The sequence below is a fragment of the Nostoc sp. DedSLP04 genome (assembly GCF_034530775.1).
GTDB lineage: Bacteria > Cyanobacteriota > Cyanobacteriia > Cyanobacteriales > Nostocaceae > Nostoc.
Window position 1 is genome coordinate 115344 of sequence record NZ_JAVRCL010000005.1, and the last position, 93846, is coordinate 209189.

The 93846-nt window shown below is 41.2% G+C and carries 81 protein-coding genes and 2 pseudogenes (1 of these 83 cut by a window edge); 43 read left to right on the forward strand and 40 right to left on the reverse strand.

All coding sequences use genetic code 11. The features are described from left to right. Positions 1-935 carry the beginning of a leucine--tRNA ligase gene (gene leuS, locus RMX89_RS04650; RefSeq protein ID WP_322688094.1) on the reverse strand. It extends 1711 nt beyond the left edge of the window, so 935 of the gene's 2646 nt are visible here — the first part of the coding sequence; its start codon is at positions 933-935; its stop codon lies off the left edge, out of view. A 419-nt stretch (positions 936-1354) separates the two neighbouring features. Between leuS and RMX89_RS04655 the strand changes: the two genes are divergently transcribed. Further along, positions 1355-1546, forward strand: a complete 192-nt coding sequence (locus tag RMX89_RS04655; RefSeq protein WP_322688095.1) for a hypothetical protein — start codon at positions 1355-1357, stop codon at positions 1544-1546. 116 nt (positions 1547-1662) lie between these two features. Continuing rightward, positions 1663-2118 (forward strand): gamma-glutamylcyclotransferase family protein, encoded by a 456-nt coding sequence (locus RMX89_RS04660; protein ID WP_322688096.1) that lies wholly within the window; start codon positions 1663-1665, stop codon positions 2116-2118. Positions 2119-2127: 9 nt separating this feature from the next. Here the strand turns inward: RMX89_RS04660 and RMX89_RS04665 are convergent, their stop codons facing one another. Together RMX89_RS04665 and RMX89_RS04670 are read right to left on the reverse strand one after the other, a co-directional pair. Then, the gene (locus RMX89_RS04665) at positions 2128-2742 is read right to left on the reverse strand and encodes an anti-sigma factor family protein (RefSeq protein WP_322686816.1); all 615 of its coding nucleotides are present in this window, start codon (positions 2740-2742) and stop codon (positions 2128-2130) included. Between the two features lie 166 nt (positions 2743-2908). After that, a complete protein-coding gene (locus RMX89_RS04670; RefSeq protein ID WP_094352725.1) occupies positions 2909-3565 on the reverse strand; it encodes a sigma-70 family RNA polymerase sigma factor in 657 nt (218 codons plus the stop codon). A gap of 1196 nt (positions 3566-4761) precedes the next feature. Here RMX89_RS04670 and RMX89_RS04675 point away from each other — a divergent pair. Then, a complete protein-coding gene (locus tag RMX89_RS04675; RefSeq protein ID WP_416211962.1) occupies positions 4762-5394 on the forward strand; it encodes a L,D-transpeptidase in 633 nt (210 codons plus the stop codon). A 90-nt stretch (positions 5395-5484) separates the two neighbouring features. Here RMX89_RS04675 and RMX89_RS04680 read toward each other — a convergent pair whose 3' ends face one another. The 5 genes from RMX89_RS04680 to RMX89_RS04700 form a co-directional block, all read right to left on the reverse strand. Next, entirely contained in the window at positions 5485-6024 is a 540-nt protein-coding gene (locus RMX89_RS04680) for a late competence development ComFB family protein (protein WP_190909652.1), read from the reverse strand. Positions 6025-6145: 121 nt separating this feature from the next. Further along, positions 6146-7081 carry a M23 family metallopeptidase gene (locus RMX89_RS04685; RefSeq protein WP_322688097.1) on the reverse strand — a complete coding sequence of 312 codons (936 nt, stop codon included), beginning with the start codon at positions 7079-7081 and terminating at the stop codon, positions 6146-6148. Between the two features lie 525 nt (positions 7082-7606). Continuing rightward, entirely contained in the window at positions 7607-8305 is a 699-nt protein-coding gene (locus RMX89_RS04690; RefSeq protein ID WP_322688098.1) for a DevA family ABC transporter ATP-binding protein, read from the reverse strand. 95 nt (positions 8306-8400) lie between these two features. Beyond that, positions 8401-9573, reverse strand: coding sequence for an ABC transporter permease DevC (gene devC, locus RMX89_RS04695; RefSeq protein WP_322688099.1), 1173 nt, complete (start codon positions 9571-9573; stop codon positions 8401-8403). Positions 9574-9721: 148 nt separating this feature from the next. Beyond that, positions 9722-10768, reverse strand: coding sequence for an ABC exporter membrane fusion protein (locus RMX89_RS04700; RefSeq protein ID WP_322688100.1), 1047 nt, complete (start codon positions 10766-10768; stop codon positions 9722-9724). 52 nt (positions 10769-10820) lie between these two features. Here RMX89_RS04700 and RMX89_RS04705 point away from each other — a divergent pair, with 52 nt between their 5' ends. The 4 genes from RMX89_RS04705 (at position 10821) to RMX89_RS04720 (ending at position 17474) form a co-directional block, all read left to right on the forward strand. After that, positions 10821-10964 (forward strand): hypothetical protein, encoded by a 144-nt coding sequence (locus RMX89_RS04705; RefSeq protein WP_322688101.1) that lies wholly within the window; start codon positions 10821-10823, stop codon positions 10962-10964. 575 nt (positions 10965-11539) lie between these two features. Beyond that, positions 11540-15694 carry a hypothetical protein gene (locus RMX89_RS04710; RefSeq protein ID WP_322688102.1) on the forward strand — a complete coding sequence of 1385 codons (4155 nt, stop codon included), beginning with the start codon at positions 11540-11542 and terminating at the stop codon, positions 15692-15694. A 142-nt stretch (positions 15695-15836) separates the two neighbouring features. Continuing rightward, the gene (locus tag RMX89_RS04715; RefSeq protein ID WP_322688103.1) at positions 15837-16451 is read left to right on the forward strand and encodes a hypothetical protein; all 615 of its coding nucleotides are present in this window, start codon (positions 15837-15839) and stop codon (positions 16449-16451) included. Positions 16452-16523: 72 nt separating this feature from the next. Beyond that, the gene (locus RMX89_RS04720) at positions 16524-17474 is read left to right on the forward strand and encodes a nuclease A inhibitor family protein (RefSeq protein ID WP_322688104.1); all 951 of its coding nucleotides are present in this window, start codon (positions 16524-16526) and stop codon (positions 17472-17474) included. A 57-nt stretch (positions 17475-17531) separates the two neighbouring features. On the opposite strand, the gene RMX89_RS04725 is transcribed toward RMX89_RS04720, so the two are convergent. From RMX89_RS04725 to RMX89_RS04735, 3 genes are all read right to left on the reverse strand, one after another. Beyond that, positions 17532-18236: a DevA family ABC transporter ATP-binding protein gene (locus RMX89_RS04725; protein ID WP_322686822.1), complete on the reverse strand. Its 705-nt coding sequence runs from the start codon at positions 18234-18236 to the stop codon at positions 17532-17534. A 95-nt stretch (positions 18237-18331) separates the two neighbouring features. Next, entirely contained in the window at positions 18332-19504 is a 1173-nt protein-coding gene (gene devC / locus RMX89_RS04730; RefSeq protein WP_322688105.1) for an ABC transporter permease DevC, read from the reverse strand. Positions 19505-19690: 186 nt separating this feature from the next. Next, positions 19691-21001, reverse strand: coding sequence for an HlyD family efflux transporter periplasmic adaptor subunit (locus RMX89_RS04735; protein WP_322671384.1), 1311 nt, complete (start codon positions 20999-21001; stop codon positions 19691-19693). Between the two features lie 358 nt (positions 21002-21359). Here RMX89_RS04735 and RMX89_RS04740 point away from each other — a divergent pair, with 358 nt between their 5' ends. Both RMX89_RS04740 and RMX89_RS04745 read left to right on the forward strand, forming a co-directional pair. Further along, positions 21360-21974, forward strand: coding sequence for a TetR/AcrR family transcriptional regulator (locus RMX89_RS04740; protein ID WP_322671383.1), 615 nt, complete (start codon positions 21360-21362; stop codon positions 21972-21974). Positions 21975-22055: 81 nt separating this feature from the next. After that, on the forward strand, positions 22056-22763 hold the full coding sequence (locus RMX89_RS04745; RefSeq protein ID WP_322688106.1) for a Crp/Fnr family transcriptional regulator: 708 nt from the start codon (positions 22056-22058) through the stop codon (positions 22761-22763). A gap of 15 nt (positions 22764-22778) precedes the next feature. Here RMX89_RS04745 and RMX89_RS04750 read toward each other — a convergent pair whose 3' ends face one another. Both RMX89_RS04750 and infC read right to left on the reverse strand, forming a co-directional pair. Beyond that, positions 22779-23402, reverse strand: coding sequence for a PAS domain-containing protein (locus RMX89_RS04750; RefSeq protein WP_322671381.1), 624 nt, complete (start codon positions 23400-23402; stop codon positions 22779-22781). A 581-nt stretch (positions 23403-23983) separates the two neighbouring features. Further along, positions 23984-24496 (reverse strand): translation initiation factor IF-3, encoded by a 513-nt coding sequence (infC, locus tag RMX89_RS04755; RefSeq protein ID WP_322671380.1) that lies wholly within the window; start codon positions 24494-24496, stop codon positions 23984-23986. 216 nt (positions 24497-24712) lie between these two features. On the opposite strand from infC, the gene RMX89_RS04760 reads away from it, so the two are divergent. Together RMX89_RS04760 and RMX89_RS04765 are read left to right on the forward strand one after the other, a co-directional pair. Continuing rightward, on the forward strand, positions 24713-26053 hold the full coding sequence (locus RMX89_RS04760) for a DEAD/DEAH box helicase (RefSeq protein ID WP_322688107.1): 1341 nt from the start codon (positions 24713-24715) through the stop codon (positions 26051-26053). 185 nt (positions 26054-26238) lie between these two features. Continuing rightward, the gene (locus tag RMX89_RS04765) at positions 26239-27891 is read left to right on the forward strand and encodes an adenylate/guanylate cyclase domain-containing protein (RefSeq protein ID WP_322688108.1); all 1653 of its coding nucleotides are present in this window, start codon (positions 26239-26241) and stop codon (positions 27889-27891) included. A gap of 95 nt (positions 27892-27986) precedes the next feature. Here the strand turns inward: RMX89_RS04765 and RMX89_RS04770 are convergent, their stop codons facing one another. Continuing rightward, positions 27987-28610, reverse strand: a complete 624-nt coding sequence (locus tag RMX89_RS04770; RefSeq protein WP_322688109.1) for a Uma2 family endonuclease — start codon at positions 28608-28610, stop codon at positions 27987-27989. A gap of 224 nt (positions 28611-28834) precedes the next feature. On the opposite strand from RMX89_RS04770, the gene RMX89_RS04775 reads away from it, so the two are divergent. The 3 genes from RMX89_RS04775 (at position 28835) to RMX89_RS04785 (ending at position 32286) form a co-directional block, all read left to right on the forward strand. After that, on the forward strand, positions 28835-30202 hold the full coding sequence (locus RMX89_RS04775) for an NAD-dependent succinate-semialdehyde dehydrogenase (protein ID WP_322688110.1): 1368 nt from the start codon (positions 28835-28837) through the stop codon (positions 30200-30202). Between the two features lie 205 nt (positions 30203-30407). Continuing rightward, a complete protein-coding gene (locus RMX89_RS04780; protein WP_322671403.1) occupies positions 30408-32051 on the forward strand; it encodes an acetolactate synthase large subunit in 1644 nt (547 codons plus the stop codon). A gap of 76 nt (positions 32052-32127) precedes the next feature. Next, entirely contained in the window at positions 32128-32286 is a 159-nt protein-coding gene (locus RMX89_RS04785; RefSeq protein WP_322688111.1) for a hypothetical protein, read from the forward strand. 125 nt (positions 32287-32411) lie between these two features. On the opposite strand, the gene RMX89_RS04790 is transcribed toward RMX89_RS04785, so the two are convergent. Beyond that, on the reverse strand, positions 32412-32903 hold the full coding sequence (locus RMX89_RS04790; RefSeq protein WP_322671374.1) for an orange carotenoid protein N-terminal domain-containing protein: 492 nt from the start codon (positions 32901-32903) through the stop codon (positions 32412-32414). Between the two features lie 611 nt (positions 32904-33514). On the opposite strand from RMX89_RS04790, the gene RMX89_RS04795 reads away from it, so the two are divergent. Then, positions 33515-33910, forward strand: a complete 396-nt coding sequence (locus RMX89_RS04795) for a hypothetical protein (RefSeq protein WP_322688112.1) — start codon at positions 33515-33517, stop codon at positions 33908-33910. Positions 33911-34018: 108 nt separating this feature from the next. On the opposite strand, the gene RMX89_RS04800 is transcribed toward RMX89_RS04795, so the two are convergent. Both RMX89_RS04800 and RMX89_RS04805 read right to left on the reverse strand, forming a co-directional pair. After that, positions 34019-35467 (reverse strand): AAA-like domain-containing protein, encoded by a 1449-nt coding sequence (locus RMX89_RS04800; protein WP_322688113.1) that lies wholly within the window; start codon positions 35465-35467, stop codon positions 34019-34021. 582 nt (positions 35468-36049) lie between these two features. Beyond that, positions 36050-36445 (reverse strand): hypothetical protein, encoded by a 396-nt coding sequence (locus RMX89_RS04805; RefSeq protein WP_322688114.1) that lies wholly within the window; start codon positions 36443-36445, stop codon positions 36050-36052. Between the two features lie 458 nt (positions 36446-36903). Here RMX89_RS04805 and RMX89_RS04810 point away from each other — a divergent pair, with 458 nt between their 5' ends. The 3 genes and pseudogenes from RMX89_RS04810 to RMX89_RS04820 all read left to right on the forward strand — a co-directional run bounded on the left by RMX89_RS04810 (position 36904) and on the right by RMX89_RS04820 (position 40638). After that, the gene (locus tag RMX89_RS04810) at positions 36904-37083 is read left to right on the forward strand and encodes a hypothetical protein (protein ID WP_322688115.1); all 180 of its coding nucleotides are present in this window, start codon (positions 36904-36906) and stop codon (positions 37081-37083) included. Positions 37084-37095: 12 nt separating this feature from the next. After that, positions 37096-37503, forward strand: a pseudogene (locus RMX89_RS04815) (Coq4 family protein); the annotation flags it as partial. Positions 37504-37905: 402 nt separating this feature from the next. Continuing rightward, positions 37906-40638: a zinc-dependent metalloprotease gene (locus RMX89_RS04820; protein WP_322688116.1), complete on the forward strand. Its 2733-nt coding sequence runs from the start codon at positions 37906-37908 to the stop codon at positions 40636-40638. A 211-nt stretch (positions 40639-40849) separates the two neighbouring features. On the opposite strand, the gene RMX89_RS04825 is transcribed toward RMX89_RS04820, so the two are convergent. From RMX89_RS04825 to RMX89_RS04875, 11 genes and pseudogenes are all read right to left on the reverse strand, one after another. After that, positions 40850-43510 carry a CHAT domain-containing protein gene (locus RMX89_RS04825; RefSeq protein WP_322688117.1) on the reverse strand — a complete coding sequence of 887 codons (2661 nt, stop codon included), beginning with the start codon at positions 43508-43510 and terminating at the stop codon, positions 40850-40852. A 181-nt stretch (positions 43511-43691) separates the two neighbouring features. Then, positions 43692-43856 (reverse strand): annotated as a pseudogene (locus RMX89_RS04830) (ShlB/FhaC/HecB family hemolysin secretion/activation protein); the annotation flags it as partial. Further along, positions 43841-44065 carry a hypothetical protein gene (locus tag RMX89_RS04835; protein ID WP_322688118.1) on the reverse strand — a complete coding sequence of 75 codons (225 nt, stop codon included), beginning with the start codon at positions 44063-44065 and terminating at the stop codon, positions 43841-43843. The gene RMX89_RS04835 and the pseudogene RMX89_RS04830, both read right to left, overlap by 16 nt. Then, positions 44055-46556, reverse strand: coding sequence for a filamentous hemagglutinin N-terminal domain-containing protein (locus tag RMX89_RS04840; protein ID WP_322671366.1), 2502 nt, complete (start codon positions 46554-46556; stop codon positions 44055-44057). Before RMX89_RS04840 ends, RMX89_RS04835 begins: the two co-directional genes overlap by 11 nt. 163 nt (positions 46557-46719) lie before the next feature. Further along, positions 46720-47529, reverse strand: a complete 810-nt coding sequence (locus RMX89_RS04845) for a DUF928 domain-containing protein (protein WP_322671365.1) — start codon at positions 47527-47529, stop codon at positions 46720-46722. A 13-nt stretch (positions 47530-47542) separates the two neighbouring features. Next, on the reverse strand, positions 47543-49891 hold the full coding sequence (locus RMX89_RS04850) for a CHASE2 domain-containing protein (protein ID WP_322671364.1): 2349 nt from the start codon (positions 49889-49891) through the stop codon (positions 47543-47545). 20 nt (positions 49892-49911) lie between these two features. Then, positions 49912-50871 carry a DUF1822 family protein gene (locus RMX89_RS04855; protein WP_322688119.1) on the reverse strand — a complete coding sequence of 320 codons (960 nt, stop codon included), beginning with the start codon at positions 50869-50871 and terminating at the stop codon, positions 49912-49914. A gap of 5 nt (positions 50872-50876) precedes the next feature. Further along, positions 50877-51662, reverse strand: coding sequence for a hypothetical protein (locus RMX89_RS04860; protein WP_322688120.1), 786 nt, complete (start codon positions 51660-51662; stop codon positions 50877-50879). A 554-nt stretch (positions 51663-52216) separates the two neighbouring features. Beyond that, the gene (locus RMX89_RS04865) at positions 52217-53101 is read right to left on the reverse strand and encodes an alpha/beta hydrolase (RefSeq protein WP_322688121.1); all 885 of its coding nucleotides are present in this window, start codon (positions 53099-53101) and stop codon (positions 52217-52219) included. A gap of 258 nt (positions 53102-53359) precedes the next feature. After that, positions 53360-53869 carry a HugZ family protein gene (locus tag RMX89_RS04870; RefSeq protein WP_322688122.1) on the reverse strand — a complete coding sequence of 170 codons (510 nt, stop codon included), beginning with the start codon at positions 53867-53869 and terminating at the stop codon, positions 53360-53362. 164 nt (positions 53870-54033) lie between these two features. Further along, on the reverse strand, positions 54034-54690 hold the full coding sequence (locus tag RMX89_RS04875) for a DUF3386 domain-containing protein (protein ID WP_322686836.1): 657 nt from the start codon (positions 54688-54690) through the stop codon (positions 54034-54036). A gap of 100 nt (positions 54691-54790) precedes the next feature. On the opposite strand from RMX89_RS04875, the gene RMX89_RS04880 reads away from it, so the two are divergent. Then, on the forward strand, positions 54791-55462 hold the full coding sequence (locus RMX89_RS04880) for a LuxR C-terminal-related transcriptional regulator (RefSeq protein ID WP_322671358.1): 672 nt from the start codon (positions 54791-54793) through the stop codon (positions 55460-55462). Positions 55463-55827: 365 nt separating this feature from the next. On the opposite strand, the gene RMX89_RS04885 is transcribed toward RMX89_RS04880, so the two are convergent. Further along, a complete protein-coding gene (locus RMX89_RS04885) occupies positions 55828-56478 on the reverse strand; it encodes a sigma-70 family RNA polymerase sigma factor (RefSeq protein WP_322688123.1) in 651 nt (216 codons plus the stop codon). Between the two features lie 411 nt (positions 56479-56889). Between RMX89_RS04885 and RMX89_RS04890 the strand changes: the two genes are divergently transcribed. The 11 genes from RMX89_RS04890 to RMX89_RS04940 all read left to right on the forward strand — a co-directional run bounded on the left by RMX89_RS04890 (position 56890) and on the right by RMX89_RS04940 (position 68886). After that, positions 56890-58614, forward strand: a complete 1725-nt coding sequence (locus RMX89_RS04890; RefSeq protein ID WP_322688124.1) for a fatty acyl-AMP ligase — start codon at positions 56890-56892, stop codon at positions 58612-58614. 283 nt (positions 58615-58897) lie between these two features. Next, positions 58898-59827, forward strand: coding sequence for an acyl-CoA desaturase (locus tag RMX89_RS04895; protein WP_322688125.1), 930 nt, complete (start codon positions 58898-58900; stop codon positions 59825-59827). A 49-nt stretch (positions 59828-59876) separates the two neighbouring features. Continuing rightward, complete coding sequence (locus RMX89_RS04900; RefSeq protein WP_322686840.1) at positions 59877-60188, forward strand: acyl carrier protein; 312 nt, start codon at positions 59877-59879, stop codon at positions 60186-60188. Then, positions 60185-61570: a thioester reductase domain-containing protein gene (locus RMX89_RS04905; RefSeq protein ID WP_322688126.1), complete on the forward strand. Its 1386-nt coding sequence runs from the start codon at positions 60185-60187 to the stop codon at positions 61568-61570. Before RMX89_RS04900 ends, RMX89_RS04905 begins: the two co-directional genes overlap by 4 nt. A 140-nt stretch (positions 61571-61710) precedes the next feature. Beyond that, entirely contained in the window at positions 61711-62415 is a 705-nt protein-coding gene (locus tag RMX89_RS04910; protein WP_322688127.1) for a lysophospholipid acyltransferase family protein, read from the forward strand. Further along, entirely contained in the window at positions 62396-64129 is a 1734-nt protein-coding gene (locus RMX89_RS04915) for an FAD-binding oxidoreductase (RefSeq protein WP_322688128.1), read from the forward strand. The genes RMX89_RS04910 and RMX89_RS04915 overlap by 20 nt, the downstream gene beginning before the upstream one ends. Next, complete coding sequence (locus RMX89_RS04920) at positions 64126-64935, forward strand: SDR family oxidoreductase (protein WP_322688129.1); 810 nt, start codon at positions 64126-64128, stop codon at positions 64933-64935. The genes RMX89_RS04915 and RMX89_RS04920 overlap by 4 nt, the downstream gene beginning before the upstream one ends. 8 nt (positions 64936-64943) lie before the next feature. Further along, positions 64944-65861, forward strand: a complete 918-nt coding sequence (locus tag RMX89_RS04925) for a phosphatidate cytidylyltransferase (RefSeq protein ID WP_322688130.1) — start codon at positions 64944-64946, stop codon at positions 65859-65861. 161 nt (positions 65862-66022) lie between these two features. Next, the gene (locus tag RMX89_RS04930; RefSeq protein ID WP_322688131.1) at positions 66023-66658 is read left to right on the forward strand and encodes a CDP-alcohol phosphatidyltransferase family protein; all 636 of its coding nucleotides are present in this window, start codon (positions 66023-66025) and stop codon (positions 66656-66658) included. A gap of 6 nt (positions 66659-66664) precedes the next feature. Further along, the gene (locus RMX89_RS04935) at positions 66665-67585 is read left to right on the forward strand and encodes a phosphatidylserine decarboxylase (RefSeq protein WP_322688132.1); all 921 of its coding nucleotides are present in this window, start codon (positions 66665-66667) and stop codon (positions 67583-67585) included. Positions 67586-67596: 11 nt separating this feature from the next. Next, the gene (locus RMX89_RS04940) at positions 67597-68886 is read left to right on the forward strand and encodes an MFS transporter (protein WP_322688133.1); all 1290 of its coding nucleotides are present in this window, start codon (positions 67597-67599) and stop codon (positions 68884-68886) included. A gap of 213 nt (positions 68887-69099) precedes the next feature. Here RMX89_RS04940 and RMX89_RS04945 read toward each other — a convergent pair whose 3' ends face one another. From RMX89_RS04945 to RMX89_RS04955, 3 genes are all read right to left on the reverse strand, one after another. Further along, a complete protein-coding gene (locus RMX89_RS04945; RefSeq protein WP_322688134.1) occupies positions 69100-70473 on the reverse strand; it encodes a DUF2330 domain-containing protein in 1374 nt (457 codons plus the stop codon). A gap of 26 nt (positions 70474-70499) precedes the next feature. Further along, the gene (locus RMX89_RS04950) at positions 70500-71396 is read right to left on the reverse strand and encodes an RnfABCDGE type electron transport complex subunit D (protein WP_322688135.1); all 897 of its coding nucleotides are present in this window, start codon (positions 71394-71396) and stop codon (positions 70500-70502) included. Positions 71397-71627: 231 nt separating this feature from the next. Further along, complete coding sequence (locus tag RMX89_RS04955; RefSeq protein WP_322688136.1) at positions 71628-72998, reverse strand: calcium-binding protein; 1371 nt, start codon at positions 72996-72998, stop codon at positions 71628-71630. 380 nt (positions 72999-73378) lie between these two features. Between RMX89_RS04955 and RMX89_RS04960 the strand changes: the two genes are divergently transcribed. After that, positions 73379-74056 (forward strand): polysaccharide deacetylase family protein, encoded by a 678-nt coding sequence (locus tag RMX89_RS04960; protein ID WP_322688137.1) that lies wholly within the window; start codon positions 73379-73381, stop codon positions 74054-74056. Positions 74057-74286: 230 nt separating this feature from the next. Here the strand turns inward: RMX89_RS04960 and RMX89_RS04965 are convergent, their stop codons facing one another. Together RMX89_RS04965 and RMX89_RS04970 are read right to left on the reverse strand one after the other, a co-directional pair. Further along, positions 74287-74718 (reverse strand): DUF6006 family protein, encoded by a 432-nt coding sequence (locus RMX89_RS04965; RefSeq protein WP_292816760.1) that lies wholly within the window; start codon positions 74716-74718, stop codon positions 74287-74289. A 519-nt stretch (positions 74719-75237) separates the two neighbouring features. Beyond that, a complete protein-coding gene (locus tag RMX89_RS04970; protein WP_322671341.1) occupies positions 75238-76215 on the reverse strand; it encodes a carbohydrate kinase in 978 nt (325 codons plus the stop codon). Between the two features lie 361 nt (positions 76216-76576). Here RMX89_RS04970 and RMX89_RS04975 point away from each other — a divergent pair, with 361 nt between their 5' ends. From RMX89_RS04975 to rfbB, 4 genes are all read left to right on the forward strand, one after another. Further along, positions 76577-76840: a helix-turn-helix domain-containing protein gene (locus RMX89_RS04975; RefSeq protein WP_292870113.1), complete on the forward strand. Its 264-nt coding sequence runs from the start codon at positions 76577-76579 to the stop codon at positions 76838-76840. Positions 76841-77440: 600 nt separating this feature from the next. Further along, entirely contained in the window at positions 77441-78142 is a 702-nt protein-coding gene (locus tag RMX89_RS04980) for a DUF6391 domain-containing protein (protein WP_322688138.1), read from the forward strand. Between the two features lie 114 nt (positions 78143-78256). After that, on the forward strand, positions 78257-79255 hold the full coding sequence (locus RMX89_RS04985; RefSeq protein WP_322688151.1) for a glycosyltransferase: 999 nt from the start codon (positions 78257-78259) through the stop codon (positions 79253-79255). Between the two features lie 49 nt (positions 79256-79304). Further along, a complete protein-coding gene (gene rfbB / locus RMX89_RS04990; RefSeq protein ID WP_322688139.1) occupies positions 79305-80366 on the forward strand; it encodes a dTDP-glucose 4,6-dehydratase in 1062 nt (353 codons plus the stop codon). On the opposite strand, the gene RMX89_RS04995 is transcribed toward rfbB, so the two are convergent. Beyond that, the gene (locus tag RMX89_RS04995; protein ID WP_322671338.1) at positions 80293-81435 is read right to left on the reverse strand and encodes a HigA family addiction module antitoxin; all 1143 of its coding nucleotides are present in this window, start codon (positions 81433-81435) and stop codon (positions 80293-80295) included. The genes rfbB and RMX89_RS04995 overlap by 74 nt on opposite strands. A 26-nt stretch (positions 81436-81461) precedes the next feature. Then, a complete protein-coding gene (locus RMX89_RS05000; protein WP_322688140.1) occupies positions 81462-81761 on the reverse strand; it encodes a type II toxin-antitoxin system RelE/ParE family toxin in 300 nt (99 codons plus the stop codon). 425 nt (positions 81762-82186) lie between these two features. Here RMX89_RS05000 and RMX89_RS05005 point away from each other — a divergent pair, with 425 nt between their 5' ends. Continuing rightward, on the forward strand, positions 82187-83380 hold the full coding sequence (locus RMX89_RS05005; RefSeq protein ID WP_322688141.1) for a serine/threonine-protein kinase: 1194 nt from the start codon (positions 82187-82189) through the stop codon (positions 83378-83380). Positions 83381-83491: 111 nt separating this feature from the next. On the opposite strand, the gene msrA is transcribed toward RMX89_RS05005, so the two are convergent. From msrA to RMX89_RS05025, 4 genes are all read right to left on the reverse strand, one after another. Beyond that, positions 83492-84160 carry a peptide-methionine (S)-S-oxide reductase MsrA gene (gene msrA / locus RMX89_RS05010; protein WP_322671335.1) on the reverse strand — a complete coding sequence of 223 codons (669 nt, stop codon included), beginning with the start codon at positions 84158-84160 and terminating at the stop codon, positions 83492-83494. Positions 84161-84400: 240 nt separating this feature from the next. Beyond that, entirely contained in the window at positions 84401-84748 is a 348-nt protein-coding gene (locus RMX89_RS05015; protein WP_322688142.1) for a hypothetical protein, read from the reverse strand. Positions 84749-84786: 38 nt separating this feature from the next. Beyond that, positions 84787-85224, reverse strand: a complete 438-nt coding sequence (locus RMX89_RS05020) for a hypothetical protein (RefSeq protein ID WP_322688143.1) — start codon at positions 85222-85224, stop codon at positions 84787-84789. Further along, entirely contained in the window at positions 85212-85784 is a 573-nt protein-coding gene (locus tag RMX89_RS05025) for a hypothetical protein (protein WP_322688144.1), read from the reverse strand. Before RMX89_RS05025 ends, RMX89_RS05020 begins: the two co-directional genes overlap by 13 nt. Before the next feature lie 128 nt (positions 85785-85912). Here RMX89_RS05025 and RMX89_RS05030 point away from each other — a divergent pair, with 128 nt between their 5' ends. The 7 genes from RMX89_RS05030 (at position 85913) to RMX89_RS05060 (ending at position 93476) form a co-directional block, all read left to right on the forward strand. Continuing rightward, the gene (locus RMX89_RS05030; protein WP_322671333.1) at positions 85913-86350 is read left to right on the forward strand and encodes a YidH family protein; all 438 of its coding nucleotides are present in this window, start codon (positions 85913-85915) and stop codon (positions 86348-86350) included. Between the two features lie 325 nt (positions 86351-86675). Continuing rightward, positions 86676-87551: an STAS domain-containing protein gene (locus tag RMX89_RS05035; protein WP_322688145.1), complete on the forward strand. Its 876-nt coding sequence runs from the start codon at positions 86676-86678 to the stop codon at positions 87549-87551. A 10-nt stretch (positions 87552-87561) separates the two neighbouring features. Beyond that, positions 87562-87975, forward strand: a complete 414-nt coding sequence (locus tag RMX89_RS05040; RefSeq protein ID WP_322671331.1) for an STAS domain-containing protein — start codon at positions 87562-87564, stop codon at positions 87973-87975. Beyond that, positions 87962-88360 carry an anti-sigma regulatory factor gene (locus RMX89_RS05045; RefSeq protein WP_322671330.1) on the forward strand — a complete coding sequence of 133 codons (399 nt, stop codon included), beginning with the start codon at positions 87962-87964 and terminating at the stop codon, positions 88358-88360. The genes RMX89_RS05040 and RMX89_RS05045 overlap by 14 nt, the downstream gene beginning before the upstream one ends. A gap of 1 nt (position 88361) precedes the next feature. Beyond that, a complete protein-coding gene (locus tag RMX89_RS05050) occupies positions 88362-89369 on the forward strand; it encodes an ATP-binding SpoIIE family protein phosphatase (protein WP_322688146.1) in 1008 nt (335 codons plus the stop codon). After that, positions 89366-91516, forward strand: coding sequence for an ATP-binding protein (locus tag RMX89_RS05055; protein ID WP_322688147.1), 2151 nt, complete (start codon positions 89366-89368; stop codon positions 91514-91516). The genes RMX89_RS05050 and RMX89_RS05055 overlap by 4 nt, the downstream gene beginning before the upstream one ends. Then, entirely contained in the window at positions 91509-93476 is a 1968-nt protein-coding gene (locus tag RMX89_RS05060) for a response regulator (RefSeq protein WP_322688148.1), read from the forward strand. The genes RMX89_RS05055 and RMX89_RS05060 overlap by 8 nt, the downstream gene beginning before the upstream one ends. Positions 93477-93846 lie beyond the last annotated feature (370 nt).

Consider the following 93846-nt stretch of genomic DNA (forward strand, 5'->3'; position numbering starts at 1 on the left):
TTAGGTTTGTCTTCAGCAGTACGTTCCAACTCACTTTGATTAGAAACCTCTTTAATAAAGGCTTCTACCGCTGCTTGTTGTTCTTTTGTAGTGACGCGCTTTGTTAAAGGATGTTCTGGTGCTAACACTAGATAGCTAACACCATAAACTGTATCTGGGCGTGTGGTGTACACTCCAATTTTTTCATCTATCCCAATGATAGGGAATTCTAAGTAAGCGCCTGTAGATTTGCCAATCCAGTTTGCCTGCATCGACTTGACGCGTTCCGGCCAACCTGTCAATTGATGCAAGTCATTGAGTAATTCTTCGGCGTAGTCGGTAATCTTGAAAAACCACTGGCGTAATAATTTGCGCTCAACTATTGCCCCACTGCGCCAAGAACGTCCTTCGTTATCAACTTGTTCGTTTGCCAGTACAGTTTGGTCAATGGGATCCCAGTTTACAGCCGCTTCTTTTTGATAAGCTAAACCTGCTTGCAAAAACTGCAAGAAAATCCATTGTGTCCACTTGTAGTAATCTGGTGAACAGGTAGCAAGTTCGCATTCCCAATCAATAGATAAACCAAGACGCTGCAATTGTTGCCGCATCTGAGCCATATTCTGATAAGTCCACTTTGCTGGCGGTACACCACGGTCAATGGCGGCATTTTCTGCTGGCAAGCCAAAAGCATCCCAACCCATTGGGTGTATTACCCGATACCCTTGCATTCGTTTAAGGCGGGCAATCACATCGGTAATCGTATAATTACGGACGTGACCCATGTGTAGGCTGCCCGATGGATAAGGGAACATGGAAAGAGCATAGAATTTTGGCTTGTTGCTAACTGTCGGTGTCTTATCTAAGCCAAGTTCTACCCATGTTTTTTGCCATTTTTCCTCAATTGCTGCTGGGTTATATCGGGAATCTACAGAATCACGTATTTCCAATGGTTTCATGCCTGTTACACTTTATTTCTACTAATTTTCTAGCATTTGCTTACTAGTACATTTGAACCACTATATTAAGGGAATTATCTGTCTAGTAATTTTCTAATTTAATTTACAAAATCAATTTACTATTTCTTTCTACCCCCTATTTCTATCTATCTTATATCCCTAAAGTTCAACAAGTTTAGGTATATAGTGCATAAAAAAGTCCCTAAGCTTAGGATGCTGGGGACTAGATGTATTTGGTTCTAAACTGATTTACTGGGTTAGCAATCCGATAGCCATTTCAAGGTGTATCTTAGCTTTGTGCAAGTTAAGCAAATTTTCTTGGTCGTATCTGTCAGGATAGCTCATAGCTTTGCCTTCCATCGTCAGCTTAATCAGTACTGCTTACTCATCAGTGGGTGAATTCATCTCATCTCTCAACAATGGCTAATCCTAAAGCAAATCCAGAAAATTTAAAAAAATTTACTACTGATAGAGAGGAGCCACTGACCGAGAAAATGAATAGACGTATGACTAAGACAATGAAAGAGGAAGTGCAGCAACAAGATAACCCTCCTGAATTTTGTAAAGAAGCTATTCAAGAGAAGTTAGATAGGAATAAAGGGCAAGAGTAGTACTTAATTGTTTAACTATTAATCTGAGTAAACAAAAATATCTCTAGAACTGATATCTAGAGGTATTCAAAATCATAGGTTTTGATTGCTGTCAAGTTAGATGGTTAAAATAGGCAATGGTTGAATCAAATATAAAATTGTCTGATTTAGTGCGAATTTTTGTCTACGGCACGCTCAAACCAGGTGAAGCTAACTATAAAAGATACTGTGCTGGCAAAGTAGTTGATGTCAAAACAGCCATTGTACAAGGCAAATTATTTGCTCTGCCAATGGGCTACCCAGCGATGACGCTAGGAAATAGCCAAGTTTACGGATATTTACTTTCTTTTTCCTACCCAAAGATTTTAAATGAGCTAGATGTGCTGGAAGATTACCAGCCCAATAGACAAACACCAGAAAACCTCTATAATCGACAAATTATCGAGGTTTATGAGCCACAGTCGCTCTCTTATAGTTGGGCTTGGGTTTATTTAATGACTCTAGAACAAGTTGAGCAATTAGGAGGTTTACTCCAACCTAGCGGCTGGTGGAGCGGCTGTGGTTTAACCCTAGAGTACAGTTTTGAACTGTAAACTTTGCGATTAGTTTATGTCCTGTTTGGGGTCGTGTCGTTGCGGCTGAACCTGATAAATTGAATTTTCTGGAGAGGCTACTGCTGCTTTCGGAATTTCAATTACCGGGTTATTTAGTCCCACCATCAGCGGGGAAGGGGGAACTATAGACGCTGAGGACGTTTGTATCGGTTCTCTTTGTGGTTGTTGCGCCAGTTGCGGCACCATCGAACCACCACCTACTAAGCCAGATATTGCACCGATCGCACAAGCAGCAACAGCTGCACCTGCCGCTATCCAGTTTAAACGGGAGCGGCGGCGCAAACGTGTCAATACTTGCCCAACTGTTTCTTCTGGCGACTGTTGGGCTGCTGGCACTGGGAGCGTCCGCAAACCTTGGCGCAGTTTTAACAGTCGGGCATACAAACATTTAACTGAGGCATCATTTGCCAGCCATTCTTCTACTTGCCTGCGTTCGGTGGCTGTGACTTCACCATCGAGGTAAGCACTCAATAACTCGAAGCGATCGCGCTTCACCATATCCATAAGACCCGTTGATTCATTGGTATGCTTGGCCATTCCATCTGACAAATCTTGAGGAAGTTGCAAAGGAGAACGGTCGTAAAACTGAGAATCAGTAGTCATCTTAACATTATTACCAATTCATACACGGGTAAACTGGGCGGGAATTTTGGGAGAATTAGCCAATTTTCTACCTTTAGGCAGAAACAATCTACGTCTTTCTAGTAATTTTTAATCTATGCTTAAATTCTGCCATTGGGCAGAAGCAAGATACTGTAAATTAAGAAAATTAGGAGTCTAGATAATTCTGCAAGTGGGCTTGCAGCCTCGATCTAGCTCTGGCGATTCTGGACTTCACAGTTCCTAGAGAAACTCCAGTGATTTCGGCAATTTCTTCATAAGCCATGCCTTCGATTTCTCTGAGGACAATGGTAGTACGAAAAACTTCTGGTAAATCCGCGATCGCTTCCCGCAATTGCTCGTAAAATTCTCTCGTTGTCAGTTCTTCTTCAGGGCCTGGGGTATCACCAGCGATTTCCCAATCCATCTCGCCGTCCTCTAAGGAACGGGGAGCATCCAGTGACAAAGGACTCATCACCCGCTTGCGTTTACGTAACTCGTCGTAAAACAAGTTCGTGGCAATGCGGCTTAACCAGCCCCGAAATTTAGCAGGCTCTTGTAATCGGTTAATGTTCCGATACACTCGAATCCAAACTTCTTGAGCCAAATCGGCTCTGTCAGGCCAATCTGGAGCTAAGTGGTATAGAACTCGATCGACTTGACTTTGATAGCGGCGTAATAGTTCCGCAAAAGCAGCACGATCTGGTCGCAGTCCGGCTTGACAGCGCAAAATTAAATCGTGGTTAGGGAGTTTGTCAACTTGCACTGATGCTTCTGGATACTTTGCATCAACCGTTGACCAGGATACAGTAATCGATTGACTCATAGATCGTACTGGCTCTAAATCATCCCTATCTATTAGACCTGCTAATGGTACAGAAGTTCCATGCTCAGGTGACGGATTTATGACTGGAACACTGAAGCAGACAATTTTGGATATATTTGTAGCAATAAGCAGAGCCACTTTTCCTTATACTGCTCCCATAGTTGCCTAAGACCTATCAACGAACAAAGGCGCGATGTAATGCACATTTTAGTACTTTTAGCAACTGGGTATATACGCTTGCTCGAGATAATTAAATTTAGCTATAAAAATGAAGATAAAATTTTGTAATTCTAACTTCTTGATACCTTTAAAATTCGGGTAATAATTTCTGGAAGTTAGGTTGCTGTGGTTGCTAAGATGGTGATTTAATTTTTTGATTTCGTTACCAGAATAGTTGCTGATTGTTCTGATTGTGGACCGAAAGCAGTACTAGAGTTATGTTGCTCTGGTACGCGAACTTGAAAAAATAAATTGAGGGAAAATGTAATTGTTACCGCTAGCAATAGTTTTTCAAACATGGTTTTTCATCCACCTACACCATTAATGATTGATTGCTACATTTCAAGAGTTCCACTAAAAAGTCCGAACAGAGGCTTACGACCCTCAAAACTTTGGAGGAATGAGGTTGCTCACTTGAAGTTTTGCCGCTGGGAAAATTTGCATAGTCTTAGTTTGCCCAGAGGTGTTGGCAGATTTATAGCGGAAATGATAAGTATTGATAAATTTTTGATGACCGGATGATGAACTCATCCAATTGCTCGGCTGGATATGTCAGGGATAAACAATAGGCGATGGCAATGGTAAGAAACGAATCTGTAGGGCGTATGGTAATGCTGCTTTGTTTTGGCACAGCATTTTTATCCTTAGCTGTCCATTGGCGCATTAGTACGGCGGAACGGCAGTATGAGAAGTCTGCATCTACTTCGACGCGGCGAGATTCTACCCGAACCAATCTTAAGGGAAGCCGGACTGAAGGAGTCTACAAGAATCTTTCCCAAGTGAGTTTGGGGGAAATTGCGCTGGGTGGATCTGTGCCACCTGATGAAGTTACCCAAGGCTCGACTGCCCAGAGGACGTTTACACCAAAGTCCTCTGCTATTAAACCTAAAACTAAATCAAAAATAATTAAGAAGAATCTAGCTAAAACAACTACTCGTAAAGCTTCTACACTCAAGTCTTCTACCATTAAGTCGCAAATAATTAAGAAGAATCTAGCGAAAGCAACTATTCGTAGGGCTTCTAAACTCAAGCCTGCTACCATTAAGCCTCAAACTAAACCCCAAATTATTAAGAATAATGTAGCTAAAGCAAGCGACTTACCAACTCAGCCGCAACTGGTAGCGCCAGTAGAAAGACAAAATCCAGTTGCAGATAGTTGGCCAAAAGGTCTGTGGTCTCAGGCTTCAGCCCAACAAGTACCATCTAGTAGACTGGCAAATGTCAAGACGCAAGTGGTGGTTGATTTAAGCGATCGCCGCACTTATGTATATGCAGGAGAAGAGGTGATCGCCAGCTATCCCATTGCTGTCGGCAAGAAAGGTTGGGAAACGCCCACAGGTTCTTTCCAGGTGATCCACATGCGACATTATCCAATCTGGCGTCACCCGATTACTGGCAAAGTATTTGAGGCTGGTACGGATAGTCCCTTGGGAGATAGATGGATTGGTTTTTGGTCAGATGGACGGAATGAAATTGGCTTTCATGGCACGCCGGATGTTGACCTGGTAGGAACGGCTGTATCCCACGGCTGCTTAAGAATGCGAAATTCTGATGTCCGATTGTTATATGAGCAAGTGAGTATAGGGACAAAAGTGTTAGTACGTGATTAATTAGTTAAGAGTCATTAGTCCTTTGTCCTTTGTCCTTTGTCTAAAACAAATGACCAATGACTAATGACTAATGACTAATGACTCTTAAAATTATAATTTTTGCTCAAAGTTAGGCGCGTATGTTTGGAGTAAAGCACTAACTTGGCGTACAACCTCATTGCCAGTATTTTTACCCAATGCTTGCCGTTCTGGGAAGAAATTGGGTCGATCGAGGTAACGGTTAATCGCCTCGCTTATTTGTTGAGAAATTAAGTCTTGCAGTTGTGCCTGAGCCGTTTGGCGCTGGAAGTTAGCACCCTCTTCTGTAGTAGCATACAAAGGTGGTAGCCGATTGAGAGCGTAAGCGGCAATATCCCCGACATCTAAAGAACTTTCGCTGGTGGCTTCAATTTCTGCGACTCGGGCGATCGCTTCTGTCAGCACCAATTCTTCCATAACGTTAATGAATTGTTTGCGAGGTACCGCCACTACCTCACCAGTCAATAACGCACCCATCAGGCGATCTAACGCCATATACTCTTCAATTGAGAGTTCTGAGGCGTTATCACAGATTCTACCGACTTCTGCTTCCATAGCTGGTGTCAAATAACCATCCTGGAGAGCTTGTTCTACAATTTTTTCGATACTCATAACGCTTATCATCATTTATGTTGGCAAAGCTTGGTAGGGACGGTATCAATCCAATTTATTTTGCCTAATTCTCAGCAAAAAATACACAAATTATGCAAAGACAGGATCAATTCTGCCTCTACTAGTTAACAACCTTAGTTCGCCAAGGTGTTGGATCAACAGATTGTCCGTTGACATATAGACCCCAGTGTAAATGCGGTCCCGTGGCTGCACCTGTTGAACCTACTGCACCAATTAGTTGACCAGCTTTCACAAAATCACCTTCTTTAACGTTAATACGACTCAGGTGCATGAAAATACTAGTTACTCCTTGACCGTGGTCAATGCCAACTACGTTACCGTGTATCCGAAACCCTTGGGATACCCTACCTACCAAAGCAACTCGCCCAGCGGCTGGGGCAATTACCGGTGAACCGGCAGCACCAGCGTAGTCAAGACCACGATGATAGTAGTCTTTTGCAAATGTACCATTATAGTAGCGACGTACACCATAGTTTGTACTCATCCGCCCTGCATTTGGCTTCAGGAATACTCCATTCCAATACTTTTCTGGTGTTTGTAGCGCCTTAAAAGCTGCCACACGCTTAAGTTCATACTCTGTGGCATCCACTCCAGCTTTACCAGGTGGCAAAGTAATGCGTTGTATGGGGAATTTGCGATTAAGCACATTCACTGCTAAGTTTTGCACTTGACCATCCCCCGCAACCCGAAGTGTTCTAGTTCCAGCTTTTTCTAATGGAGTTGTGGGAACAAAAGCCCGATACTGATTGGGCGCAATTTCAAAGGCTGGGTATGTATTCTTTCCACTGGCTACTGTTGGTTTTGTACTATTCTCTGGATTATCTAGATTAATCTGCACCGAGAGTGTATCCCCTAATTTAGGATTAGTTGGAATCACCTTTACTTGCAAAGCATCTACAGGTAATGCCAAGGCGATCGGGAGAACAGCAAATATTCCCTTTAACACATTTATTGCACGGCAATTGGCTGTCAAAGTTTTGACATCAAAACCGAGCAAATTTTTGTTTGAACTACTAGCGCTATTCTCAATAATCATAGAACTACAAAAACCCTTGCTTGTATTGGAAAATAGATTAGCTTATTATCGCTAGTGTTTCCTGTTTGAAGCCGATGTTGTTGACAACCATAAATTTTCGGAAATTCTCCAGGTATTTATGGATTGCAAGGGCGAATCATTTTATCTGTAATTTTAGGAAATTGGTTTTAACTCTAATAACCAAGGTGTATGACATTGGCAATGAGCATAAAATTTAACTGTGATTACATAAATAATACTTGAAGGAAATCTCGGAATCAACTGGACACTTTTTCAACTGGACACTAATATCACATTCTTAGGTTGAAATTGGTATGGGGAAATTACTTAAACTAGGTAAGTAAGTCAGTGAAGATAAATTAAACTATATACATACCATTCGGAAATATTATTTAAAAACTTACTGAGAATAGCGCTTTAGTTGCCAAAAAACTATGATATTAAGGCAAAAATGTGAGTCTGCCACGTCACACTTCAGATTTACTTTATAAATCAACTCTGAATCAGGGAATACGTTAATTAACTTTAGGCTGATAGTATTACTTTTGACTTGAGTATGCCATCTTCCATCTGAACTATGCGATCGGCAATGTCTAGGATGCGGTTGTCATGAGTAACCATCAAGATGGTACAGCCTTGTTCTTTTGCTAGTTTTTGCATGAGATTGACTATATCTCGTCCTGATTGACTGTCAAGGGCGGCGGTGGGTTCATCCGCGAGGATTATTTGAGGATGACTGACTAAAGCACGAGCGATCGCTACTCGTTGTTTTTGTCCACCAGACAGTTTATCAGGATAGTAATGCAAATGATTTCCCAATCCTACTTGCTCTAACATTTGGGCTGACCTAGCTCGCATCTTTTTTAACCCAAGATGTTTGTGCAATTCTAAAGCCATTTTGACGTTTTGGAGTGCCGTTAAACTACCATGCAAATTATGTGCTTGGAAAATATAACCGTTACGGCGTCGCGCTTGCACTAGTTCTTCAGCACTAGCACCACAAAGTTCTCGTCCCAACACCTGCAAACTACCAGATTGAGCAGAACGCAACCCACCCGCTAAGGTTAGTAAGGTAGTCTTTCCAGAACCAGAAGGCCCAGTCATGATAATAATTTCACCAGCATTAATCTCTAAGTTGATATTACATAAAACTTGCTTGCGGAGTGAGCCGTGACCAAAGTGGTGGTCGAGATTTTTAATAGAGATGACGGGTTTGCTAGTCATAAATAGCTCGATTACTCGTGATGATTGTCATTTGTCCTTAGTCATTAGTCCTTTTGAGTAACAAATGACAAATGACCAATGACAAATGACAATTTTTAGAACATATCAGCGGGATCGGTGGCTTGGAGTTTGCGGGTGGCGATCGCACCGGAAATTGTACACATAATGATGGTCAGTACTAATACCTGCAATGCCCGAATTGCAGTCATGTACATGGGCAAATTTGTAGCACTGCGAGTCAGTTGATAAAGCACTAAGGACACTCCCAGTCCGGGAAAGAAGCCCAATGCTGCCAAGATCAACGATTCTTCAAGCACCACACCTAGTAGGTAGTAATTGCGATATCCCATTGCTTTGAAGGTGGCGTATTCTCGAACGTGGGCATTAACATCGTTAGAGAGGACTTGATAGACGATGATCGTGCCTACCACAAATCCCATCGATACACCTAGACTGAAAATAAACCCAATTGGGGAATTTGTTCTCCAGAAGTTATTTTCAAATTCAATAAATTCGGCGTGGGTTAATACTCTGACATCATCTCTGAGGTAGGCTTTGAGCATTGCTGCTACTTTTTTCGGGTCATAGCCTGGTTTCAGAAGAATCAAACCTAGACTGACACTGCTCGACTGTCGCCCAGAAAATAGCCGCAAAAAGTTTTGATCGCTGGTAATCAGGTTGCCATCAAAGCCAAAGGAAGCCCCGACTTGGAATAAGCCACTAATGGTAATTGTGCGCCGTTCTATTTCAGTAGTCAGGGTTTTACCTTGGTCAATTTGAGCGATCGCTTTTTGATAATCTCCTCTTGCACCACGATCGAACAAGACGGTATCCGGCATTTTGATCGCTTGCAATTGCTGGTTAACATCTGGTAAGTCAAAGGCTGGTTTGTCTGGGTTAAAGCCGATAACTAACACCCCTGTCTCACGGTGTGTTTGGGGATTCTTCCAGATTGTGTTGTTAAAATACATTGGTTGTGCTGACTTCACCCCTGGTATATCCATTGCTTGGTAAAGTCGCCGCCGAGAAAATGTAGACAAGCTTGCTAAGTTACGGGCTTGGGGACTGGTTAAAACAATGTCTGCTTGCAAACTGCGATGTAGTCTGGTGTTACTGTCATACAGCGCAGTCTGAAAACCTAGCTGCATGAACATTAGAAGATCCGCAAAGGCAATGCCTGATAATGCTACGAAAAGACGGCTTTTTTCATGATTCAATTGCAGCCATCCTAGAGGAGTTCGCCGTTGCAGTTGTTTGAGCAATCTCATAATTAGGGACTGGGGATTGGGGATTAGGGACTTGGGATTAGGAACGGGGGATTAGGGACTGGGGATTGGGAGGGACTTCAGAACTCCACTCATCTACTTCAGAATCTCCCAGTCCCCAGTACCCACTACCCAGTCCCCAATCCCCTTTTCACAATTCAATTACTGCCTTAACTTGCATATTGGTTAAGGTGGCGGCTTTTTGGCTGGAAGTTTCATCTAGTCGAATGTGGACTTCTACTACTCTGTTGTCGATATTGCTGACGGGATCTGTGTTAATGACATTCTGCCGTCGCACTTGCAAGCCTTTGCGATCTACGATTCCCTGCAATTCAATCGGGAGGTTATCACCAAAGATTCGCACTTGCTGCCCTGAATGCACTTTGCCGATATCGCTTTCGTAGACTTCGGCGATGACATACATCTGGCTGGTTTGTCCAATATCTGCAATGCCATCATTTGATACTAATTCTCCAGGATGGGTATGGATCTCAAATACCTGTCCATTTTGAGGCGATCGCACTTCAGCTTGTTCTAGATTAACTTTTGCCAGATTCATCGCTGCTAGGGCACGATTGACTTCTGCTTTAGCAGCTTCTACATCCACTCCGCGCACTTCGGCGATTTCATCGAGTGTTGCTGTAGCTTGTTTAACTTGTTGCTGACTAGTTGATTGGGTACGATTTAACTGTGCTTGGGCTTCTTGCAAGGTTTTTTGAGCGGTTTCCAAGTTTAAATGCTTGCTATCCCGTTGCGAGGCGGGAATTGCGCCCTGTTGATATAGTTGCTGATAGCGTTCGTCTTCTGCTTGAGCGTTACGCACTTCGGCTTGAAATCGCTCAATTGTCGCGGCTTGGGCATTAATATCACCTTGGCGTTCGGCTTCTAGACGAGCGATCGCAGCTTTTTGGGCGGCAATTTCACCGCGTTTAGCACCTGCTTGGGTGCGGTTTAGGTTTGCTTGGGCTACTTTTACCTGTTCTTGCGCCTCTTTTAATGCTGCTTGGAGGCGATCGCGGCTGTTCAAAATTGCGATCGCTTGTCCTGCTTTTACCTTATCCCCCTCTTTCACTAATAACTTTTCTACCCGACTTCCTTCCGCAGACACCGCAGCAGAGAGTTTAATTACCTTTCCCTGTGGTTCGAGTCGCCCTAAAGCTGTTACTGTTTTTAATTGTGGCAATTGTGTTGCTGGCACTTGTGCCTCTTGATTGGCATAATTTTGCCCGCGTTTTACTATATAAAAACTTATGCCGCCAACCAATAAAGATATAGTTATACCTATAGCAACGGATGGACGCAGAATAGACTTAGGGGACGTTCTGTACCCTAGCTTTGAGTTTCGCACCATAGATTACCTCTTAACTAGTGGCGCAGAAAAAAGAACAGATTAGGCTTTTCTCCGTACTTGTTTGCTAATTGCTACTTCTTTAGTCAGTTATTCTTGATTTATAACTTCCAAGTCCATAAAATAATTTGGAAATTGTTGAGCTTTTACTTAGATGAAGTGATTTAGCTGGTTAGGATAACAACGAATATCTCTACCGAATTAGAGGTTTATGTTTTTAGCAAACTACTTTTGTTTGATGAAAGTACTCAGGTATAGTAAACGGTTTTAAAATTCTGGGTTGTAACAGCGCCAACAATCACAATCAAATTAAGTAAATAACAAAAAATATTTGCTGTGATTGCGATCGGTGGAAATTTATATCAAATTTTGATGATTATAGTGTTTCCTAATGACATGATGTACCTCACTCAGCGAAGAACCGCTATAATCCCATTCAAAGATAACGTTAACTAAACCGCATTGGGATACCTGTAGCTTGCAATTTTCACAAATCAAATAGGATTGCTGTATTAAGTCTGTTTGCTATTGGGAATTATAAAGATAGCGATACAGAACTTTCACAATAGTTTTGACGCATCTTTTTATAGTATAAATGTACTAACTTTTAGTTATACAGCCATGCAACCTCTTCAACCAGTTAGCGGATCGGATTTGCAAAGATTTTTGTCAGCACCAGAGGAGTTATTGCAACAGTCAGTAGCATTGCAATTAGCCGTTGCTAGTTTCCATCAGACACCGCGTAGTCTCCTAGAGATTCTAGTTAATAGTCCTGATGAGCAGGTAGCAGAAGCAGCAAGCTTACACGTAAATTTGGCAGGAGAAATAACAGACGGCTGGCAGCAAGCAGTTGATGAAATCCTGCAACAGCGTCAGCTAGGGCAAAACGACCGATTGGCGGTAGAACTTCTCAAAATCGGGACTGTACCTCCTTGCTTTCTCAGCGAATGGGTTCCAGCCGAACCACTAATTCAAGGGTTGCGAAATCCCCAAATGCCGTTGCGTTATCGGTTGCAATTACTACAACGACTATCACAGGAACCAACTTTAGAACCGAGGTTACAGGTAGCAGAGTCGCCAGAAACGCCGTCAGCAGTGTTGGAACAATTAGCAGGTGATTTAGAATTACCAGTGCGGTTGGCGGTGAAATTTAATCCCAGTTGTCCACCACCATTAATTGAACTCGTGGAAGGACAGTATGTTATTGCATCTGACTGGAATACCGATAGCGAACAATTAGCGATGCTGGGGCAGAGTCGTTGGGCGTGGGTGCGGTTGGCTGTGGCGCAAAATCCCTCAGCGACAGCAGAGACGCTGATGCAGTTGGCTGGAGATGCAGTGTACAAAATTCAGTTAGCGGTAGCGAAGAATCCAGAAACACCGGCAGATGTGTTGGCTGTGTTGGCAGAAAATCAAGATAAAGCGATACAAGCAGCTGTCGCAGAACATAGGAATGCAACGGAAGAAATATTGCATCAACTGTTCCCAACTCAACAGCAGCTTTTGAAAAGAAGGGAAAATTTACCAACTAGTATTTTAGAGCGATTTTTTAACGAAGTAGCGACAGAGAAACCGCTTTGGAAAAATTACAAATGGCGGTATCTGTTTCTAGATCAGCCAAATACACCAACCTGGATTTTATCTGAGTTAGCGAATGTTGATTTGGAGGCATTGAAGAGCCAAACTAATTTTTCACTGATATTCCAAACTTTAGAAGAAGGCATGACCGTGCAAAAATGGCTTCAAGATGAGATAGGATTTTTGGCTGATATTGCTAAACATCCCCAAGTTTCAGTGGAAATTTTACAACATTTGGCACAATATCCTAATCCTAATGTACAGATAGCCGTTACTCAGAATTCTTTAACTCCAACAGAACTTAAGCTGAGTTTACTAGAAGATTTAGCTGTTTGTCCTGATGAGAAGATTCAAGTCCAAATTGCAGCACACCCAGATACTCCTGTACATATTTTGGAGGCGATGGGACGAAATGAGTTTTATCACACAAAGCTATTACGAGAAATTAGACGAGTTTTAGCCTCTGAATATGCCGTTGATGCTTGGTCTTATAAATCTACCGCAGATAGATTTATGTCTTTTTTCAAGCACGAGATTTTGTATTCAGCAGGTATATCTGTTGATATCGATCGCTGGATAGAAATGATTGAGTGTCTTAATATGGTGGAAAATGCTAAACATTGGACAGGAATTATAGAGGATTTAGAGTATGTTGAAGAACTTGGAGATTCACCTTTTGAACGAAATTCCTATGTATCTCAATTAATACCTTTTTGGGCGGAGGTGCTGCCGAAATTACCAAATAAATTACTGCAAAAAGTTGTTGCAAATCTTCTAGAAATCTTGGCATTGATTGAAAGTGATGTGAAAAACTACCTACGTTCTGTTGGTATAGCATTAATTGGTAATTCAAATACTCCAGTTACTTTAAGAGAAGAGTTAAAAAATCAACTTATTAGACCATCAATTCCTTTAGATCATCCTTTCAGTGATTGTGACCTGTTTTTAGCACTTATTTACAATCCAGCTACTTCCGAAGATGAGCGAAGAGAGTATTTTCAAGAGATGTTAAACTATGCAAATATCCGTCAAAGGATGGCTGGAGATCCTCGAACTCCGCAAAATATTTTAGAACAATTAGTTGAACGAGGTGAAAAAGAAGCGATCGCCAGAAATCCGGCTACACCTGAATATCTTCTCAGACGAATTGCAGATGAGCCACAACCGCATGATTCGATCTGGAGGGTTATTGCTGAAAACCCAAACGCTCCTGCTGATTCACTGCTTCGATTTGTCCATCATCCCCATGAGAGACAAACTGATAGTAATGTCACAATGTTTGACTTAGTGATTGCAAATCCCAACTTACCTATTTTAGAACGTTATCGATTGCTACTTGGTAAAGAAGAAGCTCAAGAAGTTGCCAAAGCTCACCAATTAATGGCACAGCGTCCCGATAGTCCTTACGCTTTGGCGCAGGTTGTGCAAAAAGGGGATCAAAAAGCTAAATTGATCGCAGCACGTAGCAATAAAACTCCGATTCAAATATTGGAGCAACTGGCAAAAGATCCAGATGAAACTGTGCGTCAAGCTGTTTCACAAAACTCCAATTTACCTCTCAATCGTTTACTCGAACTTGCACGAGATTCTAGTGTAATAATTCGACAGACACTTGCCTATAAATCATCTCATAATAAAACGTCAACAGCTATTCAACTATTAGAAATATTAGCGCAAGATGAATCTGAGCAAGTCAGAGCCAAAGTTGCAGAACATCCCGATTCATCTGTTGAAATTTTGACGCGGTTAGCCAACGATACTAGCCGTGAAGTAAAAGCAAAACTAACTGCTAATCCTAATACTCCTGTCACAATTCTTACTCGCTTGGGTTTAGAAGAAAATCTCGTAAATCAACGTAATCCTAATACACCAGGGATTGTGCTTGCTCAGGCGGTTAAAAACATGAGTAGCAAAAATCTTGCTGATTTTATTAAACATCCTGTCAAAGGTTCACAAATGCCTGCTGAAACTTTGTCACAGTTAGCAAGTCACACCGATAGTTCAGTGCGGTATCGAGTCGCATCTCACCCTAATACACCAGCCACCGTTTTAAGACAGTTAGCTAGAGACTCTTATGTAGCTACAGTTCGTGCTGTCGCCAGTAATGCTAATACATTTCCTGAAACTTTAGAAGTGCTAGCTAATCACCCAGATTTTACAACTCGTTTGGAAGTTGTTCGCAATCCCAACACACCGCCTCGCGCACTTGCTGAAATTGTTTTGAGTAGCCAAAATTCAGGAAATATGCCAAATCAAACAGTGGATATGCTCAAAAGTGCATTTCCGGGGAATCATAATGATGTGCTGCAATCTATAGCTGGTAATTCTCGCACACCTATTGAGGCATTGGAGATTTTAGCAAGAAGAGAATTTATCGGTGCAACACCCGATCGCCACTCGATTCTTCCACCCACAACTGATGATAATATAGTGCGATCGCTTGCATACAACCCCAGCTTAACACCACAACTACTGAGCATTCTTGTCCAAGATCCTTGTGTAGAAGTGCGGATTTATTTAGTTCGCCATCCCAATTTGACAGAGGCGTTGTGGTTACAGTTAGCAGAAGATACGGAAATATCCGTGCGTGAAGCTGTTGCGGCTACAATCAACGCACCTGTAAGCGTTTTGGAATTACTGGCACAGGATGAACAAGTAGAGGTGCGAATCAAAGTAGCGACTAACCTCAATACACCAATTACTGTTTTACAAGTTCTCGCAGGTGATGAAAACTCCAGTGTTCGCACTGCTGCGGCTAGCAATTCTAACCTACCTGAAACAATACTGACACAACTGGCAAACGATGAAAAAGTCGAAGTCCGCCGCGCAGTTGCTCAAAATCCCAACACACCTGCATCCATCCGCGAAACCCTCCGCGATTTAGTTGTCCAACCCACCACCCGCCAAACCAGTCCCACATTGCGCGGACTCAGCCGCCTCTACAACCCCAGCACTGATGATTTAGTAAGCATACTTGTAGAATACGCGAGTTCAGAAAATGCCTTTGTGCGGTTCGTGACACTGCTTAATCCCCTAACTCCTCATGAAGTGCTGACTCAAGCAGCGCAGTCTGCATCCTGGCTAGAACGCTACGCCGTTGCTGATAATTCAGGGACTCCAAGCGTTTTACGCCAGCAACTTGCTGAAGATAGCAACCGGATTGTCCGCGCAGCCGCTAGAGTTAATACCAATTCGTAATATTTCGGCTGCGCTCAATACAAGTTCGTAATTCGTAATTCGTAATTAATATCCGTCAGATTTAGTAGGGGTTTCAGGGTTTGAATTTGTTGCTGGATTTTAGAGAATTGGTATAACTTGTAAATAATTGAGGATGTTGCAGATGGCATACAGTGATTTCACACTTGCCAAAGTTCGAGAAACATTTCAACTTGTAATTGATGAAAAGCGCAATCTTTTCAAAGATGTGTCGCCTATTCAACCTTCCCCTACCTTAACAACGCTCTTAGAAGAATATACTCAATTAGCAACTGCCATCAACACTGAAAAAGCGCGTTCAGAATTACTAATTATGCCAGTTCTTACGGAAGTTAGGCGAAAGTTAAATTATCAAATATCACTGTTTTTTGGAACAGATTTTGATGTAGATAGTAGTAAAGGATTAAATGAATTTTGTGATTTCATTCTCTCTGGTTCTGAAGAACAATTTTATATTAAAGCGCCTGTAATGACAATTGTTGAGGCGAAAAATGAAAATATCAAAGGTGGTTTAGGACAATGTATTGCCACTATGCTAGCTGCCCAATTATTCAATCAAAATACTCAACAAGAAGTTAAGACAATCTATGGAGCTGTCACTAGTGGAACCAACTGGCGGTTTTTAATGTTGGAAGGACTAACAGCATACATTGATATAGTTGAATACTATATCAATGATGTTGAGAAAATTCTTGGTATTCTGTTGCAACCATTTCAAACTGCTTTGCTACAAGCATAGTTATGATAATCATCGTAAATAAAAAAATAATTTGCTCAAGTATCAACATTAAAATTAATTATAGCTAATTGTATGAATTTTGAAACCGAAAAAATCTTAGCTACTCTTGAAATTGTAACTGAGCAATACCTCAATTTCCATTTACCAAATAATGAAAATTCCTGTTTAGAACCTTTCTTTTGGGATATAACTCAAAAAGGCGATTTTAGTTTACTTAATCTTGGACACGATCGAGGATGGATAACTCTAACGGATATTGATGTTGCTGTAAAAAGTTGGCAAGCATTAGAACGTCGCGGTTATTTAAACCCAGATGATGATCCTGGTGACTATGAAGATGAAGATATTATCAGTTTTGAATTAGCTGATGAAAGAGCAAAGATATATCAGACTTTGGCTGATACCATCCAAAAAAATATCTACAATATAGAAGTTTTTAAATTCAGTCAAATTCCTGCCTATTCATTTTATGTGGTGTTAGGGCAAAACCAAGAAAATAATTGGTTTTGTTTTTCTCAAACTGTTGCTAGAGAGACAAAATTAGAAGGAGAAATAAAATGCTATAATATACCTGATTTAACAATGCAGTCATCTTTGGATAGCAATACCGCTAAATTGAAAGATGAATTTCAGCAAATCATCAATCAATTACAACCTATTAGTATTTATGGTTATTACGGTGGTGGTTATGATTATAGATTCAATCATTATTTAGTCACTGGGATAGCAAACTCTAAAGAAAAAGCTCTGTTAATAGCTCTACATCAAGCAGGAATGCTTGATATTGCTAGATTTTATGAATTTAGCCCAGAAGCTTTATCTTGGAGATGGGACAAAGATGAAATGGTTAATTTTTACCCCAAGTATCAAAAAATAAATCAATTTTTGACACAAAATCTTTCCGATTTAAGAATGATTAGATGTAGTTTTTGGAATCGTGAATGTATATATGTCATTGGCCAAACCAATGCTGGAGATGTAACTGGCATTTATATAGAAAGTGATTTTGATTACAATCCCTAAAAATATGTTGCTCGTTGATTGTATTGGATTTGTGAGAATTGCTCACAAAGAATCTGCTTAAGATGCTGCAACAACAGCACTGTCATTTACTAACTTGCCATCTTCCATATAAACGATGCGATCGGCAATATCTAAAATGCGGTTGTCATGAGTAACCAAGAGAATGGTACAATCTTGTTCCTTAGCTAGTTTTTGCATGAGGTTAACTACATCTCGTCCCGATTTACTGTCAAGGGCGGCGGTAGGTTCATCTGCTAAGACAATTTTAGGACGACCGACCAATGCACGAGCGATCGCAACTCTTTGTTTTTGTCCCCCAGATAAATCATCAGGATAATAATTCAGGCGCTCTCCTAATCCTACCTCCTCTAACATTTGGGCTGACCGGGTTTTCATTTCTGCCACCGAAATATTATTATGCACTTCCAAACCCATTCTGACGTTCTGGAGCGCTGTCAGGCTACCGTGCAAATTGTGGGCTTGGAAAATATAACCGTTATTGCGTCGTGCTTGGGTAAGTTGTCCTTTGTTAGCACCACACAGTTCTTGTTCTAATATCTGCAAACTGCCAGATTGGGCAGAACGCAAGCCGCCAACTAAAGTGAGAAGTGTAGTTTTACCAGAACCAGAAGGCCCAGTCATAATAATAATTTCGCCAGCGTTAATATCCAAATTGATATCAAAGAGAACTTGCTTGCGGAGTTGACCATGACCAAAATAGTGGTCGAGATTTTTAACAGAAATTACAGGTTGACTACTCATAAATAGCTTGATTACTCGTGATGATTGTCATTTGTCCTTAGTCATTAGTCCTTTTGAGTAACAAATGACAAATGACTAATGACAAAGGACTAATTTCAAAACATATCTGCGGGGTCAGCAGACTGTAATTTCCGAGTAGCGATCGCACCAGAAATTATACACATAATCATCGTCAGAGTTAATACCGTCAAAGCTCGTGCTACGGTCATGTAAACTGGCAAATTGGTGGCATTACGAGTTAAATGATAAAGTCCTAAAGGTGCGATCGCTCCTGGGATAAAGCCTAAAACTGCCAAAATTATCGCCTCTTCAAACACCACACCTAATAAGTAGAGATTGTTATATCCCATTGCTTTAAAAGTGGCGTATTCTTTGATATGGGAATTCACATCTGTAGAAAGAACTTGATAGACGATAATCACGCCCACTAGAAACCCCATTGCTACACCCAGGCTGAAGATAAATCCGATCGCCGTATTTGTTTTCCAATAATTTATTTCAAATTCGAGAAATTCTGCTTTGGTTAAAACTTTAACATCATTATCTAAATGAGATTCTAAAGCTGCTTTCATCTGTTTTGGGTCATAGCCTGGTTGCAACTGCACCAAACCTAAACTGACACTGCTGGCTTCTTGTCTGGGAAATAATCGCAGAAAGTTCTGGTCGCTGGTGATTAAAGTACCATCGGCTATGAAGGAAGCTCCGACTGAAAATAAGCCGCTAACGGTAATTGTCCGCCGTTCTATTTCGGTTGTGACTGTTTTACCTTGTTCAATTTTGGCGATCGCTTCATTGTAATCTCCTCTAGAGGCGCGATCGAACAGAACAGTATCTGGTAGCTTAATAGCATCTATCTGGCGATTCACATCCGCTAAGTTCAACATTTGGCGATCGGGATTGAACCCCATAACTAATATTGTCGTCTTCTGATGTGTTTGGGGATTTTTCCAATCAACAATGTTGACATACATTCCTTCTGCCGACTTTACACCTGGTACATCCATTACTTGATACAACCGCCGCCGCGTAAAGCTAGACATATATGCTAGATTACGTGCTTGCGGGCTGATGACAAACATATCAGCCTGCATACTCCGATGCAGCATTGTGTTACTTTCAAACAGGGCATTCTGAAACCCTAGCTGCATGAACATCAAAACATCGGCAAAGGCAATACCTGACAATGCCACCAAAAGACGACCTTTTTCATGACTTAGTTGCAGCCATCCTAAAGGCGTTCGCCGCCGTACTTGTTCGATTAATTTCATAAGAGGGAGTGGGGAGTGGGGAAATGAGGGAGAGGAGGGAGCAGGGGGAGCAGGGGAGCAGGGGAGATGAGGGGACAAGGGGACAAGGGGACAAGGGGACAAGAGGACAAGGAGATAAACAAAACTCTTAACTCTTAACTCCTAACTCAGCACTCCTAACGCCCAATGCCCAATGCCCAATTCCCTTTAAAGTTCAATCACCGCCTTGACTTGTAAATTAGTTAAGTTAGAAGCATTTTGGCTGGATAGTTTATTTAGTTGCACATGCACTTCTACTACTCTGGCATCAATATTGCTAGAGGGGTCAGCATTGATCAGATTTTGCCGCTTTACCTGCATACCAATCCAATCCACTCTTCCCCCTAATTCATTGCGGAGGGAATCACTGCTTACCAGCACCGGTTGTCCCGGACGCACTCTCTTGATATCACTTTGGTACACTTCTACTACTGCATACATCTGGTCGGTTTGACCTAAAGCCACAATTCCTTCATTGCCAACAGTTTCTCCGGCTCGTGTATTTATTTCCAAAATTTGACCGGCTTTAGGAGCCACAACGTATGCCTCTGCCAGTTCTGCTCTAATTTTCTCCACGGTGGCTTGAGCGCTGTCTATCTCTGCTTGTGCATTTGCTATATCTGTAGGACGAACTTCAGTGGTTTGATTTAGGTTAGCTTTTGCTTCGTTAATCTGCTGTTGCAAGCTGGCAAGGGTTTGATTTTGGTTGGCTTTTGCTTCGTTAAGCTGCTGTTGTAGGGTCGCTACAGTTCTTGTCTGGGTGGCTTGGCTTTCAATTAAGGCTTGAGTAGAAGTTTCAGCGCTTAGGCGTCTTTTATCAACTTCTTCGCTAGAAATTGCTCCTGCTTTGTATAAAGTTTCGTAGCGCTGCACGTCAGCTTGGGCATTATTTTTTTCGGCGGCTACGCGAGCTACTGTTGCTTGCAAGCTGCGTTGTTGCCCAAGGAGTTCTGCTTCTAGACGATTAATTGTGGCTTGCTGAGTTTTAATGTTTCCTTGTAGTTCTACTTGTACGCGATTCACCGTAGCTTGACGCGCTCCAATTTCTCCCTGTTTGGCTCCAGCTTTTACCTGGTTAAGGCGGGATTTGGCAACTTGAACTTGTTTTTGTGCTTCAGCCAAAGTAGCTTGTAGGCGAGCGCGGTTGTCCATAATCGCAACTACCTGCCCAGCTTTGACGCGATCGCCTTCTTTCACCAATAGTTGCTCTACCCGATTTCCTTCACCCATTGAAGAAGGCGCTGACAGTTTTATTACCTCTCCCTTTGGTTCCAACCGCCCTAATGCTGTTACTGTTTTTACCACAGGCTGAACTGCTACTGGTGCTTTTTGCTTTTCATTACCTGTAGCCTGAAGCCTCGATACTGTATAAACACTGAATGCACCTGTCACAAAAGCTGCAATAATTGCAAGTAGAAGAGGCGATCGCAAAAGATTCTGAGAAGACCTTAAACCCTCTGAATTCCTGTTTTGCTCCATACTATTTTCCCCTTACCACCAGTAGCAACTTGTACTAAACTGTCCAGTTCAATTTATGCTAAACTAAACGGACTAGTTTAGTCAAGAAGATACAACCAAACTTGTCAATCAATTTACTCGGCATTATTCAGCAAAATGCTATTTCCGATTAAGATTGATTGTCTACCACAAGAAAGTAGCAGAGAGAAAAGCTGATAATAGAGGCTTTTGGGCTTTATCGAAGGGTATATTTATCACCGAAAGCATGAGGAAGACTGCCCCCTGCCCCCTGCCTCCTGCCTCCTTCATTTTCGCCATTTCATCCTGGGGCATTTTGCAGCATCTATTAATATTGTTTATAAGAAAGGATGATTAATAAATGGTACGCATCAAAGCTGACGAAGTGGATCGAGACAATTCCGTTGATAAAGTGGAGCAAATTCTGCAAGGGGCAATGCAAGAATTCCTTCAACATGGCTATGCTGGTACAAGCATGGATCGGGTAGCAGTAGCAGCAGGTGTTTCTAAAGCGACAGTCTACAGCCACTTTCAAGATAAAGAAGGACTTTTTAAAGTACTGTTAGAGCAACTGACAAGTAAAAAGAATAGTTCCATTTTTGGCACAGAACCGATTGAGGGAGAACCAGCCACAATACTGCGCCAGGTAGCAACCAAAGCATTAGATCAGATGCTTAATGACGAAGAACATAGTGCATTTATGCGAGTACTAATCGGAGAATCTGGGCGTTTTCCTGAGTTAGCTCAAATTTGTGTTCGGGTGATGATTAAACCAGTAGCGGAAACTCTCACTCACTACTTGGCGGCTCCAGAATTAAACATACCTGACCCAGAGGCAACAGCAAGAATTCTCTTAGGAACATTGGTGCATTTTCATATTACTCAAAATGTGATGCATGGACAGGACATCGTACCAATGGAAAGCGATCGCCTGATTGATGCCTTGACACACCTAATCACTAAATGTGCGGATTGATTTGGTTATCTCCCGGTGCGTAGCGCTTGTTTGGTCGAAAGGTCATAAACTGATAGTTAAAAAACAAGCCCTAACAAAAATATGGCTACTGAAAACCTTCTGCTCACCGCCTTGCCCCGCGAGGTGTACAAGCGGATAGAAAGCAAAATGGAGCAGGTAGACCTTTCATCCGGCAAGATACTCAACAGACCGGGCGAAGCCATCGAAGAAGTTTACTTCCCCCTCACCTGCCTGATTTCAGTCACCATCACGATGATGGACGGCATTACAGTAGAAGCCGGAGTGGTCGGAAGCCGCGAGATGGTAGGGATCAACGCCTTCATGGGCGGTGAGGAGACGACGCAGACCGAGTACATCATACAGATTCCCGGTAAGGCGGTGAAAATGAAGGCACATCTGCTGCTTCACGAGTTCGACACCAATAAGTCGTTGCGGGACGTGCTGCTCAAATACACACAGGCTTATATCGCGCAAATCTCGCAGAATGTTGCCTGTAACCGCACTCATACTATAGAAAAACGCATGGCCCGTTGGTTGCTTGAGTCGAGCGATCGTCTCTACTCCGATGAACTATTTTTGTCCCATGAGTTCCTCTCCCATATGCTGGGCGTGCGCCGTTCTGGTATTACCGAAACCGCCCACATCCTAGAAAAGAAAGGTCTCATCGAATGCGGCCGAAAGAAAATCAAAACCATCGATCGGCAGGGACTAGAAAAAGCTTCTTGTGAGTGTTATGAGGTAATCAAACAGGAATACGATCGCTTGCTAAAGTTTAAGCTAGAGAGATAACGAACAAAGTCCTTCTCACCTTTCTAGCGATAATAGAGGCTGGCACGAGACGCGATCGGTGTCGCGCACCATCCAGCGCAAGCCTGTTAACTTGCCTTTAACATCGCGGATAGGAGCTACAGTCATAGCAGCCTCAAAAGGCTCACAGTCACGGGGCTGTATCTGTAATATCCACTCTTGCACATAGTCACACTCAGAACTGTGCATCTGGTTTAGTTGAGAACGAAACGCCTGACGTTTTTCTACTGCAATGAAACAGACCAACGGTTTGTCTACCAAAAATCGTTGTTGAAGATTGAACAGTGTAGCAGTGGCACGATTAGCTGACAGAATTTTCCCTTGTGTATCGCTCACCAAGTAAGCATTTGGTATGAAATTTAATAGGTCTTGGTAGCGCTTGTATACTTCTCTAAGCCGCGTTTGTACATTTACCAATTTTTGAGTTTGCTCGAACAGTTTCTCTGTAGCTATCTCTAGTGTTTTTGAAGCAGTATCAAGTTCTTTCAAGACTGCCAGCAGCAAATCGCTTTCTGGCTGTACTGTGGTGTTGGCATCTTCGTACAAGTTAGCTAAACGCTCTTGCAGTGACTGTAACTTCTGGGCAAACATATTTAGATTCATTATCAATTCAGGTGACATATAAGTTCAATCCCTGAATAGAAAGAGACTGTTAACCAATTCCTAATGGGTTTTATCCCACCAATCATTCGTTACTGGCTATAAACCTAGTAACGAGAAGTTAAGAGATATTGCCATTGATGAATTTGTTCTCAAATTTCTTAGACTTAGGGGTTACTTAGATTTAAGTATTGTTTAAAGACTAAAAAACTTAGTGGCTCCTAGTCAGTACGATTCCGTACAATAGACCTGCAAGAGGTCTATTATCTTCGCTCTAAAAAGTGATAAACGACATAAACCCAAAAGCCGCACCTTTAATTGTTAGTGCGGCTTTGAGTTATACAGAGATGGGGTTGGCTCTATTAATATTTGTAAAAAGTATCTGGGATATTTCGATGTCCCAGTACTTGGGGTTATGGCATCCCCCACTGGTTTAAGATTTCATCATCTCCAGCGTAGCTCTGTGCAAGCACGACTTGATGCACAATGAAAAAATCCCCTTGCTGTCTTAAACAGAGAGAATGCCAATGTTTTTTTCATAGAAGCTACAGTGCCTTCCTTACAAGCTGCTACAACTATATCCTCCAGCGATCGCTAGATAACTAGGCAGGAATGACTTGAATAACTAGGGCACGTTTATCTAGCGACTGGATCTTACCTACTTTACTAAGATCGTTTGCAATTCGGTCTAGCATCTCTCCCGCTTTGTCACGATATTGATGTTCTCGGCCTCGTAAACGAATGGCAAACTTGACAGAATCGCCTTTACTCAACCATTGACCTGCTTGTTCGATGCGTAAATTGTAATCAGCCAGACCCACGTTTAAACCGAATCGAACTTCTTTTACCGTGGGTCTAGCACTTTGGCTTTGACGTTTTTTCTTTTGATACTGAAGCTTGCCATAGTTGAGAATCTTGGCGATTGGAGCGTCTTTACCTTGAGAGACTACAACTAAGTCAAGCTCTAAGCTTTCGGCTAGCTGTAACGCCTCATTGGTGTCGATTAGACCACGATTGTTATTCTCATGGTCGATCAAGAAGACGCTAGGTGACTTGATTTGTGAATTAATCAGTTGCTTTTGGATTGCGATAACGAATTTCTCCCATTTGTTCAATACTTTGCTTTACAAGCAGGTAATGCCAATTTAACACAACACAGAATCAGAGCAACTTTAAACAACACAATGAACGCCAATCTGTTAGAATGAAGCACTGCGGCACTCGCTCTCAGTCTTTGCGCTACTGCCCATCCAGCTTTTCAATGATTTTTATCCGTCCGCCTAAGACTGACGCCATCATTGGCGACAGGCCGATGTTATTTTTGGAGTCTTATGTCTTTTTCCAATCTCGGCTTGTCCAATGAAATTATCCGTGCAGTTACCGAACGAGGGTACACGGAACCCACGCCAATCCAGATGCAGGCGATTCCTGCTGTTTTGTCGGGTAAAGATTTATTAGCTGGGGCACAAACTGGCACTGGAAAGACCGCTAGTTTTACACTGCCGCTCTTGCATCGATTGTCGTCTAATAAGAGCAAAGCTACGTCTAATGGATACCCACCAATCCGGGCACTGATTCTCACCCCGACTCGCGAACTCGCTGCCCAAGTGGAAGAAAGCGTGCGCGAGTACGGCAAGTACTTAAATCTCAACTCGATGGTGATGTTTGGTGGAGTCAGTATTAATCTGCAAAAACAGCGTTTGAGGGGTCGAGTGGATATTTTGGTTGCGACTCCAGGGCGACTGCTAGACCACGTACAGCAGGGTACGCTGAATTTATCGCAGATTGAGGTTTTGGTGCTGGATGAAGCCGATCGGATGCTGGATATGGGTTTTATTAATGATATCCGCCGCATCCTCTTACTTTTGCCCAAACAGCGACAGAATTTGCTATTTTTCGCGACTTTCTCAGACAAAATTAAGACACTAGCCGCCGGACTACTCAATAATCCGACGATGATTGAGGTAGCACGCCGCAACGTTACCGCCGACACGATCGCCCAGAAAGTTTACCAAGTAGACCGTGACAAAAAACGCCAATTACTTGCTCATCTGATTCGGCGAGATAATTGGTATCAAGTGCTAGTGTTCACTCGTACCAAGTATGGCGCCGATCGTTTGGTGAAGCAATTGGGCGAAGACCGCATTCAAGCCTTGGCAATCCACGGTAATAAGAGCCAGCCTGTGCGTACTAACGCTCTGGCCAAGTTCAAAAATGGCACCTTACAAGTATTGGTGGCGACAGACATAGCTGCTAGGGGGCTTGACATCAGCGAACTGCCCCATGTTGTTAACTTTGATTTGCCCAATGTACCAGAAGATTATGTTCATCGTATTGGTCGCACCGGTCGCGCTGGCGCATCAGGTGAAGCTGTATCGCTAGTGTGTATCGATGAACAGCATCTCTTGAAAGATATCGAAAAACTGATTGAGCAACGCTTGCCGAAGGAAGTGGTTGCTGGTTTTGCGCCTAACCCCGATACCAACCCCGAACCAATCCCAAATGGACGGCAACACAGAGCCAAGCCTGGAGGTGAGAAGCGTCCGGCTCGTACTCCTAAACCGTTACCACAGAAATCAGCTAAACGTAAAGCAGCGCCACCTGCCACCAATGGCCAGAAACCTGGCGCTCGTTCATCGGCATCGCGCCGTTCTGCTAAAGGCGATCGCTAACATTTGTTAGCTGTTCAATAGATTGATTTTTCACGGCTCCTAGAAAATATTCAATGTAATCTCTGTCACATACAGTTGTCGGAATGCAGTTAACAGTGTCATAAACAAAAGGTGAAGGTTAATCTGTAGGGTATAACTTACCTTAGAGTTGCTTGACCTCTAGCTTCGATGGATCTATCACACTCATGACTGAACTGACGCTACGCCTACAAGAGGGAGATACCGAAACCACGATCGCAGTTGACCAAGATGTATTTACAATTGGTCGTTTGCCGGAATGTAACTTGTACTTACCTTTTGGTGGAGTATCCCGCAACCATGCTCGCCTAGTAAAAACGGCTGACGGTGTGTGGACTATTGAGGATCTGGGCAGCAAAAACGGGACGCAAGTCAATAAATATCTGGTTAACTATCCCCAAGAGTTACATCACGGTGATATCGTTTGGCTGGGCAATGTTAGCCTGGTAGTGCTGCTCACAACCCCTGTTTCTCAACCGACACATGAGTATCCCGGAATTTCGGACATTAACGAGCAAAGAACAATCCTTCATAATGTTGAACAATTACAACAGCAATGGATTGCAGCTGATAGCAAAGATGGCAACATCAGTAATAAGGACAAAACTATTGCCCGTCTCAAAGATTTAGTTGACATAGCGAAAAATCTTTGTGCAGCCGCATCTATAGAAGAGATTTTTTCTCAAGTGCAGCAAGTAGTTTTTCGTTATCTTGATAGTATCGATCGCTTGGCATTATTAATTGATGTCAATGGTTGCGGCCAGTTGGAATTAATGAATGCTGCCACTCGAAATATTTCCCAACAGAAACATCTCCCTTCTGATGGTAGTTGGATTAGTCGTAGTATCTGTCAAAAAGTCTTTGACGAAAAAGTCGTCATTCAAACCGGTGATACTCATCAGGATGAACGGTTTGCTAGCGAACAGAGTATTTTAGTCAAAGGCATTCGTAGCGCGATGGCAGTGCCTTTATGGGATGAAAATAAAGTTGTGGGCGTATTGTATGCCGATGCCAATTTTTCTTCTTATCATTGGGCAAATGAAGGTGAAGAAGAATTGAGCTTTTTTTCTGCTTTAGCAAACCTTGTCGCTTCTAGCGTGCAGCGTTGGCTATTAGTAGAAAAACTCAAAACTGAAGAGATGATTCGTCACCGACTAGAACGCTATCATTCTCCAGCAGTTGTACAGCAGTTGATCTCTGTAGGCGGATTACCAGGTGGTCGTTTAGCTCCCACCGAGAGCGAAATCAGTATTTTGTTTGCTGATTTAGTTGGCTTTACGGCAATTTCTGAAAGATTAACACCAACTGCGATCGCTCAACTATTAAATAATTTATTTGAAGAAATGCTAAAAGAAGTGTTTACTTGCGGTGGCACTTTAGATAAATATATTGGCGATTGTATTATGGCATTTTTTGGCGCTCCAGAACCGCAAGCAGATCATGCCGATCGCGCTGTTACAGCTGCCAAGGGAATGCTCACTCGTCTCGAACATCTGAATGCCAATGGTTTTTGGCTAGAACCTCTGCAATTACGGATTGCGATTAATAGCGGTAAAGCAGTGGTGGGAGATGTTGGTAGTTCCCAAAGGGTAGATTATACGGCATTAGGCGCAACGATTAATCTTGCTGCTCGGATGGAAGCAGTTTGTCCCCCTAGTGAATGCGTGATTAGTGAAGCCACCCATACAATGCTTTCACAACCCTCAGACTTCCAAGAAATGGGAGATTATCGTTTCAAAGGTATTGAGCGATTAGTTAAGGTTTATCAGACAAAATTGCAACCAGTACCAACAATCATTGCTCCAATCATGAATCTTTAGGGATTGGCATGGGCTTTGAGGTCTAGATTATGTAACCCATCTAGTGACATACTCCTATAAAGATAAATTACGAATTACGAATTACGAATTACGAATTACCTGACTGTGCCAGCGCGAAAAATTTGCTCTGCTGTCAAATTAAACTCTGGAAAAGTTGGCGACTCGATGCGGTCATTTCCTCGAAACTTACTAACGCGATACTCACCTTCTTCTAAAGAGCAAACCGAAATAGTAGGTTGTTTGGGTTTGCCAATAAATTCTCTACCGCCTAATGCAGCATAATCGACAATCCAGTATTCAGGAATTCCCATTTCTTCGTAATCGGCGTATTTTTTCAGATAATCATCACGCCAGTTTGTACTTACCACCTCAATTACTAAAGGAATTGATGCTGCTTGAGTAACAGTTGATTCTTTTTTCCACCGAGGTTCATTAACTAAATTAGGAAGATTTAGGAGTAATACATCTAGTGAGTAAGCTGATTCATTTTCAAGTGGTTTGACTAATACTGTTTTTGGTATACCATATGGCAGACCAAGGCGACTATATTCTAAAGTAATTTTTGTAGCTAAAAATCCAATCACCTCTTCATGGTCGCCTGTTGGTGGTGGCATCTCTACTACTACTCCATCATATAATTCGTAACGTTGTCCTGTGTTATCTGGGTATTTAGCAACGAATTCATCGAATGTAACTACTTTGCGTAAGACTTGAGTCATGGCTTGATTCCTCAATTGTGCAAATTATAGCAACTTTACTTGTATTTAATTCCTCACTATTAACACTTATTAATTGGTATATTTTATTTCAGAAATAATTGCAAAATTGTAATATTAAGCAACTAATTCTGGGTTATAAGACTAGAATTTGGGTGTAGCTTCCAGAATTGATCTGTGTAACACTAGGAAGCCTACCGAAGCTATTTTTAACGGGAGGTCAGGTAATGGCGATCGCCACCATTAATCCCGCCACTGGGGAGACGCTTAAAACCTTTGAGGCGCTCAATGATGCAGAAATTGCCGCTAAACTCGATTTAGCCGATCGGACTTTTGAACAGTATCGTCAGACTAGTTTCTCTCAACGATCGCAGTGGCTTTCAAAAGCTGCTGATATTTTAGAGCAGGACAAAGCAGAATTTGCTAAATTGATGACTCTAGAAATGGGTAAACCATTTAAAGCTGCGATCGCAGAAGTCGAAAAATGCGCCCTTGTCTGTCGCTACTATGCCGAACACGCCCCTGATTTCTTGGCTGATGTCAGTATAAAAACTGATGCCAGCCACAGTTTTGTACGTTATCAACCAATAGGTGCAATTCTCGCAGTGATGCCGTGGAATTTCCCCTTTTGGCAAGTGTTCCGCTTTGCCGCACCAGCCCTAATGGCGGGGAATGTCGGCTTACTCAAACACGCTTCCAACGTGCCGCAGTGCGCCTTAGCAATTGAAGATATTATCCGACGCGCAGGTTTTCCTGAAGGTGCGTTTCAAACTCTATTAATAGGCGCTGCCAAAGTTGCCGATTTAATGGCTGATGACCGCGTAAAAGCTGCTACCTTGACCGGAAGCGAACCAGCCGGTGCATCCCTCGCCGTCGCCGCCGGCAAACAAATTAAAAAAACAGTTTTGGAATTAGGAGGAAGTGACCCGTTTATTGTGTTAGAAAGTGCTGACTTAGAGACAGCAGTTGTCACAGCTACTACAGCACGAATGTTAAATAACGGGCAATCATGTATTGCAGCGAAACGTTTTATTGTCGCAGATGCGATCGCAGACAAATTTGAAAAATTACTTTTAGAAAAATTTGAGGCGCTCAAAGTTGGCGATCCCATGCAACCAGATACCGATTTAGGCCCACTGGCAACTCCTGGTATTCTCCAGGATTTAGAACAACAAGTGCAACGTGCTATTAGCAGCGGTGGTAAAGTCCTCACCGGCGGACATCCTTTTTCAGATCGTCCTGGAAACTTTTATCCGCCAACGATTATCATAGATATCCCCAGCGACACACCAATTGCCAAAGAAGAATTCTTTGGCCCGGTAGCCTTGTTATTCCGGGTTACAGATATTGATGCAGCCATTAAACTCGCTAATGACTCACCCTTTGGCTTAGGTGCAAGTGCTTGGACAACCAACGACCAAGAGAGCGATCGCTTGGTTGAAGAAATCGAAGCAGGTGCAGTGTTTATCAACAGTATGGTCAAATCCGATCCTCGGTTGCCCTTTGGTGGCATCAAGCGTTCTGGATATGGCAGAGAATTGAGTATCCAAGGTATACATGAGTTTGTCAATGTTAAAACTGTGTGGGTTAAATGATTAGTCATTGGTCATTAGTCATTAGTCATTGGTCATTGGTCATTGGTCATTGGTCATTGGTCATTAGTCATTAGCGATTAGTCAAAGAACAAATGACAAATGACAAAGGACAAAGAACAAAAGACAAATGACAAAGGACAAAAGACAAATGACTAATGACAAAGAACAAAAGTCTTATTCGTTAATAGAGTTGTCGGAAAATAAAATGAATACAGCAGAGTTATTGGTGCAGTGCCTAGAAAATGAAGGAGTGGAATACATTTTTGGACTTCCTGGTGAAGAAAATCTTCACGTTTTGGAAGCGCTAAAACATTCTTCAATTAAATTTATTACGACTCGTCACGAACAGGGTGCAGCATTCATGGCCGATGTCTATGGACGCTTAACCGGAAAAGCCGGAGTATGTCTTTCTACTCTTGGCCCTGGAGCAACCAACTTAATGACTGGGGTAGCGGATGCTAATCTCGATGGTGCGCCCTTAGTGGCGATTACCGGTCAAGTGGGAACAGATAGAATGCACATCGAATCCCATCAATATTTAGATTTGGTGGCAATGTTTGCACCTGTTACCAAGTGGAATAAGCAGATTGTCCGACCGAGTATTACACCAGAAGTAGTGCGGAAAGCATTTAAGCGATCGCAATCGGAAAAACCTGGTGCAGTTCACATCGATTTGCCAGAAAATATTGCTGCTATGCCCGTCGAAGGCAAACCTTTGCGTAAGGATAATAGCGAAAAAACTTATGCATCTTTTGCTAGCATTCGGGCAGCAGCTGCTGCAATTTGCCAAGCAGTTAATCCATTAATTTTAGTCGGAAATGGAGCAATTCGCGCTCATGCCAGTGATGCCGTAACGCAATTTGCTACCTTGCTGAATATACCTGTTGCCAATACTTTCATGGGTAAAGGCGTGATTCCCTACACACATCAACTAGCTTTGTGGTCAGTGGGATTACAGCAAAGAGACTTCATTACCTGTGCCTTTGATAACACAGATTTAGTAATTGCGATCGGCTATGATTTGATTGAGTTTTCCCCGAAGAAATGGAATCGTAATGGTGAAATTCCGATTGTGCATATTGGGGTAAATCCGGCAGAAATTGATAGTAGTTATATTCCCAACGCCGAAGTTGTGGGAGATATTTCAGATTCCCTCTATGAAATCTTAAAATTAGCAGACAGACAAGGCAAACCCGATCCCTTTGCTATTAGCTTAAGATCGGAGATTCGGGCTGATTACGAACAGTATGCCCATGATGACGGATTTCCGATCAAGCCGCAAAAGTTAATTTATGATTTACGCCAAGTGATGGGCCCAGATGATATCGTCATCTCTGATGTTGGCGCACATAAGATGTGGATGGCTCGTCATTATCATTGCCATAGTCCCAATACTTGCATAATTTCCAATGGCTTCGCAGCTATGGGTATTGCAATTCCTGGCGCTTTAGCAGCAAAACTTGTTCATCCTAAGCGCAAAGTTATTGCTGTCACAGGCGATGGCGGCTTTATGATGAATTCTCAGGAATTAGAAACAGCGTTGCGTGTCGGTACGCCTTTTGTGACGATAATTTTCAATGATGGTGGCTATGGGTTAATTGAGTGGAAGCAAGAAAATCAATTTGGCAAAGGAAACTCATCCTTTGTGCATTTTAGCAATCCTGATTTTGTCAAATTAGCCGAAAGCATGGGTTTAAAAGGCTACCGAGTTGAATCGGCTTTAGATTTGATTCCCACTTTGAAAGAAGCCCTCGCTCAAGATGTACCCGCCGTGATAGATTGTCCCGTAGATTATCGGGAGAATCACCGCTTCAGTCAAAAAGCCGGCGAGTTGACTTGTGCGTTGTAAATGTAAAAAACAGAGATGCAATTAATCGCGTCTGTACAAGAGTTAGGAGTTATTTATTCCTAACTTTTTTAGTGTTTTGGTAGGGTGCGTTCGCACTTGGGGTAACGCACCACTTTATTCTTTACGGGGAACAGTTATTCACTATGAAGATCCCTTTGAGCCTACTGTACCTATAAAGGATTGGGAAGTCTTGCAACAATTTAAATTATTATTGCGATCGCGCAGCGTCTCGTAGACAGGAGGAACGAAGAAGCAATCCCACCCGCAAGCGAATTTGATTGCGATCGCAATCAATACTAAGTTTGTACTTGATAACCCGCAACTTGGGTTAATAGATAGCCTTAACCATCCTCAAAAATTCTAAATTTCAGCACCTGATTTTGCTTCAGTACCCATTGGCGAAACATAATCGCGGAAAAGAGTAATCTGCTGCTCAAACTCTAATCCTTGAATTTTGCCAAACAAAGCTTTAGCTTCGGAAGGAAGTTGATAATCACCAGGTACAGGAATGATAGTCCCATCATCCATTCCTTGAGATAATCGATACCAAAATAGGAGTTTTGTGGTATCACCCAAAGAGCCATACTCACGAGAAATTTGGCTATCCGCTTTATTAATCAAATCACGCTGAACTTGTAATTGTTGTTCGTGAGATAATTCCTTAACTTGATTAAATAAACCTTCAGCTATTTCTGGAGAAACAGTACTGGCTCCAGGAGCAGCTGGAGTAATTGAACCCCCCATTTCTTTATAGATAAACCAAAACAAAGCAAGTTGTTGATCTACATTTAAGTTTTGCCAAGCTTGAACGTGTTCGCGAATAGTTGGATCGTTGGTTTGTGTGTATGTCATGATTAATTTCAATTGCAATTACTTATTTATTCTTAAGCAATGTTACCAAATGTATATTTAGAGTTTTACCCTACTGAAGACATATGTCTTAAAATCATAAAGAAGATCGTTCAAAGCCACAATAATGCTTGACAAGTGCCAAATGAAATAATTGGCAATTAAAAGTCTGCTGCCAAATTGAATAATTGTTAAAAGCTATTTCCCTGGATAGATGTTATTTTTATTGTAATTGTGCAAATCCAGTGATAGCGAGTTTGCGAACATTATTAGTAATTACTGAAAAGGGGAAAAGGTTAAAGGGAAAGGAAAAATTCCATTCCTTTACCCCTTCCCCTTTCCCCTTTGCCCATTCCCCTCTTCTTCATAAATGAAGAATTGTTAATCTCTATTTTCACGGGTTGCGTTGGCGTAGCCCGCCGCAGGCATCGCTCTGCATAATTCAGTTTTTCATTATTTTCTTAACTGTCTTCTTAACTGTCTTAACTGTCATTGCATTTTTTTGAAGATAGCTGGAAAATACAAACGTAATATTCAGAAGCACAGAAATAACCCATCTTTAAAAACAGTTATTTGCTCGCTAATAATACAATTATATCAATCAATTCTATTCTTTGGGAGAAGAAAAATTTGTGAATTCATTCAACGAAAGACAAAGTTATATAATAACGCAAGGTCAAGGCATTTATCTATCTGGCAATCCCGTTAAAACTGAAAATTTTTCTATTCAAAAGACTCTACGCGATGGTGGAAAAATCCGTTTCAAAATTCGTTATTCTGCTGAACTACAGGGTTTCTGTCTGCTAGAAATTTTTCTAATGAGAGCACAAAATAGAACACTAACTGCTAGCATGACTATCCCCAATAGTGGTTCGACAGCTAGTTTTCAAGAACAAGAGCAAGAATTTGGTATTTGGGAGCCAGAAGATTATTACTTCTTTTTCAAAATGTCTTCCAATAATGGAAAATTTTATATCGAGAATTATCAGCTTTATTGGTCAAACAATTAATTATTTTTCGTTGGGAACCTTGTTCTAATCCCTAGAGGGTTGCCAAGTAGGGGATTAAAAGGAGCCATTACGGTGAACCTCAGAAAAAGAGTGTGTGATAGTTTTTTCTCAAGCACGTTTTTGCAATGATTCATATTCAAATTCAGCAACACCTAGTTGTTTTCTAAAGTAAGCACGGTAGAGTTCACAACGCGGTAAGATGCGATCGCTTTCATAAGCGATCAAACCCAAGCTTTCGAGCTTATGAGCGTCAATGGGATTGAGAGAAATACTTTGCTTTGCCGCTACAACGCCAACATACGCCTTTACTAAACTAGGATTTTCTTGTAAGATTGCCCAGTGTCGCCATAGATGATAGCGATAAATACCGCCGTTAGCGATCGCATCTTCTATCAGTTCTTCTAAGGTCATTCCTTGACAGCATAGATAATATAAAGCAATCCGAATCAGTGCTGGATGTCCCCCTACAAGAGACATTAGTTGCTTAACTTCGTTATCAGAAGTCCAATCTAAACCATGTCGTAGGGCTAAGTATTTTACTTGGTGGGCAGTAAATTCTGGCAGACGGATCGGTAGTCCAATATTAAATGGAGAACGGTTGATATCCAGCGAGACATATACTTCTGTGGAGTAAACTACCACTAGTCTGAGTTTCTGTAAGTTGGAATCTTGTCGTGCTTCTTCATACCAAGAGCGCAACAAACCAAAGAACTCTGGAGCAATTTCTGGATATTCAAAAAAGCGGTCAACCTCATTTAAAACTAAAACTACTGGATTTTTGCACTGCTTGAGCAAATAAGATTGCAAATATAAACTGCAACTCAACTTACAACCTATTTCCTCATCCCAGTTTTCATTTAGCTTTGGGTCAATGCCTAATTCTGTTGCAATTTGCCAACAAAAAGAACGCAAAAGTTTATTTAAGTCTGTCAGACAGCTTGAATCGATTTGGTTACAATTCACATTCACCGAGCGATAACTTTGCATCTTGGCAAAGGCTAACAGCCGCAGCACAAGAGAACTTTTTCCCATTTCTCTTGGTGCTCGAATCCGGATCACACAGCCTGGTTGAATTACTTCTCGATAAACAAGTTCCTCAATGGGGGGACGATCGACATAGAAGGGGGAATCTACAGGTACTGGGCCATCTGGGTATGACCAAAGATTTTCGAGCTGGTTGTGGTGTTGAGTCGCCAAAGAATCTAAGGATAAAGACGGAAATAATTTTTCTTCTCTTGTATCTAAACTCATTGAGAGAGTACGAGAACCTTCATTACGATCCGGCTCACTCAGGATTGCATAGTCTTCGCTGCATAATTCTAGGTTAAAGGCGCTAAAGCACAATTTCAAGGTTTTTTGATCCACGCCTGTATTCAATGACCATAATCGGTTTAGAGTTTTGGTAGATACCTTCATGCGATCGCCTAAATCTTCTAGAGTGAAGCGATGTCCATTGTTTTCTACCTTTTCTATAGCCAGAATTGCCCTTTGTAAACGCTTCAGCCCAGCGATCGTTAAGATAAGTCCCCGCTTTCGTGTACTCTTAGATTGCTTCATATCATTAATTATCTATCTACTTTTTTTCTGACCGTCTTAGCTATCTCCTCATTGTTTCATGTTTTTAAGTAGTTATTGAACAGTTACTTACCCGTTCTTAAAGTGTTTTTCAGCTAGTAAAAAAATATACATTTATACTTGAAGATAGTTAGATGGGTAGGTATAAATAAACGTCACTACATCAATTGCCATTTTTGCTATTTCTATGGAAAGGTGCAGACATTTCTGTATCAAGCATCCTTTACCATTTGCAAATAAAAAATCACAAGCCTTAATAGTTCACTTTATTTATACTGTTTTATTAAGTGTTATAACAATTACACCGTATAAGTAGGAGAGGAATGGAGGTGAGGTATTTTGAATGCAACACGCAGTAGGGGCGCATAGCTAACTATGCGCCCCTACTAAAGACCTATATTTTAGGCAACTGAGAAACGCTATAATCTTTCATCAAGAAGAGTAAGCGCGTTACCCAAGAAGTATTTGAAGACTTTGTTGATTTATTACCAACGTCTCTATGCGTAACTAATTTATTGGCGAAAAGTTATTACTACTTGCTGCCAATAGGATATTCTGACGCATTTAGCGTGCAACTTTGTTTGTGATATTTCTGCCCGCCTTTGCCGCACTATCCCCTACATCACTAGCAGTTTCTTGAGCGCCCTCTACATACCCAGATCCAAATTCTTTAAAGGCTTCTCCTGACTGTTGCCCAATCTTCTGAAGTCGTTCGCCAGGAGAAGCTTCTGTTTCACGAGCGTCTTTAAACCACTGCCCTACTGTTTTCGGTCTTTGAGCATCATTCTGCTCTACCTGTTCACGAACTCTCTCTTTTAAGCCCTTGTCATTTTGCCCATCACTAACATTCGTTGTCAGCATTATAAAACCAACTAGGACAACAGCTAAAAAACCTTTTATCTGAAGTCCTTTAAGCAAGGAACTGATGTGACTAATCGTCCTAGAAACCAAATTTATCATGCCAATTAACTTATTTTTTGGAGTACTAGTAAAGACTAACTATAAAAAGGCAATCATCCTTCTAGCAAAAGGCATATCTTAGTTATAAAAAAGAAAGGCTTATTCAACCCTGGGGAAGAGAGAACTTATTTACGCTCTTTTGTGGATCTGAAAAAATACAATATTTGTAGATTGGGTTGAACAAAGTGAAACCCCCAACAAAAGCAAGGATTCTTGGTGTTAGGTTACTCTGCGGGAAGCCTCTTTGTGTCTACGTTCGTCAACTAAAGCTACACCTGTATTTATAAAAACTAGTCACAACAAGGGTTTCTTATTTTTATCTGTCAAGATTTCTAGTCTGTTATTTGGCATATTCACCTAACTTTGTCCTTAACAGTTATTCGATGTTAGATAATTTTGTATCAAAGTCTACCCCTGGCTCTCTCTCAACTGTTGTTAGCCCATTACGGAAAAGTATTATGCTCAAAAAACTACAACAACTCAAAGCAATTCTGGCTTATAAAAACTCAGAAAATTTGGGTGATATTGCCATTCTTAAATCCGAGTTTTTTGGTACTAAAGTTTCTCCAACAGTTGCTTCCAAACTACAACCAATAGTAGGATATTATCCCGTAATTGATTTGAACCAATTAAGTTAATATCCTCAAGGCTCCTTTGGACGAGAATATGCCAACTATATGCAAGCAAATCAACTAAAATCATTAAACATCAGTCCTAAACTAGAAGACGTTGCCAAACGTAATCTATTTGCTCTGCGATATTTAGTTACCCATGATATTTTTCATGTCTTACTTGATTTTGACACCACTTATGCAGGAGAAATTGGTGTACTTGCTTTTGCTGCTACACAAAACTACAGTAAATCACTTCAAATCGGTCTGTGCTTGGCTAGATTGCTCTATCCAATTTTAGCTCCCCAACAAATCAAAGTGATTTTCGCCAACCTGGAGAAAGGGCGAGAACTAGGCAAGAAAGCTGATTTGCTGTTGGGCTACCGCTTTGAAGACCATTGGGAAGAACCAATTGACCATCTGAGAAAAAAGTTGAGATTACCATAAATTTCCACAATTCATCCGAAAAAAGGATTTACTTGCTTAATAACAGCTTTTTTAAAAGCCCTGCTCTTTTTTTATAAAAAATGCTTGATATTGCTTAGGCTGTCAAATGTAGCGCTAAATACATTTTTAATGCTACATTTGGTTTTTAATACAGATATAAGCAAAAAAAACATATATCTTTAGCGGTAAAAATTATCTGCTTTAAGACATAAATACTTAATGGGTAATTCCTAAAGAGCTACTAATAACAATTAATATTTACAGACTTTTAGGTTAGAGACATTGTTTATCTGACTAAGTGGATTTATATGGTAGTCCTTAGATATTTGAAGGACTTGCAGATGACAAACTAATCCACATTTTTCCTTAACACGATAACTGCTTCAGGTGGAAAGCCAAAGGATGAAATACTGGATAACGAAATTAGTATTTTGTATAGTATTACTGTTTAACTTGTTTCTATCAAATGATTATGCAGGAGCAACCCAACTTTCAAATACTTCTAATATTGATGTACAGCAATTAAATACACTGCCAGTAGTTGAAAACGTAGCAAGTGCTGACAAGAATATTGCTGAGATTAAAAAGGAGGATTTTTGCCGATTTAATGGGATTGTTAATCAGGTAGATAAACTAGAGGGACTTTTCACACTTTATTGCAGCGAGGATTTGGGAAAAGTTTTCTTAGAACTTAAGCCAGAGCAGCTAAATAAAGATTATCTAGCTATAGTGACATTGGAATCAGGGGTTGGGGAAAGTGGGGTTTATAGTGGATTACCTCTCTCTGATTTTATCTTTTACTTCCAACGAGTAAATAATAGATTGCATTTTGTTGTACGTAATTTAAAATTCCGTACAGATAGTATACCAGAACAGCGATCGCTTGCTCGCTCATTTAGCGATTCAGTCCTTTATTCACTCGAAATAGCTACTATCGATCCAAAAAGTAAAAATATTCTGCTCGACCTGAATGGACTGCTAATGCAGGATTTACCTGGATTAACTCCTCTATTAAAATATTCTTTACAAGCTGATTACCGCTTAGATGTACGTAAGTCATATTTTGGTGATGTTAACAGCTTCCCAGAAAACGTAGAGATTGATTCGATTTACGGTTTTTCATCACTAGAAGGCTCAAATTTGATCGCTGTACCCGATAGCAGGGCACTCACTCTAAAGGTACACTACAGTTTTTCTCAACTGAGAGAAAACAATGGTTATATTCCCAGACTTGCCGATGACAGAGTTGGATATTTTACTACTGCTTTCCAAGATTTCTCTAAAAATAATGCTCGCGAATCATTTGTACGTTATATTAATCGCTGGCATCTAGAACCATCCAATCCTGATGCTCCCTTATCTCCACCCACAAAACCAATTGTGTATTGGATTGAAAATGCCGTACCACTAGAATACCGCGATGCGATTCGTGAAGGTGTTTTGATGTGGAACAAAGCATTTGAAAAAGCTGGATTTCAAAATGCCATTGAAGTGCAGCAAATGCCAGATGATGCTGATTGGAAACCAGCAGATGTACATTACAACACCATTCGCTGGTTCAATTCTTTAGATGCAGGTTTTGCCAAAGGGCCGATGCGCGTCAACCCATTTACCGGGGAAATATTGGATGCAGATATCATTGTGGATGCCAATATGGTGCGTTTAGTTCAGCAAGAATATCACGCACTGATGGAAGCAAATTCATGTCAAGAAAAAACGAAAGGACGTGAAGACGCGGGGAAATTCCTGGATAGATTTGCATCATCTTCCTCTGCTCACTTTTTCTCCTCAGAGTCCTGCTATGGTATGGAATCTTCAAATCAAGCAGCTATGGGGGCGCTGGCGTTGTCAATGTTGCCAAACACTACATCTAGTAGTGAAACGATGAAGGAGTATGTGCATCAATATTTGCGTTCTCTCATCGCTCACGAAGTCGGGCACACTCTGGGTTTGCGCCACAACTTTTACGGCAGCACCATGTTAGCGCCAGAAGAATTAAATAATACTGAAATCACTCGCACCAAAGGTTTAGTGGGTTCGGTGATGGACTATGTACCTGTGAACATAGCACCACAGGGAGTACAGCAAGGTGACTATTTCCCAAAAGTTATTGGGCCTTATGACGAATGGGCAATTGAGTATGGTTATAAAAAATTTCCATCAACAGCGCTGGAGGTAACTATTCCAGAATCAGAAAAAAGTTTTTTAGACCAGATTGCCCTAGCGTCGCCTCAACCAGAATTATCTTATGCAAGCGATGAAGATATCTGGGATATCAATCCTTTAGCAAATGTCTGGGATATGAGTAGTGATGTGCTACTGTATTCGCAGTGGCAAATGGATAATGCTCGTTTTATGTGGCAGCGTCTCGATCGGGGTTATCTATCGAAAGACAAAAGCTATAGTAACCTACGCCTTCAGTTTAATAGAGTACTTAAATATTATTTTCGGAATGCCACTTTGCTTTCTAAATACATTGGCGGACAATCGTTTCGGCGTCTCCATACCAGTAATGATGCTGCTTGGGCATTTGTACCAGTTTCACTTTTAAAACAACGTCAAGCATTGACAAAATTGCAAGAATATGTATTTGCAGATGATGCTTTCAGCTTTTCACCACAATTGCTCAATCAACTAGCACCGTCGCGTTGGGAACACTGGGGTAGTTCTGCACCTAATAACCGCCTTGATTATCCAATTCACGATCGCATTTTGAGTTTTCAAAGTATGATATTGCGATCGCTATTAGACAGCGATCGCCTAAATCGGTTACAAGATATAGAATTAAAAACTCTGCCTGGAGAAGCGCTTTCCATACCAGAACTGTTCGACACCCTGCAAACAGGCATCTGGACAGAAATTTTCGCCCCCGGAGAACCAAAGCCAATTTCGAGCATCCGGCGTTCATTGCAACGGGAGCATCTGAATATTTTGTTACAGATGATGTTGGGTACTACTAATACACCTGAAGATGGTCGGACATTGGCTTGGTATAAATTGCGTCAACTCCAAAAAGCCATTGATGTCAAACTCAAACAACTTGGCGAAAGCCTTGATGTTTACACCTTAGCTCACTTAGAAGCTTCTGGCGATCGCATTACTAAAGCATTAAACGCACAATTACTTTCTAGGTAGACATAATAAATTGGGCATTGGGCATTGGACATGGAGAAGAGACAAAGGAGACAAAGAAGAGAGTTTCAATAATTCCTCCTTGTCCCCCTTGTCTCTCTTGCCCTCTGCTCCCCTGCTTATTCTCTTGTTTCCATGTCCCATGCCCAATGCCCCACTTCCTCAAGATACCGCGTTCTTTATGAAAACATTGATTGGCAGATTTTTTCAAAAATTATAACCAATTGCCCAGAAGAACATAAGGGGCCCAAAAATATGGACGATTTTCTTTAGCTAAAATCGCAAGTTGGGCGCGTTGCAGAGCTTGGGCTTTAGTTACTCCAGCATCCAATTGTCGATATAATTCACCCATAAAGTCGCTAGTAGATTCATCATCTACTGTCCACAAAGTTGCTAGGGTACTGCGTGCGCCCGCCCGTACTGCTACTCCAGCTAATCCCAAAGCAGCTCGTTTGTCTCCTGTGGCAGTTTTACAGGCACTAAGGACGAGTAATTCAATTGTTCCTCGTCGATTTTCACCCCTAGCTCGAAGTAAATTATCTAGCTCTCTACCCCTGAGTAACTTATCCCACATAAGAATATAGGTTTCTTGAATATCTGAACTAAATTGCCCATGAGTAGCTAGATGCACCACTGAAAAGGAAGTAGATTGAATTTGCTTTTGCAGATTAGCTATAGTAAACTCTTGATTTAAGAGTTCTTTAGTTGATTTGACTTCAGATTGGACTAGTTTTAATTCCTGTGTGACATTTGAGAGTTTGGGAAATGATTTACCTTCAATCAAGCGTTCTTGCTCAACCCCAGCAATTAAAGCGTTTAGCCGCCGCACGTTATGTAAAGGCTTAGGATCGAGGAGTTGTAGTCCGGGCATTAAAGAAACAGCATACTTTTCTATCAGATATTTCTGCTGTTTTTTATCATAAAGAATCGCCATTGGAATATTCCGCAAAGAACCATCAAGCACAAACACTATGGATGCGATCTCTGCATTTTCTAAATCTGATTCTATAGGTTTAATTAACCAATCATATAACTGTTGCGAATGCTGCTTAACATTAGGCTCACGACTAGCAATGGGTAAATATTTCTGTAGTTGTTCTACAACGTTTTCTAATACATCTTTAGAGACTTTAGTTGTTTGACGGGAGATTGCATCTTGCCCTGGCAACCTAGTAATAATTTCCAGTCGATTATCTAAAATAATTGGATAGATAACTACTGTAGATTTTTGCTTTTCAACTAATTTATCAAGGTCAATTCTTGGTAGCAAACAGGGCGAACGAAAGAAGTTATCTAATTCTGCTAACTGGAGAGATTCAATTACCTGACGGGCTTGAACGAGATTATCTGGCTTTTGAAGAGTATTTTCCGGAAGTTGCAGCAGTAAATCAACGTACTGTCGATATACGGGTTCTACGCTTTCACGGAAAGAAAATTGTACGTCAGGATTAATCGCAACTAAATCATTACGAAGAGATTTGAGGGCATTATAAGCTTGATTATAAGCAGCTGTTGCTGCTGGGATATCGGATTGCTTTTGCAGTATCCGTCCCATCTGCCAATGCCATTGATAAGTAATGTCTTGAGCATCAACAGACTCGGCTTTCACCAAGGCTTGTTGTGTAAGGCTATTAGCATCGGCTAGCTGTCCGCTTTGTTCGTACAAACCACCAAGAGTACCAAGGGCATAAGACTCGGTTCGTTCATCTTTTAAACTCTTAGCTATTTGGACAACTTGCGCTAGCATTTTAGCAACATCTTTTGGCTGAACTGAGTTTTGTGTCATTTTGCTCAGACTTTGGGCAAAGTTAATTCGGTAATTAACAGCCGTCCGACTTGGAGGTAAACTGTCTATCTGAGACTGAATTTGAGGTAATAATGCCTTTGCTTGGCTAAATTCCTTTTGCTCTACCAATAGTCTTAATAAATTTAGTTGAGCCAAAAGACGTACAGTAGGTTTAATTGATGCAATCTGCGCTGCCTGTTGATAGTATTGAATTGCTGTTTGAGTGTAATCTTTGGCGTTGTTTGAGTTACCCAAACTAAGTTGAGCGTAGATTTGAGCGCGGGCTGTATTACCTAAACTCAGTAAAGCATTACTTTGAGCGATCGCATCTTTGACTCGTCTAGCCACAAAATAACTTTCTTCGAGAATTTTGTGCGAATCGTCTAAATAACCCAAACTTCGCCGGACATTCCCTAAGTTATACAATCCTGTAGCTTTAACAGAAGAGTCTGGTTGGTTTTTAAGAATTTCTTGGGCTGAGGTTAAGGTTTTATCTGCTTGGAGATAATTTCCCAAAGCTTGCATTGCTTGGGTTTGATTAACACGATTGTGAATCAGTGCAGATATATGATCTAAGCGTTGATAAATTTCAGCTGCTGATTGCCAAGTACCCAAGGCTGCTTCAGTTTGTCCCTGTGCTAATTCCAGTCCACCTCGAACATCTAAAGCTTGGGCTAAGATTTGTGAAGAATTTGCATCTTTGAGAGTTTGTAATAGTTTAATACTTTGTGTAATAGCTTCAGTTGCTTCTTGCCATTGTCCTAATTGCTGATAGGCTAAACAAAGATTGCTTAAAGCTATAGCTTCATTCAATACATCATTAGTAGCTTTAAATTCAGCTACTGCTTTTTTGAGAAGTTGTACCCCTTCTATAAACTGTCCTGCTTCATAAAGTACTTGACTTTGCTGTACTAAGCTAGAAGTCTGGGTTGGGTTAACAGCAGGTGTAGTTGCTAAAACAGAATTAAATCCAACTTTAGATTTTGCAAATGCTGCTGTTAAATAATTAAATGAATCAAAAAAATATGGCAAAAAGGCACAAAGTAATACAGTCAATAATGCTATAAAAAAATGCTGGGAAAATTTCATATAATTTTAAAACTTACTTTCTTAAATAGTATAGCCGTAGTCACATAGTTTAGGACATTTTGAAAGCGTGAAAGCTAGGAATAATAGTTTTACCTTCTGCCTCCTGCTATATTTAATCCTTCTAATTAGTGAGAATACAAACCTGATATAACTCTCTGTAGCTCTGCAATTTTGTGTAAAATTAAAACGGATTATATTGTACAAAAAAATATAAACCGTTTTCTTGCCATGTATTGCTTTGAGTATCAACAGAAACTAAAGGGATACCCCACTCAACACCAGCAGTAAAGTTATTACCCTGTAACCAACGTAAACCCAAACCAACAGAAGCTAGAGTGTTAGTAGCGGAAGTTGCGGTAGTGTTGGTGGTGTTGGTGTTTTGGGTGAGGGTGGTTGGACATCCTGCGGTGGCGGAAGTTGCCGAAGCGAAGCAGAATTGTTTTGGGATGGTTGTACGCGATTGAGTGTCTGTGCCCTGCTGAGTGTAGTTATCAGGCTGTTGAACAACATCAGCAAGCAGGACACTATCAAAATATGAGTAACTTTAGCGACCATGACACTGAATAGGGTTGTGTCTGAAAGTGTAGGGGGCGGCAGATGAATTAGCACTCAAGACTATTTGTCCTTTGGCGTTTAGCGTCGCACCTGTGGCTTCAACAATGCGTTTAGGAGTGGAAATAGTTGTACTGCTAACAGGTGGTATGGAACGATTGTTGTTAGTAGGTTTAACAGACACCCAATCGATTTGAGGCACATCAGGAGTGAGAATGTCTTGGGGATTGGGTGGTAAACCGCCGCGTCCAGCAATCACAAATCGGTTTTGAGCATAATCTGGACTGTAGCAGCCTTGAGCCACCTGAGTGTCAACTAGTGTTGTTGGCAATTGTACTAAGCCACTGTTGGGGTCAACATCTGGGGTGTTGAGTTCTACAGTGCCTTGTGTACCAAATTCTGAACTAGCAGTGATGTCACTCAACACAGTTGGACTTTCACGGAACTCGATACCATAAATGCCAGTGGCTTGAATATCCACTCTGCCACCACTGCCTGTAAAAGCATTGGCAGTGATGTCACTATTTTCACTAGGCACAGCGAGGATGAAACCATTGGGGGCAGTGATTTTGATATTGCCACCATTACCACCAAACTGATCAACGCCAGCATTGGTGGTGATTTGACTGCGATCGCGTAATAATAACTCTTGCAGGTTGAGAGTGATATTACCACCAGTATTACTACGAGTTGCGGCGGAGATTGTGCCTCGATCTAGTGTGAGGAAGCCTGCGGTCAGTTGGATATTACCACCAATACCTTCTCCCTGACTGTTAACGGCAATTGTAGCACCATCTCGAATTGTCATGATTCTGGGGTCGATGATAATATTACCGCCATTACCAATAGAACCTTCACTGGTACTGGCAAATAGACCAGTTTTTAAACCAGAGAGGGTAATGTTGTCTTTGACATGGAATGTAATATTACCAGCGTGGAATTCACCAGAAGTTATGGTAGATACTTGACCACCATTGCTAGCTTCAAAAGTGTTAGCAAAAATGCTGACACTGCCTGCATCTCCTTTTCCAAAGGTACTGGCATCAATTTGGGCACCATTGGTTACTTCTAGTGAGCCAGTGGTAATCGATACACCTCCGGCTTTGCCCTCTGCTCCAAAGTTGACTTGGCTGTATGCCCCACTGTTAACTCCATTCTTATCTTCACCATCAAACTTGACAGTATTTCTAGCAAAAATGCTGACACTGCCTGCATCCCCTTTTGCAAACGTACTGGCACCCAGTTGGGCACCATTGGTTACTGCTAATGAGCCAGTGGTAATCGATACACCTCCGGCTTTGCCCTCTCCTCCAGGTCTGACTTGGCTGTATGCCCCACTGTCAAATCCATACTTATCTTCACCATCAAACTTGACAGTATTTCTAGCAAAAATGGTGACACTGCCTGCATCCCCTTTTCCAAGCGTACTGGCACTGACTTGGGCACCATTGGTTACTGCTAATGAGCCTGTAGTAATCGATACACCTCCGGCTTTGCCCTGCCCGTTTTCTTCTACTCTGCTCCTAACGGGACTGTTATCCAAGGCAACAGTATCGGTAGCATTAATTTTAATATCTCCTGCTGTAGCCGTTGCTGTACCCAAACCTGACTTAATCCCAGCAATAAGTTGACTTTGTTGTTTTAAATCTAAATTCCGAGCATTGACTATAATTGAGCCTCCCCCACCAGCACTCACATCCACTACGCCATGACTCAAAGAAATATCGGCTCTTTGTACACCATTAGGGACACTCAAACTCAGGTCTTGACTATCAACATTTAATCCCACAGTCCCATTACCAGAGACTCCTGCCAATTCTACTAGTCCACCTAAAGCATTCAAGGAGCCACCATCAAGTATAATATCTCCACCCACTAACAACAAACTTCGCGCATCTCGGACTCTCAGCCCTTTAAGATTATTTCCGGCATCGGTGGTTGACCTGTTCTTAATTTTGGCTGCTTGCAGTTGATTGAAAAACAGTGCCGAAGGATTGATTGCTAGTAATTCAGAGGCAAGTTGAGGATTGGTGGCGCTGAAGGTACTACCATCGCTCCATTTGAAACTGCTGGCTGTGGTTGCTAAAAATGAACCACCAATATCTAATCGTGCATTCACTTCAAAGATAATGCCATTGGGATTAAGCAAAAATAGGTTAGCTTTACCGTTAGCGCGAATTAAGCCATCGATATTCGAGATAGACCCACCTGTGACTCTAGTAATGATATTTTGAATATCCAAAGCATTATTAAAAGAAGCAGTGCCACCAGTAGGTACAGAAAACTCGCTAAAGCTGTGAAACAAATTACTTCCTGCTTGGGTTCCTCCAGTGATATTAAAGGTATTACCCTCTTTTGCAACGCTAGAGTTATTAGGTAAGGTGTTATCTGGAGTAATTTTTTGGGCAAAAACTCTATTTTGTAAGCAAGTAATTAAAACACTTCCCACCGTCAAACTACTACACCAACACCGCCAATCTTGAATCCCTGACATAGCACCCCCATTCAACAATTCGCAATTCGCAATGACGCTCGTTCGCCCTTGGCGTCTCCCCTTGGGAGAAGACTCGCTCTAAGCGAAGCCATGCCGAAGGCTTTACGCTGCGCTAACGCAATTCGCAATTACGTAAATCAGTAACTGCATCGTGTGACTAGTCTTATTTTTCCAAGTTGTAATCCTTTACAATTGGCTCTTTAGCAATGTCTTGCAAGCCAACTGCATTTAATAAGTCCAGCCAATCTTTATTAAGAGTTGCATTCTGCGGATTGGTGCGGCGTTGTTGACCTAAATTAGTTAGGGCATCGTACCAAATATTATTGGCATTATAAACAATGTACTCTTTTGATTTTGCTGACTTTAACTGACTATCAAGAGCCTCTGTCAGAACTTGCCTTTGCACAAACCCATCGACATAAAAATTGTCAGATGTTTTTTGTACATCGCCGCAATAAATATGAAAGTACCAATGATATTTCTTATCTACTTTTAAAGAATATTGCGGTTGTGCTGGCAAAGTAATGCTGATAACTCCTGGTTTTCCAGACAGAGTAAGAGGTGTTCGATAGACATTTTGTACATCTTTACCATCTAGCACTTGTAACACAAATTCTCCAGAACGTGTGGTTTGTGGTAATTGGGGAATATAAAACCAAAAAGTTGGATTTTCTGCAACTGTTGATGCTAAGACTGATTTTTCTGCATCACCAGGTACTAAAGCTGTCAGACGTGTAAGATTGCTAGGACAATCAGTGCGCCCAGCCCCAGCTCTGCGCCGACCTGTGGGTGCGCCGTTTCTAGGCAATTTCGGTTGCTGAGAGGATTGGGAAGGCGAATTTTTAACAGTGTTTGGAATCGAATTTGTCTGTTGTGCTTGCACTGATTGCGAGGAACTCATCAAACCAATAAATACCAAATAAATTACGCAAGCGCGTTGAATTGGTTGGTCAAGTAATTTTTTTTTAATCATAATCAAAATTTAATTATTTTCTCTTATGAATATGCAAACGTCTAAACCATGAGATTACCATTACTTGGGTAGCTAGTAACGCTAATACTGAGGGGATAAATGGCACCCATCCAGCTAGTGCAAAAATACCAAAACATAATCCAAATACTGTTAAAAGTGTGACTATCACCGCCAATCCCAGGTGCAGAGGTTTTGAATAATACCACGCTGTAATACCTCCTACCAATGACCATCCCCATATCCAAAGTGCCTCTACCCATCCAGACCACCACCACAATAAAGGTCTGTTATCTAAAACTGCGCTGAGGATTTGACTTAGCATCTGCGCCTGTACAAATACCCCCGGTGTTTGCTTTTGCTTCGGTTTGGCATTGGAACTGAAAGGTGTTTTCCAATAATCATTTGTATTGGTGAGGGCAGAAAGACCAATCAGAATAATGCGGTCTTTGAGTGATTGAACTGTTTCTAATGAGATTTTTTCATTTAACACATCTCTCAAACTAACTTGCTCGGCAATTTTTTCCACAGAGTCAAGAGAACGATAATTCAACAAGATTTGATAACCGGATGCATCTACTTTTTGATAACCGCTAGTGTGTTCGTTTAATTGCTGAAACACAATATCACCAATTTGTAAATAACCTGATTTTGTAACACTTGATGTTTTACCTTCTTTCTTTAAATAATGAAGTGCTAGTTTGAGATTAAAAGCGTCTTCTGTAGAACAGGGAGATGTTGGGGGAGGAGTCAAATTTAAAAGCTGGCGACGAGCAAGATCATCTTCATCTGCAACAAAATCACTAAAACTTAAGCGTTCTATTGAAACTCCAGAAGGTGGCGGAATACCATCACTATCCCCATCATCACCAGTAGTAGGAACTTTGCATACAAAAAATAAACGATTATCCTTTTGAAAACGAGTAGCTAATTTTGAGTATTTTGGATCTACACTACCATCACGATAAATATCTAAACCGATAGTTCGTGGTTGGTATTTATTTAATTTATCTAATAATAAAGCAAGGGCTTGGTCAGATAATGACCATCGCATTTGCATTCCTTTATTGAGTTGGTATTGAATATCTGCTTCATCAACTGTGATAATTAAAATCCGCTCGTCAGGTTTTTCGGTGACAAAATGCGATCGCAACTGCATAAAATGGTCAAAAGCCTGTAATTCTGACGTTTGCAGATAACCCCCATACCGCACTCCCATGACTAAACTTGTTATCAACAAGCTTGTTAGCAATATTACTAAAACACTCTTAGTGGTGAGCATCTTTCGGTGCGACTGCCAAATCATTGGTGCTGACAAGGGATTTTGGCAAATTACTGGCAACCAAGTTGCACAAGGATATTTATCTTCTATTCCTTCGAGCCTTTTTCGCGCCTCGCGCAGTGCAGAGTATAGTGATTGTCCGCTAGAAAATTCACCTAAAAAATGTTTTAAAAATTCCTGTGCTATTAAGTCCGGGATTGGTTCGCGCATAACGATGACTTGGGGAATGTGTAAATCCTCTAATGCTTCTGCTAAACCTAAGCCATCGCAAGAATTGAAAATTGCTAAGTGCAATCCGCTTTCAATTGCTTTCTTAAGTCCATATTTTAATTTATCTAGAGTAATTGTTGTTGTTTGATTAATTTGCAGAACTCCTCTTTCTTGACTAGAACTATGTCCAGCAAAAAATAGAATATTCCAACCTTTCCCCCAAAGTTCGTTACTTAACTCCTTGAGTTGTGGCTCAATTAAGAAATTTATTTGAGCTTGGTTTGATAATTTCTCTAATAAATACTTATCTTTACTAATATCAATTCCTTGATTATTGCCAAAAATCGCTAAAATTTTAACTTTTTTTTCTTGAGTATATATTTTATTTAGTCTTTGTGGTTCTAAGGGACTAAGCGCGACTTCAGCATTTGGATAATCTTCAAAAAAGTTCCATAGATGCCAAGGAAGTCGTCGTAGTAATTTATCAGAAGTTGCAATTACAAAGCAAATTTCTTCATTTGGATTTAATTGCGTACGTAATTTTTGGTCGATTTTGCGAAACTGCTCACAATTGAGCCAAATATTGATTCTAGATGATAATTGCTGACATAAATCGTTAAATTCCAATTCCGAAAAATTTGTTATGTCATTATCTTCAACTTCCAGACGTGTCCACCATCCATAGTAACGATAGAGAGCTGAATATAATATTTGCCAATTTCGATAAAGTTGAGAAATTTCTGGTGCTGGTGGTAAACTTCCGCGAAATTCCATCGCACGTGGGTCATTTATTAACCCAAGTTGAACCGTGACATCAGGAAAACCTTTATGGAGGTCGCCCTTACCTAAATTCAAGACAACTAACTTACTCATTACACTCCTACAAAAAAGTGTCAGATGACAAAAGTTTCCTTGATTGTGAAATTACCATAAGACACTTGGATATGAAAGCTTTCTCCAAAATCCCCTCGAAACCTTTTTAATTGAATAAAATTATCATTACTTCGTGATACGACTTCTTGAATAATTTTTCCTGCGTCTGAGAATAAATTAATTTTCAGATTAGATGGCAAATAGAGTTTTTCAGATAAAGGATGTATTTGTACTAGTATTTCTACTTTCTGTTGAGAGAATAGTGCGATCGCTACAAGCAGCACTAGTGATTGATTTCCCAGTTGTAGTCCTAAATCTATGATTTTTGCTCTCGCTACGCTATTTTCACCCAACGATGAAATATTTCTGAGAGCAAATTTTTTCTCATTTATATTGCCGAAAATTTCTTCTAAAGCCTTCCAACTGTTTTCAAATAGATTCTCGAACCATTGACTTAAGTTCACCTGTATCTGGCTTGCCCTAAGTGCAGGGTGAGTGACAGTGTTAGGAATATAGTCAAAAAGGAAATTAAGGGGTTTAAGGCTTGTTAATGATATTTGCTCTGAAGTAATAGAAATAGTAGTTGTTCTCACAAATCCCAACAAGTCCGCTTCTTGAAGGCGTTCGCTAAATTGGACAGCTACATAACCAATCCGATTTTTCATCACTTCGGGAGGTAAGTAAATTGCCGTCTCTCCAGGTCGAACTGGGCCACACTCTAACTTACCAATGTTAGGAATAACTAAATCGGTAACATCAAAGAAAGCTCGTTTTAGGGGATGCCAACTATTACTTTTCTCTAAAGCTGTATCAATCTGCAACCATTTCAAGTAACTGTAAACAGTATAAATTGCTAGTGTATTCAAATAGATTTGTTTACCTTTTTGAGATGTAGTTTGTTCAAGAGCAAACTGGCGGGCGATCGCATGGGCTTCTCGTCCAAGTGGAATTTTTAAATAAAGCGTTTCTGTGCTACTCATAATTGTTAATTAGATTGATATTCAAGTTGAATTACAACATTTTGTAGGAGCGGTATTGCTTTTAATTTCCAATGAGATACCAGAGTTTGGTAATTGATTTGGCTCTCGCGAGCAATATCTGCAAGTGTATCTGGTGGGTTCTTAAAAATAAACAGCAATCTTTGGCTTAGTACTTGACAGTTGCATTCGGGATGTTTGCGAGGATAACAATTTTGTAGTTGCTTGTCTGGATCTTGCTCAATGTAAACTGCCAGGTTGTCTACTAAACGTTGTTGTGACTGCTGCTGTAAATTTTCCAGATAAATTTCTAGTCCACTCAAAATATATGGATTTGCTGGTGTTCCTAATAGTTGTCCTTGTTCTGATACTCGTTCCAACCAAGTTGTTATTTCTGCATCAAAATTCAAAATGCTTTCATCCAAAGACAAATGAAATTTTTTTCCCCAAGGTGGAGATGGTGAATTTAAATCTTTGATGCCCCAGTAAAGGTAGCTTTTGATCCATCTTATTAAATCATCTCCAACTGAAGATGTACGTGGTTGAAAGTTTCTAATATTTTGGCTGAACCACTCCAAAGTTTGGTTCAGGGCATCTAAAAAATAATCGGGGCAGTCTATACTTGAATATTTTCTAAATTCTGGTAGTCCCTGAATTAAAATCAGAAGCCGACTCATAGCCTTTCGCCATTCTCGGCTGCCATCTGGGTGTTGGCACACTGTTGCAATCAATTGGCGCAGGCGTTCATCCCGATCGTCCATAAAAGCTTTGACCAAAAAAAGTACAGTAGACACGAGACAGCAGCACAGTTATAAGCATTATTTTGACCTTATTTGTATATCAGTTAAAAATCAGAAAATTATGAAAACTTTGGAATAGTACTTGCATAGATATAAATAATGTAAAAATTATGACTATTGCAATTACTATCAATGTTCTTGTATGGCAGTCATAGTCAGGTTTGCGATGTTAGTTAAAAGAGCATCGTATTTTTTACGTTATAGAATTTACATGATAATCAGGAATTGCACTTAGAAAGAATATTGATGAACAATTTCTTGTTTCATAACTAGCTGATTATTCACTGAAGATAAAAGTATAGGCTCGATCTCGAAAGGAAATTTCAAATACTCATCACGATTAATCCCAGCCAGACTACTGGCACAGAATGCGTAACAACAATGGCGATCGCTATTAGCCTGTAGAAATCGACCGAGCCATAAATACTTATTTTATCTTTAAGGCATTAAATGTACGTGTTTTCAATCGCGTTTGAAATTTTGATACACTCGATCGAGCCATGTATTTAGATTGACTATGATTTGACTATGAAAATCTTTCCTAATTCTTAAAGATACCGCTGCAACAGACCAATGAAAACTTCTGGTATTTCCAAATGAGGTAATATTCCGGTATCTGCGATCGCATAAAAATCTCGAATTGCTCTTGGATTTAAATTTGCCAAGCGTTGTCCTAATTTGATGTTGGTAAATTGTGCTTTTTCTCCCCAAAAAATGACGGTGGGAACTGTTAGTTGTTGAATATATAAACTCAAGTCGAAGTAAAGATCGCCTCGCAAAAATGCTAAAGCAGCAAACTTGGCATTAGGTTGTTGTGCTGAGGTTAAATAAGCCTCCACCATCTCTTGAGATACTCGTTGTGACTTAGCAAAGAGAAAACTTTGTAAAAAATTTCGGACTGCAATTTCATTTTCAGCACCAATCATGTAAATAAAATTGTCCAACAGAGGCGCATTGATTACCGAAAGCGGAAGTCTGCGTCCAGCACCCTGTCCAAAATCATCAAATCCAGAAGGGGAAACCAAAAACAGTGCTTTGAATAAATTGGGTTGAACAATAGCTAGGCGAATAGCAAAAGCAGCTGTAAGAGATGAGGCTACCACTGTCACCGGCTGGCGACAAGTTTGGATGATAAACTCCGCGATCGTGCTGAGATAATCCCTAATTTTATAATCCCGCACTGGATGGGCCGACTCTCCCCAGCCGATGAGATCGGGAGCTAAAATGTGGTAATTAGAGGCAAAAGCTGGGTAAACTTTAGACCATTCATAGGCAGACGCTCCCCCACCAAAGTTATGGAGAAATAGTAGTGGAGGTAAATCTTCAGTGTCAGCAATCGTCCAAGGTGCATTCGTTTGGGTATAGTAAACCATTGCCCCCAAGAATGTATGAATGACTTTATGCCCAAAGCCAGGAGGTTGAAACTGAAGCATAAAATTAAAAAGTTTAGTTTATTTGAATTTGCCTACAGTCAAACTAATTCAGGAGTCAAAATACATCTGTCTGAATAGTTATATAGCAGAATTCAGTCCTTCTGAGTTCCGAAGTAAAACAGGCTTTCAACCTGGCTTTTAAACTTAGATTGTGTACCTCTCTAACTTGAAATTCGCTGTATCCATTAGACTTGATTATTTCTAAATTCTAAATTCTGACTCCTAGATGCTGAATTCTTGCAATTCATAATTCATCATTTACCCTTGCTTTTTCTCGGCATCTCCTGTGATTTGAACAAGTTGATGAAGGTTATCGCCACTAATATGATATGCTCCTCCAAAACCAACTACAAAGCGACCTTCACTTGGAGTTAATCGGAAAATCCGAAAGTCAGACAAGCCGCGCAAAACTTCGATAATTTCACCAAACCGCTCTTGAAATTGCTCAACAATTTGATTCCACTTGTCAGTTTCACGCTCTATCAAAGTTGCCGTACAATCAAAACTCAAACGACGACGGGCAAAAATTAGATTACTTTTAGCTTCATCCTCGATAAACAAGACACTAACATGAGGATTGGCATAGAGATTTTTGGTGTGAATCGAAAGACCACTAACGTAAATGTAGATATTCTTGGAATCATCTATTACAAAGGGAGCATAACTAGCATTGGGTATTGCTTGTGCGCTCACAGTGCTAATAATTACACTCTCAAATGCTTCAGGGAACTTTTCGTACTCAGCTTGAATGTTTTCAAGTTGACTCATAAAGTAGATTACCACGCTTATTAGGAACACCTAATTAAGTATCTTAACGTGATTGAGCGATGTCTACGAAAAGCTACAGTTACGCATGGAATGCCCAAAAAATAAAAGCGATCGCTTTCTTGAACTCAAGAGCGATCGCTAATTTTTAACTTACAGAATACAGCTTAAGCAGCAACAGGTTCCAACAATTTAATGTCAGAGAAAATAAATTCCTGAGTAGAAAATTGTCCTGCTGTCTCGGTGCGAATCTCCCGACGATTTAGGATGAAATAGTCACCAACTTTTTCATACTCATCAATAAATTCGCTTCTACCGCCCTTTTGTTCCCCAGTTTTGGGGTCATGGTACACAGAGTCATAGGTATGGGACAAGTAGCCTTCCCCGGTATCGTGACTGCTGAAGGTGTCAATGGTAACGTAAGTCCCGTGGATTAGACGGTGAACATGGCAGACTTCATTATTGCGGACTTTGTATTTATCGCCCTCAGCCTTACCACCCATTAAAAGCTCAACCGCACCTGTTTCGTCAGTTTTACCATAACTAAACGTATTGGCGCTGTGAGTGTCTTCAAAGCTGCGGCGGACGCGGTGAATTGCTATCTCCCAGGCTTGACCATGAATTGCTTTCTGGGCTGACTCATCATCTACATCCAAAACTTCGGCTTTGAGATTGGCACTGATGATAACTTTGCCTGTAAACACTTTACCATCATGCTTATAGGTAATATTTGCAGTATAACCAGGGAAATTCTTGTCCCAAGTATAGCGGTTTTCATAAGCAGCCCGGAAAAGTTCCTGAGCAGAGAGTTGTGTAACTGTCATGTGCTTCTCCTAGTCGCTACTGTAATTAGCGTTTTAGTTTCCTTGGTATTAGCATAGAAGTAATTGTTGAGGCTTGGATAGTCCCCAACTGGGTACACTTATGGCTAATTCTCTACACGCTGTATTTCAGGCGATCGCTAATGTCCAAAATGAGCAAGAGTTAAGACTCGCTCTCACGGATAAAATTAGCGAGCATTTTGGCGTGCAAAATTGGGGTATTTATCTCCTAGATGAGCAACCAACCACTGAGATTAATGTTCCAGGCATTCCAGCAGTATGCTTAGAGAGCAATCCAGTGGGACGCTATGTAGTTGAGCGTCATGCTCCCGCCCACGAACAGTTATTATTATCGCCAGGAGACTGGAAGCATTTTTGTTCCCGTTCCGACCACGAACACGTGATGACCGGGCCAATTGTTTGCGATGGTCGTCTTGTCGGAACCCTTAACTTGGCACGTGACAAGGGAAATCCTGCTTTTAATGGTAACGATTTAGCTGACTTGAGCGCTTTATGCATTCATTTGTCAGCAAAAATGGCAACCCTACGAACAAAACCCAAAATATCCAATTCCCTTTTAGTTAGTCCTTTGACAGCGCGTGAGTTAGAAATTGCCGAGTTAGTGGCACAGGGGTTAACGAATGCAGAAATTGGAGAAAAACTTTGGATTACGCAAAATTCCGTCAAACAAGCTTTGAAGAGAATGTTTCGGAAGTTGAAGGTTTCGGCGCGTGCAGAAATGGTAGCAAAGCTACAAGATATACAAGTTTCTTGAAGGAGGTAGAGGCAGAAGGCAGTTCATTGGTGTCAGTAGTGCTGAGTGCTGAGTGCTGTTAGCGGATAGCTAAGGTTTAGCCCGTGCTGAGTATAACCCCATAGTTGAAATAAGAACGTATTTTTTCTTGCACTACGTGTCCTTGTGAACAGTGAACAGTGACCAGTGACCAGTTACCAACCGATTCTTGCTGATATAGCACAAGCTTTGGTGGTTAGGACATCAACAGACGATAAAACTTAGACACAAAAAGGCTTTTCACCCAGTCCCCAGTCCCCAGTCCCCAGTCCCCAGTCCCCAGTCCCCAGTCCCCAGTCCCTTGCTATAACTGATAACTGTTATCTCAGCATCGCTAACAGCATCGATCATAATAATCCCTCCAATTCTGCAAACTTACGCAAACGCGGTAAACATTGGCGTTGATAAAAACTGCTTAATGTCGGAATTGACAACCTAAATTCCTCAGATAAATCTTTCCAGCTAACTTCTGGGGGTAAGCGTTTGAGAATTAACACCTGACAATTCACATCTGGACGCCCTTTAATGTAAGTACCGCGCAGTTCCCCATCCGAATCTGTCTTCGCCCATATCTCCAACTCTTCCAAAATCGGAGGTGCTTGGGGGGTAGCCTGTAGGTTATCTACAGGATCGATAGTTTCACTTGTTCCACCGGATGTAGACTGACGAATTCTCAGAGGGACTGTTGTGGCTTGTTCTCGGTTCTGCTTAAGGTAAAAGTCTTGTAGTCTCCGTTTTAAGTAAGCATTCAGCCAGGTGATCACACTGCCATAATTTGGATCGTAGATTTGACCTGTCAAACCTTCACAAACATTGCGACAGAAATACAACCAAGTTTGTTGTAGTGCGTCTTGATAGTAGGGAGTAGTTTCCCTCCAGAGTCTATTTGCTGTCAAGCGAATAATTTGCGTGAGCAGCTTCTGACGCTGAGGGCTTCCAGGTTGGTGTCCACAGGCTTCTGTAACTAAGCGGCGTAGCTGTTCATCGAATTGAACCATGACAATCTTGGCGAAGAAAGCAAGAATATCTTAGTATTGCGTATAACAACACCCGAAGAATTACCTTTCCTCAAGATAAGTAGAAGGAGTGGAAAAAATCAAACTATTTTAATAAAAGTAAAGTAGGCTAAAATCCTCTTTCTTCCTGTCTCCTGCGGACGCTCTCTACGTTCGCGAACAGCGTGTCGCAGACAGACGCTCTTGCTAACTTGCAACTCTTACAGAGTACGCGGACTCGCTCTAAGCTTTGCCATGCCGTTGGCGTTCGCGTTCGCTGACAAATCCGGGTTCCACATCCAGTGAAAAGTCAGCTGAATTCCTTATCAATCCTTAAATTTAGAATTGCTGGTATTTTTTCTGAATATAATTTGGTAAATTCTTTAATATTTATACTTGAGAAAATTACGTGGGATGAACCTGGAGATTGCCAATTTTATTGATATTGTTAAAGCGAGAGCCTTGATTGAGCCAGATAAAACATCTTTTATTTTTCTGCAAGACGGAGAAACAGAAGTTGCCAAGCTTACCTATAAAGAGTTAGACCAACAAGCAAAGGCGATCGCATCTCAACTACAAAGTATCATAAATCCTGGCGATGCCTACGGCGCGCTACGCGTACGCGCTTTACTTCTCTACCCACCTGGACTTGATTTTATTGCTGCCTTCTTTGGCTGTTTATATGCTGGAATAATTGCAGTTCCCGCTTATCCACCCCGGCGGAATCAACATCAGTCTAGATTAGAGGCAATTATTGCAGATGCTCAACCGCTAGTTGTTCTCACCACATCTGATTTATTTGCAAATATCAGCAATCAACTAAGTCAAAATCAACAATTCCCCAACTTGCACTATATAACTACTAACAATATCCTTAGTAGTGAAAATTTTACCCCCTATCAAGCCTCACCAGACACCCTGGCTTTTCTGCAATACACTTCCGGATCTACAGGGATACCAAAGGGTGTAATGATTACGCATGGCAATTTGCTACATAACAGTCAGCTAATCCAGAGTTGTTTTCAAGACACACCAGATAGTTTAGGAGTGTCTTGGTTGCCACCTTATCATGACATGGGATTGATTGGTGGAGTGCTACAACCGTTATATGTTGGTGCGCCTACGATCTTAATGTCACCTGTAGCATTTATCCAAAAACCTTGGCGCTGGCTACAAGCTATTTCTCGCTACAAAGCAACTACCAGTGGCGGGCCAAATTTTGCTTACGAATTATGTGTAAAAAAAATTACTTTAGAACAAAAAGCAGAACTTGACTTGAGTAACTGGATATTAGCTTTTAATGGAGCAGAACCTATTCGTATAGAAACTTTAGAACGATTTGCAACAGCTTTTAAGTCTTGTGGTTTTCGGCAGGAAGCATTTTATCCCTGTTATGGTATGGCAGAAGCAACTTTATTGGTTTCTGGCGGTTTGAAAACATCTCTACCTAGTGTTTGCCAAGTTGACAAAGCAGCATTAGAGAAACACCAGATAGTTGCAGATGTCAATACTTCAGAAAATATTCAGAAAATGGTTAGTTGTGGTTACGCAAGATTAGACCAGAAAATAGCGATAGTCGATCCTGAGTTACAAATCCCATGTCCAGAGGGTAAAGTAGGAGAAATTTGGGTATCGGGTGCAAGCGTAGCTATGGGATATTGGCAGCAACGAGACCTAACAGAACAAACTTTTAATGCTTATCTAGCAGATGAAGGCCCCTTTCTCAGAACTGGGGATTTAGGATTTTTACAGCATGGTGAGTTGTTCGTAACTGGCCGAATTAAAGATTTAATTATCATTAGAGGTTGCAACCATTATCCTCAAGATATTGAACAGACAGTGCAACAAAGCCATCCTGCTCTAGTTGTCGGTTCTGGTGCGGCATTTGTAGTAGATTTAAACGGCGAACAGAAATTGGTAGTAGTTCAGGAAGTCGAGCGTACTTACTTGCATAAGCTAAATGTTCAAGAGGTAGTTAGAAATGTTCGCCAAGCAGTTGCAACCGAAGATGGGATACAGATTAATACTATAGTACTGGTTAAAACGGGCAGTCTTCTTAAAACTTCTAGTGGTAAAATTCAGCGCTTTGCTTGTCGAGAGGCATTTTTATCTGGAAATTTACAAATAATAGATATGTAAATAACTATAAAAATGCATTGCATTCCGCAGCTTTTATAGTAATATCAATTTTACTCTGAAAGATAAATTTATAAATCAGAAATAAAGAATAAGGACGTTAGTCACCAGAATTATCTAATTAAATTCTGCGTGATTTACGGATGTAGCTTGCTTTTTAGTAAGAGTATAAATGGGTTTAAATTCACCATAAAATTAACAATTTTGTGGTCTTGTTTTGGTGGGTTTAAATCCACTCACTTATTGATTATGACTTTATATTTAAACTTATTGCTAGGGGTAAAAAATGTCCGCTCAACTTAAAGTTTCAGTATCAAGTATTTATTTAGAAAACATTAAGCGACGTTTTATTTTAGGAATTTTTTTTATATCTTTATTTGGATGTCTAGCGGCTTTAGCTGATTTTTTTCTATTAGGTATTACGGCTTGGAAAATAGGTCTATTGTTGTTCATGTTAATCCTGACTGGTATAGGAATTACTGTTGGCTTTCATCGATATTTTGCTCACAAAACTTTCAAAAGTATACCAGTAATCGGCATTATTCTAGCTATTCTTGGTTCTATGGCAGGTCAAGGTTCGGTGATTTCTTGGGTGTCTGTTCATCGATGTCATCATCAATATAGCGATCGCCCTGGAGATCCCCATTCTCCTCATCTTCACGGTGAAGGAATTGGCGGGAGGCTCAAAGGTTTGTGGTATGCCCATCTTGGTTGGTTATTAGATGGAGAACTCCCCAATTCTCTTGTTTTTGCTAAAGATTTACTCCAAGACCCTATTTATCAAAAAATCAACCGACTATATGGGATATGGATTATTTTAGGTTTAATTCTTCCAGCGATTTTAGGGGGAATTATTACTTGGAGTTGGCTGGGTTTTTTACAAGGATTTATCTGGGGAGGAATGCTCAGACTTTTTTTCAGCTTTAATAGTGGTTACATTATTAACTCTATAGGTCATGTTTATGGAAAAAGATTGTTTAAAAACATAGACCAAAGTAAAAACAACATTTGGTTGGCGATTCTTACCCTTGGTGAAGGTTGGCACAACAACCATCATGCTTTTCCTAACTCAGCAAAGTTTGGTTTAAAGTGGTGGCAAATAGATCCAGGATACTGGGTAATTTTTACTTTACAAGCTATAGGTTTAGCTTGGGATGTAAAGCATCCTAGTTTAGAAGCAATTGAATTCAAAAAACTGAATGAAATTTCACAATAATACTCTCAATTAGCTAAAAATAATTAACAAAACTTTCAAATAATAAAAAATGGAACTTGAAAATTTACAAATTGATTCCACATTAAAAGCCTCAGAAGTATTGAAAACAAAGGTTACTGTAGCAGAAATTCAAGCCTGGTTAATTTCATATCTAGCTACCGCTTTAGAAATAGCTTCAGATGAAATAGATGTCACTTTGCCTTTACATAGTTACGGATTAGATTCTAGTGCCGCAGTCAGTTTGACTGGCGATCTGGGTGATTTTCTGGAATGCCAGTTAGAACCGGATTTACTAATTGATTACCCAACTATTGAAGCTTTAGCTCAACATTTGGGTGATATAGAGGAAATAACCTTATGAATCTCTATCAACTTTTTGATTGGCTTAATAAACAAGGAATTAAGTTATCGGCTCAAGATGGGAAACTACATCTGCGTGCGCCGAAAGGAGTATTATCTCCAGAAATTCAGAAAATTCTCAGCGAACGGAAAGCTGAAATTCTGGAATTTATGACTCACAATCATCAAAAAATTGAAAAATTTATAGATTTATCCGCAGAAGCAGTTTTAGAATCAACTATTTATCCAGAAAATACCGCTACCTCATGGGTAACTGAACCCACTTCTATTTTTTTAACCGGAGCAACAGGTTTTTTAGGGGCTTTTTTACTATCCGAACTATTACAACAAACTCAAGCAAAAATTTATTGTCTTGTGCGTGCATCCGAACTTGAAACTGCCCAAGGGAGATTGCAAAATAATTTAAAATTTTACAACTTGTGGAATAGTTCTTTCCAGTCAAGAATTATACCAGTTTTGGGTGATATTTCTCTGCCACAACTGGGTTTGACAACAGCAACATTTAGCAAACTAGCAAATGAGATTGACAGTATTTATCATAGTGGAGCATTACTAAGTTATGTGTACTCCTATGCTCGATTGAAACCTTGCAATGTTTTAGGAACACAAGAAATTTTACGATTAGCCTGCCAAAGTAAAACCAAATCCCTGCATTACATTTCAAGTTTTGCTGTATTTGAGTCATCAGCTTATTGCCAAAAAATAGTCGATGAAAACGAATCACTATCTGATTGGGAAGATATTTATTTGGGATATTCTCAAAGTAAATGGGTAGCAGAGAAGTTGGTTATGGAAGCCCGCGATCGCGGATTGCCAATAAATATTTATCGGTCAGCTTTTATCTCTGGGGATAGTCAAACCGGAATTTGGAAAAACAATGATATTATTTGCCGGATGATTAAGGGTTATATTCAGATGGGTAGTATGCCCCAACTCGACTATTTTTTAGATTTATCTCCAGTTGACTATGTAGCCCAAGGAATTGTTTATTTATCCAGACAAAAGCAAGCGATCGGCAAGTGCTATCATCTGAATAATCCTCATCCTTACCATTGGCAAGATTTGTTTGCTTGGCTTTGCTCTTTAGGTTATTCTATCCAACTCATTCCTTATCAACAGTGGCAAAAACAGTTGTCTGCTACTATGCGAACAAACCAAAACGTTTTAACATCTCTAATTCCTTTCTTTTGCAAACAATGGGGGCGAGAAGAAATCACAATTCCTGAGTTATACCAACAAAATATAAGACCAAAAATTAGTTGTCAAGAAACTCTTAATACGCTGAGAGAAACTGCGATTATTTGCCCTCCTGTAGATACTGCTTTACTTAAAATATATTTTTCGTATTTCCTTAGTAGTGGTTATTTAGAACCAGCTTCATAAAGTTAAAACTAGGTAAATATCAGATTACCAAACATAGCTAATTCTAAAAATTTGTGAAGATATAAGTAAATTCAAAGAAAAAATTTTCCTAATGACTCATAGCTGATAAATATTTACTGACCAATGACTAAGATAAAATAATGACAGAAAATCAACTTTTAAATTGGCTAGTTAATATAGGTCAAAATATCATTTGGATAAGTGGTAAATTGCTTTACCAACATTGGTTTCAGCTTAAATGTCAAGGACTAGAAAATATTCCCCAGGATAGAGCTTATATAATTGCAGCTAACCATGTTAGTCATCTTGACGGCCCAGCAGTGATAGCGGCCCAAGGCAAACATTTTAAAAATGTTTACAGCTTGGCAGCAAAAGACTACTTTTTCAATCAACCATTCAAAGCATGGATGTGCCAGAATTTTTTCAACATGATTTGCTTTGAACGCAAAGGTAATTTTTTAAATTCTCTGCGTTCCTGTCAAAAAATTGTCGAACAACACAAAGTAATTCTGTTTTTCCCAGAAGGAACTCGCTCGATAACGGGTGAGCTTCAACGCCTAAAACTGGGATTAGGATTGTTAGTGCTGCATTTAAACGTTCCTGTCATTCCTGTCTATATTCATGGAACTTATCAAGCATTGCCTAAAGGTAAACATTTTCCCAAACGACATCCAATTTATGTGAGTTTTGGCTTACCTTTAGACTTCAGGCATTATCAAACTAAACAAAATATACTTGACACTCGTCAAATTCAACAACAAATTATTAATGATGTGTATGTAGCGATCGCACAACTGCACGACAATTTAAGAGGAGGAGTGAATTATGGAAACTTGGGGACATAAATGGGGGTTTGCCGATACCCAGTTTATCATCAATGACGATCGCTCTGTAACTTTGACAGGCGATCGCTATAATTTATCAGGCTACAAAATGCCTTATTTTATTTCCCATATAGAAGAACAATTAGGTATTGAAATTAATCCCCATGAACAGCAACCAGAAATAACAGAAAAATTTATTTACCCTTTAAATATCAATAAAAATTTTTGTCAAGAAATAGAAAATATATTTCCTAATAATCAATACACATTTGACGAGCCAGAACGTCTTTTTCACAGTCATGGGCAAAGTGCTTTTAAAGAAGTTTACAAAGTTCTTTACTCTAAATTAGACCGAACTGTAGATATGGTATTTTATTGCCAATCAGAGTTAGATGCCCAAAAAATTATAAATCTTGCTATAGAACACAATATCTGTCTTGTTCCTTTTGGTGGTGGAACTAATGTTAGCTGCGCCTTAAAGCTACCAGAAGATGAAAAAAGAATGGTAGTTTCTGTAGATATGCGGCGGATGAATAAAATTGAATGGATAGATCGAGATAATCTCCGCGCTTGTGTACAAGCAGGAATTACAGGTCAGCAGCTTGAGGAACAGTTAAGAAAAAATGGATTTACTTGCGGTCACGAACCTGATAGTTTAGAGTTTTCGACTTTAGGGGGTTGGATTTCTACAAATGCGAGTGGAATGAAGAAAAATCGCTATGGTAATATTGAGCAAATTGTAGAAAATATCACTTTAATTACTCCCAAAGGTACAATTGAGCAAATACAACCAATCTCCCGCGCTTCAATGGGAATGCAGATTCAAAATATCCTGTTTGGTAGTGAGGGAAACTTAGGATTAATTACTAAAGCTGTGATTAAAATTCATCCTATTCCGCAGGTAAAAAAATATGGATCTCTCGTTTTTCCTAACTTCGAGTTAGGAGTAGGATTTTTATATAGTTTAGCTCATAGCGGATTTGTTCCAGCTAGTATTCGTTTGGTAGATAATAATCAATTTCGCTTCGGTCAAGCCCTCAAACCACAGCCAACTAATATCAAAGGCTGGATTGATAAACTCAAAAAGTTTTATTTATTAAAGCTGCGTGGCTTTAATCCCTATCAAATGGTAGCAGCTACTATTGTTATGGAAGGATCTGCTCAAGAAATTGCTTATCAACAAACTAATATATATGCGTTAGCTAAAAAATTTCAAGGCTTGGCATCGGGGGCAGAAAACGGACAACGAGGCTATATGCTAACTTATGCTATTGCCTATATGCGAGATTTTTTAGCTAGTTTTTTTATTCTTGGTGAAAGTTTTGAAACATCTGTATCTTGGAGTCAAATTCACCAGGTTTGTCATGCTGTTGACCAGACATTAAAAGAGCAGCATGAAAAGTTTAACTTACCTGGAAAACCTTATTTATCTTACCGAATTAGTCAAATTTATCATACAGGTGTTTGTTTATATTTTATGTTTGGCTTTTATAGTAAAGGAGTTGAATCTCCAGAAATAATTTCTCTTCAAATAGAGCATTATATCAGAGTAGCAATCATGGAAAATGGTGGTTCTATTTCTCATCATCATGGTGTTGGGAAAAGTCGCCAAGAATTTATCAAAAATACTTTGTCATCTGACAGTATTGAATTGATTAAAGAAATCAAACAAGCCAACGATCCCCAAAACATTTTTGGGATCGGCAATTTTTGTGCAGACGCTAAAACTATATGAGTCAGTTTAATGGTTTAGTGGCGTTGATTACTGGGGCTTCCTCTGGAATTGGGGCAGAAGTTGCCAAAGAACTTGCCCGTGAAGGTGCAAAGGTTGTGCTTTTGGCGAGACGGACGGAACGATTAGCAACTATAGCCGCAGAGATTGACCCCAGCAATCAGAGGGTACTAGCTATATCCTGCGATGTAACTTTAGATAGCGAAGTAGAAAAAGCTGTCAGTCTTGCTCGAAGTCAATTCGGTAAGATTGATATCGTTGTTGCCAATGCAGGCTGGTCTTTAAAAGGCAAATTGGCAGACTTAAATGTGGATGATTACCGCAAGCTGTTTGCAACAAATATTTTTGGAGTTCTCAACACAATTTACGCTACTTTAGATGACCTGAAAAAAACGCAGGGAAGATTAGTTGTTATTAGTAGCGTCAAAAGTTACATTGCTTTGAGTGGTGATTCTGCTTATAGCATGAGCAAATTTGCGTTGCGGGCTTTATGCGAGTCATTATCTCAGGAGTTAGCGCCCGATGGTGTATCGATAATACATATCTGTCCTGGCTACGTTGCTACTGAAATTCGTCAGGTAGATAACCAAGGTATTTGGCATCCAGAGTGGCAAGATTCTATTCCGTCAATGTTGCTGATATCGCCGTCACAAGCAGCAAAAGAAATTGTGCAAGCGATTTCTCAACGGAAGAAGGAAAAAGCGATCGCCAATTACAGTAAGGTAATTATTTTTCTGAAACGGCATCTACCAGGCTTGGTTTTATGGATAATATCTAGGTTCAAAATTAAAGTTTCTTATAAGAAGTGAGAGAAGTTGTGGAAATTTTCAACCCGTTAATTTTGCCAACCCTTGTTATTGCTGGGGGGGAAATAGCGATCGCTTTACTAGTTTTCATGATTTTCGCTATTATTTATCGACGCGACCCGGACAAAGTTAAACATGATGCTCTCAAGTTAGCTATCTTAATCGGCATTGGATTGATTTTAATTGCTGCGGCAGGGCTAGGAAAATACGGATTACTACCTGTTGCTTTGTTCTTAGCCTATTTTGGCTGGCAGGAATTACTAGAAACTGTGCAAATTAAATATGGTGCGATCGCTTTACCTGTGCTGTTGCAGCTATTGGGAACTGTTGGGATTGTGGGCGGAGTTTGGGGAAATGTTTTTGCTATTTTTTGCAGCGCGATCGTTGCTCTTTGGGTGGCGATCGCTTTACCAATTTTAATCCTGCGTCATCCACCCCCAATGCACGGTATTTTAACTACAGCTTTTGGCATAGTTTTTATTACTATCCCCTTAGCCAGCTTATTAACACTTGCCGACTCTGCTTATCAAGAATTTAATCTACTCATCTTACTAGTATTAACTAATGATGGTTTTTCTCAAGGAATTGGCAAAATATTAGGAAAAACGCCTCTAATTCCTGGGATTAGTCCTAATAAAACCTGGGAAGGAACTATTGGAGGACTCCTAGCTTGTCTTGTTTTAGGTTGGAGTCTTAGTTTCATGTTACCAGAATGGCGACTTTGGCAAGTTTTGTTATTGTCTGGAGGAGTTGCTTTGATGGCATTAACTGGTGATTTGATTGCGTCTTCGCTAAAGCGAGAAGCAGGAATTAAAGATTTTGGTCAAGTTTTAGCAGTAACTGGAGGAGTTTTAGATAAGTTTGATAGTGTAATGTTTACAATTCCAATTTTTTATTTTATTGTGCATTGCAAACAGTCTTTAAACTAACCTTTTAATAGTTTTCTGAATCTCCCGTATTTCTGGAGATAATTAAATTTGCTTGTCGGGTCTTATTTCGCTGAAATCTGGGTATTCTAGCAATATCTTCGTTAAACCCGTCCTGACAAAATGTAATCAAATAAGTTTTTTATATTATCTGCAAAAACGCTATGTTTAGTCCAATTATACGGCAAATTGATTTAGCTAACAGTTTAACTTTAACAGGATTAGTTTTGAGTTTAATCTCAGTTTTTTTAGCAGTACATGGACATTATAATGAAGCTGTAATCTGCATGATGTATGCAGGAATAATTGATTTATTTGATGGTCTTGTTGCTAAAAAAATTTCCCGCACAGAATTACAATCTGAAGTTGGCAAGCAATTAGATAGTATTGTTGATGTTTGTTCGTTTGGTTTTGCTCCAGCAATTTTTGCTTACTGCTTTGGATTGAAGGATTTATTATCTATTGCAGTGCTAATATTTTATCTCGCAACAAACGCCTTGCGATTAGCATACTTTAATACTACAGGTTTAATGAATGAGGGAAGCGAACAATATTATACAGGCTTACCTGTGACTTACGCGGCTTTGTTTATCCCCCTAGCATTTACAGCTAGATTTGCTTTACCTGATGAAACAATGAAGTTTATCTTAGATAGTGTTTACCTACTATTAGCTCTAGCAATGATAGGCAATTTTAAAATGCTCAAGCTGCGAGGCGTTTGGTATGGGATATTTGCTCTCGGCGCGATCGCACTTACGGCTGTATATGGTTGGGTAAGTACTGTAGGCATATACTTCTAGGAATAAATGACAAGTAAAACGCTGAAAACTGAAATTTATTACCTCGAACGTCAAACAGGAGAAATTATTTATGAGCAGATATTTGCTGAAAAAACTTTACGTTTATTATATGAAAATTATTTTGGATTTATAATTTTTAACTATTTACTTAATAACAAGACATTTTGTTGGCTTTATGGCAAATATCAAGATTTACCTTTGACTAAAAGCCAAATTAATAAATTTGTTCGTCGGTATCAAATTGATATTAAAGAGACTGAATTGCCACTGAAAAATTATCACAGCTTTAATGCTTTTTTCTCACGCAGACTCAAACCTAATGCTCGCGTATTTACTACCGAGTCAAATATATTTTGCGCTCCAGCAGATAGTAGAATTTTAGTTTATCCAAAATTGACAGCAGAAACTCAGATTCCTGTGAAAAGTTCTTCTGTTACGATCGCAGAATTACTAAACTGTGAAAAATTAGCTCAAATCTATTGCCAAGGTTCAGCACTTTGTCTGCGTCTTGCTCCCTATGATTATCATCGATTCCATTTTTCTGATACAGGAAAAGCGTTACCAGCAAAATATATTCAAGGAAAATATCACTCCGTTAATCCACTTGCACTTGCTAAAGTATGTAATATTTTTTCTCTCAATAAAAGAATGGTAACAGAATTTATTTCTGATAATTTTGGCAGAATCGCCTATATAGAGATAGGCGCTTTTACTATTGGCAGTATCATTCAAACTTATACTCCTGGCATAGTTTATAAAGGTCAAGAGAAAGGATATTTTCAGTATGGCGGTTCTACTTTAGTTCTGTTGTTCCAACCTGGAACTATTTGTTTTGATGACGATTTAATTCAACATTCACTAGAAGGTCTTGAAGTTTACGTTCAGGCTGGTAATCAAATTGGAAAAAAAAACCAAATTCAAAGTTAAGGAATGGAAAAATGCGGACTTTCCTTTTCATCTGGTTTGGACAGCTAATTTCTCTGATTGGCTCTGGATTGACTAGCTTTGCGCTGGGAGTGTGGTTGTATCAGACTACTGGTTCATCAGTACAATTTTCTTTGATGTATGTATGTGCTGAACTTCCCTATATTATTCTTGCTCCTTTTGGGGGTGCGATCGCCGACCGATGGAATCGACGCTGGCTAATAATTTTCAGTGATAGTATTTCTGCTGTTTGTACTCTTTCTATTGCTCTATTAATGTGGCAAGATTGGTTACAAATCTGGCATCTTTACTTAGCAGTTGCAGTCAGTTCTGGTTGCAAAGGATTTCAACAACCCGCCTATTATACAACCCCAACTCTTTTTGTTTCTCCAAAACATTTTGGTCGTGCTAATGGCATGATTCAGCTTGCTCAAGGAGCGGGACAATTATTATCTCCTATCTTAGCTGGGATATTGGTAGATATAATTAAAATTTACGGCGTTATTTTAATTGATTTTATCAGCTTTATTGTTGCTCTATTGACCCTGTTGACAATCCCTTTTCCTAGTGTTTCCAGTTCCCAATATATTCAACATTCTCAGACTTCACTGTTAGATAATATTGTTGAAGGCTGGAACTATATTAAAGCTCGTCCTGGTTTGTTGACGCTGCTGATATTCTTTTTTATTACTGACTTCACTATTGGTTTAGTACAAGTTTTAATAACTCCAATGGTTTTAAGCTTTGCTAATGCTAAAGTCCTCGGTCAAATTTTTTCCATCGGTGGAAGTGGTTGGTTATTTGGGGCAGTTTTAATGAGTACATGGGGCGGTTTTAAACGTAAAGTTAATGCAGTTTTATGTTTTGAGTTTATATTAGGTTTATCGATTTTAGTTGCTGGTATGCAACCTTCAGCAATCTTAATTACTGTTGCGGCTTTTTTTGCTTTTTTCAGCGTTCCGATTATTATTAGTTCTCATAATTCGATTTGGCAGGTTAAGGTTGACCCGAAAGTTCAAGGTCGGGTTTTTGCCTTGCGGGGTGCGATCGCCTGGGCCGCTTTTCCCCTTGCTTATCTCTTGGCTGGCCCTTTAGCAGACTATGTATTTCAGCCTTTACTACTTCCAGATGGATTGCTAGCAAACAGTATTGGACTACTCATTGGTGTTGGCCCAGGACGGGGTATTGGTTTGTTATTTAATTTAGTTGGAATTTTTGTCATGCTGGCAACAATTGTCGCTTATAACTATCCCTATATTCGCAGAGTAGAAGACGACTTGCCCGATTTTGTAAAACCTGTCTAGGTAATCATGGATAGCCAAAGCGTTGAAACTGCAACGATGGTATCAAAACAAGTGGTTTCGATCCTGACAAAAAAATTAAGGGACGTAAGCGGCATCTGATGGAGCGACAAAAGAGCTAGGATGCAGCTAGAATAAGTTCCATCGCCCTAAGAGGTTATGTGAGGAGTATTTTTTGAATTAATCTTACTCCCCACTCCCCACTCCCCACTCTCCTTAATATAATCCCAGCCAGGATAGGACATTTTCCCACCAAGAATATTGCAGATTACCTACACTCAACTTCATTTTGTTGCGAATATCTTGGATTTTCCAGTTGGTTAGTTTAGCTAGAGTTTGCGCCTCTTGTTCAAAACGTTTGGGTAAAGACTGCTTATATTGTCTGCCAGCCTGACATTTGAGTTCTCCTTGGAACGGATGTTGTAAAACATAACGTCCTTGAAAAGATTCACTGTTGGCAGTTTGTTGAAATATCAAGTCTTCAGGGAATTTGTCGCGGGTATAGCGAACATGCAATCGAGAGATGAAGACGTTACTTCTAGGAGAGGGACGGCGAAAACTAGGGGGTACTGGCACATTACTTGTAGAATTATCATCTAGCCAAAATACACCTGCTTGCTTGAGTTCTTCTGGAGTCAGGGGTTCGGCGGAACAAGGATCGCAACTACCCATATCCCAAGCGTATTCTAAAAAACCAACTTTCCTGTCTTCTTTGGTGTAGACAGTTTGAAACATGGATTTGTAGAATTCACCAAATTCATCTTTGACAAATAAGGGAATGTTCGCGTCGGAGGGAATTTTTACCGTCCGATAGTTAGTGATTTCTGCCTGTCCTTGGGGCGAGAGAATGTAGACAATTAAATCCTGCTCTGTCGTAGCATTGATCATGCCTAAACGAATTGGCAGCATGAATTTAGGTGATTGGTAGGAAATTTGTAGCGGACGGAGAAACTGGTAGCCAGATTGCTCGAATTTATCTAAGTTGACTTTAGCAACAAAGAATTTCATTGAGGAGCGAATATAAGGCTGAAGTAACTGTTTCGCACCTCTGGGGATTTTGTAGCCATTGCGTTTAAGCCAAGTTTCCAATCCACCAGATTCTTTCGCACTGAGGATCAAAATGTCGTATTCGCCAACGTTAAAACGTGCTTCAACCGTCACACCCAAACTAGCATCGCCCCTTGCATTCCCCGCCTCACTTCTCGGTGCTGCTGGCGCTGGTGCTGATAATTCTCTATCGTAAACTGGGGCACAAGGATCTGGGTCGAAATATTCTACCAATCGCGGCGCACTAAAAGCATCTAGCCGCTCGATAATCTTGGGTTCAGTGACGCGAACTTGTTCTTTTTGCAACACTGTTGGCACTGGTACTACCATTGCAAAATCTTTGACTTCGCCTTGAAAGTCGTTTGCCATTGTCATGATAGTGCGATCGCCATCCCGCGCTATAACCACTTGAGAAGCTTTGTTATACAGTTTTGTATCAGCTTTGGCTACATAAAATCCACAAAATGCCCAAGCTGCGGGAGCAAAGCATAAAACAGCTACAATTGCTAACAATAATGGTGTTAAAAGCCGAAAAAATTTCATTATTTTATACCTCTATTTTTTTAGTGCTAGAGACTAGAGACGCGATGAATCGCGTCTGTACAAGAGTGAAGTTCTTCCCCTGCTTCCTCATCTTTTTCTTGCCAAGTAAATCTTGGGGCTAACCAGAAAACATCTAGGAGGATGCTCAAGGGTGCAAGGGCAAATAGCGCCCAGAAAACTGCTGTGGAAACAAAGAAATAATTTCGTAGGATAAAAGTTAATCCAGCGATGCAAACTGCCCAAACTACACGCCCAATTCGGGAATTGGGAATCGATCGCGGATCGGTAATCATAAATAGGGCGAACAGCAGTAAAGACCCACTCATCAATCGATGCCAATAAACATCCCAAGTCCAACCCAGCCAGAAATTGCGAATCGCCTCTAGCAAAGAGTAAGAACCCAAAAAAGCTGCTGTGGTGTCCCAGCGACCGATGCGCTGCAAAATCATGCCGCCAGTACCGAGAAATAATAGCCCATACCACCACTCTTCACCCCATTGTCCCGGCGAAACCCAAGCATCGGGGGTGAGAATCAAGGCAGATATAATGCCAAAATTGGCAGGATTGAAGAAATGCTTATCGCCGACTCGGAAGATAAATTTGCTGGCGATCGCAATTGCTGCGGCTATTGCCATTGTTGTCCAGTGGTCAGCCCGCAACAGTAAACTCAGTCCCAGTGAGGTAATTAAAGCACTGCGAAGATTTAGGCTTTGTCCTTTGTCATTTGCTAATGACCAATGACTAATACTTCGACTACGCTCAGTACAAGTGACTAATGACAATATCCATTGAGTTGCTAGACTTGTGGCGATCGCTACCCCAATCAACTCTGGTCGCAACGTCCAATCTCGTGTACCGATTCCCAAGACTAGAAATAAGCCGAGAAATAGAATTTGATAATCTCGTATATCTTTGAGCAACATTACCCTTTTATTCAGGGATATCCCGTAGATTTCTCATCAATTTAGACGAGTACTAAGTAAAATGGCATTGCTGTTACAGATTTTGTTACAAAATAAAGCATTGACAGACCAAAGCGATCGCTCTGCTGTTTGAACTTAAAGATCGCCAAAAAAGGTAGGGATGCGATCGCATCTCTACCTTCTTCAAGTTAATTCACCGAAGTATGAAGATATGGAATAAAAGGAAAAGATTTATACCAGCACAACATCCAGATTAACTGAGAATAAAGAAGGCTTGTTCTCAATGGTGGCGAATTGATACCCTGCGAAGAATAAGTCACCATTAGTGCTGTTGTAGCTGAACTGGTTGTTAGAGCTAGCACCAAATGCAGACTTGGAAATCTGGATTTTGTCACCCTCTTTCCACTCGAAGTCTTTGATGATATCGATACCTTCAAATTTGCTATTGAAGACAAACTTATCTGCGCCAGCACCACCTGTGAGTACGTCAGTGCCATAACCACCAACGATGAAGTCATTACCCGCTCCACCGCTGAGAACATTATTGGCATCATTACCAACAATTGTATCGTTGCCAACTGTACCAATTAAATTCTCAATGCTGACTAATTTATCTGTGAGAGGAGAATTTCCCGGAAACTTGACTACACCACTAGAGAGATTGGCATCAATGGGGCCAGAGAAGAAAGCGTAAGATGTGGTATCAGTTCCAGCACCACCATCAATGGTGTCAAAGCCAAAGCCACCATCGATGAAGTCATTACCTGCTCCACCGCTGAGAACATTATTGGCATCATTACCAACAATCGTATCGTTGCCAGCTGTACCGATTAAATTCTCAATGCTGACTAATTTATCCGTGAGAGGAGAATTTCCCGGAAACTTGACTACACCACTAGAGAGATTGGCATCAATGGGGCCAGAGAAGAAAGCGTAAGATGTGGTATCAGTTCCAGCACCACCATCAATGGTGTCAAAGCCAAAGCCACCATCGATGAAGTCATTACCTGCTCCACCGCTGAGAACATTATTGGCATCATTACCAACAATCGTATCGTTGCCAGCTGTACCGATTAAATTCTCAATGCTGACTAATTTATCCGTGAGAGGAGAATTTCCCGGAAACTTGACTACACCACTAGAGAGATTGGCATCAATGGGGCCAGAGAAGAAAGCGTAAGATGTGGTATCAGTTCCAGCACCACCATCAATGGTGTCAAAGCCAAAGCCACCATCGATGAAGTCATTACCTGCTCCACCGCTGAGAACATTATTGGCATCATTACCAACAATCGTATCGTTGCCAGCTGTACCGATTAAATTCTCAATGCTGACTAATTTATCCGTGAGAGGAGAATTTCCCGGAAACTTGACTACACCACTAGAGAGATTGGCATCAATGGGGCCAGAGAAGAAAGCGTAAGATGTGGTATCAGTTCCAGCACCACCATCAATGGTGTCAAAGCCAAAGCCACCATCTATGAAGTCATCGCCATTACCACCAAACAGTTTGTCATCACCATCCAAGCCTCTGAGGGTATCGTTGTCACTACTGCCGAAGATAACATCATTGCCATTAGTTCCGGAAAAATTAATTGCCATGAGAGTTTATCCTGAATAAAGAGTAATTGTTAATATCAGGACTTACAATTTGCTAAAAAGACAATTATATGAAAAAGCTGTAATTTTCTTTTCCGCCCTACTTCTGTGACTACGATATTTCCTGTTGAGCTGACAACTAAAAAATAAGTTGAGTCAGCTAGCTAGGAATAGATTGTGATGGAAACTACATTTCCAACTTGGAAATAGGAACAAGGGAAAAACTCACTAACATTACAATAAGTGCTAATTCATATAACTGTCCATTTGTACAGCGTGTAAGTTTTAGATATAAGACTGTTAAGCGTCCGAATCGCGCTTGACATCATCATATTAAGTAATCAGTGTAGTTACGCAAGATTACGGAAAAAAGAAAAAACTTTATGCAGCTAGCTCCCCTCTTTCCAATTTTCTACCGCATTCTCCAGCCGAGTTTTCCCAACTGCCTTTGGGCTGGAAATCCCGGTTCTAAAACGATCGCACTCACATTCGATGATGGGCCACATCCTGAATACACACCCGAAGTCTTGGCAGTGTTAGACCGTTACAAGATTACAGCGAGTTTTTTTTGGTTGGGTGTTTGCGTCAACCGTTCACCAGCTATTGCTAAAGCCGTTAGCGATCGCGGACACTGGATCGGGTTGCATGGCTACGATCATCGCTCTTTTCCCATGCTTTCCCCAAATGACCTGAAGGACAGTTTAGAAAAAACCCAAGCTGCCATTTACAATGCCTGCAACCTGCAACCTGAAGAAGTGCGAGATGTCCGCCCGCCTAATGGTTTCTTTACACCTGCTACTTTAAAATTGTTTTCTCAGTGGAATTACCGCCCAGTTATGTGGAGCGTTGTACCAGAAGACTGGGTGCGTCCAGGTGTAACTACTGTGGTAGAGCGAATTATGCAGCAGGTCAAAAATGGTTCAATAATTGTTTTGCACGATGGTGCTTGCGGTGGAGAAGATGTTGCTGCCACAATTCAAATTCTCATTCCACAACTGCTACAACAAGGTTATGAGTTTGTAACTGTTGATACTCTATGGCAGCAAACTCAGGCTAACTAAAGTAACGTGAGTCCGACAAGCCCTTTTTTGACCTCTCCCCCAACCCCTCTCCGACACGGAGAGGGGAGCCAAAACCCTAATTTTTCATTGCTCCTCCCTTTCCCCGTGGGAGAGGTTCATCGAACTCACGTTAAAGTATTAGCCTGTCAAGTTAAATAAAAGTGTGGTACTGGCGTGTTTATTACTCAAACTTAGCGATCGCTTATTTACATATTTTGCATAGCAAATGTTTATCTGCGATTACGACATTGTAGTGGATAGCGCTTACCCCGCCATGTCGTCCAACCATCTGCTATTTTAGTACGACTGTTATATTTGAGATACCAGTTATCTTGTTCTGCACCTAAATAACGAATACCTAAATCCTGTTTTTGTCTGCTGGAAAAACGTTTTCCTAGAGGAACCCACGCACTACCGTTATCACTAAACCGCCCGACGAGACGCACACCAGAAGTAGTAGAACAAACATCACCGTTACAACTAGTTTGTGGGTCATCGACTACTTTCCACTGCATTTTCGCTGGTCTACCGTCAATATTACAATCCCAAAGACCAAAGAACCACTCACCAGCAATTTGACTGGCTTTAACATGACTAGATGCCAATACCAAACTTGCAGGAACAATCGCCAAGCCCAAAAGCCATTTTGTGATGTTTTTCATAATGCTTCACCAATTCCTTAAGCTAATCTATGCTTTCTATTCACTTACACTTTCTATTCACTTATAGATACCAGTATTACTATTTATGCAGATCGTGAAAGTGTAAAGATTCAATGTTTTTTGTGCATAGACTGCGACACCTTCCTGTTTGTACAACCGAACGGATTAATCAATTACAAACGGGTGAACTGTTATACAGCAGATTTCAAGGAAAGTGAGGTACACAACGATTCGTCTGTTACGCAGGTATAAAGCGTGTTTTACTCCGTAATTCTGAATTATCCAGTATTTATCTAACTAATCTCAAAATCTATCTGACCTGAGTGCATTGCTCTCATACACTGAGGATAATTCAGAACTTCTAAAAGTAAAAATTGAATGCATTAACCTAATATCAAAACTTCTCCAACTGCGTTTATTGTTTAATATGACCGCAGAATGGTATGAAGATTTTTTTACATTTTCTAGTCGGGAGTATCAGCTACTAAATGCTGATATCCCAGTGGCTTATGCTAGTTCCTAGAGTTGATGTGTGGCGAGAAAAGCTTCGACTTCAGCAGCAGTAGGTTGAGAAGCGATCGCACCTGGTTTAATAGTAGTCAGTGCCCCAACAGCGCTGGCATAAGTGACAATGCGTTTTGCTGTTTCTGCATCTCGCAAGCTGTGGATACCATACTTACTCAGTTGATGGATGAATCCTGCCAAAAAGCTATCTCCTGCGCCAGTTGTATCAACTACAGGGATAGAAAACGAGGGTAATTTGCCTTCGTTCTCACCCAGACAATAAGTGCAGCCGTTTTCCCCATCTGTCACCAATACCCCCTCAATCGAAGCTAGACGGTAAGTAATGGCTCCAGGATCTGCGGTTTCAAATAGCCATTCAGCTTCTTCTTTGGAGAGTTTGAGGAAATCAACTCGCTTAAATAATTCTGGAATTTTTTGATGGGCGATGTTTGGCTCTTTCCAAAATACAGGACGCCAGTTAACATCCAGCACAATTTTTAAGTCGTAATGTTCTGCTAACTCTAAAGCACGGTGAATTGCCGCTTCACTTTCAGGATAGGCTAATTCCAAAGTACCCAAAACCAGAAAATCTGCTTCTTGAAACAGCGAATCTGACAATTGTTTAGCTTGCAGGCGAGTATCGGCAAATTCTGCGGTATCGTACTGACCAAATCCGGCAAACGTGCGATCGCCAGCCAGATCCCGTGTAACATAAACTTGCCGCGTTGGTGCTGTGGGATGGCGTTGTACTCCCGTAGTCTCTACACCTACATCTTGTAATAGCTTGACCAGTGCATTTCCTGGCTCATCTTCGCCAACAGCACCGATAAATCCTGCTGACATTCCCAGCTTGACTAAAGCACAGGCTACATTAGCTGGTGCCCCTCCTGGGTAGGGAGTCCAAGATTTCACTTCTTCCAACTTTAGCCCTAATTGATCGGCTAAACAATCAAACAAAATTTCACCAAGGCACAAAACACGGGGATTGCTCATCTCATTTTCAATTTTAGATTTTGATGTAGGATTATGAATTTACAGTATAAAATCTACAATAGTTTTTGCTAATCTGTCGCCAGTCCTTCATAGAATTAAATAGCAATTTTTACTACTCTTATAGCGTGTATGTGCTTCTAATCTCGCTTACTTTATCTCAGTGCTTAGACAATATATTTATCAAAATAAGCTATATTTATTACATGATATTTCGCGTGGTTTATATTTTTAGCAGCTTGAAATCCAAAGAAAATATTGACAATCATATTACTGCTAACACTTGAAACCCTACCAAGAAAAGAATCTTCTAGAATTAGAAAGAGCGATTAAGTACATATACCAAGGGAGGATAGAAATAGTCATGGCTGGTGGCAAGTCTGAGACCCCCGTTAGTCTGTCAGACAGAGAACTGCAAATTATCGACTTAGTAGCCGCTGGCTTAACTAACCAAGAGATTGCAGCAAAACTGGAGATTAGCAAGCGTACAGTTGATAACCATATCAGTAATATTCTCACTAAGACTGAGACAGATAATCGAGTAGCCCTTGTCCGCTGGGCTTTACAGTGGGGCAAAGTCTGTTTGAATGATGTCAATTGCTGTACTCTGCCTAACCAGATTGAATAAACAATTTACTAGTAGAAGCTTAATTGCTTTGGTCTAGTAAATTACAAGCCAATTTTGATTTTTACTGATGTTCCTCTCCTTACGCCTAAGTTTTCAGTGTGAACACTCTAGGACTTACGCATCGTACATAAGTACTAAACACAATTTGGGTATTTTAGCCATGTTTTGCATCCAGTGATCGCAAATGTCGGAATAAATCAGGGTTATCTGAAGCCTCTGAAAAGACTAAATACCGTAGTACACGTTTTGGTTGATTTGTATAGTGCGTAAGTCCTACACTCTACCAAAAGTTCCGAGTCCTTCACTCAGCCGGAGTTTATGTAAGTGGAGCCAGCTGACCCTCGGACTCGGAAACTAAAAAGATCAGAATTCCTTTCCAAATTCAACAGAACAGATATAGGACTAAGGATTGGGGATTAGTGACTGGGGACTGGGGACTGGGGACTGGGAAGAAGCATCTACAATGCCCAATGCCCCATGCCCCATGCCCAATACCCTAACTAAACAATCATCTACAAAAATTAGCAACAATTCAGTGGTGCAAGCGTTACATTTGAAAGAAATCTATGTTGCCCCATCGGCTTTGGGAGTAGTGTTCCAATGAATACTTCCGCTTCTTTTCAGGGTAGCTCGTCTCCCTTTGAATTTTTTAACTTTAATTTTACGATACCTGTATCTGAGAAGGTTCCGAGTCTGGAAGACCAATCTTCAGACTTTCCGCAACCCACACAAGATGCCGACTTACTCAGACAGCTATCGTTTATTCCAGGGTTGAAAGAAATTTTGTTGCTGCGGCAGGTTCACGCTTTAGAACATGCTACTGTTTGGGTTCTTAGCGAATCAAAAAGCGCCTATTCTGCCCCATCAGAATCCACTAACGTTCAATTAGATAATGAACTATTAGGCGGTTTATCTACTGAGCAGGGATTCTACCTCTATGGTGAAGTAAATATTAGTGATTTGCGGCGTGCAGTCACACTTGCTCGATATCGCATCACCAGTGGAGAATGGGATTTGGCTGTACATCCCCGTTGTGGCACAAATTTGTCAGTAGCAATGCTCTTAACAGCTGGATTAGCTGTGGGTGTGCATCTGTTGCTACCATTTCGACCAATTGAGCAACTTATAGGTTTAGGATTAGCAGCGACGACAGCCGCAGAACTCGCACCTGATTTAGGTTCCATAGTGCAGCGTTACCTAACAACTGCCATTCCTTTTAACCTAGCAATTGAAAATATTACCCGTACGCGCGATCTTTGGGGGCGTGAGGCACATTTTGTTAAAGTGGGCTGGCAAGAATGAAGAGAGCAAGAAGCACAAAGGCAGGGAGCAGAGGGGAAAAGAAGTAATTTTTCTTCTCTCCTTAATGCCCAATGCCCAAGCCCAATGCCCAATGCCCAATGCCCTAAAAAAATTATGAGAAAACTTTACTTCTTACTTCCCGGTACAGATAGCAAATTTGCCTGTGGTGGTCTTTGGGCTGAGTTAAAAGCACTTAATCTAGCTCAGAATTTCTGTAGTGCTGATGTTGTAACTTACCGTCAACGCGAAAAAGATAAGCTTTTTATTGATGATTTGCTAAAAGAGAAAAATTTAAATGATGTAATTTTTGTAATCAGTTGGGGATTTGATATAGCTCAACTCGTGGCTAAACTTAAGCAATATAATGTCGTTTACCATGCACATAGTCCAGGTTATTTATTTAGGCTACCTGCAAGTATTCCAATCATGACTGTTAGCCGCTATACAATGGGATATTGGGGAGAAAAATCACCCAACTCTCTGATTTATTATTTGCCCAATCAAATTTCTGATGAGTTTCAAAATTTAGGTTTGGAACGGGATATTGATGTTTTAGTTCAAGCTCGGAAGTCTTCTGAGTATTTAATTAAAGAATTGATTCCGGCGTTGCAAAAACGTTGTAAAGTATTGGTTGTTGACTCATACATAGAGGATTTACCTGGACTATTTAACCGAGCTAAGGTTTACCTCTATGATTCGGCTGAGTACTGGGCACAACAGCGTGTTAGTGAAGGATTTGGTTTACAACCAATGGAAGCTCTTGCTTGTGGCTGTCAAGTATTTTCTAGTGTCAACGGTGGACTAGCTGATTACTTAGACCCTGGATTTAATTGTTATAAAATTGCTGGATATTCCCAAGAATATGATGTGCAACGGATTCTGAAGGTAATTGAATCTTCAGTAGCTTTTAGTTTATCTGAAGATTTTTTGGTTGAGCATCGTACTGAAAATATTATTAAGCGTTTCCAAGTTATTTTAGATGAGTTAAATGAGTTTTTTGACCATAAAATACAGCAGCCATCTAATATTAAGAGTTTGACTAAAATACGGATGGCGAAATTACTCGCTCAGAAGATATATGGTAAATTGAGGAAGAAATATTTTAAGTCATAGAAACGAACCGCAGAGACACTGAGAACACAGAGAAAAGAGAGGAAATTGAATGAGTCGGCGGTTATTAGTTACTGGGGGTGCGGGGTTTATTGGGGCAAATTTTGTGCATCATTGGTGTCAGGTTTATCCAAACGATCGCGTGGTGGTGTTGGATGCTCTGACATACGCGGGGAATCGTCTGAATTTGGCGCCCTTTGAGGGAAGAGAGAATTTTCGGTTTGTGCAGGGAGATATTTGCGATCGCACCATCATAGACAACCTATTAGCAACGGAAAATATTGATACCATCGCCCATTTTGCCGCTGAATCTCATGTCGATCGTTCGATTCTTGGCCCAGCCGCTTTTGTGCAAACTAATGTGGTAGGAACTTTCACCCTACTAGAAGCTTTTCGGCAACATTGGGAAGCGAAAGCACAGCCATCTGATTATCGTTTCCTGCACGTTTCTACTGATGAAGTTTACGGTAGCCTGGGCGCAGATGACCCAGCTTTTTGTGAAACGACACCCTACGCGCCTAATAGTCCCTATTCAGCTTCTAAAGCGGGTAGCGATCATTTAGTCCGTGCTTATTATCATACTTATCAACTTCCAACTATTATCACAAATTGTTCTAATAATTACGGGCCTTATCAGTTTCCCGAAAAACTAATTCCTCTAATGTGTATCAACACTTTGATCGGGAAACCATTACCTGTTTATGGTGATGGTAAAAATGTCCGGGATTGGCTTTATGTGGGCGATCATTGCCGTGCTTTAGATGTAGTAATCAATCATGGTCAACCAGGAGAAACATACAATATTGGTGGCAATAATGAGGTGGAAAATATTAACCTCGTGCAACTTTTATGTCAAATGATGGATGAATTAGCACCTGATTTACCAATATATCCAGCCAAGCAGTTGATTACTTTTGTTAAGGATAGACAGGGACACGACAGGAGATATGCAATTAATGCAAACAAAATTAAAACTCAGCTTGGTTGGACGCCTTCAGTAACAATTGCTGAGGGTTTACGTTTAACAGTTGAATGGTATCTCAATCATCGTGATTGGTGGGAACCTCTGCTGTCTGCGGAATATCAAGCTTACTATCGCAAAAATTATCTGTAGAATGACCTAAAATTGGGCTAACTTTAACGAGTAATGGTCTCAAATTTTTATGGGGAACTAATTTGTCATAATGTAAGCGACCAAGAATTATGCCTGGATGTCTATTTTGATTGTGAGCAAATTCTTCAATCCCTTTCCGAGAAAAGACTTTTTTACTTGTAATAATAAATTCATTTAATGTCTGAGGATTTATTAACCAGTCAGCGGCTTTTTCGTTAGCTGCTCTTTCCTCATCATTCTCTTCTAACGCATCCAAATTATCTAAATAAGCTCCTTGATGTCCTAAAACAATATGTGCTAACTCATGCATGAGGGTGAACCAGAATGAATCTATCCGGTCATATCTCAATGTCAACGCGATAACGGGATTGCTGTTTAAATATAAGGCTGCACCATCCAAGTAGGTTTTGCTTAAATGCGACACAATTATAAAATGTACACCTAAATCTGCCAGCAATTTAGGAATCTGCACAATACTTTCTACTTGTTTCGCACAAGCAAGAATTTTAGGGATAGCAGTCTCAAGTTTTTTGCGTTCAAAACTAGCAACTGCTTGTTGTTTCGCTAGGTTCTCAACTTGTTTTACCCAAGCTATGCGAGAAGTTTCCTCTGGCTCTCGATGCTCGGAACAACGAAAATTAACATCTAGCTGGAGTATTTCATCTAAAGATGATATGCCGAAAAAATCACATACTTGCCGTTCTAAGTCATCAATTGAATCTGCTGCTTGAATCCACTTATTTTTGATTAGTTCAGAGATGGGAGCAATTGTATACAATCGACTTTTACGAGCTATATCTTGCTCTTTTTTTTCTTTTCCTACTAGATGAAGCCGATACTTTGCTTCAAGATTTGTCCAGAACTCTGGAGAAGTACCCAAGGCTTGAGAGAGTTCGATAGCTGTTTCAGGTGTAATTTGCTTGCTTCCCCGAATGATTTCATTGATGGTTTGAACTGGACGCCCCATAATTTCTGCTAAATCTTTCTGTGTCCAGCCACGGGCTTCTAATTCTCGACTTAAAATTTTTCCTGGTGTTGGTACTCTTGCTGGTGCTAGCTTCTGGCTCATATTGCTGTCTCCCCTGCTGACGAAAGTTAGTGGTAGTCTTCGATATCGATTATTGTGAGATAATTTCCCTGCTCATCCTCATCCACTGTCACAATTAGACGCCACTGATTATTCAAACGTAGAGAACGCTGCCCTTGTTTTCCTCGTTTTCCTGATAACTTCTCAAATCTCAATCCTTTTTGAGCATATAAATCTCGCTCGTCTACAGCAGCATCAATAATCGCCATGATTTCAAAAAAGTCATCAACCACACCTGGGTATTTATGAGCATCTTTTTCTGCTGTGTAAAGTGCTTCGAGTTTCTTTTTTTTAAACTGAAAACGCAAAGCTTCCCCCAAGTTAAATGCACTGGATTCTGCATTATATAACAGTTGGCTTCAGCCTTGGGGTGAATGACTGATATTTTAATTATAAATCTTATTGTGACAAGAGATTTAAGCAGTTTGTAAAGTTTGTTAGATAATCTTGAAAGTTAAGGCAAACCTATTCTGTAAAGGACTTTGCTATTTTCCTCCAACAACATATCTTGGTTGAGCTTGATCGTCTTCCTATCACTGCTTACAGTACAATTGTACTATACAGTCTAACTAAAGGCAAGTTATGCAAAGCGTCTTGTCCATCCCAGTTACACAAATCAAATGCACAACAGCTTACTAAGACAGTAAGGGATTGCTGCCACAGTTTCTGTAGATAATGACTATCCTTAAATATAAGGGAATCAGATCAACGTAAATTGCCAGCAGGTGTTAAGATGCTGCAACCAGAACAAATATTACAAGATCGTTATCAAATCCAGCGCCAACTCGGCAACAATGGAATTCGTCAAACTTGGCAAGCATTGGATTTACAAGCCTCTGATGGCGAAAATTCGACCGTTGTGGTCAAACTTTTGGCCTTTGGCGGTACTGTGCAGTGGGATGACCTGAAACTTTTTGAGAGGGAAGCACAAATCCTTAAACAGCTAAATCATCCCCGCATCCCTCAATATATAGATTATTTTTGTATCGACGATCGCACCCTCTGGTTCGCCTTAATACAAGAATATATCCCTGGTGAGTCGCTTAAGGATAAACTTGCTGTTGGCAAAAGATTTAGTGAAAAGCGAGCGAAAAAAATTGCTGTTGAAGTTTTAAATATTCTCACCTATCTACATGAATTGAATCCTGGAGTGTTACATAGAGATATTAAACCGAGTAATTTAATCTGGGGCGAAGATAATCAGATTTATTTAGTTGATTTTGGTGCAGTTCAGGATAAAGCGGCAAAAGAGGGCGTTACTTTTACCGTTGTCGGTACTTATGGTTATGCCCCAATGGAGCAATTTGGTGGTCGAGCAGTTGCGGCTTCAGACTTATATGCACTGGGAGCGACTTTGATTCATTTGCTCACTGGAACTTCTCCCTCTGATTTACCCCAGCAGGATTTGCGACTGCAATTTACAGACCGAGTTAACCTCAGTCCCAGTTTTGTCAGTTGGCTACAAAAGTTGATAGAACCCGCTCCCGAACAAAGATTTACTAGTGCAAGCGTTGCGCTGAATGCCCTCAAATCGGGACTGACTGTCAAATCTGCAAACAGGAATCAACTTTTGCCGCTAAGAGAAATAATCAACAATTCTGGATGCGGGATTAATAATCACAATGAAACAGTCCCAGAGGAAATTCTTGGTTGGAATTGGGGCGCATTTCTAATGCCTTGGTTGTGGATGTGGCCGAATCAAGTGTGGTATGGTCTATTCTGTTTTGTACCTAATGCTTGGTGGGTAATGGCGATCGCACTTGGTGCAAAAGGCAATGAATGGGCTTGGAAAAGTAGACGGTGGCGCAGTATTGAACAATTCAAAGCCCATCAAAGAGGTTGGGCGATCGCTGGTATTCTACTGGGAGCGCCTATTAGTATTATGTTGTGGGTGCGAGCGATCGCTTTGCTCAAATCTGCATTTTAGTGGGGCATTGGGCATTGGGCATTGGGCACAAGAAAGAACCAGAGGGGATGGGGGGCTGAGGGGAAAACTTACTGTAACTTCTCCCCTGCTCCCCTGCTCCCCTGCTTCCTTCTAACTACTAACTTGTGATTCAACTACACCCACAGGACAAGATACGTTTGTCCCTCCTAAACCACAATACCCGTTAGGATTTTTAGCTAGGTATTGCTGATGGTAAGCTTCGGCGTAGTAGAACTCAGGCGCATCCAAGATTTCTGTAGTAATCTTGCCATAACCTGCGCTGTTGAGGGCTTGCTGATAAGCTTCCCGCGATGCTTCTGCTAACTGCTTTTGACTTTCAGAATATACATAAATTCCCGAACGGTATTGAGTGCCAGTATCATTACCTTGGCGCATCCCTTGGGTGGGATTGTGGCTTTCCCAAAAGACTTTGAGCAGTTCGGCATAACTAATCACTTTGGGATCGAACACAACCAACACCACTTCATTGTGACCGGTTCGCCCACTACATACCTCTTCATAAGTGGGGTTGGGTGTTAAACCAGCAGCGTAACCGACTGCGGTGGTGTAAACTCCTTTAAGTTGCCAGAATTTGCGTTCTGCACCCCAAAAACAGCCCAAGCCAAAGATTGCCTTCTCTAATCCATCGGGAAAAGGAGGTTTTAAGGGATTCTTGTTGACATAATGAGCTGCGGGTACTGACATAGATTGTGCCCTTCCTGACAAAGCTTCTTCAGGTGTGGGCATAACTGCCTTTTTGCCAAATCCGAATAGTGCCATTGATTTTGATGATATATATCTTTACCTTATTTACTATTGTAGGACTTACGCAGAAGAGATCCCCCAACCCCCTTAAAAAGGGGGCTTTTAAGATTCCCCCCTTTTTAAGGGGGGCTAGGGGGGATCAAGCTTTCAAGTTTTCAGTGCGTAAGTCCTGTATTGTAAAGATTCTGGCATCGCTTGGGGTTTTCTCAGAGCCATCCTTAGACTGTGTTGACCTTTACAAAAACAGTTCTGAAATCAAGCTCTTTCCTTGAGCGCCTGTTTTGCAATACTACTAACCCTAGAGTCAGAATCATTGCTTAACCGCTCCAAAATTGAAATCGGTATATTGACGTTTTTGGCAACTTTTGCACGAAGATCGGTGCGTGAATGAACTGCGAATTGTTCTAGCAAATGGACAGGAGTATTGGGATGAGAAGCAATATCATGTAGACCATCAATCGTATTTGGATACTGCGTTTGGTTGATTTTTAGATAAAGCTTCTCCAGCGCATCTGAAGGCGTATTGGGGTTTTTAGCGAGATTTCTGAGAAAATGAATGTATGAGCTAGATCGCTCTTGATAGTCTGTAAGTGCAAGCAGCATAGTGGGTGGTGTTCTCAAAGATGATGCGATCGCGCTTACTACATTTTATTCATCTGCAATAGATTTTCTAACACTTTTGGCGCGATCTTAGAATGTCTCAGCAACTGAACTGCACTTCTTTCATACATGGCTTGATTGGATCGCGAGACTAGTTGATGTTGCTTAACCAAGAACTCTGCAAAAAACTCTAGAACGGTAGAGGTTGCATTGGGATTGTTTGCGGCTTGAGGGGGCACATTTGGGTCTGTATCTTGGGTAAGCTTTTCTAAAACCTTTGCAGGGGTTGAGGGATGAGCAGCAACCAATCGCCGGACAGAGGCTCGTCGATCGCTAGCTAATCGCTCTAGCAAGTCGATGGATGTTCCAGGTTTTCCCTCGATAAAATTGATGATGGCGATCGCAGTTTCGGAAACATTTGGATGGTTCTTGACCAGATCGCGAATTTCTTTCTCATTTTCTCCCGCTAGTTTTTCCAATCTGCAAACGTATTGAGCAGGGATAAGGGTGTTTTGGGGTTCTCAGCGATCGCCATTTTCACATAACTGCTTCCACACTCGGCTAGTTGAAGCAATAACGATTCAGAAGTGTTCGGATTTTGAACGATCGCGGTAAAGAGTCCATCGAAATCAGATTCATCAGCATTCTCGTCATCGCAGAAAAGAGGCGGGTTTTCTACAAGTTCTTCCAGAATCTCAAGAGATGTCTTTGGATTTCTAGCCACAGCAAGAAGAATTTCCTCATCCTCGATTTTAGATAACTGAGCGATCGCACTTTCACTAGTTGTTGTGCTACGCGCTAAAGAGAGTCTAACGAAATGACTCTCAGGATTTTCCAACAGCAAAAGATTGAAAATCGGGTTCGCCGTAATTGCGTCTGGAAACTCTTTACCTAATTTCAGCAACACTTCAGTAGGCGTATTCGGATTTTTAGCTACAGCCTCATGAACTTCTGGCTGAGGATGTAAAGATAGCTCCTCAAGCACCACAACCGAAGTGTCAACAGCCGAGGCTAATGCAAAATCGTTGTCATCAAGCATAATCAAGATTTTTATAGATATAGAATGAGTTTTCCCAAAATCTAAGGACACTTTTAGATTAGACTTTTACGAAACTTCATCAATATTACGAATACTTTTCAAGAGGAACTTGGTGTTAAAAGCTACTCATGGATAAAATACCGAAAATTGACCGCCAAAGGGAACATCAAGCGAACGAACGGACATTTCTGGCTTGGCTACGCACTTCTATTGCATTGATTGGCTTTGGTTTTGCGATCGCGCGATTTGGTATATTTCTGCGTCAGTTGAATATTACTATTACTCAACAAGAACCTCCGGTAAGTCCATTATCTAGCTCGGAAAATTTGGGTATTGCTTTGGTAATTTTTGGAATTTTGACTATTGCCTTAGCTGCATGGCGATACAACCAAGTTTTCTGGCAAATTGAAACAGGGAACTATAGACCAAATAGGTTAATGGTTTGGATCATGGCTGGAGTTGTAATTATTTTGGGATTTTTCTGTATTCCTTTGCTTTTATGGCGGGATAAAGTACCTTCTCGTTCTCCGCTTCCCATTCAACCACAGTCCCGAAATTTGCATTAAATACAGCAGGAGTCAGAATAAGTAGATCGGTGTAAATAATTATTGTTGGGATAAGGCAAAGGGCAGGGGGAGAAAGAGTTTGAGGCTTCTTTACTTTTCTTTACACAGTTTGGTTTTTTTGCACCGACTTACTTAAACTTTTTATACGGGCGCATTTTATGTAACTTTTTTGCCGATTCTCAATAATCTTAGGTAGGCGTAGCCCAACCCAGGTATCGCTCTATGTCTGCCCAATTTATCGCACTTCATATCTAGCAAGCTTTTAGGCTTTTTGTAATCGTCGCTTTCACCTTGGGCTGAATCGTCATACACTGATTTTGAACTAATGAAACCGGTTGCCCTCAAAGAAACGATGAGCGAAAGTAAGATATCAGAAATATTAGAAACCTTCGAGGCAGACTTGCTGTCGGAGTGGACTCAGGAACTAGCTATTGTCAATATTCGCAGAGGCTTGATTAAAGAAGCCCATCTAAAGGAGGAGTGCCGGGAATTCCTGAGTTTGTTTCGGATTGCCGTTGGGCGGGGCAATACCAATATTCAGGCAGGGGAGTGGCAGGAGATGCGGGAGATGCTCAACAGCATTTCTCGATCGCGATCGCAAAATGGTTTCACACCCTCAGAAACGGCTACATTCGTCTTTTCGTTCAAGAAACCCCTCTTCAAACAAATGCGTCAGCAATTGAAAGACCCGATTGAATTGGGTGAAAATATCTGGTTAGCCACAAACTTATTGGATCGGCTAGGATTGCTGACAATTGAAGTCTATCAAAAGACGCGAGAAGAAGTGATTTTACGGCAGCAAGAAGAGTTGATGGAGCTGTCTACCCCCGTCGTTAAACTCTGGGAGGGAATTTTGGCATTGCCGATAATCGGTACCCTGGATAGTGCCCGGACTCAACTGATGATGGAATCGTTATTGCAGAAGATTGTCGAAACCAGTTCTGAAGTTGCCATCATTGACATTACCGGGGTTCCTACTGTCGATACCCTGACCGCTCAACATTTGCTCAAAACCGTTACTGCTGCCCGTCTCATGGGAGCTGATTGTATGATCAGTGGCATTCGTCCTCAAATTGCCCAAACAATCGTCTATCTCGGCATTGATTTGACCAATATAGTCACGAAAGCAACGTTAGCCGATGCCTTTCTCACGGCGCTAAAACGTTTAGGAACGACCATTACCCGCCCTCAATCTAAATAGGTAGGAAGCAATGGAACGCATTCCTATACTCAAAATGGGCAATTTCCTGCTTGTGACGATTCAGGTAGATATGCACGATCGCCTCGCCACAACGCTACAAGAAGACTTGACCAACCGGATCGCCCAAACTCACGCTCGCGGTGTGCTGATCGATATTTCGGGATTAGAGATTGTTGATTCCTTCATTGGTAGGGTTTTAGCCAACATTGCCAGAATGTCACGGGTGCTAGATGCTGAGACAGTTGTCGTTGGGATGCAGCCTGCTGTGGCAATCACCTTAGTGGAATTGGGGCTGTCGCTGACGGGGATTCGCACTGCCCTAAACGTCGAAAAGGGTATGGCATTGTTGCGATCGTCACTCAATGAAACCACAAATCAAATCACTGCCACTAAATGGCGTGCAGATGATCATGCAGAAGACTGAAACGATTAACATTCAATCTTCTACAGATGTAATTTTAGTTCGGCAGGCTGTGCGCAACCTTGCCGTAGAGATTGGCTTTGGCTTAGTAGACCAAACTAAAATTGTTACTGCCGCCAGTGAGTTAGCCCGCAATACCCTAGACTACGGGGGAGGCGGCACAGTCAAGCTAGAAACGCTTCAGGAAGGGCGACGACGAGGACTTCGGCTAACCTTTGAAGATCGGGGGCCGGGAATTTCCGATATCGAACTGGCACTAAAGGATGGGTTCACAACGGGCAACGGCTTAGGTATGGGGCTAGGTGGTGCTAAACGACTTGCCGACGAGTTTGATATTCAGTCTGTGGTGGGAGAAGGGACACGGATAATAATTGTACGATGGAAATAAAATGAGAGAATCTGTCGCCGTCACAATTACTGAATCTAGCCAGATCGGGGAAGCCAGACGGGCGGCGATGGCTTTAGCAACTCGGCTGGGTTTTCAGGAAACAGAACGGGGCAAGGTTGGGATTGTGGTGACAGAAATTGCGAACAATCTGGTGCAACACGCCCACGGCGGAGTTGTGCTAATGCGATCGCTCAGGCAAGATTCCAAAATTGGCATTGAAATTTTATCGCTAGATAAAGGAGAGGGAATGGTCGATGTGGATGAGTGTTTGCAAGATGGCTTTTCCACAGCCGGAACCTTGGGCAATGGTATGGGTGCAATTCGTCGCCTTTCTGGTTTCTTTGAAATTTACTCCATTCCCAACCAAGGAACAGCGCTCCTCGCTCACCTGTGGCTAGGCCCAGCACCTCATCTGCCTGAGAAGGTTTTAGAAATTGGAGCGATCTGTTTGCCCAAACGAGGAGAAGAGGTTTCTGGAGATACCTGGGTCTGTGAAGTCGATTGTTGCCGTAGTCTGTTGCTAGTAGCCGATGGTTTAGGGCATGGGCCTGCGGCTGCTTCTGCTGCTGAAGCAGCCGTGAGAATGTTTCAAGAACATCTTCATTGTTCTCCTGGGGCGATCGTCGAAGCTGCCCACGCCGCCTTGCGAAGTACGCGAGGTGCAGCACTGGCCATTGCCGAAATCGACTTTGAACAACAGTCTGTCCGCTTTGCTGGCATTGGCAACATCGCTGCTAGCATTTTCTCCTTTACTGAGCACCGCAATTTGCTATCTCATAACGGCACGGTCGGACATGAAATCCACAAAATTCAAGAGTTTACTTATCCCTGGTATGCCAACGGACTTTTAATTATGCATTCTGACGGATTAGGCGCTAAGTGGCAAATCGATCGCTATCCAGGCTTAATGCAAAAACATCCCAGCTTGATTGCAGGTGTGCTATACCGAGACTTTAACCGAGAGCGAGACGATGTGACGGTGTTAGTCGCGAAAGGAATGGGCAGATGACAAAGGTTTTCACGATCGCCATTCAGTACGAACAGGATGTTGTGCAAGCTCGCCAACGAACTCGTGAGATTGCTGAGCAGTTGGGCTTTGATGCTCAAGATCGGGCGCGATTGGCGACGGCAGTTTCCGAAATTGCCCGCAACGCCTTTCAATATGCCCAAGACGGAACGGTTGAATTTTCTGTGGTGGGAGAGCCGCAAGCGTTTCTGATTCGGATTCAAGATCGGGGTGGAGGCATTCCTGATTTAGCAGACGTTTTGGCCGGACGCCACACCTCTGATACGGGAGCGGGGCTAGGCATCGTGGGTACTCGTAGATTGATGGATTTCTTCGAGATTGAATCGCTGCCGGGACAGGGAACAACCGTGACAATCGGCAAAAGGTTGTCGAAGCGCACACCTACTTTCAGCGATTCCCAATTGCAGCAGATTCGAGAAACCGTAATTGGGCGATCGCCCGAAAATCCCTATCAAGAAATCCAGCAGCAAAACCAAGAATTACTCCAGGCAATGGCAGAGCTACGCAAGCGTGAGGAAGAATTAAGCCAACTGAATCAGGAATTGGAAGAAACCAATCGCGGTGTGGTTGCCCTCTATGCAGAACTGGATGAAAAAGCCAGCTCCCTGCAACAGGTAAACGAGTTAAAAACCCGCTTTCTCTCCAACATGAGCCACGAGTTTCGCACGCCGCTCAACTCGATTCTCTCCCTCTCTCGAATGCTGCTAGCCCGGATAGATGGCGATTTGACCATTGAGCAAGAAAAGCAGGTGACATTCATCCAAAAGGCAGCAAGCGGATTATCAGAACTGGTCAACGACTTGCTAGATTTGGCAAAGGTGGAAGCTGGAAAAATTGAAGTGCATCCCAGTTCCTTTGAAGTGAGTGACTTGTTTGGCACGCTACGAGGGATGCTGCGCCCATTATTGGTTCAAGGCTCCTCCGTGACGCTGATTGTCGAGGAACCTGAAGGTATTTCGCCACTCTATACCGATGAGGGGAAAGTCGCTCAAATTCTGAGAAACTTTGTCTCGAATGCGCTCAAATTTACCGAGCGGGGAGAGGTGCGCGTTAACGCTGTGCAAACGGGTCATACCGTCACCTTCTCTGTATCTGATACGGGTATCGGCATTGCTCCCGCCGATCGAGAGCGGATTTTTGAGGATTTTATGCAAATTGAGTCCCCTCTGCAAAAGCAAGTGAAGGGAACCGGTTTAGGATTGCCGTTATCGCGCAAGCTAGCGGAGCTAATTGGCGGTAGCATTTCGATGAAAAGTCAGCCAGGTGAAGGCTCTACCTTTACAGCCTTGATTCCCATCGTCTACCCAGATACCAGCGAATTGACCACCGTACTGCAACCAATCACATCAGTTGAGCCAACTCGCCTGCCGATTCTGGTGGTTGAAGATCATCCAGAAACTCTATTTATTTACGAAAAGCATCTTCAGCAATCAATCTATCAATTAATTGCTACCCGCACCTTAGCTCAAGCAAGGCTTGCCTTACAACAATTTCGACCGGCGGCAATTATGCTAGATATTTTGCTGGAGGGGCAAAACGGCTGGACGTTCTTGCGAGAAATCAAAGGGGATGAAACAACCCGCACTATCCCTGTACTCGTGATTACCATCATTGATAACGAGAAGCAAGCATTGGCGTTAGGAGCAAACGGTTTTCTAATTAAGCCAGTAGACAGATTGCCGCTATTGAACAAACTTAATACGCTAATTACTGAGAACAAGCCTCAAAAAATCTTGTTAATTGACGATGACCCCGCCTATCGGTATCTTGTGAAACAGTTGTTGATAAATACACCATTGAGTATTTTAGAAGCCGCAAATGGAAAAGAAGGATTAAATTTGGCACAACGAGAGCAGCCAAACGCAATCGTGCTGGACTTGGAGATGCCAGAACTCGGCGGGTTTGATGTACTCAAGCAACTTAAGAACAATTCCGTCACTCAGGCGATTCCTGTGATTATTCACTCATCTGCCCAACTGGATGCTGAAGCGCAAAGCCGATTAGCGGCGCAAAGCATAGCCATTGTTTCCAAAGAAATAGGCTCTCAAACCACGACGACCGCTCAACTTCAAGATGCACTCGTCAAAGCCGGACTTGTTTTAGAGGTTTCAGGGAAAAGTCATGTCTGAGCCACGAGTTACGATCCTGCATGTTGACGATAACGAAGCCAATCGTTACGTTGTTACCCGTATCTTGCAAAATGCAGGCTTTAATGTGGTGGAAGCGGCAACTGGAGCGGCAGGATTAGAAGCTATTGTTAACTTTCAGCCTGACTTAATAATTTTAGACGTCCAATTACCAGATATCAGCGGCTTTGAAGTCTGTCGCCAAATTAAGGCAAATCCAGAAACGGCTTTTATTCCTGTGCTACACCTTTCTGCAAGTTTTGTCCAAAGCCAGGATAAAGCAGAAGGCTTAGACAGTGGTGCCGATGCTTATCTGGTGCAACCTGTTGAACCAATTGAACTGCTTGCCACTTTGCGATCGCTGCTGCGAATTCGTCGGGCGGAGGAAGCTGCTTTGTCCTCAGCGCGGGAGTGGCAAACCACCTTTGACTCCATGAAGGACGGCGTATCTCTGGTAGACCAAGAAGGTAGAATTATGCGCTGTAATCGAGCGATGATGCAGCTTTTTAACAAGCCCTCCCACGAAATCTTAGGTTATGCCCACCACGAGCTGATGGGCGCAAAATTGGGAATCGGCGATGGCACTTGTTTTCGCCGTGCGAAACAAACTCACCAACGGCAAATTCTCGAATTCCAGTCCCAAGAACGCTGGTTTGCCAAAACCATCGATCCGGTACTCGATCGGGATGGGACTCTCACTGGTGCCGTTTTCATTCTGTCTGATATCACCGAACGTAAACGAGCAGAAGCATTGCTGCAAGAGCAAAACGATCGCCTCAATCAACTAATGATTTCTTTGCAGCAACAGACCGAACAAGCACAGCAAGCCAACCGCATCAAAGATGAGTTTCTGGCAGTGCTGTCTCATGAATTGCGATCGCCCTTGAATCCAATTCTGGGTTGGGCAAAAATTTTGCAAAAAAGTCACCAGGATGCAGCCAAAACTCAGTACGCCCTAGAAACGATCGAGCGCAACGCGAAACTGCAAGCACAACTAATCGAAGATTTGCTCGATGTGTCGCGTATTCTCCAAGGTAAGTTGGCTTTAAACACAGTTCCAGTCGGTTTGACTTTTACTATCAAAGCTGCACTTGAAACCGTGCGCCTTGCTGCTGAAGCTAAATCTATTCAGATTCAAACAATATTTGAACCGAATGTTGGGCAAGTATTGGGTGATTCTGGTCGCTTGCAACAAGTTGTTTGGAATCTACTTTCTAACGCGATTAAATTTACCTCAGAGGGTGGTCGAGTAGAGGTGCGGTTAGAAACAATCAAGGATGAAGTAGATACTGCAAAATACACTCAAATTACTGTCAGCGACACTGGTAGGGGAATCTCCGGTGACTTTCTGCCCTACGTGTTTGACTACTTCCGCCAAGCCGATGGGACAACGACGCGAAAATTTGGCGGGTTGGGGTTAGGATTAGCGATCGTGCGTCATTTGGTTGAATTGCACGGCGGAACCATTCACGCAGCCAGTCCTGGAGAAGGGCAAGGAGCGGTATTTAAAGTTAAACTTCCACTGATCGCTGCTTCAAAATTGAATCAAGTTAATACCGCCGATCGCGATCGCTCAGACTTCAATCTCAATGGATTGCAAGCACTGCTGGTAGACGATAACAAAGATTCACGGGAGTTCATTGCCTTCGTGCTAGAACAGTACGGAGTACAAGTGACTGAAGCGGACTCAGCACATGATGCTCTAAACAATTTGATGCAAGCAAAATTTGATTTGTTAATTAGTGATATTGGTATGCCCGATATGGATGGCTACACCCTTATTCGTCAAATTAGAAAGCAGTCACCCGAACAAGGCGGAGAAATTCCTGCGATCGCCGTGACTGCTTATGCCGGAGAAATCGATCGACAACAAGCACTAGCTGCCGGATTTCAACAACATATTTCTAAACCAATTGAGCAAGAATTATTAATACAGGCTATTTTGACTATAGTAAAGGTCTAGAAACCTGAATTTTAAGGTTTTTGGCGATAACTGAAAGTGTATTGATTTATAAATATCCGTCAATCAGACTGTATAACAATCCAAAGGCTATAACCTGACTTAATCATTCGTGAATAACTAGATCCCCGACTTCTTCAAGAAGTCGGGGATCTGAGCTTGAGCCATTCAATTAACGTGAGTTCGACAAGCCTTTTTTTGACCTCTCCCCCAACCCCTCTTGGACACCCAGAGGGGAGCCAAAACCCTAATTTCTCGTTGCTCCTCCCTTTCCCAGTGGGAGAGGGCTGGGGTGAAGGTTCATCGAACTCACGTTCAATTACTGGAGTTTAGACTAAAAGCGATATGAGAGAACGCGAATCAAATAGAATTA

Coding starts and splice junctions, on each gene's coding strand:
- RMX89_RS04655 (WP_322688095.1), top strand. CDS start 1,355: ATGGCTAATCCTAAAGCAAATCCAGAAAATTTAAAAAAATTTACTACT.
- RMX89_RS04660 (WP_322688096.1), top strand. CDS start 1,663: ATGGTTGAATCAAATATAAAATTGTCTGATTTAGTGCGAATTTTTGTC.
- RMX89_RS04665 (WP_322686816.1), bottom strand. CDS start 2,742: ATGACTACTGATTCTCAGTTTTACGACCGTTCTCCTTTGCAACTTCCT.
- RMX89_RS04670 (WP_094352725.1), bottom strand. CDS start 3,565: ATGAGTCAATCGATTACTGTATCCTGGTCAACGGTTGATGCAAAGTAT.
- RMX89_RS04680 (WP_190909652.1), bottom strand. CDS start 6,024: ATGAGTATCGAAAAAATTGTAGAACAAGCTCTCCAGGATGGTTATTTG.
- RMX89_RS04685 (WP_322688097.1), bottom strand. CDS start 7,081: ATGATTATTGAGAATAGCGCTAGTAGTTCAAACAAAAATTTGCTCGGT.
- RMX89_RS04690 (WP_322688098.1), bottom strand. CDS start 8,305: ATGACTAGCAAACCCGTCATCTCTATTAAAAATCTCGACCACCACTTT.
- devC (WP_322688099.1), bottom strand. CDS start 9,573: ATGAGATTGCTCAAACAACTGCAACGGCGAACTCCTCTAGGATGGCTG.
- RMX89_RS04705 (WP_322688101.1), top strand. CDS start 10,821: ATGCCGCCAACCAATAAAGATATAGTTATACCTATAGCAACGGATGGA.
- RMX89_RS04710 (WP_322688102.1), top strand. CDS start 11,540: ATGCAACCTCTTCAACCAGTTAGCGGATCGGATTTGCAAAGATTTTTG.
- RMX89_RS04715 (WP_322688103.1), top strand. CDS start 15,837: ATGGCATACAGTGATTTCACACTTGCCAAAGTTCGAGAAACATTTCAA.
- RMX89_RS04720 (WP_322688104.1), top strand. CDS start 16,524: ATGAATTTTGAAACCGAAAAAATCTTAGCTACTCTTGAAATTGTAACT.
- RMX89_RS04725 (WP_322686822.1), bottom strand. CDS start 18,236: ATGAGTAGTCAACCTGTAATTTCTGTTAAAAATCTCGACCACTATTTT.
- devC (WP_322688105.1), bottom strand. CDS start 19,504: ATGAAATTAATCGAACAAGTACGGCGGCGAACGCCTTTAGGATGGCTG.
- RMX89_RS04735 (WP_322671384.1), bottom strand. CDS start 21,001: ATGGAGCAAAACAGGAATTCAGAGGGTTTAAGGTCTTCTCAGAATCTT.
- RMX89_RS04740 (WP_322671383.1), top strand. CDS start 21,360: ATGGTACGCATCAAAGCTGACGAAGTGGATCGAGACAATTCCGTTGAT.
- RMX89_RS04745 (WP_322688106.1), top strand. CDS start 22,056: ATGGCTACTGAAAACCTTCTGCTCACCGCCTTGCCCCGCGAGGTGTAC.
- RMX89_RS04750 (WP_322671381.1), bottom strand. CDS start 23,402: ATGTCACCTGAATTGATAATGAATCTAAATATGTTTGCCCAGAAGTTA.
- RMX89_RS04760 (WP_322688107.1), top strand. CDS start 24,713: ATGTCTTTTTCCAATCTCGGCTTGTCCAATGAAATTATCCGTGCAGTT.
- RMX89_RS04765 (WP_322688108.1), top strand. CDS start 26,239: ATGACTGAACTGACGCTACGCCTACAAGAGGGAGATACCGAAACCACG.
- RMX89_RS04770 (WP_322688109.1), bottom strand. CDS start 28,610: ATGACTCAAGTCTTACGCAAAGTAGTTACATTCGATGAATTCGTTGCT.
- RMX89_RS04775 (WP_322688110.1), top strand. CDS start 28,835: ATGGCGATCGCCACCATTAATCCCGCCACTGGGGAGACGCTTAAAACC.
- RMX89_RS04780 (WP_322671403.1), top strand. CDS start 30,408: ATGAATACAGCAGAGTTATTGGTGCAGTGCCTAGAAAATGAAGGAGTG.
- RMX89_RS04790 (WP_322671374.1), bottom strand. CDS start 32,903: ATGACATACACACAAACCAACGATCCAACTATTCGCGAACACGTTCAA.
- RMX89_RS04800 (WP_322688113.1), bottom strand. CDS start 35,467: ATGAAGCAATCTAAGAGTACACGAAAGCGGGGACTTATCTTAACGATC.
- RMX89_RS04805 (WP_322688114.1), bottom strand. CDS start 36,445: ATGATAAATTTGGTTTCTAGGACGATTAGTCACATCAGTTCCTTGCTT.
- RMX89_RS04810 (WP_322688115.1), top strand. CDS start 36,904: ATGCTCAAAAAACTACAACAACTCAAAGCAATTCTGGCTTATAAAAAC.
- RMX89_RS04820 (WP_322688116.1), top strand. CDS start 37,906: ATGAAATACTGGATAACGAAATTAGTATTTTGTATAGTATTACTGTTT.
- RMX89_RS04825 (WP_322688117.1), bottom strand. CDS start 43,510: ATGAAATTTTCCCAGCATTTTTTTATAGCATTATTGACTGTATTACTT.
- RMX89_RS04835 (WP_322688118.1), bottom strand. CDS start 44,065: ATGGTCGCTAAAGTTACTCATATTTTGATAGTGTCCTGCTTGCTGATG.
- RMX89_RS04840 (WP_322671366.1), bottom strand. CDS start 46,556: ATGTCAGGGATTCAAGATTGGCGGTGTTGGTGTAGTAGTTTGACGGTG.
- RMX89_RS04845 (WP_322671365.1), bottom strand. CDS start 47,529: ATGATTAAAAAAAAATTACTTGACCAACCAATTCAACGCGCTTGCGTA.
- RMX89_RS04850 (WP_322671364.1), bottom strand. CDS start 49,891: ATGAGTAAGTTAGTTGTCTTGAATTTAGGTAAGGGCGACCTCCATAAA.
- RMX89_RS04855 (WP_322688119.1), bottom strand. CDS start 50,871: ATGAGTAGCACAGAAACGCTTTATTTAAAAATTCCACTTGGACGAGAA.
- RMX89_RS04865 (WP_322688121.1), bottom strand. CDS start 53,101: ATGCTTCAGTTTCAACCTCCTGGCTTTGGGCATAAAGTCATTCATACA.
- RMX89_RS04870 (WP_322688122.1), bottom strand. CDS start 53,869: ATGAGTCAACTTGAAAACATTCAAGCTGAGTACGAAAAGTTCCCTGAA.
- RMX89_RS04875 (WP_322686836.1), bottom strand. CDS start 54,690: ATGACAGTTACACAACTCTCTGCTCAGGAACTTTTCCGGGCTGCTTAT.
- RMX89_RS04880 (WP_322671358.1), top strand. CDS start 54,791: ATGGCTAATTCTCTACACGCTGTATTTCAGGCGATCGCTAATGTCCAA.
- RMX89_RS04885 (WP_322688123.1), bottom strand. CDS start 56,478: ATGGTTCAATTCGATGAACAGCTACGCCGCTTAGTTACAGAAGCCTGT.
- RMX89_RS04890 (WP_322688124.1), top strand. CDS start 56,890: ATGAACCTGGAGATTGCCAATTTTATTGATATTGTTAAAGCGAGAGCC.
- RMX89_RS04895 (WP_322688125.1), top strand. CDS start 58,898: ATGTCCGCTCAACTTAAAGTTTCAGTATCAAGTATTTATTTAGAAAAC.
- RMX89_RS04900 (WP_322686840.1), top strand. CDS start 59,877: ATGGAACTTGAAAATTTACAAATTGATTCCACATTAAAAGCCTCAGAA.
- RMX89_RS04905 (WP_322688126.1), top strand. CDS start 60,185: ATGAATCTCTATCAACTTTTTGATTGGCTTAATAAACAAGGAATTAAG.
- RMX89_RS04910 (WP_322688127.1), top strand. CDS start 61,711: ATGACAGAAAATCAACTTTTAAATTGGCTAGTTAATATAGGTCAAAAT.
- RMX89_RS04915 (WP_322688128.1), top strand. CDS start 62,396: ATGGAAACTTGGGGACATAAATGGGGGTTTGCCGATACCCAGTTTATC.
- RMX89_RS04920 (WP_322688129.1), top strand. CDS start 64,126: ATGAGTCAGTTTAATGGTTTAGTGGCGTTGATTACTGGGGCTTCCTCT.
- RMX89_RS04930 (WP_322688131.1), top strand. CDS start 66,023: ATGTTTAGTCCAATTATACGGCAAATTGATTTAGCTAACAGTTTAACT.
- RMX89_RS04935 (WP_322688132.1), top strand. CDS start 66,665: ATGACAAGTAAAACGCTGAAAACTGAAATTTATTACCTCGAACGTCAA.
- RMX89_RS04940 (WP_322688133.1), top strand. CDS start 67,597: ATGCGGACTTTCCTTTTCATCTGGTTTGGACAGCTAATTTCTCTGATT.
- RMX89_RS04945 (WP_322688134.1), bottom strand. CDS start 70,473: ATGAAATTTTTTCGGCTTTTAACACCATTATTGTTAGCAATTGTAGCT.
- RMX89_RS04950 (WP_322688135.1), bottom strand. CDS start 71,396: ATGTTGCTCAAAGATATACGAGATTATCAAATTCTATTTCTCGGCTTA.
- RMX89_RS04955 (WP_322688136.1), bottom strand. CDS start 72,998: ATGGCAATTAATTTTTCCGGAACTAATGGCAATGATGTTATCTTCGGC.
- RMX89_RS04960 (WP_322688137.1), top strand. CDS start 73,379: ATGCAGCTAGCTCCCCTCTTTCCAATTTTCTACCGCATTCTCCAGCCG.
- RMX89_RS04965 (WP_292816760.1), bottom strand. CDS start 74,718: ATGAAAAACATCACAAAATGGCTTTTGGGCTTGGCGATTGTTCCTGCA.
- RMX89_RS04970 (WP_322671341.1), bottom strand. CDS start 76,215: ATGAGCAATCCCCGTGTTTTGTGCCTTGGTGAAATTTTGTTTGATTGT.
- RMX89_RS04975 (WP_292870113.1), top strand. CDS start 76,577: ATGGCTGGTGGCAAGTCTGAGACCCCCGTTAGTCTGTCAGACAGAGAA.
- RMX89_RS04980 (WP_322688138.1), top strand. CDS start 77,441: ATGAATACTTCCGCTTCTTTTCAGGGTAGCTCGTCTCCCTTTGAATTT.
- RMX89_RS04985 (WP_322688151.1), top strand. CDS start 78,257: ATGAGAAAACTTTACTTCTTACTTCCCGGTACAGATAGCAAATTTGCC.
- rfbB (WP_322688139.1), top strand. CDS start 79,305: ATGAGTCGGCGGTTATTAGTTACTGGGGGTGCGGGGTTTATTGGGGCA.
- RMX89_RS04995 (WP_322671338.1), bottom strand. CDS start 81,435: ATGAGCCAGAAGCTAGCACCAGCAAGAGTACCAACACCAGGAAAAATT.
- RMX89_RS05005 (WP_322688141.1), top strand. CDS start 82,187: ATGCTGCAACCAGAACAAATATTACAAGATCGTTATCAAATCCAGCGC.
- msrA (WP_322671335.1), bottom strand. CDS start 84,160: ATGGCACTATTCGGATTTGGCAAAAAGGCAGTTATGCCCACACCTGAA.
- RMX89_RS05015 (WP_322688142.1), bottom strand. CDS start 84,748: ATGCTGCTTGCACTTACAGACTATCAAGAGCGATCTAGCTCATACATT.
- RMX89_RS05025 (WP_322688144.1), bottom strand. CDS start 85,784: ATGCTTGATGACAACGATTTTGCATTAGCCTCGGCTGTTGACACTTCG.
- RMX89_RS05030 (WP_322671333.1), top strand. CDS start 85,913: ATGGATAAAATACCGAAAATTGACCGCCAAAGGGAACATCAAGCGAAC.
- RMX89_RS05035 (WP_322688145.1), top strand. CDS start 86,676: ATGAAACCGGTTGCCCTCAAAGAAACGATGAGCGAAAGTAAGATATCA.
- RMX89_RS05040 (WP_322671331.1), top strand. CDS start 87,562: ATGGAACGCATTCCTATACTCAAAATGGGCAATTTCCTGCTTGTGACG.
- RMX89_RS05045 (WP_322671330.1), top strand. CDS start 87,962: ATGCAGAAGACTGAAACGATTAACATTCAATCTTCTACAGATGTAATT.
- RMX89_RS05050 (WP_322688146.1), top strand. CDS start 88,362: ATGAGAGAATCTGTCGCCGTCACAATTACTGAATCTAGCCAGATCGGG.
- RMX89_RS05055 (WP_322688147.1), top strand. CDS start 89,366: ATGACAAAGGTTTTCACGATCGCCATTCAGTACGAACAGGATGTTGTG.
- RMX89_RS05060 (WP_322688148.1), top strand. CDS start 91,509: ATGTCTGAGCCACGAGTTACGATCCTGCATGTTGACGATAACGAAGCC.